Source organism: Streptomyces spiramyceticus (genome assembly GCF_028807635.1).
GTDB lineage: Bacteria > Actinomycetota > Actinomycetes > Streptomycetales > Streptomycetaceae > Streptomyces > Streptomyces spiramyceticus.
Map to the genome: position 1 here is coordinate 2,992,501 of NZ_JARBAX010000001.1, position 113,860 is coordinate 3,106,360.

The 113,860-nt window shown below is 70.2% G+C and carries 97 protein-coding genes, 14 tRNA genes, 1 other RNA gene, 1 pseudogene and 1 riboswitch (2 of these 114 running past the window's edge); of the genes and pseudogenes, 60 read left to right on the forward strand and 53 right to left on the reverse strand.

What is annotated here, in order from left to right:
- Positions 1–523, reverse strand: partial view of a MarR family winged helix-turn-helix transcriptional regulator gene (locus tag PXH83_RS13405; RefSeq protein WP_214921326.1) — the 5' portion only. It extends 35 nt beyond the left edge of the window; 523 of the gene's 558 nt are visible here — the first part of the coding sequence; its start codon is at positions 521–523; its stop codon lies off the left edge, out of view.
- A 150-nt stretch (positions 524–673) separates the two neighbouring features.
- Between PXH83_RS13405 and PXH83_RS13410 the strand changes: the two genes are divergently transcribed.
- Positions 674–1,966 (forward strand): MFS transporter, encoded by a 1,293-nt coding sequence (locus PXH83_RS13410; protein ID WP_274562812.1) that lies wholly within the window; start codon positions 674–676, stop codon positions 1,964–1,966.
- Between the two features lies 1 nt (position 1,967).
- On the opposite strand, the gene PXH83_RS13415 is transcribed toward PXH83_RS13410, so the two are convergent.
- Positions 1,968–3,710, reverse strand: a complete 1,743-nt coding sequence (locus PXH83_RS13415) for an ATP-binding SpoIIE family protein phosphatase (RefSeq protein WP_274560214.1) — start codon at positions 3,708–3,710, stop codon at positions 1,968–1,970.
- 162 nt (positions 3,711–3,872) lie between these two features.
- Complete coding sequence (locus PXH83_RS13420; protein ID WP_420803221.1) at positions 3,873–5,165, reverse strand: NAD(P)/FAD-dependent oxidoreductase; 1,293 nt, start codon at positions 5,163–5,165, stop codon at positions 3,873–3,875.
- A 379-nt stretch (positions 5,166–5,544) separates the two neighbouring features.
- Between PXH83_RS13420 and PXH83_RS13425 the strand changes: the two genes are divergently transcribed.
- A complete protein-coding gene (locus PXH83_RS13425; protein ID WP_274560218.1) occupies positions 5,545–6,357 on the forward strand; it encodes a TetR/AcrR family transcriptional regulator in 813 nt (270 codons plus the stop codon).
- Between the two features lie 250 nt (positions 6,358–6,607).
- On the forward strand, positions 6,608–8,593 hold the full coding sequence (locus PXH83_RS13430) for a sigma-70 family RNA polymerase sigma factor (protein WP_420803163.1): 1,986 nt from the start codon (positions 6,608–6,610) through the stop codon (positions 8,591–8,593).
- Positions 8,594–8,795: 202 nt separating this feature from the next.
- Here the strand turns inward: PXH83_RS13430 and PXH83_RS13435 are convergent, their stop codons facing one another.
- The gene (locus PXH83_RS13435) at positions 8,796–10,976 is read right to left on the reverse strand and encodes an asparagine synthase-related protein (protein ID WP_274560220.1); all 2,181 of its coding nucleotides are present in this window, start codon (positions 10,974–10,976) and stop codon (positions 8,796–8,798) included.
- A 609-nt stretch (positions 10,977–11,585) separates the two neighbouring features.
- Here PXH83_RS13435 and PXH83_RS13440 point away from each other — a divergent pair.
- From PXH83_RS13440 to PXH83_RS13455, 4 genes are all read left to right on the forward strand, one after another.
- Complete coding sequence (locus PXH83_RS13440; protein WP_214921332.1) at positions 11,586–13,016, forward strand: NsdA family TPR-like regulatory protein; 1,431 nt, start codon at positions 11,586–11,588, stop codon at positions 13,014–13,016.
- A gap of 162 nt (positions 13,017–13,178) precedes the next feature.
- On the forward strand, positions 13,179–14,396 hold the full coding sequence (lhgO, locus tag PXH83_RS13445) for an L-2-hydroxyglutarate oxidase (protein ID WP_274560223.1): 1,218 nt from the start codon (positions 13,179–13,181) through the stop codon (positions 14,394–14,396).
- Positions 14,397–14,728: 332 nt separating this feature from the next.
- Positions 14,729–15,529, forward strand: coding sequence for a tRNA (guanosine(46)-N7)-methyltransferase TrmB (gene trmB / locus PXH83_RS13450; protein WP_274560225.1), 801 nt, complete (start codon positions 14,729–14,731; stop codon positions 15,527–15,529).
- Positions 15,530–15,608: 79 nt separating this feature from the next.
- A complete protein-coding gene (locus PXH83_RS13455; RefSeq protein WP_274560227.1) occupies positions 15,609–16,961 on the forward strand; it encodes a PrsW family intramembrane metalloprotease in 1,353 nt (450 codons plus the stop codon).
- A gap of 135 nt (positions 16,962–17,096) precedes the next feature.
- Here PXH83_RS13455 and PXH83_RS13460 read toward each other — a convergent pair whose 3' ends face one another.
- A complete protein-coding gene (locus tag PXH83_RS13460) occupies positions 17,097–18,203 on the reverse strand; it encodes a M23 family metallopeptidase (RefSeq protein ID WP_274560229.1) in 1,107 nt (368 codons plus the stop codon).
- 11 nt (positions 18,204–18,214) lie between these two features.
- A riboswitch (cyclic di-AMP (ydaO/yuaA leader) is annotated at positions 18,215–18,371 on the reverse strand.
- A gap of 247 nt (positions 18,372–18,618) precedes the next feature.
- Between PXH83_RS13460 and PXH83_RS13465 the strand changes: the two genes are divergently transcribed.
- Entirely contained in the window at positions 18,619–18,840 is a 222-nt protein-coding gene (locus PXH83_RS13465) for a hypothetical protein (protein WP_274560231.1), read from the forward strand.
- Complete coding sequence (locus PXH83_RS13470) at positions 18,798–19,148, forward strand: DUF2332 family protein (protein WP_274562813.1); 351 nt, start codon at positions 18,798–18,800, stop codon at positions 19,146–19,148. Before PXH83_RS13465 ends, PXH83_RS13470 begins: the two co-directional genes overlap by 43 nt.
- 266 nt (positions 19,149–19,414) lie before the next feature.
- On the opposite strand, the pseudogene PXH83_RS13475 reads toward PXH83_RS13470, so the two are convergent.
- From PXH83_RS13475 to PXH83_RS13485, 3 genes and pseudogenes are all read right to left on the reverse strand, one after another.
- Positions 19,415–20,572: pseudogene (locus PXH83_RS13475) on the reverse strand (PP2C family protein-serine/threonine phosphatase); the annotation flags it as partial.
- A 172-nt stretch (positions 20,573–20,744) separates the two neighbouring features.
- Positions 20,745–21,491, reverse strand: coding sequence for a MerR family transcriptional regulator (locus PXH83_RS13480; RefSeq protein WP_274560233.1), 747 nt, complete (start codon positions 21,489–21,491; stop codon positions 20,745–20,747).
- A gap of 106 nt (positions 21,492–21,597) precedes the next feature.
- Positions 21,598–21,671 (reverse strand) — tRNA-Met (locus tag PXH83_RS13485).
- Between the two features lie 113 nt (positions 21,672–21,784).
- Between PXH83_RS13485 and PXH83_RS13490 the strand changes: the two genes are divergently transcribed.
- From PXH83_RS13490 to PXH83_RS13500, 3 genes are all read left to right on the forward strand, one after another.
- The gene (locus PXH83_RS13490; RefSeq protein WP_274560236.1) at positions 21,785–22,462 is read left to right on the forward strand and encodes a response regulator transcription factor; all 678 of its coding nucleotides are present in this window, start codon (positions 21,785–21,787) and stop codon (positions 22,460–22,462) included.
- Positions 22,463–22,542: 80 nt separating this feature from the next.
- The gene (locus tag PXH83_RS13495) at positions 22,543–23,868 is read left to right on the forward strand and encodes a HAMP domain-containing sensor histidine kinase (RefSeq protein WP_274560238.1); all 1,326 of its coding nucleotides are present in this window, start codon (positions 22,543–22,545) and stop codon (positions 23,866–23,868) included.
- 85 nt (positions 23,869–23,953) lie between these two features.
- Positions 23,954–25,312: a hypothetical protein gene (locus PXH83_RS13500; protein WP_274560240.1), complete on the forward strand. Its 1,359-nt coding sequence runs from the start codon at positions 23,954–23,956 to the stop codon at positions 25,310–25,312.
- A 1-nt stretch (position 25,313) separates the two neighbouring features.
- On the opposite strand, the gene PXH83_RS13505 is transcribed toward PXH83_RS13500, so the two are convergent.
- From PXH83_RS13505 to PXH83_RS13545, 9 genes are all read right to left on the reverse strand, one after another.
- Positions 25,314–25,520 (reverse strand): DUF5988 family protein, encoded by a 207-nt coding sequence (locus tag PXH83_RS13505; RefSeq protein ID WP_274560242.1) that lies wholly within the window; start codon positions 25,518–25,520, stop codon positions 25,314–25,316.
- 14 nt (positions 25,521–25,534) lie between these two features.
- Positions 25,535–26,215: an SRPBCC family protein gene (locus PXH83_RS13510; protein ID WP_274560244.1), complete on the reverse strand. Its 681-nt coding sequence runs from the start codon at positions 26,213–26,215 to the stop codon at positions 25,535–25,537.
- 176 nt (positions 26,216–26,391) lie between these two features.
- A tRNA-Lys gene (locus PXH83_RS13515) sits at positions 26,392–26,464 on the reverse strand.
- An 87-nt stretch (positions 26,465–26,551) separates the two neighbouring features.
- Complete coding sequence (locus PXH83_RS13520) at positions 26,552–29,554, reverse strand: FG-GAP repeat domain-containing protein (protein ID WP_274560247.1); 3,003 nt, start codon at positions 29,552–29,554, stop codon at positions 26,552–26,554.
- A 295-nt stretch (positions 29,555–29,849) separates the two neighbouring features.
- The gene (locus PXH83_RS13525) at positions 29,850–32,129 is read right to left on the reverse strand and encodes a DEAD/DEAH box helicase (protein WP_274560249.1); all 2,280 of its coding nucleotides are present in this window, start codon (positions 32,127–32,129) and stop codon (positions 29,850–29,852) included.
- A gap of 226 nt (positions 32,130–32,355) precedes the next feature.
- The gene (locus PXH83_RS13530) at positions 32,356–32,931 is read right to left on the reverse strand and encodes a hypothetical protein (protein WP_274560251.1); all 576 of its coding nucleotides are present in this window, start codon (positions 32,929–32,931) and stop codon (positions 32,356–32,358) included.
- A gap of 131 nt (positions 32,932–33,062) precedes the next feature.
- On the reverse strand, positions 33,063–33,425 hold the full coding sequence (locus PXH83_RS13535; RefSeq protein WP_274560253.1) for a fluoride efflux transporter FluC: 363 nt from the start codon (positions 33,423–33,425) through the stop codon (positions 33,063–33,065).
- Between the two features lie 34 nt (positions 33,426–33,459).
- Positions 33,460–33,933 carry a fluoride efflux transporter FluC gene (locus PXH83_RS13540; protein ID WP_274560255.1) on the reverse strand — a complete coding sequence of 158 codons (474 nt, stop codon included), beginning with the start codon at positions 33,931–33,933 and terminating at the stop codon, positions 33,460–33,462.
- Positions 33,930–34,280 (reverse strand): metallopeptidase family protein, encoded by a 351-nt coding sequence (locus PXH83_RS13545; RefSeq protein ID WP_274562814.1) that lies wholly within the window; start codon positions 34,278–34,280, stop codon positions 33,930–33,932. Before PXH83_RS13545 ends, PXH83_RS13540 begins: the two co-directional genes overlap by 4 nt.
- Before the next feature lie 91 nt (positions 34,281–34,371).
- Between PXH83_RS13545 and PXH83_RS13550 the strand changes: the two genes are divergently transcribed.
- The 5 genes from PXH83_RS13550 (at position 34,372) to PXH83_RS13570 (ending at position 36,537) form a co-directional block, all read left to right on the forward strand.
- Positions 34,372–35,904, forward strand: a complete 1,533-nt coding sequence (locus PXH83_RS13550; RefSeq protein ID WP_274560258.1) for a metallophosphoesterase family protein — start codon at positions 34,372–34,374, stop codon at positions 35,902–35,904.
- 80 nt (positions 35,905–35,984) lie between these two features.
- Positions 35,985–36,057: transfer RNA gene (locus tag PXH83_RS13555), tRNA-Glu, on the forward strand.
- Between the two features lie 39 nt (positions 36,058–36,096).
- Positions 36,097–36,171 (forward strand) — tRNA-Asp (locus PXH83_RS13560).
- Positions 36,172–36,193: 22 nt separating this feature from the next.
- A tRNA-Phe gene (locus PXH83_RS13565) sits at positions 36,194–36,270 on the forward strand.
- Between the two features lie 166 nt (positions 36,271–36,436).
- Positions 36,437–36,537, forward strand: a tRNA-OTHER gene (locus PXH83_RS13570).
- Positions 36,538–36,575: 38 nt separating this feature from the next.
- Here the strand turns inward: PXH83_RS13570 and PXH83_RS13575 are convergent.
- The 3 genes from PXH83_RS13575 to PXH83_RS13585 form a co-directional block, all read right to left on the reverse strand.
- Positions 36,576–37,424: a cytochrome c biogenesis CcdA family protein gene (locus PXH83_RS13575; protein ID WP_274560260.1), complete on the reverse strand. Its 849-nt coding sequence runs from the start codon at positions 37,422–37,424 to the stop codon at positions 36,576–36,578.
- Entirely contained in the window at positions 37,421–38,185 is a 765-nt protein-coding gene (locus PXH83_RS13580) for a DsbA family protein (RefSeq protein WP_274560263.1), read from the reverse strand. The genes PXH83_RS13575 and PXH83_RS13580 overlap by 4 nt, the downstream gene beginning before the upstream one ends.
- 347 nt (positions 38,186–38,532) lie before the next feature.
- Positions 38,533–38,970: a hypothetical protein gene (locus tag PXH83_RS13585; RefSeq protein WP_274560265.1), complete on the reverse strand. Its 438-nt coding sequence runs from the start codon at positions 38,968–38,970 to the stop codon at positions 38,533–38,535.
- 105 nt (positions 38,971–39,075) lie between these two features.
- On the opposite strand from PXH83_RS13585, the gene hrpA reads away from it, so the two are divergent.
- From hrpA to PXH83_RS13600, 3 genes are all read left to right on the forward strand, one after another.
- Positions 39,076–43,023 (forward strand): ATP-dependent RNA helicase HrpA, encoded by a 3,948-nt coding sequence (gene hrpA / locus PXH83_RS13590; RefSeq protein ID WP_274560266.1) that lies wholly within the window; start codon positions 39,076–39,078, stop codon positions 43,021–43,023.
- Between the two features lie 93 nt (positions 43,024–43,116).
- Positions 43,117–43,191, forward strand: a tRNA-Asp gene (locus tag PXH83_RS13595).
- A 253-nt stretch (positions 43,192–43,444) separates the two neighbouring features.
- Positions 43,445–43,648 carry a DUF6274 family protein gene (locus PXH83_RS13600; RefSeq protein ID WP_274560267.1) on the forward strand — a complete coding sequence of 68 codons (204 nt, stop codon included), beginning with the start codon at positions 43,445–43,447 and terminating at the stop codon, positions 43,646–43,648.
- A 393-nt stretch (positions 43,649–44,041) separates the two neighbouring features.
- On the opposite strand, the gene bldC is transcribed toward PXH83_RS13600, so the two are convergent.
- Positions 44,042–44,248 carry a developmental transcriptional regulator BldC gene (bldC, locus tag PXH83_RS13605; RefSeq protein ID WP_003949541.1) on the reverse strand — a complete coding sequence of 69 codons (207 nt, stop codon included), beginning with the start codon at positions 44,246–44,248 and terminating at the stop codon, positions 44,042–44,044.
- 478 nt (positions 44,249–44,726) lie between these two features.
- On the reverse strand, positions 44,727–45,581 hold the full coding sequence (locus PXH83_RS13610; protein ID WP_274560268.1) for a DUF8083 family protein: 855 nt from the start codon (positions 45,579–45,581) through the stop codon (positions 44,727–44,729).
- Between the two features lie 232 nt (positions 45,582–45,813).
- On the opposite strand from PXH83_RS13610, the gene PXH83_RS13615 reads away from it, so the two are divergent.
- Both PXH83_RS13615 and PXH83_RS13620 read left to right on the forward strand, forming a co-directional pair.
- Complete coding sequence (locus PXH83_RS13615; RefSeq protein ID WP_274560269.1) at positions 45,814–46,896, forward strand: Leu/Phe/Val dehydrogenase; 1,083 nt, start codon at positions 45,814–45,816, stop codon at positions 46,894–46,896.
- Between the two features lie 321 nt (positions 46,897–47,217).
- Positions 47,218–47,469, forward strand: a complete 252-nt coding sequence (locus PXH83_RS13620) for a DUF3073 domain-containing protein (RefSeq protein ID WP_214921355.1) — start codon at positions 47,218–47,220, stop codon at positions 47,467–47,469.
- An 84-nt stretch (positions 47,470–47,553) separates the two neighbouring features.
- On the opposite strand, the gene purM is transcribed toward PXH83_RS13620, so the two are convergent.
- The 4 genes from purM to PXH83_RS13640 form a co-directional block, all read right to left on the reverse strand.
- The gene (gene purM / locus PXH83_RS13625) at positions 47,554–48,654 is read right to left on the reverse strand and encodes a phosphoribosylformylglycinamidine cyclo-ligase (RefSeq protein ID WP_214921356.1); all 1,101 of its coding nucleotides are present in this window, start codon (positions 48,652–48,654) and stop codon (positions 47,554–47,556) included.
- A 34-nt stretch (positions 48,655–48,688) separates the two neighbouring features.
- Complete coding sequence (gene purF / locus PXH83_RS13630; protein ID WP_274560276.1) at positions 48,689–50,215, reverse strand: amidophosphoribosyltransferase; 1,527 nt, start codon at positions 50,213–50,215, stop codon at positions 48,689–48,691.
- 227 nt (positions 50,216–50,442) lie between these two features.
- The gene (locus PXH83_RS13635; protein WP_274560278.1) at positions 50,443–51,315 is read right to left on the reverse strand and encodes an META domain-containing protein; all 873 of its coding nucleotides are present in this window, start codon (positions 51,313–51,315) and stop codon (positions 50,443–50,445) included.
- Positions 51,316–51,377: 62 nt separating this feature from the next.
- Positions 51,378–52,169 carry a maleylpyruvate isomerase family mycothiol-dependent enzyme gene (locus PXH83_RS13640; RefSeq protein ID WP_274560280.1) on the reverse strand — a complete coding sequence of 264 codons (792 nt, stop codon included), beginning with the start codon at positions 52,167–52,169 and terminating at the stop codon, positions 51,378–51,380.
- 93 nt (positions 52,170–52,262) lie between these two features.
- Between PXH83_RS13640 and PXH83_RS13645 the strand changes: the two genes are divergently transcribed.
- Complete coding sequence (locus PXH83_RS13645; RefSeq protein ID WP_274560282.1) at positions 52,263–52,667, forward strand: nuclear transport factor 2 family protein; 405 nt, start codon at positions 52,263–52,265, stop codon at positions 52,665–52,667.
- 61 nt (positions 52,668–52,728) lie between these two features.
- Here the strand turns inward: PXH83_RS13645 and purL are convergent, their stop codons facing one another.
- The 3 genes from purL to purS are packed head-to-tail and all read right to left on the reverse strand — an operon-like array spanning position 52,729 to position 55,927.
- The gene (purL, locus tag PXH83_RS13650; protein WP_274560284.1) at positions 52,729–54,978 is read right to left on the reverse strand and encodes a phosphoribosylformylglycinamidine synthase subunit PurL; all 2,250 of its coding nucleotides are present in this window, start codon (positions 54,976–54,978) and stop codon (positions 52,729–52,731) included.
- Positions 54,975–55,679 (reverse strand): phosphoribosylformylglycinamidine synthase subunit PurQ, encoded by a 705-nt coding sequence (gene purQ / locus PXH83_RS13655; protein ID WP_274560286.1) that lies wholly within the window; start codon positions 55,677–55,679, stop codon positions 54,975–54,977. The genes purL and purQ overlap by 4 nt, the downstream gene beginning before the upstream one ends.
- Positions 55,676–55,927, reverse strand: a complete 252-nt coding sequence (gene purS / locus PXH83_RS13660) for a phosphoribosylformylglycinamidine synthase subunit PurS (protein WP_138898077.1) — start codon at positions 55,925–55,927, stop codon at positions 55,676–55,678. The genes purQ and purS overlap by 4 nt, the downstream gene beginning before the upstream one ends.
- A 313-nt stretch (positions 55,928–56,240) precedes the next feature.
- Here purS and PXH83_RS13665 point away from each other — a divergent pair, with 313 nt between their 5' ends.
- From PXH83_RS13665 to PXH83_RS13700, 8 genes are all read left to right on the forward strand, one after another.
- Positions 56,241–56,558, forward strand: coding sequence for a histone-like nucleoid-structuring protein Lsr2 (locus PXH83_RS13665; RefSeq protein WP_274560291.1), 318 nt, complete (start codon positions 56,241–56,243; stop codon positions 56,556–56,558).
- A gap of 101 nt (positions 56,559–56,659) precedes the next feature.
- A tRNA-Gly gene (locus tag PXH83_RS13670) sits at positions 56,660–56,731 on the forward strand.
- A 53-nt stretch (positions 56,732–56,784) separates the two neighbouring features.
- Positions 56,785–56,857, forward strand: a tRNA-Gly gene (locus tag PXH83_RS13675).
- 145 nt (positions 56,858–57,002) lie between these two features.
- On the forward strand, positions 57,003–58,001 hold the full coding sequence (locus tag PXH83_RS13680; RefSeq protein WP_274560294.1) for an ABC transporter ATP-binding protein: 999 nt from the start codon (positions 57,003–57,005) through the stop codon (positions 57,999–58,001).
- On the forward strand, positions 57,998–58,765 hold the full coding sequence (locus tag PXH83_RS13685; RefSeq protein WP_274560296.1) for an ABC transporter permease: 768 nt from the start codon (positions 57,998–58,000) through the stop codon (positions 58,763–58,765). Before PXH83_RS13680 ends, PXH83_RS13685 begins: the two co-directional genes overlap by 4 nt.
- A 60-nt stretch (positions 58,766–58,825) precedes the next feature.
- Positions 58,826–60,064, forward strand: a complete 1,239-nt coding sequence (locus PXH83_RS13690) for a sensor histidine kinase (RefSeq protein WP_274560298.1) — start codon at positions 58,826–58,828, stop codon at positions 60,062–60,064.
- Complete coding sequence (locus tag PXH83_RS13695; protein WP_274560301.1) at positions 60,061–60,678, forward strand: response regulator transcription factor; 618 nt, start codon at positions 60,061–60,063, stop codon at positions 60,676–60,678. Before PXH83_RS13690 ends, PXH83_RS13695 begins: the two co-directional genes overlap by 4 nt.
- A 22-nt stretch (positions 60,679–60,700) precedes the next feature.
- Positions 60,701–60,773 (forward strand) — tRNA-Gly (locus PXH83_RS13700).
- A 92-nt stretch (positions 60,774–60,865) separates the two neighbouring features.
- Here PXH83_RS13700 and PXH83_RS13705 read toward each other — a convergent pair.
- From PXH83_RS13705 to ffs, 6 genes are all read right to left on the reverse strand, one after another.
- Positions 60,866–61,765 (reverse strand): phosphoribosylaminoimidazolesuccinocarboxamide synthase, encoded by a 900-nt coding sequence (locus PXH83_RS13705; protein WP_274560303.1) that lies wholly within the window; start codon positions 61,763–61,765, stop codon positions 60,866–60,868.
- A gap of 108 nt (positions 61,766–61,873) precedes the next feature.
- Positions 61,874–63,391 carry a N,N-dimethylformamidase beta subunit family domain-containing protein gene (locus tag PXH83_RS13710; protein ID WP_274560305.1) on the reverse strand — a complete coding sequence of 506 codons (1,518 nt, stop codon included), beginning with the start codon at positions 63,389–63,391 and terminating at the stop codon, positions 61,874–61,876.
- A gap of 225 nt (positions 63,392–63,616) precedes the next feature.
- Entirely contained in the window at positions 63,617–65,839 is a 2,223-nt protein-coding gene (locus PXH83_RS13715; protein ID WP_274562815.1) for a hypothetical protein, read from the reverse strand.
- Between the two features lie 245 nt (positions 65,840–66,084).
- Positions 66,085–67,338 (reverse strand): phosphoribosylamine--glycine ligase, encoded by a 1,254-nt coding sequence (gene purD / locus PXH83_RS13720; RefSeq protein WP_274560307.1) that lies wholly within the window; start codon positions 67,336–67,338, stop codon positions 66,085–66,087.
- A 105-nt stretch (positions 67,339–67,443) separates the two neighbouring features.
- Complete coding sequence (locus tag PXH83_RS13725; protein ID WP_274560310.1) at positions 67,444–69,624, reverse strand: DNA polymerase III subunit gamma and tau; 2,181 nt, start codon at positions 69,622–69,624, stop codon at positions 67,444–67,446.
- 42 nt (positions 69,625–69,666) lie between these two features.
- Positions 69,667–69,765, reverse strand: an RNA gene (gene ffs, locus PXH83_RS13730) — signal recognition particle sRNA small type.
- Positions 69,766–69,873: 108 nt separating this feature from the next.
- Between ffs and PXH83_RS13735 the strand changes: the two genes are divergently transcribed.
- The 4 genes from PXH83_RS13735 to PXH83_RS13750 all read left to right on the forward strand — a co-directional run bounded on the left by PXH83_RS13735 (position 69,874) and on the right by PXH83_RS13750 (position 73,379).
- Positions 69,874–69,961 (forward strand) — tRNA-Ser (locus PXH83_RS13735).
- 271 nt (positions 69,962–70,232) lie between these two features.
- Positions 70,233–72,665: a helicase C-terminal domain-containing protein gene (locus PXH83_RS13740; RefSeq protein WP_274560312.1), complete on the forward strand. Its 2,433-nt coding sequence runs from the start codon at positions 70,233–70,235 to the stop codon at positions 72,663–72,665.
- 79 nt (positions 72,666–72,744) lie between these two features.
- On the forward strand, positions 72,745–72,960 hold the full coding sequence (locus PXH83_RS13745; protein ID WP_183066302.1) for a type II toxin-antitoxin system VapB family antitoxin: 216 nt from the start codon (positions 72,745–72,747) through the stop codon (positions 72,958–72,960).
- Positions 72,957–73,379 carry a PIN domain nuclease gene (locus PXH83_RS13750; RefSeq protein ID WP_274560319.1) on the forward strand — a complete coding sequence of 141 codons (423 nt, stop codon included), beginning with the start codon at positions 72,957–72,959 and terminating at the stop codon, positions 73,377–73,379. The genes PXH83_RS13745 and PXH83_RS13750 overlap by 4 nt, the downstream gene beginning before the upstream one ends.
- 42 nt (positions 73,380–73,421) lie before the next feature.
- Here the strand turns inward: PXH83_RS13750 and PXH83_RS13755 are convergent, their stop codons facing one another.
- From PXH83_RS13755 to PXH83_RS13765, 3 genes are all read right to left on the reverse strand, one after another.
- Positions 73,422–74,597: a PP2C family protein-serine/threonine phosphatase gene (locus PXH83_RS13755; protein ID WP_420803164.1), complete on the reverse strand. Its 1,176-nt coding sequence runs from the start codon at positions 74,595–74,597 to the stop codon at positions 73,422–73,424.
- Between the two features lie 99 nt (positions 74,598–74,696).
- Positions 74,697–75,455 (reverse strand): IclR family transcriptional regulator, encoded by a 759-nt coding sequence (locus PXH83_RS13760; protein ID WP_274560321.1) that lies wholly within the window; start codon positions 75,453–75,455, stop codon positions 74,697–74,699.
- 85 nt (positions 75,456–75,540) lie between these two features.
- A complete protein-coding gene (locus PXH83_RS13765; RefSeq protein WP_274560323.1) occupies positions 75,541–76,935 on the reverse strand; it encodes an FAD-binding oxidoreductase in 1,395 nt (464 codons plus the stop codon).
- Between the two features lie 174 nt (positions 76,936–77,109).
- Between PXH83_RS13765 and PXH83_RS13770 the strand changes: the two genes are divergently transcribed.
- From PXH83_RS13770 to PXH83_RS13790, 5 genes are all read left to right on the forward strand, one after another.
- Positions 77,110–78,282, forward strand: coding sequence for a sulfite oxidase (locus tag PXH83_RS13770; protein ID WP_274560325.1), 1,173 nt, complete (start codon positions 77,110–77,112; stop codon positions 78,280–78,282).
- Positions 78,283–78,538: 256 nt separating this feature from the next.
- Positions 78,539–81,208 (forward strand): class III lanthionine synthetase LanKC, encoded by a 2,670-nt coding sequence (gene lanKC, locus PXH83_RS13775; RefSeq protein ID WP_338054733.1) that lies wholly within the window; start codon positions 78,539–78,541, stop codon positions 81,206–81,208.
- Entirely contained in the window at positions 81,180–81,329 is a 150-nt protein-coding gene (locus PXH83_RS13780) for a SapB/AmfS family lanthipeptide (RefSeq protein WP_274560330.1), read from the forward strand. The genes lanKC and PXH83_RS13780 overlap by 29 nt, the downstream gene beginning before the upstream one ends.
- A 68-nt stretch (positions 81,330–81,397) precedes the next feature.
- Positions 81,398–83,146: an ABC transporter ATP-binding protein gene (locus tag PXH83_RS13785; protein WP_274560333.1), complete on the forward strand. Its 1,749-nt coding sequence runs from the start codon at positions 81,398–81,400 to the stop codon at positions 83,144–83,146.
- Positions 83,143–84,993 (forward strand): ATP-binding cassette domain-containing protein, encoded by a 1,851-nt coding sequence (locus PXH83_RS13790; RefSeq protein ID WP_274560334.1) that lies wholly within the window; start codon positions 83,143–83,145, stop codon positions 84,991–84,993. Before PXH83_RS13785 ends, PXH83_RS13790 begins: the two co-directional genes overlap by 4 nt.
- Here the strand turns inward: PXH83_RS13790 and PXH83_RS13795 are convergent.
- From PXH83_RS13795 to PXH83_RS13805, 3 genes are all read right to left on the reverse strand, one after another.
- Positions 84,916–85,521 (reverse strand): response regulator transcription factor, encoded by a 606-nt coding sequence (locus PXH83_RS13795; protein WP_274560336.1) that lies wholly within the window; start codon positions 85,519–85,521, stop codon positions 84,916–84,918. The two genes, PXH83_RS13790 and PXH83_RS13795, sit on opposite strands and share 78 nt — an antisense overlap.
- A gap of 136 nt (positions 85,522–85,657) precedes the next feature.
- Positions 85,658–86,230 carry a hypothetical protein gene (locus PXH83_RS13800; RefSeq protein WP_274560338.1) on the reverse strand — a complete coding sequence of 191 codons (573 nt, stop codon included), beginning with the start codon at positions 86,228–86,230 and terminating at the stop codon, positions 85,658–85,660.
- A gap of 421 nt (positions 86,231–86,651) precedes the next feature.
- Positions 86,652–87,059 carry a hypothetical protein gene (locus PXH83_RS13805; RefSeq protein WP_274560340.1) on the reverse strand — a complete coding sequence of 136 codons (408 nt, stop codon included), beginning with the start codon at positions 87,057–87,059 and terminating at the stop codon, positions 86,652–86,654.
- Positions 87,060–87,179: 120 nt separating this feature from the next.
- Between PXH83_RS13805 and PXH83_RS13810 the strand changes: the two genes are divergently transcribed.
- Together PXH83_RS13810 and PXH83_RS13815 are read left to right on the forward strand one after the other, a co-directional pair.
- Entirely contained in the window at positions 87,180–87,956 is a 777-nt protein-coding gene (locus PXH83_RS13810) for a helix-turn-helix domain-containing protein (RefSeq protein WP_274562817.1), read from the forward strand.
- Complete coding sequence (locus PXH83_RS13815) at positions 87,953–88,258, forward strand: DUF397 domain-containing protein (protein ID WP_274560342.1); 306 nt, start codon at positions 87,953–87,955, stop codon at positions 88,256–88,258. The genes PXH83_RS13810 and PXH83_RS13815 overlap by 4 nt, the downstream gene beginning before the upstream one ends.
- Here the strand turns inward: PXH83_RS13815 and PXH83_RS13820 are convergent.
- The gene (locus tag PXH83_RS13820) at positions 88,242–88,664 is read right to left on the reverse strand and encodes an MmpS family transport accessory protein (protein ID WP_274560344.1); all 423 of its coding nucleotides are present in this window, start codon (positions 88,662–88,664) and stop codon (positions 88,242–88,244) included. The two genes, PXH83_RS13815 and PXH83_RS13820, sit on opposite strands and share 17 nt — an antisense overlap.
- Before the next feature lie 147 nt (positions 88,665–88,811).
- On the opposite strand from PXH83_RS13820, the gene PXH83_RS13825 reads away from it, so the two are divergent.
- From PXH83_RS13825 to PXH83_RS13840, 4 genes are all read left to right on the forward strand, one after another.
- Entirely contained in the window at positions 88,812–89,411 is a 600-nt protein-coding gene (locus tag PXH83_RS13825; protein ID WP_274560346.1) for an HhH-GPD-type base excision DNA repair protein, read from the forward strand.
- A gap of 159 nt (positions 89,412–89,570) precedes the next feature.
- Positions 89,571–89,873 carry a type II toxin-antitoxin system VapB family antitoxin gene (locus PXH83_RS13830; protein ID WP_274560349.1) on the forward strand — a complete coding sequence of 101 codons (303 nt, stop codon included), beginning with the start codon at positions 89,571–89,573 and terminating at the stop codon, positions 89,871–89,873.
- A 100-nt stretch (positions 89,874–89,973) separates the two neighbouring features.
- Positions 89,974–90,612, forward strand: a complete 639-nt coding sequence (locus PXH83_RS13835) for a LytR C-terminal domain-containing protein (protein ID WP_274560351.1) — start codon at positions 89,974–89,976, stop codon at positions 90,610–90,612.
- A gap of 71 nt (positions 90,613–90,683) precedes the next feature.
- A complete protein-coding gene (locus PXH83_RS13840) occupies positions 90,684–91,805 on the forward strand; it encodes an IS630 family transposase (protein ID WP_420803165.1) in 1,122 nt (373 codons plus the stop codon).
- On the opposite strand, the gene upp is transcribed toward PXH83_RS13840, so the two are convergent.
- Positions 91,802–92,437, reverse strand: coding sequence for a uracil phosphoribosyltransferase (gene upp, locus PXH83_RS13845; RefSeq protein ID WP_214921387.1), 636 nt, complete (start codon positions 92,435–92,437; stop codon positions 91,802–91,804). The genes PXH83_RS13840 and upp overlap by 4 nt on opposite strands.
- Positions 92,438–92,561: 124 nt before the next feature.
- On the opposite strand from upp, the gene PXH83_RS13850 reads away from it, so the two are divergent.
- From PXH83_RS13850 to PXH83_RS13890, 9 genes are all read left to right on the forward strand, one after another.
- Positions 92,562–92,762 carry a hypothetical protein gene (locus PXH83_RS13850; RefSeq protein ID WP_274562821.1) on the forward strand — a complete coding sequence of 67 codons (201 nt, stop codon included), beginning with the start codon at positions 92,562–92,564 and terminating at the stop codon, positions 92,760–92,762.
- A 205-nt stretch (positions 92,763–92,967) separates the two neighbouring features.
- Entirely contained in the window at positions 92,968–93,498 is a 531-nt protein-coding gene (locus tag PXH83_RS13855; RefSeq protein WP_274560355.1) for a tRNA adenosine deaminase-associated protein, read from the forward strand.
- Positions 93,499–93,563: 65 nt separating this feature from the next.
- A complete protein-coding gene (gene tadA, locus PXH83_RS13860; protein ID WP_214921389.1) occupies positions 93,564–93,992 on the forward strand; it encodes a tRNA adenosine(34) deaminase TadA in 429 nt (142 codons plus the stop codon).
- An 82-nt stretch (positions 93,993–94,074) separates the two neighbouring features.
- Positions 94,075–94,161 (forward strand) — tRNA-Ser (locus PXH83_RS13865).
- Positions 94,162–94,323: 162 nt separating this feature from the next.
- Complete coding sequence (locus PXH83_RS13870) at positions 94,324–94,488, forward strand: hypothetical protein (RefSeq protein WP_274560362.1); 165 nt, start codon at positions 94,324–94,326, stop codon at positions 94,486–94,488.
- Between the two features lie 43 nt (positions 94,489–94,531).
- The gene (locus tag PXH83_RS13875) at positions 94,532–94,825 is read left to right on the forward strand and encodes a Dabb family protein (RefSeq protein ID WP_214921391.1); all 294 of its coding nucleotides are present in this window, start codon (positions 94,532–94,534) and stop codon (positions 94,823–94,825) included.
- Between the two features lie 180 nt (positions 94,826–95,005).
- On the forward strand, positions 95,006–95,866 hold the full coding sequence (locus tag PXH83_RS13880; protein ID WP_274560367.1) for an RNA polymerase sigma factor SigF: 861 nt from the start codon (positions 95,006–95,008) through the stop codon (positions 95,864–95,866).
- Between the two features lie 210 nt (positions 95,867–96,076).
- A complete protein-coding gene (locus PXH83_RS13885) occupies positions 96,077–96,940 on the forward strand; it encodes an RNA polymerase sigma factor SigF (RefSeq protein ID WP_274560369.1) in 864 nt (287 codons plus the stop codon).
- Between the two features lie 108 nt (positions 96,941–97,048).
- The gene (locus PXH83_RS13890) at positions 97,049–97,885 is read left to right on the forward strand and encodes a hypothetical protein (RefSeq protein ID WP_274560371.1); all 837 of its coding nucleotides are present in this window, start codon (positions 97,049–97,051) and stop codon (positions 97,883–97,885) included.
- 20 nt (positions 97,886–97,905) lie between these two features.
- On the opposite strand, the gene PXH83_RS13895 is transcribed toward PXH83_RS13890, so the two are convergent.
- Positions 97,906–98,121 carry a hypothetical protein gene (locus tag PXH83_RS13895; protein WP_274560373.1) on the reverse strand — a complete coding sequence of 72 codons (216 nt, stop codon included), beginning with the start codon at positions 98,119–98,121 and terminating at the stop codon, positions 97,906–97,908.
- 235 nt (positions 98,122–98,356) lie between these two features.
- Between PXH83_RS13895 and PXH83_RS13900 the strand changes: the two genes are divergently transcribed.
- Together PXH83_RS13900 and PXH83_RS13905 are read left to right on the forward strand one after the other, a co-directional pair.
- Positions 98,357–98,872 carry a MarR family winged helix-turn-helix transcriptional regulator gene (locus PXH83_RS13900; RefSeq protein ID WP_274560375.1) on the forward strand — a complete coding sequence of 172 codons (516 nt, stop codon included), beginning with the start codon at positions 98,357–98,359 and terminating at the stop codon, positions 98,870–98,872.
- Positions 98,873–98,967: 95 nt separating this feature from the next.
- Positions 98,968–101,319, forward strand: coding sequence for an MFS transporter (locus PXH83_RS13905; RefSeq protein WP_476691302.1), 2,352 nt, complete (start codon positions 98,968–98,970; stop codon positions 101,317–101,319).
- Between the two features lie 317 nt (positions 101,320–101,636).
- On the opposite strand, the gene PXH83_RS13910 is transcribed toward PXH83_RS13905, so the two are convergent.
- The 7 genes from PXH83_RS13910 to PXH83_RS13940 all read right to left on the reverse strand — a co-directional run bounded on the left by PXH83_RS13910 (position 101,637) and on the right by PXH83_RS13940 (position 107,596).
- Positions 101,637–102,395, reverse strand: a complete 759-nt coding sequence (locus PXH83_RS13910; protein WP_274560379.1) for a TetR/AcrR family transcriptional regulator — start codon at positions 102,393–102,395, stop codon at positions 101,637–101,639.
- 79 nt (positions 102,396–102,474) lie between these two features.
- On the reverse strand, positions 102,475–103,995 hold the full coding sequence (locus PXH83_RS13915) for an MFS transporter (RefSeq protein WP_274560381.1): 1,521 nt from the start codon (positions 103,993–103,995) through the stop codon (positions 102,475–102,477).
- A gap of 105 nt (positions 103,996–104,100) precedes the next feature.
- The gene (locus PXH83_RS13920; protein WP_274560383.1) at positions 104,101–104,823 is read right to left on the reverse strand and encodes a response regulator transcription factor; all 723 of its coding nucleotides are present in this window, start codon (positions 104,821–104,823) and stop codon (positions 104,101–104,103) included.
- Positions 104,824–104,898: 75 nt separating this feature from the next.
- Positions 104,899–105,774, reverse strand: a complete 876-nt coding sequence (locus tag PXH83_RS13925) for an amidohydrolase family protein (protein WP_338054712.1) — start codon at positions 105,772–105,774, stop codon at positions 104,899–104,901.
- A complete protein-coding gene (locus tag PXH83_RS13930; protein WP_274560388.1) occupies positions 105,761–106,096 on the reverse strand; it encodes an antibiotic biosynthesis monooxygenase family protein in 336 nt (111 codons plus the stop codon). Before PXH83_RS13930 ends, PXH83_RS13925 begins: the two co-directional genes overlap by 14 nt.
- 135 nt (positions 106,097–106,231) lie before the next feature.
- Complete coding sequence (locus tag PXH83_RS13935) at positions 106,232–107,119, reverse strand: DUF2797 domain-containing protein (RefSeq protein WP_274560390.1); 888 nt, start codon at positions 107,117–107,119, stop codon at positions 106,232–106,234.
- A gap of 66 nt (positions 107,120–107,185) precedes the next feature.
- Positions 107,186–107,596 (reverse strand): DUF3291 domain-containing protein, encoded by a 411-nt coding sequence (locus tag PXH83_RS13940; protein WP_274560393.1) that lies wholly within the window; start codon positions 107,594–107,596, stop codon positions 107,186–107,188.
- Positions 107,597–107,684: 88 nt separating this feature from the next.
- Between PXH83_RS13940 and PXH83_RS13945 the strand changes: the two genes are divergently transcribed.
- Positions 107,685–108,329, forward strand: a complete 645-nt coding sequence (locus PXH83_RS13945) for a MerR family transcriptional regulator (RefSeq protein ID WP_274560395.1) — start codon at positions 107,685–107,687, stop codon at positions 108,327–108,329.
- A gap of 149 nt (positions 108,330–108,478) precedes the next feature.
- Here PXH83_RS13945 and PXH83_RS13950 read toward each other — a convergent pair.
- Together PXH83_RS13950 and PXH83_RS13955 are read right to left on the reverse strand one after the other, a co-directional pair.
- Positions 108,479–108,551 (reverse strand) — tRNA-Arg (locus PXH83_RS13950).
- A 198-nt stretch (positions 108,552–108,749) separates the two neighbouring features.
- Positions 108,750–108,840, reverse strand: a tRNA-Ser gene (locus PXH83_RS13955).
- Positions 108,841–109,038: 198 nt separating this feature from the next.
- Between PXH83_RS13955 and PXH83_RS13960 the strand changes: the two genes are divergently transcribed.
- Positions 109,039–109,542, forward strand: coding sequence for an SSI family serine proteinase inhibitor (locus PXH83_RS13960; protein ID WP_274560397.1), 504 nt, complete (start codon positions 109,039–109,041; stop codon positions 109,540–109,542).
- Positions 109,543–109,763: 221 nt separating this feature from the next.
- Positions 109,764–113,860: the 5' portion of a PAS domain-containing protein gene (locus PXH83_RS13965; protein ID WP_274560399.1), read on the forward strand. 22 nt of this gene lie beyond the right edge of the window; 4,097 of the gene's 4,119 nt are visible here — the first part of the coding sequence; its start codon is at positions 109,764–109,766; the stop codon falls past the right edge of the window.

Below are 113,860 nucleotides of genomic sequence, written 5' to 3' on the forward strand. Positions count from 1 at the left end.
GCTGTGCGTCCTCCACCCTGCGGAGCAGGCGGATCAGCATGTCGCCGAGCGAGGCGCGCTCGTCGCCCGACAGGTCCTGGAGCAGGTCTTCCTCGAAGCTCGACGCCATCCGCATCGCTTCGAGCCACTTCGCGCGGCCTTCGTCGGTCAGCTCCACGATCACCCGTACGCGGTTCTTCTCGTCGCGGTCCCGGGTGACCAGGCCGTCGGCCGCCATCCGGTCGATGCGGTGGGTCATGGCGGCCGGGGTGAGGCCGAGGCGCTTCGCGAGTTCGCCGGGGCCCAGGCGGTAGGGGGCGCCGGAGACCACGAGGGTCTTGAGGACTTCCCACTCGGTGTTGCTGATGCCGAGCGCGGCGACCTGACGGCCGTACGCGACGTTCATCCGGCGGTTGAGGCGGCCCAGGGCCGAGACGACCTTCTCGACCTGGGGGTCAAGGTCGCCGTACTCCCGCTGATAGGCGGCGATCTGTTCGTCGAGGCTCGGCTCCTGGAGGCCGGGCGGCTCTGGGGTCTCAGGCATGCCGCGCAGTATGGCACGCCAGCCGTTCGCCATTAAGTCCTTCAGTGTGTACTGTTGAGGATCTAACTTTAGCTTTGAAGTCTTCAGGCTTCAGCTCTTCTCTTCGAAACTTCGAACTTCGAAACAAGGCAGGTGAGTGTGACCAGGGCGATGGGTGCCGCGATGCACCGGATTCAGATGGGGAACGCGCTGAGTGCGTTCGGTGTGGGGTTCACCGTTCCGTATCTGTATGTGTACGTGGCTCAGGTGCGGGATCTCGGCGCGAGTACGGCAGGTGTCGTGCTCGCCGTGTTCGCGGTGGCAGCCCTGATCGTCCTGCCGTTCACCGGGCGGGTCATCGACCGGCGCGGGCCGCTGCCCGTGCTCGTGGCGGCCGCGGTCACCGCCTCCGCGGGTGCCCTGTTCATGGGGCTTTCGGACGGCGTGCCGACGGCTCTGCTGTCCGCCGCCCTTCTCGGCGCGGGTACGGCGGTCATGCAGCCGGCGCTCGCCACGATGATCGTGTGGTGCTCCACGCCCGCCACCCGTACGCGGGCCTTCGCCATGCAGTTCTTCCTCGCGAACCTCGGCCTCGGCATCGGTGGTCTCATCGGCGGTCTGCTCGTCGACGCGAGCCGGCCGGACAGCTTCATGCTGCTCTTCAGCATTGAAGCGGTGATGTTCCTGGTGCTCGCCGCGATCGGTGCGAGCGTCAAGCTGCCGCGCGCGGCGGTCATCCCCGGCGCCATGCCGCAGGACGACGCCGGGCCCAAGGGCGGGCTCCGGGCGCTGCTGAAGCACCGGGCCATGGTGCAGCTGTGCGGGCTCGGGTTCGTACTGTTCTTCGCCTGTTACGGGCAGTTCGAGTCAGGTCTTGCCGCCTACGGCACCGAGGCCGCCGGGATCCAGCCCTCGACGCTCGGGATCGCGCTGGCGGCCAATACCGCCGTCATCGTGATTGCGCAGTTCGTGGTGCTGCGCCTGGTCGAGCGGCGGCGGCGTTCGCGCGTCATCGCACTGGTCGGGCTCATCTGGGCGTTCGCGTGGATTGTCGCGGGTTACGCGGGCCTTGGGCACGGCAGCCAGACGATGGCCACGGCCGCGTTCGTCTCGACGTACGCCCTCTTCGGGCTCGGCGAGGCGATGCTGTCGCCGACCGTCGCGCCGCTGGTCGCCGACCTGGCGCCGGATTCGATGGTCGGGCAGTACAACTCGGCCTTCGCGCTGGTCAAGCAGCTCGCGCTGGCCGTCGGCCCTGCCGTGGGCGGGCCGATGGGCGCGTCGCTGCACGCGCCGTACATCCTCACCTTCATCGCCTTCTCGCTGGGCATCAGCGTCCTGGCGCTGCGGCTCGGCAAGCAGCTCACGGCGGCTCAGGACCGGCCGCTGCCCACGAAGTCGCTGGTCGTCGCTTCGAGCGCGGGCGCGGGCGTGCCCGAGAAGGATCTCGCGCCGGCCGGCTGAATCAGGCCGTGGGCAGTGCGAATTCGCACCAGACCGCCTTGCCGCCTCCCGGCGTACGGCGGCTGCCCCAGGACGAGGCGATCGTCGCGACGATCGAGATGCCGCGGCCCGCTTCGTCCACCGGTTCGGCGCGCCGGCGGCGCGGCAGGTGGTCGTCGCCGTCCGTCACCTCGATGATCAGGCGGCGGTCGGTGCGGCGCAGACGCAGGCGCATCGGCGGGGTGCCGTGCTGGAGGGAGTTGGCGACGAGCTCGCTCGCCGCCAGTACGCCCAGGTCGCAGAGCTCCATCGGGAAACGCCAGGAGGCGAGGACTCCCGTCGCGAAGGCGCGGGCCCTGGGTGCCGCCTCGATGCCGCCGAGGAGCTCCAGCGCGGCGTTGTGGAAGAGCTCGGCGTCCTGGCCCGTGCGGGTGGGGTGCTGGAGGACCAGGACGGCTACGTCGTCGTCGTGGTCGGCGGTGACGCCCAGCGCGCGGATGAGGCGGTCGCAGACGACCTGGGGTGTGCCGGTGGCGCCGGACAGGGCCCTCTCCAGTGCGGCGACGCCCTCGTCGATGTCCTCGCGGCGGCGCTCGACGAGACCGTCCGTATAGAGGACAGCGGTGGAGCCGGGCGGAAGGGCGATCGTGCCCGAGGTGTGGAGCCAGCCGCCGGTGCCGAGCGGAGGGCCCGTGTGGTCCTCGGCGCGGCGGACCGTGCCGTCCTCTTCGCGGACGAGGATCGGGAGGTGGCCGGCCGACGCGTAGACGAGGCGGCCCTCGTTGGGGTCGTGGACGGCGTACGCGCAGGTGGCGATCTGGCTGGCGTCGATCTCGGCGGCCAGACCGTCGAGGAGCTGAAGGACCTCGTGGGGCGGGAGGTCCAGGCGGGCGTACGCCCGGACCGCTGTGCGGAGCTGGCCCATGACGGCGGCGGCGCGTACGCCGCGGCCCATGACGTCGCCGATGACCAGGGCCGTACGGCCGGCGCCGAGGGTGATGACGTCGTACCAGTCGCCGCCGACCGCAGCGTCCGTACCGCCTGGCTGGTATGTGGCTGCAATGCGGAGGTCGTCGGGCTGCTCCAGCTCCTGCGGGAGGAGCGAGCGCTGGAGGGTTACGGCGGTCTCGCGCAGGCGGCGCTCGCTGGCGCGCAGCCGCTCGGCGGCCTCGGCATGGTCGGTGACGTCGGTGGCGAAGATGAGGACGCCGCCCTCGGATCCGTGGCCCTCGGATCCGCGGCTCTCGGATCCGCTGTCTTCTGTTCCGCTGCCTTCGGTTCCGTCTGTTCCGTCGTCTTCGCCGGGTCCCTGCGTTTCGCTGCCCGGGATCTCGATGGGCGTGCACGTGATCGTGTACGAGCCGCCCTTGGGCACCTTGCGGGACTTGACGGTGCGGGGCGTACCGCTGCGCAGGACCTGGTCCAAGAGCGGGAGCAGGCCCAGTTCTTCGAGCTCGGGCAGGGCACTGGCGGCGGGGTCGCCGGGCTCTCTGTGGCCGAAGGCTGCGGCGTAGGCGTCGTTGACGTACGCGACGCGGTGCTCCGGGCCGTACACGAGAGCGACCAGGGCGGGGACGCTGCCGAGGATCTCGCGGACGGAGAGGCCCGCAAGGACGGGCAGGGAGCCTTCTCCGGGCTCGTCCGACCCGTGCGCGGGCTGCCTGCCGTACTCACCTCGGGCTGCCGGCACGGCGCCGCGGTCGGTCCGCGCTGCCGCGCGGCGCTGCGTTCCGGGGAGCCGGGCGCTCCAGCGCGTGAAGTTCACTGACTTTCAAGCCTCATGGTGTCGCGTTGCTGTCGCTGTTGGGGCTGAGCTGTCTCTGCTGTCTCGGCTGTCTCGCTGGTCGTGCTTGCGGCGGGTCACTCTGTGCAGGTGTGGGCCCACCTATGGTCACACGCCCAGTGTGACCGACCGCACTGACAGTCGTCAGTTCGTCTTGGGGGGTTCCGCACCCGCCGCCAGTTCGAATTCGGCGCGCGGATGTTCCAGCGAGCCGAGTGAAACGATCTCGCGTTTGAAGAGTCCCGCGAGTGTCCATTCGGCGAGGACCCGGGCCTTCCGGTTGAAGGTCGGCACCCGGCTGAGGTGGTACGTACGGTGCATCAGCCAGGCCGGATAGCCCTTGAGCTTACGGCCGTAGACATGCGCGACGCCTCTGTGGAGGCCGAGCGAAGCGACCGAACCGGCGTATTTGTGCTCGTAGTTCTTGAGCGGCTCGCCGCGCAGTGAGGCCAGGAGGTTGTCGGCGAGGACCTTGGCCTGGCGTACGGCGTGCTGGGCGTTGGGCGCGCACTCCTTGCCCGGCTCGTCCGCGGTGAGGTCGGGGACGGCGGCGGCGTCTCCGGCCGCCCAGGCGTGTTCCGTTCCTTCGATCGTGAGCTTGGCGGTGGCCGAGAGGCGGCCTCGGCCGTTCAGGGGGAGGTCGCTCGCGGCGAGGACGGGGTGCGGCTTGACGCCCGCGGTCCACACGACGGTGCGGGTGCGGAAGCGGGAGCCGTCGCTGAGGACGGCGATACGGTCGGCGCAGGAGTCGAGGCGGGTTTCCAGGCGTACGTCGATATTGCGGCTGCGCAGTTCACGGATCGCGTACTTGCCCATCTCCTCGCCGACCTCGGGGAGGATGCGGCCGGAGGCCTCGACGAGGATCCACTTCATGTCCTCGGCCTTGATGTTGTGGTAGTAGCGCGAGGCGTAACGGGCCATGTCCTCCAGCTCGCCGAGCGCTTCGACTCCCGCGTATCCGCCACCGACGAAGACAAAGGTGAGCGCGGCGTCACGGACGGCCGGGTCGCGGGTGGCGGAGGCGATGTCCATCTGCTCGATGACGTGGTTGCGCAGGCCGATGGCCTCTTCGACGGTCTTGAAACCGATGGCGTAGTCGGCCAGACCAGGGATGGGGAGAGTGCGGGAGATCGAGCCGGGCGCGAGGACCAGTTCGTCGTACGTGATCTCGATGGCGCCGGTGCCCTCTTCCTCGGTGGCGAGGGTGGTCACGGTCGCGGTGCGCTTGGCGTGGTCGATGGACTTGGCCTCGCCGATGACGATCTTGCACTTGTTCAGTACGCGGCGGAGCGGGACCACGACATGGCGCGGCGAGATGGAACCGGCCGCGGCTTCGGGCAGGAACGGCTGGTAGGTCATATAGGGGTCCGGCGACACCACGATGACCTCGGCCTCGCCGCTCCTCAGCTTCCGCTGGAGGTGCAGCGCGGTGTACATCCCGACGTAGCCGCCGCCGACAACGAGAATGCGCGCAGGTTCATTCACTGTCCCATGACGCAACGCCCTCAGGAGTTTGTCCACAGGCCCGGCAAATTGTGTGACCGGAGGTCATGCGTGGCGCAGGGTGTGGAAATTCCTCGCCCCATCGGAAGGTTTGCAGGTCAGAGGGTGAGGACGAGGGGTGGGAAGGGGCGGAATCAGGAAGGTTCCGGTCCATACTCCGTTCGGGCGGACGCTCCGTGCGGAACAACCCCCTTCTGAATCCACCCCCGCTCAACTATGTTCGTATCTCGTCGGGGCGGCCGGGTATGCGGTCCCGGCCGACTGTCAGGGCGGGGAGTCTCCGGGGGGAGACATCATTACCGGGGGAACGCTGATGCACATTCAGGACTCTCATTGGCAAAATGCCGTCGCTTCGGACGGCAACGTGCGCGCGGGGACGGGAGGATCCCGCTCCGCGCCGCTGCGCGTGGATGCACAGCGCAATCTTGAGCATGTACTGCGAGCCGCTCGCGAGGTGTTCGGCGAGCTGGGCTACGGGGCGCCGATGGAAGATGTGGCGCGACGGGCCAGGGTCGGGGTCGGGACGGTCTACCGCCGGTTCCCGAGCAAGGACGTACTGGTTCGCCGCATAGCTGAGGAGGAGACCTCCCGGCTGACCGACCAGGCGCGTACGGCCCTGGGGCAGGAGGACGAGCCGTGGTCGGCGCTGTCCCGTTTCCTGCGTACTTCGGTGGCGTCCGGCGCGGGCCGGCTGCTGCCGCCGCAGGTGCTGCGGGTGGGCGTCGATGTCGATGCTGACGCAGGTGTCGGTGGCGGTGCTGCTGGTGCCGGTATCGGTGCAGACAGGTCGGCTGTCGTGCTGGAAGAGGCCAGGGTGCCGCAGCAGCGGCAGCCGGGCGTTGCGGCGGGGCCGGATCTGCGGCTGGTCGAGCAGCGGCCCATGGGCCTTGTGGCGGACAGCGACGAGAGCGACGACGCGGGCGCCGCGGCGCTGCTCGAAGTCGTGGGCCGGCTGGTGGACCGGGCGCGTGCGTCCGGTGAGCTGCGTGGTGATGTGACGGTGGCCGATGTGCTGCTGGTGATAGCCACGGCGGCTCCTTCGCTGCCGGATGCGGCGCAGCAGGCGGCGGCTTCGACGCGGCTGCTGGACATCCTGCTGGAGGGGCTGCGGTCCAGGCCCGCGTAGGGAGCTCGGTTGTTGTCCGTCGGCTCGCTCGTCCGCCTGGTGGTGGGCGGGCGAGCTGTTCGGCTGCGCGGGACTTGCCGAACCGGGGTTGCTGAACTGTTGAACCTTCCCCGATCGGGTGAGCGCTAGTGCTCTCTTCCGGGAAAACTCCTCGGACGAGTGGTTGCCCAGTCCGACCGGCTGACCCTGATGGGCTCTGTGGGATTCTTGGCCGTGTTCCGGTCCAAGGGTGCTTACGGGGGCTTCCGCTATGGGTGTTGAAGGGCGGGACGAGCCGCTCGACCGTGCCGGTGCGGAGCCGGGGGCGCTGACTCCACCGCAGGTGCCGAGCCAGGGTGGGACCGGCCGGACAGATGGTGATGCCGGGGGTGGGACCGTACTGCCGGGGCCGTGGCCGCCTGCCGGTGACGGCGGTGATGCCGGTGATGGCGTGAGCGTCGTGCCCATGCAGCGGACGCCGTCCTCCGACGCCGCGCTGATCCAGCGGATGCGCGGCGGCGACGACAGCGCGTACGAGGAGCTGTACCGGAGGCACTCGGGAGCCGTACGGCGGTACGCCCGTACGTGCTGCCGGGACGCGCACACCGCCGACGACCTGACGGCCGAAGTCTTCGCGCGCACGCTGCAGGCGGTACGCAGGGGCGCGGGCCCGGAGCAGGCCGTACGGGCGTACCTGCTGACGACGGTGCGGCGTGTCGCCGCGGCCTGGACGAAGACGGCCAAGCGTGAGCACCTGGTGGAGGACTTCGCGCTGTTCGCGGCGCAGTCCGCGCGCTCGACGGAGGTCTCGGACGACGACACGCTGGAGCTGGGCGCCGACGTGCGGGCCATGCACGAGGCCGAGCAGACGCTGGCCATGCAGGCCTTCCGCAGTCTGCCGGAGCGCTGGCAGGCCGTGCTCTGGCACACCACGGTCGAGGAGGAGTCGCCGAGCGAAGTGGCTCCGCTGTTCGGGCTGACCGCCAACGCCACGGCGGTGCTGGCCAGCCGGGCGCGCGAGGGCCTCAAGCAGGCGTACCTCCAGGCGCATGTGAGCACCGCGCTCACGGCGGGCGGGGACTGCGCGCGGTACGCCGACCGGCTGGGCGCGTATGCCCGGGGCGGTTTGCGGATGCGGGCCGAGCGGGGGCTGCGCAAGCATCTGGAGGAGTGCGCGAACTGCCGGGTGGCCGCCGGTGAGCTGAGTGATGTCAACGCCGGGATTCCCGCGCTGCTTCCGGTCGCGGTCATCGGCTGGTTCGCCGGCGGGTACGCGATCAAGGCTGCCGGGCTGGTGGTGGGTGGCGCTGCGGGGGCTGCCGGGGCGGCGGGTGCGGGGGCTGCGGCGGCCGCGAGCGGGGGGAGTTCGGCGGGAGGTGCGGCAGGCGCCGCCGGCGGGGAAGCGCTCGGTGCGCCGGCGAAGGCGGCGATCGCGGCGGCCGTGGCGGTCACGGTGGCCGCCGGGGTGGTGTTCGCCCTCGCGGGCGACGATGCGAAGCCCAAGCCGAAGCCGCCGGTGGCGAAGCCGTCGGTCGCGCAGCCCGTCGTACCGCAGAAGCCGAGCCCGGAGCCGCCCGAGCCGCCTGTGCCTCCGGCGCCCGAGCCTGCGCCGCCCGCGCCGCCGAAGCCGTCGCCGTCCCCTACGCCGAAGCCGAAGCCGAAGCCGTCGCCGTCCCCTACGCCGAAGCCGAAGCCGAAGCCGTCGCCGTCCGAGGCGGAGCCCAAGCCGCCCGCGCCGAAGCCTCCGCCGCCTGGGCCGAGCCCCACGCCGACGCCGACGCCGACTCCCAAGCCGCCGCCCCCGCCGCCTCCTGCGCCGGTCGTCTACCAGGTGAACAAGCTGGAGTACGGGACGTTCGGCGACCACACCAGGCCCGAGGTGCGGCTCGGTGAGAGCAGCTGGCTGTGGCAGCGCTGGGGCATGTCGATCGGCGGTGTGCAGTACGGGCACGGGGTGACGGTGCATGCGGAGTCGTCCGTCACCATCGACCTCAACCGGAAGTGCGAAACGTATGACGCGCTGGTCGGTGTCGACGACATGACCATGGGATTTGGGGCGGTGCGTTTCTCTTTGTACGGGGACGGGGCGCTGCTTTGGCAGTCACGGGTGGTGCGGGCGGGCGATGCGGCTGTGCCGGCTCATGCGGACGTCTCGGGGCGCGAGGCGATTCGGCTTGTCGCCGAGCCGGAGCTTGCGCATGAGTCGATGGCGTTGGCCGACTGGGCGCAGTCGCGGATCAGTTGCGGTGGTGAGTAGCGGGGGCGCCGGTGCGTGTGCGGTGCAGGCGCGTGTCTAATGTGGGCGCGTGTCCTATGCGGGCGCGTGTCCTATGCGGCTTGCCTGCGGCGCTGTTCCCCTCCCCGCCCCTTCCCGAAACTGGGGGCAAGCCCCCAGACCCCCGGACGAAGTCTGGGGGAGTGTCCTCAAACGCCGGACAGGCTGAATTCGGCCCGCTTCGTCAGAGTGCGCGTCTCGGGGGGACCCCGCCCGCCACCGCTCTCTGGCGCGGGGCCGCCGTGCCCGTCCAGCATGTGCCCCGGCGCGACACCAGGCGGCGCAGCCACAGCTCCGTGGACACCAGGTCCGCCAGGCCGTCCAGGGGGACCGGCTCGCCGTCGGCTGCGGCGCGCAGTGCCTTGCGTACGACGCGGGCCTCGACCAGGCCCGCGTCGGCCAGCAGCGGCGCGTCGAACAGTGCGATCAAGTCGCCGACGGCGGCGCGCAGTCCGGCGCGGGCCGCCGCTGCCGATGAGGCGTGCGACGTGGCTCCCCACCCGGGCGGCAGGTCCTGGATGCCTGCGCCGGACAGGACCGCGCGCAGGATGGCGGCCCGGGCGCCGGGCTGGACGCGCAGGGATTCGGGGAGGGTACGGGCCGCCCGTACGACCTGGTTGTCGAGGAACGGCGCGTGCAGGCGCTGGCTGCGGACCTCCGCCGCCTGCTCGAAGACGCGGTGGTCGGCGGCGGCGCGGGCCAGGGCGGCTCGCGCGCGGGCCTCGCCGGGGCGTTGTACGGACGCGGGCCTGAGGGCCGACTCCCGGAGGCGAACCGATACTTCTGCGAGTGCCTCGCCCGTGAGCCAGCGCGCGGCCGGGCCCGGCCGGGTCCACGCGAGGGCGGCCAGCGAGGCGTCCAGTGCGCCGCCTGTGCCGTTGCCTGCGCCCCTTGCGCCGGGCTCGTCGAAGCGGCGCTCCTTCAGGCGGCCCGCCGCCTCCTCGATGCCCGCGCGGTACGGCGTACGGGCAAGACGGCGCGCGGCGCGGTAGACGGTCAGCGGGATGAACAGAGAGTGGGCCGAGGGGCCTTCGACCTTCGCCAGGGCGGCCACGGGGCGCAGGAGATCACGCCGTCTGCGGTCCATGAGGAGGTCGGCCAGCCGGGCGGGGTGGGCGTCGAGGACCTGGCGGGCGCCGTTGCCCGTGAAGTGGTCGGCGCTGCCCGCCACGAGGCGGCGGCGGTGGCGCTCGGCCGTGACCAGGGACGGCCCCGGCTCGTCGGTGAGCGGGCCGCTGTCCAGGTCGGCGTACGGGAGGGCCTCTTCGCCGGCTGCGACGACGACGTGGTGCAGGCGCGGGTTGGCGGCGATGGCCCCGGCCCGCTCCAGTTCGGCTTCGCGGCCCGGCCCTTCGGCGGCCAGGTCGTTGAAGGTGACGGCAAGCAGGCGCTCTCCGGCGCCTGTGCCGTGGCCCAGGACCGTCCCCGGCAGGCCGGGCAGGCCCGCCGCGAGGAGGGCGAGTGTGGCGGAGGCGCTGCCGCCGGAGAGGTCGGCGCCGATGCCGGGTACGGGCCCGCCCCGGGCGGCGCGGCGCTCGGCGGGCCCCATGCCGGGCACGGGCCCGGGGTCGGGCGGCACGGTCTCGGGGGCGTGGCGCGGTGCGGTGAGTCTGGCCCGTACGGCTTCGACGAGGGCCTCGCGGACGCCGTCGACGGCCCGCTGCGGGTCGAGTTGGGGCGCGGCCACGGCCAGGGACGCGACTTGCTCGTACCCGGTGATCTCGCGTGAGCCCTCGCGCAGTACGAGCGCGTGCCCGGGAGGGATGCGCCGTACACCGGCGTACGGAGTTCCGTCGCGCAGTGCCTCGGGCACGTCGGGACACGCGAGCAGCGCCGCGAGGTGGCCGATGTCGAGCTGTGCCTCGATGAGGTCGGCGAGCGGGAGCGCGGCGGTGGCGTACGCGGTGCCATTGGCCCAGGGCGTATAGAAGACGGGGCGGGCTCCTGCCAGGTCACCCACCACGGTGACGCGGCGGCCGACCTGGACGACGACCGTATAGCTGCCGGCCCAGGCGGTCAGATGCCGCAGTGCGCCGCCGCGCGCCGCGAAGAGGCCGACGCGCAGTTCTTCGTCGGAGGCTCCGCAACAGCCGAGGACGGCGAGGCGGGTGAAGGGGTCGACGCTGATGGTGCGGACCTCGTCGGGACGCCAGTCGCCGACGGCCCACAGGGGGTCGGGGTCGCCCCACAGGAGCTGGGAGCCGACCGGGTGCACGGTGCGGGACTCGTCGTCCGAACTGCCGGGCGCATGCGAACTGCCCGGCGCATGCGAGCCGTTGGCGGCGCCGGCCGAACCGGGCGTGCCGACCGCCCCCACTGTCCCAAAGCTGGCGGCGACACTGCTCCACCCCACCAACCACCGCATCGCCGCCTCCACAGCCTGTGGACAACCAAACGCACGTACCGAAGCAGCTTGAATCAGCTTCGAACCGGCTTCGGGACCATGCTGCCACGACAACGGGCTGCAGGAGGGCCTACGGAGAGCGTGCGGGCAAGTCAATGCGCCCGCTGCGCAAAGGACTTCGGCGTCTCTGGGCGACAGGCGCCATTCAGCCATTCTGAGAGCGCACCGAAGCCGCGGGTGAACGCACAGTCCGGGAGGCGCTGTTCGCCTCCCGGACCGGTCCGCCGCCAGCGGGGATGTAGGCGGCGGTGTCCCCCAGCCCACTGGATCCAGTGCAGCGGGCCGACCCACGCAACTCCATGGAAGCGCTCCCGTCCGGGCCGGGCGAGAGCGCAGGCCGGGCGCACGGCCACACAGCGGGAGCACGGGAGGCGTCCGCAGCATTTCTGTAACTACAACAATCTCGCCATACGGACCATCCCCCCTTAACGGTCGGGAGGCGGAGAACTACGCTGGGTTTCCTGATGTCCTGCGCGGGGCGCATATACCGGCTGGGCTGGCCGCGTGGTTGTGCGGGCGGGAAAGCCGGGTATGTCCCGCCGGACGGCCGTCTGTGTCGAGGGGTGGCGCATGTCCAGGGAGCAACGCGGGCCGAACGAAAAGCTCGGCACGGTTCTCGCCCTCGCGGGAATCAGCAACGCCGGCCTGGCGAGGCGGGTCAATGATCTCGGGTCGCAGCGCGGGCTGACACTTCGTTACGACAAGACGTCGGTGGCCCGGTGGGTGTCGAAGGGCATGGTGCCGCAGGGCGCCGCGCCCCACCTCATCGCCGCCGCCATCGGCGCCAAGCTCGGCAGGCCCGTGCCGCTGCACGAAATCGGCCTGGCCGACGCCGACCCGGCGCCGGAGGTGGGCCTTGCCTTCCCGCGCGACGTATCGGCGGCGGTGCGGTCGGCGACCGAGCTGTACCGGCTGGATCTGGCGGGCAGGCGGGCCGGCGGCGGGGGCATCTGGCAGTCGCTGGCCGGGTCCTTCGCGGTCAGTGCGTACGCCACGCCCGCGTCCCGCTGGCTCATAACCCCGGCCGACTCGTCCGTCGCGCGCGACTCCACGGCCGACGAGAGCGCGTCGGACGCGACGCCGCTGCGCGTGGGGCACAGTGATGTGGCGAAGCTGCGGGAGGCGGCCGAGGACGCGCGGCGCTGGGACTCCAAGTACGGGGGCGGGGACTGGCGTTCGTCGATGGTCCCGGAGTGCTTACGGGTTGACGCGGCCCCGCTGCTGCTCGGCTCGTACACCGACGACGTGGGTCGCTCCCTCTTCGGCGCCACCTCCGAGCTGACCCGGCTGGCCGGGTGGATGGCCTTCGACACCGGGCAGCAGGAGGCCGCCCAGCGGTACTACATCCAGGCGCTGCGGCTCGCGAGGGCGGCGGCCGATGTGCCGCTGGGCGGGTACATCCTGGCGTCGATGTCGCTCCAGGCGACCTACCGCGGTTTCGCCGACGAGGGCGTCGACCTGGCGCAGGCCGCCCTGGAGCGGAACCGGGGTCTGGCGACCGCCCGCACCATGAGCTTCTTCCGTCTGGTGGAGGCGCGCGCGCACGCGAAGGCGAGCGACGCGCAGGCGGCGGGGGCCGCGCTGAAGGCGGCGGAGGGGTGGCTGGAGCGGGCACGGGAGGGCGACGCGGACCCGTCCTGGCTGGGCTTCTACTCGTACGACCGGTTCGCGGCCGATGCGGCGGAGTGCTACCGCGACCTGAAGGCGCCGCGGCAGGTACGGCGCTTCACGGAGCAGGCGCTGTCGCGGCCGACGGAGGAGTTCGTACGCTCGCACGGGCTGCGCCTGGTGGTGTCGGCCGTGGCCGAACTGGAGTCCGGGAACCTGGACGCGGCGTGCGCGGCGGGTACGCGGGCGGTGGAGGTGGCGGGGCGGATCTCGTCGGCGCGTACGACGGAGTACGTACGGGACCTGCTGCACCGGCTGGAGCCGTACGGGGACGAGCCGCGGGTGGCGGAGCTGCGGGAGCGGGCGCGGCCGCTGCTGGTGGCGCCCGCGTAACCCTCCGGGCTTGGTTCGGTTCTGGGCGCTTGGTCCGGTTCCGTGCTCTTGTTCCGTTCTGCGCTTGGTTTGAAGGCGTTGTCAGTGGGTCAGTGCATCATCGGGAGTCAGGGGGCGCTCCCTGGAAGACACGGGCCGGCCGGGGTGGGAGGTGAAGCGGCGATGACGAACGCGACGGCGTACGACTGCGATGTGCTGGTGATCGGCGCCGGGATCGTCGGGCTCTCGGCTGCCTATGCGATCACGCGGGCCGCACCCGGGACGCGCGTGGTGGTGCTGGAGAAGGAGCGGGGCCCCGCCCTGCACCAGACCGGGCGCAACAGCGGCGTCATCCACAGCGGCATCTACTACCGGCCGGGCTCGCTCAAGGCGCGGTACGCGGTGCGGGGCGCGGCCGAGATGGTGAAGTTCTGCGCCGAGCACGGCATCGCGCACGAGATCACCGGCAAGCTGATCGTCGCGACAGACCGGGCGGAGCTGCCGAGGCTGCACGCGCTGGTGCAGCGGGGGCGGGAGAACGGCATTCCGGTGCGGGAGCTCGGGCCCGCGCAGATAACGGAGTACGAGCCGAATGTGCGGGGCCTGGCCGCGATCCAGGTGGCCACGACCGGCGTCTGCGATTTCGGGGCGGTCGCGGCGCAGCTCGCGGAGAACCTGGTCGCGTCGGGCGCGGAGATCCGGTACGGCGCGGAGGCCGAGGTCGTCGACCGGCGGCCCTGGGGCGTCGCGGTGCGGACGGCGGACAGGGCGGTGGTGCGGGCGCGGGTTCTGGTGAACTGCGCGGGGCTGCACTGCGACCGGGTCGCGCGGCTGGCGGGCGACGACCCCGGGATGCGGATCGTTCCGTTCCGGGGCGAGTACTACGAGCTGGGCCGCCCGGAGCTGGTGCGCGGCCTGGTCTACCCGGTGCCGGATCCGGCGTTCCCCTTCCTGGGGGTGCACCTCACCCGGGGCATCGACGGTGGCGTGCACGTCGGGCCGAACGCGGTGCCGGCGCTGGCCAGGGAGGGGTACGCCTGGTCGGCGATCCGGCCGGGGGAGCTGGCGGGGACGCTCGGCTGGCCGGGGTCCTGGCGAATCGCCCGACGGCACTGGCGGTACGGCGCCGGTGAGCTGCACCGCTCGCTGTCGAAGCGGGCCTTCGCGCGGGCGGTGGGGCGGCTGCTGCCGGAGGTGACGGAGGCAGACCTGCGGCCCACCCCGGCGGGGGTACGGGCGCAGGCGGTGCTGCGGGACGGGACGCTGGTCGACGACTTCCTGATCCGGGAGGCACCGCGCACGATCCACGTCCTGAACGCGCCTTCCCCGGCGGCGACGGCGTCACTCCCGATCGGGAGGCAGGTGGCTCGGCGGGCGCTGGGGGTGTTGGGGGCGGTGTAGTGGGGGGGCGGTGGCGCGGGGCGCGGGTGCGCGGGGCGCGGTGGCTGTTGCGGTGCGGGACGCCGGTGCGGGACGCCGGTGCGGGACGCCGGTGCGGGACGCCGGTGCGGGACGCCGGTGCGGGACGCCGGTGCGGGACGCCGGCGGCGACCCCTCCCCACCCCCTTCCCGGCTGTGACATTTGCGGCTCCGCCGCGTAAGGGGGCGAGCCCCGGACCCCCGGCCCCCCGGACCCCCACGCGGCAGCCGCAAAGTGTCACAGCGGGAAGGGGCGGAGTAGGGAATAGATCCCGCGACGCGGCGCAGCCACCTCGCCGTAGAATCGGGGCATTGTGTCTGAGTCCTCCAGCGTCCGCCCCGCCGTCGCCACCACCACCGCCGTCTCCCCCTTCCACCGCGCGAAGGGCGAGCCCCGCTTCCCCGGCGGGCCCGCGCCCGACCCCGCCGGGTCTCACCACGAGCGGCGGATCCGCAGTTTCCAGCCGCGGCGCAGCCGGGTGACCACGGGGCAGGCCGACGCCCTGGAGCGGCTGTGGCCCCAGTGGGGTCTCGACATCGACGGGCAGCGCGTCCTCGACCTCGACGAGCTCTTCGGCGGCCGCGGCCTCCCCGTCGTCCTGGAGATCGGGTTCGGGATGGGCGAGGCCACCGTGCAGATGGCCGCCGAAGACCCCCGCACCGGCATCCTCGCCGTCGACGTCCACACTCCCGGCCAGGGCAACCTCCTCGGGCTCGCGGAGCGCAACGGGCTCACCAACATCCGGGTGGCGAACGGCGACGCGATCATCCTGATCCGCGAGATGCTCCCGCCCGCCTCCCTCGCCGGGCTGCGCGTCTACTTCCCCGACCCCTGGCCGAAGAAGCGCCACCACAAGCGGCGCCTCATCCAGCCCGACTTCCTGACCCTCGCCGCGCCCCGCCTCGCGCCCGGCGCGACCGTGCACTGTGCGACCGACTGGGAGCCGTACGCCGAGCAGATGCTGGAAGTGCTCACCGCGCACCCCGACTTCGAGAACACCGTGCCGGACGGCGGCTACGCGCCCCGGCCCGAGTTCCGGCCGCTGACCCGCTTCGAGGGCCAGGGCCTCGACAAGGGCCATGTGGTGCACGACCTGTTGTTCCGCCGTAAGTAGCTGACTGAGCACTTCACTGACAAGTCACTGAGTAGGTAACCCCTTCGCCAGTGTCAGTGGCCCTCGCTAGGGTCATTGGGTGTACGAGTCGCCTCCGCACCCACGGCAGGATCCGGCGGTCCCGGACTGTGAGCAGCAGCCGCAGTTCCCCGCCGTACCTCCGCGTGCGCACTGGCGCTACAAGCCGCGCCGCGCATGGTGGCGCAGCAAGGCGGTGCGCGCGGGGGCGGTGATCACGCTGCTCGCGCTCTGCGCGCTGGTGATCCTCGCGATCGTCCGGGACGAGACCGGCACCCACGGCTTCCTTGTCGGCCTCGGTCTGGCGGTGCTGCCGGTGCCGCTGCTGACCGCGGCGTTCCGCTGGCTGGACCGGGTGGAGCCGGGCCCCTGGCGGAATCTGATATTCGCCTTCGCCTGGGGCGCGTTCGCCGCCGCCCTCGTCGCGATCATCGCGAACAGTTTCGCCACCCGCTGGATAGCCACGGCCACCGCCGACCCGACGAGCGCCGACACTCTCGGCGCGACGGTGATAGCGCCGGTCGTCGAGGAGAGCGCGAAGGCGGCGGCCGTGCTGCTGATCTTCGTCTTCCGCAGACGGGAGTTCACCGGGATCGTCGACGGCGTGGTCGTCGCCGGTTTCACCGCGACCGGCTTCGCGTTCACCGAGAACATCCTCTATCTGGGCAACGCCTTCGGTGAGGACCAGGTCGCGGGCGCCTCCGGCCTCGCGTCCGTGACCGCGGCGACCTTTTTCGTACGCATCGTGATGTCGCCGTTCGCGCACCCGCTGTTCACGGTGTGCACGGGCATCGGCTTCGGCATCGCCGCGCTCGCGCCACCGCGCTGGGGGCGGGTGCGCCGTGTCGCGCTGCCGCTGCTCGGCCTGGCGTTCGCGATGGGTGTGCACGCCCTGTGGAACGGCTCGGCGGCCTTCGGTCCGTACAGCTTCTACGCGGTGTACGCCCTCTTCATGGTCCCCGCCTTCGCGCTGCTGACCTGGCTGGTGGTGTGGACGCGCCAGCGCGAGCTGCGCACCATATCCGCCGAGCTGCCCGCGTACGCCGCCGCCGGCTGGCTGGCCGCCACCGAGCCGCTCGCCCTCTCCTCCATGCGGGCCCGCTCGCTGGCGCGCAACGCGGCCGGACGCACGCCCGGCGGCCGGGCAGCGGCTCGTGCGGTGGCCGAGTACGAGGCGTTCGCGACGTCCCTGGCCTTCTTGCGCCACCGGGCACACCGGGGCACCGTGGGTCCGGACTTCGCGGCCCGCGAGCAGGAGCTGCTGCACCATCTGTGGCAGCGCAGGGATGTGGCCGGGCCCGCCCTGGAGTACGCGGCGCGGGCGACGGGCAGAGTGCGCATGCTGCCGCCGTGGCCGCCGCACCCCGCGCCCTACCGGGACTACACGGCGTACAACCCGTACCGCCAGCAGTAGACGCACAGGACGCAAGCAGCAGACGCACAGCAGCAGATGAACAGCACAGACCGGCAGCCTTGGCGTCGGGGGGTGTGCGCCGAGGCTGCCGGGGACTGTGGAAACGGCTATGTGGAAGCGGCTATGTGGAAACGGCTAGACGCTGAGGCCCTTGCCGCGCAGCCAGGCCGCCGGGTCGATGCCGTCGCCACCGGGCGTGTGCACTTCGAGGTGCAGGTGCGCGCCGGTGACATTGCCGGTGGCGCCCACGCGGCCGATGACCTCGCCGGTGGAGACCTTCTGGCCGACGCTGACGCCGATCGAGGACTGGTGGCTGTACGAGACCTCCGTGCCGTCCTCCAGCTCGATCACCGTGTGGTAGCCGTACGAGCCGGACCAGCCGGCCGACTTGACGGTGCCGCCGTGCACGGCCTTGAGCGGCGTGCCCGTCGGGGCGGCGAAGTCGAGGCCCGTGTGGTAGCCGGAGGACCACATCGAACCGGCCTGGCCGAAGGTCGAGCTGATCGTGTACGAGGAGAGCGGCATGGCGTAGCTCGCGGCGAGCTTGGCGAGGCGCTCCTCCTCGGCCTTGGCCGCCGCGGCCTCCTCGGCCTTGCGCTTCTCCTCCGCGGCCTTCGCCTCCGCCTCGCGCTTCTCCTCGGCGGCCTTGTCCTCCGCGGCGCTCTGCTGCTTGGCGGCCTCGGCGGCGGCCTTCTCGGCGGCCTCCCTCTCGGCGGCCTCCTTCGCCTCGGCGTCGGCCGCGTCCTGCTGCTGCTCGGCCTGCTGGAGGATGCGGGCGCGCAGTGCCTCGCCCGCGTCGGTGGTGCCCTGCTGCGCGTCTGCGGTGGTGACGCCGGCGCTGGTGAGCGGGGCCGCGGCCACGACCGCTTCACCCGCGGTGGCCAGGTCGGTGGTGTCCGAGTCGTCGGACATGAGGGAGCCGACGCCGGGAAGGGACTCGGCGTCGGGCAGTGAGTCGGCTATCGCGTCGGGAAGGGAGATCGAAACCCGCGGCTTGTCCTGCGCGGTCGCGATGCCGCCCGCGCCGACAGCGGCGATGACGCCGACGCCGAGAACGGTCGAGCTACGGCCGATTCCGCCGCGCTGCTTGGCGACGCGGTGACGGCCGCGTACGGGCCGGACGGACTCGGCGGTGGGGTTCCACTCTTCCCAGGTCCCCTCCCCGGCGCCGAAAGCATCGGTGTCGTTCGGCACCCCGTAAGGGGGCAGGGTGGCTTCGGGGGCAGGCCTGTTTGACGCCACGGAGGCGTGCTCCTTTCCTTCCTTCTCGCCTACCGGGTTAGCTGACGGGTTCGGAGCAGGAAGGTCTCCTACGAGCCTCTCCGTACGTACGAGACGTACGAAGGCCGGCCCGATTCACCCCAAGGAATGGTTCCCCGGTTCCCTTGCGGAATTCGGCGCGTGCGCACGGTGTCGTCTCTTGCGACGACTGGGACGACCGCGCTGCGTTATCGAACGTTAATAGACAGGGGGGTCCGTTTCCAAGCTGTTCCCGGTGATCGTTAACGGCATTGGCCCGCACCAATCAGGACACAACTGACCACAATCGGGCGAGTTGACCGCCCCTCAGAAAACATCCGCCCCATGACGGTTCGTCAATTGTTATGCGGAGGGGTGTCTTGCGATTACCCAGCGTCGCGAAGCTAGGTTTCGGGACATGGTTGTCAGCAGCACGCAATCCGTGGCCGACCGCTACCGCGAGTTCTCCGTGGAGCAGGCACGAGGGGTATCTCCCGTATACGCCGAACTCACCGCCCGCATCAGCGAGGACCAGGACCTCTGCGCCCGCATCGCCGCCCTGCCCCCCGGCAACATGAGCCCGCGCGCTGCGCCACCCTGCTCCCCGCCCTCGCCACGCTCCCCCAGCCGCTCGCCCTGATCGAGGTCGGCGCTTCGGCCGGCCTGTGCCTGCATCCCGACCGCTACGCCTACCGCTACAACGGCGGCGAGCAACTGGGCAGTTCGCCCGTCACCCTCGACTGCCGCACAGAAGGCCCCGTGCCCCTGCCCGCCGCACTCCCCGAGGTCGCCTGGCGCGCAGGCATCGACCTCAACCCGCTGGACACCACCGACGAGGAGGACGTCCGCTGGCTCCGGTCACTGATCTGGCCGGGCCGCACGGAGCGCCCCCGCCGTCGACGAGCGCGCGGTCGCCTTTACGGCACCGCACGGGCAGAGCGTCTCTGATTGGCTTAGGGATCCCGTGGGTTGCACGGGATCAGAGCACCGGGATGAGACCCAGTGAAGCCAATCGCCTTCGTGCCCTGGTGCCGATGGACGAAGCCGTCGGCCCGCGTGGCACGTCCCTCCGGACGCTGGCCGATCAGGCACACAGGTCCTGACCGGGGAGGGTGCCTGACGTCGCCTGGGCGCCGGGCATGCATGTCACACTCTGCCACGGGATCACTACGGTTGGCTAATCCGACTGGTGGGCCTGCACTGGCTCGGTGGACCCGCTTGATGATGTCCACCGTCCTGCGGCGGTCCTGCTGCCCCTCCGCGGGCCGCCCGACCGCCAGCAGGGCCATGTCGTCCGTGGCCCCGCCCCCCGTGTGCAGCCGTACGTCGTCGATGATCGCGTCGAGCAGGTCGCCGGGGCCCGGGAAAAGGCGCCCGCGCAGCCGGGCGGCCGGATCGTAGAAGACGCCCGCCGCGTTCCTGGCCTCCGAAAGGCCGTCCGTATAGAGCAGCAGCGTGGCCCCGGCGGGGAACGCGTACTCCTGCGCCCGGTCCGGCCAGTCCCCCAGCCCCATGCCCAGCGGCAGCGCGGTCTCGGTGGGCTCGATGGGCTGGAGGCCCCCGTCGGCGTACAGCAGCAGCGGCTCCGGATGGCCTCGGTTGACCAGCCGTACGATGCCCTCGCCGTGCGGGATCTCGGCGAGGACGGCGGTGGTGAACCCCTCGAAGGCATCCAGCCCGTCCCGCCGCGCGCCCTCCCGCTCCAGCGCCCGCTCCAGCCGCCGCGCGACCTCTTCGAGCGAGCCCTCCTGCTCGGCGGCCTCCCGGAACGCCCCGACGACGATCGCCACCGCCTCCACCGCGCCGAGCCCCTTGCCGCGTACGTCGCCCACCACGAGACGCACCCCGCTGGGGGTGTCCTGTACGGCGAAGAGGTCGCCGCCGATGAAGGCGTCCGCCCGCGCGGCCTCGTACCGCGCCGCGACCATGAGCCCGGCGATGCGGTCGGCGGGGATGGGGATCACTGCGCGCTGGGCGGCCTCCGCGATCTCGCGCGCGGACGCGAGCTGCCGGCCGCTGCGGCGTACGACACGGTTGATGACGACCGCCAAGGCGGCCACGGTGATGACGGTGACGAACTCGGTGACGGCCTCGACCTGCGTCGCGGTGCCGTTGTGGAGGTGCAGGGCCGCGACGACAGCGGCCACGACGGCGCCGGTCAGCAACGTGCCGTGGAGGGTGAAGAAGGGTGCGGCGATCAGCGGGGCGGCGGCGAAGAGCGGCGACGCGGTGAAGTTGGGCGGAGTCGCGAGGTCGAAGATGCACCCGCCGACGATCAGCAGCGCGGGCAGTGCCCGGACGAACATCCGTGTCGTGCGCACGACACGGCTGCCGCCTCCGTCTTGGTTCCCCACCTGTGGTCTCCTGCCCAGTCCGCACCCGGGTGCGGACGGTACCGCGCCCCACTCAGGCTGGCCGCAGCCGCGCCGCACGGCCAACCGGTGTCGGCCGATCGGGGGACGCGGGGACAGGGGGACAGGGGGACAGGGGGACAGGGGACGGAGGACGGGGGGACGCGATGGGCCTTGGGGACGCTTCGGGGCGTCAGTCGGTGAGGTGCCGCTCGGCGTACACCTTCATCGCATCCCGGACGAAGACGGCCGTGCCCTCGCCGTGCCGGTCGTACGTCGCGGTGAAGCGGGGGTCGGCGACGTACATCTCGCCGAGCCCGAGGACGTACGACCTGGACGGCGTGACCGTCACCGACAGCCACTCGACCTGCCGCCGCACGATGTCCTGCACCTCGTCACCGGCGACGGCCTTGCCCTCCTTCAGCGCCCGGGCGAAGTCCTCGCCGATCCGGATCTGCTTGTCCTGGAACGCCTTTTTCTCCTCGGCGCTGAGCGACCGCCACCAGCGGTCACCCTTCTCGTACGCGTCACGCCCCCAGCGCTCGGTCACCTCCTGCTCGTACTGCGTGTGATCGAACCCGTCGAATACTTCCTCGGCCATGAGCTCTTCCCCTTCCTCGGTTTTCCGCAGAGTGGTCCGCACGGAGGCGATCTGTCGCCCAATGCGCTCCCGTTCCTGCTCCAGCAGCGCCAGATGCGTGCGCAGGGCGCCGGCTGTATCCCGCTGGCCGTCGAGCACCTCCGCGATGGCGGGCAGCCCGAGCCCCAGCTCACGCAGCAGCAGAATGCGCTGCAGCCGTACGAGCGCCTCCTGGTCGTAATAGCGGTATCCATTGCTCCCGACCCGGCTGGGCGCCAGCAGTCCCAGGTCGCCGTAGTGGCGCAAGGTGCGGCTGGTGGTTCCGGCTTTGCGTGCGATGTCCTGGATCGACCACTCCATGACTCACACGCTAAATCTTGACGTTGCGTAAAGGTCAAGGGAGAAAGCGCGGACACGAAAAAGGCCCGGACTCAAAGAGTCCGGGCCTTGATCACTACTTCTTCAGTAGCGGGGACAGGATTTGAACCTGCGACCTCTGGGTTATGAGCCCAGCGAGCTACCGAGCTGCTCCACCCCGCGTCGGTAAACACAACTCTACGCCATTGGTGGAGCACCGCCGACCACCTGCGGTCCGGGCCCGACACACGGGCGCGTTCAGCCCCCGTTCAGGTGGCCCGGGTCACAATCGCCGCATGCGGGTTCTGGTCGTCGAGGACGAGGAGCGCTTCGCCGAAGGGCTGCGCAACGGCCTGGAGGCGGAGGGCTTCGCCGTCGACGTCGAACTCAACGGTACGGACGGCCTGTGGCGGGCGCGCGAGACCGCGTACGACGCGATCGTCCTCGACATCATGCTGCCGGGCCTGAACGGCTACCGCGTCTGCGCCGCCCTGCGCGCCGAGGGCAACTGGACGCCGATCCTGATGCTCACCGCCAAGGAGGGCGAGTGGGACGAGGTCGAGGGCCTCGACGCCGGCGCCGACGACTACCTGACCAAGCCCTTCTCGTACGCCGTACTGCTCGCCCGGCTGCGTGCGCTCCTGCGCCGCGACCCGCACCAGCGGCCCGCCGTGCTCAGCGCCGGGGGGCTGCGACTGGATCCGGCGGCCAAGGAGGTCTCCCGCGACGGCGTACGGGTCGAGCTGACCGCACGGGAGCTGGCGTTGCTGGAGTTCCTGCTGCGCAGGCGCGGCGAGACGGTGTCCAAGCGGGAGATTCTTGCGCACGTGTGGGACGACGACTTCGAGGGCGACCCGAACATCGTCGAGGTCTACATCCGCCATCTGCGCAACAAGCTCGACCGGCCTTTCGGGCGGGCCGCCATCGAGACGATGCGCGGCAGCGGCTACCGGCTGGCCCCGGACGGCGGCTGACGATGCGGCGGACGATGCGGCGACTGACGATGCGCCGGCGGACGGGCTTTCCGAGGGGGGTCCGGTTCCGGTCGGCCGTCGTGGCCGTTCTCGTCGTCGCCGTGGGGCTGGTCGCGGGAGCCGTGACCCTGGTCGCGCTGCTACGGGCCGAACTGACCGGCGACGTACGGGAGACGGCCCGTACCCGCGCCGAGCAGGTGGCATCCGTGATCGACTCGGGGCGCGGGCTGCCTTCGCTGGCCGTGGCCGAGCCCGAGGAGCAGTTCATCCAGGTCCTGGACTCCGAGGGCACGGTGGTGGCGTCCAGCGGGAATGTGCAGGGTCTGCCCGCGCTGGTGCGCCCGGACGAGGACGGCGAAACGAGGACCACCACGCCGTTGGACGAGGACGAGTTCCTGGTGGTCGCGGCGACCGCCGAGGGGCCGGAACCGCCGGACAGCCGCAGGACGGTGCTGGTCGGGCGAGCCCTGATCGCGGTCGCCGAATCGACGCAGATCGTCACCCGGCTGCTGCTGGTGGGGCTGCCGCTGCTGCTCCTGCTGGCCGCGTGGGCCACCTGGACGGCGGTCGGACGGGCGCTGGCGCCGGTCGAAGCGATGCGCGCCGAGGTCGACGCGATCTCCTCCGCCGAACTGCACCGGCGGGTGCCGCTGCCGCGCGGCCGCGACGAGATCGCACGGCTCGCCGCCACCATGAACAGCATGCTGGCCCGCCTGGAACGCGCCCAGACGGCGCAGCGGCGCTTCATCTCGGACGCCTCGCACGAACTGCGTTCGCCCGTCGCCTCCATCCGCCAGCATGCCGAGGTCGCGCTCGCCCACCCCGGCCGGACGGCCCCCGAGGAGCTGGCGGCAACCGTACTTGCGGAGGATCTACGGATCCAGGGGCTCGTCGACGACCTGCTCCTTCTCGCACGGGCCGACGAGGACGCGCTGCGCCCGCGCCTGCAAACGGTCGACCTCGACGACCTGGTTCTGGACGAGGCGCGGCGGCTGCGCTCGACGGCCACCGGGCTGCGGATCCGGACCGCGGGGGTGTCGGCGGCGAGGCTGGAGGCGGACGCGCAGGGCCTGCGGCGGGTGCTGCGCAATCTCGGCGACAACGCGGCACGCCACGCCCGCTCGCAGGTCGCGTTCGACCTCGCGGAGCGGGAGGACGGCCGGATCGTGCTCGGGGTCGAGGACGACGGCCCCGGAGTGCCGGCCGCCGATCGGGAGCGGGTCTTCGAGCGGTTCGTACGCCTCGACGACGCGCGATCCCGCTCCGGGGGAACCGGCGGCAGCGGGCTCGGGCTGGCGATCGTCGCGGAGCTGGTGGCGGCGTACGGCGGTACGGCCACGGTGTCCGAAAGTGCCCTGGGCGGGGCCCGCTTCGAGGTGTCGCTGCCTGGGCCGGTCGGCAGCTGAAGGCCCGTTCAGCTTCGTTCAGGCTCCTTTCAGCGCCCGGCTGCCACGCTCTCCGTACCGAGTCGGATCGGACGAGGAGGCAGCCATGAGAAACCGAAAGCTGAACCTGGCGGCCGCGGTGGGCGTGGCCCTGACCGCGACGCTCGCGACCGGTGCGTGCGGCGCCGACGCCTCGGAGCCGAAGGCGCGTACGGACTGTGTGCGGGTCGTGGACGAGGACACCGGCGAGCCGACCGACGAATGCCTGCCGCTCGCACCCGAGAAGGACCGGGTGGACACGGCCGAGCCGGTCTTCACGCGTCCGACCTCCATCACCAACCCGCTCCACCCGAGCTCGGAGGTCAAGCAGGTGATCTACGGCGGCCAGGTCGACGACAAGCCGTTCCGGACCGAGTTCACCCTGCTGCCCGACACCAAAACCATCACGATGAACGGCGAAAAGGTGAAGGTGCGCACGCTCCAGTACATGGCGCTGTCCGACGGACGCATCGTGGAGCTCGCGCACGACTGGTTCGCACAGGCCGACGACGGCTCCGTCTGGTACTTCGGCGAAGACGTCTTCAACTACGAGGACGGCGTCGTGGCCGACACCGAAGGCACCTGGCTGGCCGGAAAGACCGGGCCCCCCGCCATGATCATGCCTGCCGACCCGAAGGTCGGAGACGTGTACCGGCCGGAGAACGTCCCGGAGGTCGTCTTCGAGGAGGTCACCGTCAAGGCCGTGAACCAGACGGTCAAGGGTCCGTACGGGCCGGTCAAGGGCGCGATCACAGTGGCCGAGCTGCACATGGACGGCTCCCGTGAGGAGAAGGTCTTCGCACCCGGGTACGGGGAGTTCTCCACCGGTAAGGAGGGCGAGCTGGAGGCCGTCTCACTCGCCGTCCCGACCGATGCGAAGCCCGGCCCTGTGCCGGAGAAGCTGACCGCCCTGTCGACCGCCGTCCGTGACGCGCACAGTGACGGGGCGCCGGACCCGGCAGCGGCCGAGAACGTGCGTGCCGCCTGGGACGCGTACCGGACCTCGGACCGTGTCCCGGACCTGCTCACCCAGCAGATGAACCGCGACCTCGACGCGCTCGCCGAGGCCGTCAAGGCGCGCGACGCGGAGCTCGTGCACGGAGCGGTCCTGCGGGTCGCCCAGAACGACCTCGACCTGCACCTGCACTACGAACCGCTCGCCAAGGTCGAGTCGGACCGCATGGACCTGTGGGCCCGTCAGCTGAAGCTGGACGCGGAGGCCGACGACGCGGGCGCGGTCGCAGGAACTGTCACCAGCCTCGAACTCACCTGGGACCGTGTCCGGCACAACACCGCGCCCGACAAGGCGAAGCAGATCGAGGACCGGCTGCGCGAACTGCGCGGCGCGGCCGACCGCAAGGACACTGCCGCGGCGGCGGAGTCGGCACCCCGGCTCATGGCCGCACTGGCGCAGGCAAAGACCTGAGTCACTCGGCGATCTCTGTCCGTTCCCACCACTCATAGACGGTCAGCCGGCCCTCCGCACTGTCCTGGTGGCGCGGTGGGGAGGTGATCTTGAAGTGCTCGTACCCGCCGCGGTGCGGAATCTTCAGCTCTTTTCCGGGGGGCGTGATCGGAACGATCCGCTCGTGCAGGTCGTTCGGTCCGCCCTCCAGAAGTGCCTTTTCTGTCATGCCCCCCAGTGTTCCTACCCCTCCGCATCTCCGCATGTCGTGACGACCTCCACATCCCGGGCCAGCACCCCCCACAGGACCGCCCATTCCTTGCTCAGCCCGGCGAAGGCGGCGTCGTCGACCCCGTACGCCGACACGGTGACGGCGACCGGGCCGGTGCCGACGGGCTCGGCGGTGTCGAGCGGCTGCTCGGCGCTGATGGCGACCAGGTGGCCGTCGGTGTCGACGAGGATGTGCTGGAAGCGGCTGGTGTGCCAGATCTGGGTGCCGGTGGTCTGCAGGCTGTCCCGCACCATGGCCGCATTGGCCGACCCGGTCATATAGACCGTCCGCCGGGACCGCACACCCTCCCGCTCCAGCCAGAACCGCAACTGCTCCAGGAAGGTGCGCCAGCCCTCTTCCACCCCGTCATAACGCCCGTCGGCCGCCGCACCACCACAGACAACCCGCACGACAGTACGTTCCGGACCGTCCGCCGAGAGCTGGATCTCCTGATCCTCCTCCAGCACGATCCGGTGCTCGTCGGGCAGCTGCTGGGCGTGATCGACGAAGATGTACCGGATCTCGGCCTCGATCCCGTCGTAATCCCAGCCGAACCATTCCCGGATCCGGTCCGGTTCGGTGAGCGCCTGCCAGACGGTCTCCAGCGGCGCGTGGATCAGGGTCTCGACCCGGAAGGCCTTCTGCTCGGTCATGGCTGTCGCTCCTGGTTCGTGTGCGTTCGAGCACCCGCACAGCCACCCTGCTGCCAGCGCTCGCCGCTCCGCAACCGGCATGGGCCCGGCGCCGTTCGGAGGGACGACACGCTCACGCAGGAGCCGGAAAAAAGACCAGCCCCAGGTCAGAGGATCTCTGACCTGGGGCTGAGCGGTAGGCCGTGTGGGACTCGAACCCACAACCAACGGATTAAAAGTCCGCTGCTCTGCCAATTGAGCTAACGGCCCTCGGCGAATCACCCCCGAGCATAGCCGCAGCGAGCCCGGCAACCGATCGGGTATCGGTTGCCGGGCCCGTCGAAGCGTGTACGGAGCCTAGAACAGGCCCTTGTAACCCTGCCAGCCGGTGGCGATCTCGGTACGACCGCCGAAGGAGCCACGGCCGTTGCCGTCGTTGCGGAAGAGCTTCCCGGCGGTGTCGCGCGCGACAATGTCCGGCTTGCCGTCGCCGTTCAGGTCACCGATGCCCACGAGGGCGTTGTACGAACGCCCCCAGTCCTTGAAGACCTGCACCCGCGCCTTGAACGTGCCGTTGCCCACACCGTCGTAGCGCCACAGGCCACCCGACTTGTCGTGCGCGATCAGGTCCGCCTTGCCGTCGCCGGTGATGTCACCGACGCCGGCGATGCGCCCGTACGTCTTCCAGTTCGTGCCGATCCTCACCTTGGCCGCGAGCTTCCCACCCGTCGCACCGGCGATGAAGTACACGTCGCCGGTGGACGCATGACGCGCCACCAGGTCCGTACGGCCGTCACCGTTCATGTCGCCGGGAGACGTCAGCACGTCGTACTGCCCCCAGCCGGACCCGATCGAGGTGTACGCCGTCGAGGGCGTCAGCGGCTTCCCGCATCCGGGCTTGTACGCGCGCAGCTCACCAGAGGGCTGCCGCACCAGCACGTCGTTGCACCGGTCGCCGTTCACGTCGCCGAACGGCACGGCGTACGCCGACGTCGACCAGCCACTGCCCGACGTCTTGCCGGAGAACTTCCCTCCGCCGGTCCCGTGCTGGAAGGTGAAACTGCCGGAGGAGTTCAGCGTCAGCAGATCCCCGACGGCGTCGCCCGCCACGAAGTCGTGGCGCACAGGTGCCGCGCCCCGCAGCTTGACGGTCCCGGTCCGCTGCAACGCGGCGCCGTTTCCGTCCGCGGGCAGAACGGACAGTGTCCAGGCGTACGTACCGTTCGGGAAGGCGGCATCGCCCTGCGCGCCGGGCACCATGCCGTGCCAGTGGGCGGCGAGTTCCTCGCGTACGGCGCCACCGCGCACCGTGTCGACGACCTTGCCGGTGCCCTTGTCGCGCAGCGTGAGCGTCCAGGACGCGGCCGGCTTGGACAGCGGCGTGGTCGTGACGATCTCGGGCACGGCGTCGAAGGTGCGCGCGGTGACCTGAGTGCTGTTGGCCGGGGCCCCGGCGGTGGTCATGCGCTGCCCGAGGACGCCAGACGGGACCAGGTGAACCTGTTCCTGGTCGTCCACGTAGGCGGCGTTGCCGCCGAAGCGGTCGACGGTCCACCGCACATGCCGCTGCGAGACGCCCGTAACGGGCAGGTCGCCGACGGTACGGCTGCGGGCTTCCCCGGTGTCCACCGCCGTGAGAACGAGCTTCCCGGTGGCCTTGTCGTGCGTGACCACCCATCCGTCACCGAGCAGCGCCTCGCCCGAAGGCACGGGCACCGATTTCTTCTCCGTACGGTCGTACACCCCGGCGGGACCACCCGAGGGGCAGCTCCAGTACAGCCAGCGCCCGACCGCCTGAAGCTCGTCGGGCACGCAGTCCGCGCCGGTGCCCACGGATTCGGCGGTAGTCCCGGCGGCCAGGTTTCGGGCGGTGACTACGCCCTTCGCCGTGCCCGGGGTCCACAGCCGGCCCGCCCACACGGCGGCGGCACCTGGGCTGCGCTGAACGAGGGCCTTTCCGTCGGACAGGCGGTAGACGGTCTGCTGTCCCGCCGCCCTGGATGTGTGGATCAGGTGGTCCGGGGTGACGGAGGTGATCTCCCCGTCCTCGGGCACCACCAGCGTGCTGCCGTCGTCGGCGGCCGTCCCTTCGACGCGCACAAGGTCCCGCTCTGCGGTGTCCCGGTCCAGCCGCGCGAACCGCCCGTCGCCCAGGCCGTGGAGCGCGCCGCAGGCGGGGTCGTCGTCCGCGCACGCCGGCAGGCTGTAGGCGTAGTCGGTGAGCCGGCCGCGCTCGCCGTACGTCGGCGTGCCGGTGGGGCTGAGCGTGCGGCCGTAGTCCTGCTTCGTGCCCGTGCTGTTGTCGATGAAGCCGAGGCGCCCCTGCGCGAGCGCCAGCCCCTCAATGGCGGCTGGCAGTTGCGGCAGTTTCTTGACGAGAGTCACGGCCGGCTTTCCGCCCTCGCCCTCGGTGATCCGGCGGATGCCCCAGTCGGTGGGGTAGGAGGATCCGCCGACCACCACTGCGGACCCGCCAGGGCCGGTCGCGAGTGGCCCCGAGGTCCTTTGCACCAGAGTCACCAAGGGGCCGCCCGCAATCGGCCTCGTGACGATCGCACCGAGGCTGTCTTCGTACGCCAGCCAGTCGCCGACGACCGCAAGGTTGTGGTGCGCGGTCGGCTGCGCGGGCGCCAGGTCCACCGTGGCGGGTTGCGCCGAGAGATCATTACGGGGAAGCACCAGCACGGCTGTCTTGCGCGTGCTGTAGACAGCGACACGGTCAGCCGTGGCCGTCGCGTACCCGTATCCGTCGGGGAGCGGCGCGCTGATCGCGGCGACCCGGCCGGTGACCGCGTCCACCCGCACCAGGCGGGCCAGACCGTCGACTCGGGCCAGAGCGAAGATGTCCTTGGCGTCGCCCGTGACGGGAGCGCCGATCTGGCTGCCCTCGGGCAGGCCGGTGACGACCACGTCACGTGTGTCCCCGTCGCCGTCGGGCGACAGGAAGTGCAGCCACCTGGTGGTCGTGCCGTCCGCACCGATGACGCTTCTTACGGCGACAACCGTGCTGCCGTAGATACGCAGATAGGTCAGCCCACTCGGCACCGTGAGCCTGCGGACCGTACCGTCCGACGCGTCCCGGAGCTCCACCTCCCGGCCGTCGACATGGGCCAGCGCGTCGGTTCCCGTAGAGCGGCCCAAGCCGCTGGCGGGCACCGCGAAGGTCTCGCCGTCCTCGAAGCGCGTCCACTGCCACGCGGAGAGACCTCTTTCCTGGTGGAACACTCCGCGCGCGCCGACACCGTCCGTGTCCCAGCCCGGCCCGGCAAAGAGCGTGGCCGCCTGGGCCTCGTCCCGGAGGGTCGTGGGAACGACGACTTCCTGTGAGGCCGGCGCCTCCGCAGCCACCGAAGCGCTCATGGACGCAACTAGGCCGACTCCCATGGTTGCGGCGATCGTGCCGCGTACAAGGGCATGACGTGTCACTGGGGTCCCTCCCCGGGAGCCTGCAGAAGGCATGGGGAAGCGACGGCGGCTGTGCGCGCCGTCGGCGAATCGAATCGAGCCACGCCCCCCGGCGGTGCTCCCCATGCAAGTGGCCGGAGCGTAACAGCAGTTATGCATGTGGGGAAAGGGAAAACAAAAGCGGGCCTGTTCGTTAAGAACGGGCCCGCTTTCGCAGGTCAGCGGATTACGCCGCCGAGCTGATCAGTTGTCAGCTGCGCTTCCAGCGCGGCTTGTCGTCACGGCGGCCGAACGAGCCGGTGCCTGTGCCGGTGCTGCCGCTGCTGCGGTGGTCGTCGCGACGGCCCTGCGGGCGGTCGTGGCCACCGGTGCGGAAGCCGCCGCCGGCCGGACGGTCGTCACGACGGTCGCGGTTGAACGGACGGTCGGCGTGGCCACCGGCGCGGAAGCCGCCACCGGTCGCCGGGCGGTCGTCACGGCGCTGGAAGCCGCCACGGTCGCCACCGGCGGGACGGTCGTCACGACGCTGGAAACCACCGGACGGACGGTCGTCGCGACGGAAGCCGCCACCACGGTTGTCGCCACCACGGTCGTCACGACGCTCGAAGGAACGGCCACCACCGGCCGGACGGTCGTCACGACGCTGGAAACCACCGGACGGACGGTCGTCGCGACGGAAGCCGCCACCACGGTTGTCGCCACCACGGTCGTCACGACGCTCGAAGGAACGGCCACCACGGTCGCCACCGGCCGGACGGTCGTCACGACGCTGGAAACCACCACGGTCGCCACCGCGGTCACCGCCGCGGTTGAAGCCGCCACGGTCACCACCGCGGTCACCACCGCGGAAGCCACCACGGTCACCGCCACGGTCGTCACGGCGCTGGAAGTTGCCGCGATCGTCGCGGCGCTCCACCGGCTGGGCCGCCACAGCGGCCGCAGCGGCAGCGGCGGCGAGTTCGGCCTCGGTGGCCGCGGCCACCTCGGCGACAGCCGCCTCCGGGTCCTCGCCGCGCTCACGCGCCGCGCGGGCGACCAGGCGGTCGGCCTCCTCGCGGAGCTCGGTCGCACGGCGCTGGATGCGCTCCAGCTCGATGGTGAGCTCCTTGGCCTCGCGCTCCGCCTGCTTGGCGGCGTTGTTCGCGGAGTCGGCCTGGACCTCGGTCAGCGAACGGGCGCCGGTGATCTCGGCGACCTCCGGCTCGAACGCGCCCGCTCCACCGACGATGTGGCGCGAGGCGTCGACGCCCGCGTCCTCCATCAGGCGGAAGATCTGGCGGCGCTGGTGCGGCAGCGACAGGGAGACGACGACGCCGGACTTGCCGGCACGGGCGGTACGGCCCGAACGGTGCAGGTAGTCCTTGTGGTCACCGGCCGGGTCCACGTTCAGGACCAGGTCGATGCCGTCGACGTGGATACCGCGAGCGGCGACGTCGGTGGCGACGAGGGCGTTGACGTAGCCCTTCTTGAAGTCTTCGAGGACGCGCGTACGGGCGCCCTGCGTCATGCCGCCGTGCAGTGCGTCGGCCTTGACGCCCGAGTCCTGCAGCTGCTCGGCGATACGGTCCGCGCCCAGCTGGGTGCGGACGAAGATGATCGTGCGGCCCTTGCGGGCGGCGATCGCGGCCGTGACCGGCGCCTTGTCCTTCGGCTTCACGACGAGGACGTGGTGGGTCATGGTCGAGACGTTGCCCTGCGCGCTGTCGACCTCGTGGGTGACCGGGTTCGTCAGGTAGCGCTTGACCAGCGTGCTGATCTCGTTCTCCATGGTGGCGGAGAAGAGCATCCGCTGGCCGCCGCCGGGGATCTGGTCGAGCAGCTCGGTGACCTCGGGCAGGAAGCCCAGGTCGGACATCTGGTCGGCCTCGTCGAGGACGGCGACCTGGACGTTCGCGAGCGAGCAGGCGCCGCGGTTGATGATGTCGCGCAGACGGCCCGGGGTGGCGACGAGGACGTCGACGCCGCGCTCCAGGGCGTAGATCTGGTTGCTCATGGACGTACCGCCGCAGACGACCTTCATCTTCAGGCCGAGTACGTCGCCGTACGGCTGAAGCGCGTCCGCGACCTGCATCGCGAGCTCACGGGTCGGGGTGAGGATGATCGCGCGGGGCTTCTTCTTCTCGGTGTGCCCGCCGGCCAGCGTGGCCAGGGTCGGCAGACCGAAGGAGAGGGTCTTGCCGGAGCCGGTACGGCCACGGCCGAGGATGTCCTTGCCAGCCAGGGCGTCCGGGATGGTCGCGGCCTGGATCGGGAAGGGGGCGGTGACGCCGTTCTGCGCGAGCTTGCGGACGACGCCCTCGGGCAGGCCGAGGGAGGCGAAGGTCACAGTGGGCTCGGAGTCGGAGTCGGAGTCCGCGTCGACGTCGGAGTCGGCGATCCCGGTCTCGACGATCTCGGTGATCTCGACAGCCTCTACGGCGTCGGCGATCTCGACGATCTCGGTGATCTCTACGGCCTCGACGACGTCGGCGGCCTCGATGACCGTCTCGTTCTCGGGCATGGCGGTGCGGTCAGTGCTGGAAATGGACATACGAAATGCGAAACCTCTCGGAGTCTCGGCACGCGCCCAAACTCCGTGAAATCGCAAATCAATCGCAAATCGACCGCCTCAGTGCGGTCAGTCACGGTAAGGGAGAGTACGCGCCACGGGGCGCTCCAGGTCCTCGTTTTTTACGAGAACTCAACGGCGCCGGGCAATGGGATCAAACGATCTATAACCATACGCACCCTCCCCCGCTTTAGGCAAACCGGATCCCCTACACCGGCCCCACCTGCGGTGATGCCTCCGGCTCGCGCCGCATCTCCCCCCGTTCACCCATCGCCGCGGTCTGCGTGTCCGCCGCCGGCGAGGCCGAAGGAGGCGGCGGGGTCGGCTCCTGTTCGGACGGCGTGGGCGGCGGCGGCTCGGGCGTCACCGGCGGCTCGGGCTCCTCGGGCGGGCGGGTCGCCGACGGCGTGTCCTGGGGCGCCGACGGCACACCGGGACGCGGCTTGGGCCGCGCGCCGCCCTTCCCGGGCGGTTTGCCGCTCTTCGAGGGGGCGGCCGATGCCCCGGGCGACGAGCCGGGGCTCGCCGACGCGTCCCCGGCGTCCTTGCGGTCCTTGCCGCGGTCCTTGCCGTCCTTGCCGTCACGGCCCCCCGTCGCGCGTTCGCCCGTACGGCCGTGTCCGGTCCCGTTCGCCGCCGTACCGCCTTCCGCCGCCTCCGCCACCACCCCCTGCCGGGCTGTCGAACGGGACGGCGCCGGCTTGCCCCCCTCGTCGCTCACGCTCATGCAGCCTGCCGACGCCGCCACCGCGAGTGCGGCAGCGGCCAGTCGGACAGGGGCCAATCGGACAGGCTGGGGCAACTGGCGCACGGACGGCACCTCCGGGGCACGGCGAGCGGGATTTCACTGCCCAACTCCCTTTTCGCCGCAAGGGACACGCGTTGCCCCCAAGGCGGCACGCACCGCCCGCCCGGCTACCGCAGCAGCCCCTCCGCAAGATCCATCCCCAGAAAGACCGCACCGAGCCCGACCAGCAACGACGCCAGCGCATTCGCCACCGCGAGGAACTTCCAGCCGCGCTCGGCCAGTCGCAGCGTCTCGTAGGAGAACGTCGAGTACGTCGAAAGGGCCCCGCACAGCCCGGTCCCGAGCAGCGCGTACGTCCCCGAGGACACCAGAGCCCCCGTCAGCAGCCCGAGCACCAGGCTGGCGACGGCATTGACCACAAATGTCCCCCACGGGAACACCGAATCGTGCCGCACCTGCACCGCACGGTCCGTCAGATACCGCAGCGGCGCCCCGACCGCGGCCCCCACCGCCACCAGCAACCAGGTCATCGCGCCGTCGCCCCCACCGCCACCAGCACCCACGTCATCGCGCCGCCGCCCCCGCCCGCGCCACGACCGCCCGCGTCACCACCGCCGCCGCCCACACCGCACCCAGCGCCCCCGCGAACGTCCCCGCCGCGTACGCCATCGCGGTGACCGCCTCCCGCTCCTCCAGCAGCCGCGCCACATCGGCGACGTACGTCGAGAAGGTCGTGAAGCCGCCCAGCACGCCGACCCCGAGGAACGGCCGGACCAGCGGATGCCCCCGGCCGTGCTCGCTCAGCAGCACCATGAGTACGCCGATGAGCGCGCAGCCCACGACATTGACGCCGAACGTCGTCCACACGCTCCCCGGCCAGAGCACCGAAGCCCCGTACCTGGCCAGGCCTCCCAGCGCGCCGCCCGCCGAGACCGCCCCGAGCACGTGCCACTTGGCGTGTCCGGCGGTCTCGGCGCGGTCGGCCGGTACATGCAGGTCGACGTCGGGATCGATCGGCTCGGGCGCCCTCGCGCTCATCCGTAACCCAGCGCGTGCAGCCGCTCGTCGTCGATGCCGAAGTGGTGCGCGACCTCGTGGACGACGGTGATCTCGGTCTCCACGACGACGTCCTCCCTGGACTCGCACATCCGCAGCGTCGGCCACCGGTAGATGGTGATCCGGTCCGGCAGCACGCCCGCGTACCACTCACCACGGTCGGTCAGCGGTGTCCCCTCGTAGAGCCCGAGCAGCTCGGGATCGTCCGCCGGAGGCTCGTCCTCCACAAAGACCGCGACGTTGTCCATCAGTCGCGTCAGTTCCGGCGGGATCCTGTCCAGCGCTTCCGAGACAAGTTCCTCGAACTCCTCACGCGTCATCTCCAGCACCCGGCCATTGTCACCGAATTCCGGCCGCGCGGCGGGGCGCCTGTCCCGGCGGGCAGGCATGGGCACCCGCCCTCCTGGGCATACGGGCCCAATGGCCCGCGACCGCATCCGTGCCACTGTCACCCGGCTCCAGCGTCACTACCGCTCCCAACGCACCGCCCCCACCAGCACCCTCGTCCACACCCCGCACCCGTACACCCGGGCGCTGGGCCTCACCGCCGTGGTCCTCCTCGGCGCGTGGCTCGGCCTGCTGATCGTGGGCAGCGTCCGTACGCCGGTCGGCCCGATGGACACGAGCATGACGCTGCGCCCGTCCCTGTCCGGCGGCACGAAGATCAACGTTTCCCCGCTCGGCGCGCTCGAACTCGACACCCACGTCGCCCCCATCCGCCTCGACGTGGACGTCGACCAGCTCGACCCGGCCCGCTCCCAGGCCCTCGTCGAGCACCCCGAGCGCCTCTCCGGCCTCCAGAGCGAGGTCACGAGCGACGTCACCGACGGCACCACCGGCCTGGCCCTGCGCTCCTGCGTCGCCGTCGTCTCCGGCGCGACCGCCCTCGGCCTCGCGGTCTACCGCCGCCCGCGCCGGGCCCTGGCGGCGGGCGGCCTGGCGCTGGCCCTGCTGGCGGCGTCGGGCATCAGCGCGTACGCCACCTGGAACCCCAAATCGGTCCTGGAGCCGAAGTTCTCCGGACTGCTCTCCTCGGCGCCCTCGGTGGTCGGCAACGCGCGCTCGATCGTCACCGAATTCGACGTCTACCAAAAGGAGTTGGCGCGGCTGGTCACCAATGTCACGAAGCTGTACGACGCCACGTCGACGCTCCCCACCTACCGCCCGGACCCGGCCACGATGCGCGTCCTGCACGTCTCCGACATCCACCTCAACCCGGCGTCGTGGCACATCATCGGCTCGCTCGTCGAGCAGTACGACATCGACGTGATCATCGATTCCGGCGACACGATGGACCACGGCGGCGCCGCCGAGAACAGCTTCCTCGACCCGATCCCCGACCTCGGCGCCCCGTACGTCTGGGTCCGCGGCAACCACGACTCGGCCGCCACGCAGCGCTACCTCGAAGAACTCGACGGCGTACACGTCCTCGACGACGGCAGGGCGGTGACGGTCGCGGGCCTGCGGGTGGCCGGCATGGGCGACCCGCAGTTCACCCCTGACCGCTCGGTCGCGGCCCAGGGCGACCCGGCCGAACGCATGGCGGGCATCCGCCTCGCCTCCGCCCTGCGCGACCAGAAGCGCGCCGGCACGCCGGTCGACATCGCGGTCGTGCACAACCCGGTGGCGGCCCACGAGACGGACGGCGAGGTGCCGCTCGCACTGGCGGGGCACATCCACAACCGCAGGAACGAGCTCCTCCCCCGGGGCACCCGCCTCAAGATCGAGGGTTCGACGGGCGGTGGAGGCCTGCGCGCGCTGGAGAGCGACGAGCCGGAGAAGGTACGTACGTCCGTGCTCTATCTGGACCGCAGGACCAAGCGGCTCCAGGCCTGGGACGAGATCACACTCGGCGGCCTGGGCCTGACAACGGCCGAGGTCAGCCGCCATCTGGCAGAGCCGGACACCCCCGGAACGTCCCCCTCCCCGAGCTCACCCGCGACGCCCCCGTAAACCGTTTTGGCGAACGGTCCCGGCATCCCATATGCTTCTCACGTCCCCGACGCGCTGCAAAGCGCCCAGGTCGGGCTCTAGCCCTCATCGTCTAGTGGCCCAGGACGCCGCCCTTTCAAGGCGGTAGCACGGGTTCGAATCCCGTTGGGGGCACGCACAACCGTGTGCGAGACTTGTTCTCGCACCACGCTTGGTCCTGTGGAGCAGTTTGGAGTGCTCGCCACCCTGTCAAGGTGGAGGCCGCGGGTTCAAATCCCGTCAGGACCGCTGCGCCTCGCAAGAGGCGCGTGGCTGGGTAGCTCAGTTGGTACGAGCGATCGCCTGAAAAGCGATAGGTCGCCGGTTCGACCCCGGCCCCAGCCACCACACCGAAGACCCCGTCCCACCAGACGGGGTCTTTCGCGTTACCCGCACCCCCAACCCCCCACCAACCGGCTCGCCACCCGGTCAAGGTGGAGGCCGCGCCCGCGGCGCAGCCGCAATCGGGTACAGCAAATCCCGTCAGGACCGCTGCGCCTCGCAAGAGGCGCGTGGCTGGGTAGCTCAGTTGGTACGAGCGATCGCCTGGCTGTGTCCGACAGCGGCTGCGCCGCGGGCGACAGGTCGCCGGTTCGACCCCGGCCCCAGCCACCACACCGAAGACCCCGTCCCACCGGACGGGGTCTTTCGCGTTACCCCTCCCGCCCCTCCGCCGCCTCCCGGCGTGTCCGGCGCCAGGTGCGCAGGGACAGGGCCAGGGCTACCAGGGTCACTACGCCGGTCAGCAGTACCGCGTCCGGGACCGCCTCGCCGAGGCCGCTGACCCATTCCTCCACCGCGAACGAGTCGTCCGCGTCCAGCAGTCCGGGCAGGGCCGTCGTTCCGTCGAATGCGAGGAAGAGCGTGCCCAGCGCAACGAAGAAGAGCCCGGACAGCAGCGAGGTGGTGTGCAGTTCGAAGCGGCCGAGCCGGAACGCCCGCCCTCGCAGCCACTGCCGGTTACCCAGTTCGAAGCGCTCCCACAGCAGTGCAAGCAGGAACAGTGGTACGGCCATGCCCAACGCGTAGACGGCCAGCAGCAGTCCGCCGTACACCGGGGTGCCGCTGACCGCAGCCACCGTGAGGACGCTGCCGAGGATCGGGCCCGCACAGAAGCCCGCCAGGCCGTAGACCGCGCCCAGTGCGTACACCGAAACCGCCGTCGTGGGCCGGATACGGCCGGACAGGGCGGCGATACGGCGCGACGCGAAGCCCATGCCGAGGATCTGCGCGAGGCCCAGCGCGATGATCAGCCAGCCGCCGGCGAGGACCAGCTGGTCGCGGTGCCCGTAGAAGAGCCGCCCGGCGTACGAGCCGGCCGCGCCCAGCGGCACGAGGGTGGTCGCCAGTCCGGCGTAGAAGATCCCGGTCCTGGCCATGAGGCGTGACGTCGAGTCGATCGAGTACGCGAAGAAGGCCGGGAGCAGGAGTGCGCTGCACGGGCTGAGCAGGGCGAGGAGGCCGCCGAGGAAGGCGGCGAGGTAGCCGATGTCGGAGCTCACTTCGCTGCCTTCTCCGTCTTGGCCGACCTCTCTGCCTGCTCCGCCTTCGCTGCCTTCGCCGCCGTCTCGATCGCCTCGGTGAAGGTCGCTGCGGGCTGGGCGCCGGCGATCGGCCTGCCGTTGACGAGGAAGGACGGTGTGGAGGTGGCACCCAGCTCGTACGCCTCCTCCTGGTCCTTCAGCACGGCCTGCGCGGCGGCTTCACTGCCGGCGTCGCGTGTGAAACGGGTGATGTCCTTCACACCGGCCTGCTCGGCGAGCGCCTTGAGCCGGTCGTCCCCGAAGCCCTTCTCCTTCGCGCCGTCGGCGTACGCCGCCGCGTGGAACTGCCAGAAGCGGCCCTGCTGCCCGGCCGCCCAGGAGCCTCGGGCGGCCGCCTCGGAGTCCTTGCCGAAGATGGGGAAGTTGCGCCACTCGATGCGGAGGGTCCCGGCGTCGACGTACTTCTTCACGAGGGCGGGCTCGGTGTCGCGGGCGAACTTCCCGCAATAGCCGCACCTGAAGTCGGCGTACTCGATGAGCACGACAGGCGCGTCGGCCCGGCCCAGGGCGAGGGGGTCCTTGGCCTCGCGCCGGGCGAGCTTCGCGAGCTCGGCGTAGACGCCGGTCTGCGGGTCGGCCGAGACGTCGGCGGCGGGGGTTGCCGGGGCCTGCGCCGGCTTGGTGGAGGTGTACGAGACGACACCGAGGAGGATCGCGGCGGCTGCGACGCCCGCGGCTATGGCGACGGACTTGGAGCGGGTACGGGAGGAGGAGGTCATGGGTTTTCGGTACTCCTGGAGGAAATGCGGGGCGGCGTGAAAGTGGGGGCGTGGGGCGCGGCGAATCGAGGCGCGGTCGCTTGCCGGGGCCGGGGGCGGGGCCTCATTTCCCCACCCCTTCCCCAAGCTCTCAACTTCGTTCGAGCAGGGGAGACCCCACTCTTCCCGGCTGTGACATTTGCGGCTCCGCCGCGTGAGGGGGGCAAGCCCCCGGACGCCCGGACGCCCTACGGCTGAAATGCCGAGGACCGGGGTCTGGGGCGGAGCCCCCACGCGGCGGCAGCCGCAAAATGTCACAGCGGGAAGGGGCGGGGTGGGGAAAGAAGTCCGCCGCAGGGCCGCCCGCCCTAAACGCGTAGGACCGACAGGCCTATCGGCGTCGGCGGGTCGCGCGGCGGCGGGCGGCGGTCGACCGCGGGCTGCGGGACCAGGGCGTCGGCGCCCCAGGAGCCGTTCCCGGCCCTGGCGTCGTACAGGGCGGGCAGCAGCTCGTACGCCGCCCCACTCCGCGGCGGCGCAGCCGGCACGCTCCCCACGCCGTCCCCGTGCTTCTCACGGCAGCCGGGCTCCCGATCCTCGCCGGAGACGGGGACGGAGACAGCAACGGGGACGGGGACGGGGACAGAGACGGAAGCGACCACCTCGGTCGCACCCGGCGCTTCGCCCGCAGGCGCAGGCGCAGGCGCACCCCCAGCCACCGCAAACAGCAACGGGAGCAGCAGCAGCCCGAGCAGCACACCCAGCACCCCACCACGCCACCCGAACCCGCGGCTGACCTGCTGCATAGCTCAAGGTCTCCCGTCCGGGCGCATCGCCGCATCGTGTCCCCAGAAGCGTAAAGGGAAATGGGTTCGCCACTCGCAACCGCCGGGTGAGATCCTGAACCAGGTATGTCTACTTCCTTCGCCGACCTCCAGACCGCACTCGGAGGGCTGCCGCTCCGCGACGCCCACCGGCTCGGCCGCCGTCTCGACGGCGCCCGTCGCATCCGCAAGCCCGAGGCCCGGCAGGCCGTGCTGGACGATATCGCCGCCGAGGCGGAGAAGTCCGCCGCCCGCCTGGCACAGCGGGCTGCCCGAATGCCCGGGATCACGTATCCCGAGGCGCTGCCCGTCAGCCAGCGCAAGGACGACATCGCCGAGGCGATACGCGACCACCAGGTCGTGATCGTCGCGGGCGAGACCGGCTCCGGCAAGACCACCCAGATCCCCAAGATCTGTATGGAGCTGGGCCGTGGCGTGAAGGGCATGATCGGCCACACCCAGCCCCGCCGCATCGCCGCCCGCACCGTCGCCGAACGCATCGCGGACGAGCTGAAGACCCCGCTCGGCGAGGCGGTCGGCTGGAAGGTCCGGTTCACCGACCAGGTCAACCCGGACGCGACCTTCGTGAAGCTGATGACGGACGGCATCCTGCTGGCCGAGATCCAGACGGACCGCGACCTCCGCGCGTACGACACGATCATCATCGACGAGGCCCACGAGCGGTCCCTCAACATCGACTTCCTGCTGGGCTACCTCGCCCAGCTCCTCCCGAAGCGCCCGGACCTCAAGGTCGTGATCACCTCCGCGACCATCGACCCCGAGCGCTTCTCCCGTCACTTCGGCGACGCCCCGATCGTCGAGGTCAGCGGCCGTACGTACCCGGTCGAGGTCCGCTACCGCCCGCTGCTCGAAGAGGACAGCGACGACGTCGACCGCGACCAGATCACCGCGATCGCCGACGCCGTCGACGAGCTCCAGTCCGAGGGCCCGGGCGACATCCTGGTCTTCCTCTCCGGCGAGCGCGAGATCCGCGACACCGCGGACGCGCTGAACAAGAAGAACCTCAGACACACCGAGGTCCTCCCCCTCTACGCCCGCCTCTCGCACGCCGAGCAGCACCGCGTCTTCCAGCGGCACACGGGCCGCCGCATCGTCCTCGCCACGAACGTCGCCGAGACATCCCTCACCGTCCCCGGCATCAAGTACGTGATCGACCCGGGCACCGCCCGTATCTCCCGCTACAGCCACCGCACCAAGGTCCAGCGCCTGCCGATCGAGCGGATCAGCCAGGCCAGCGCCAACCAGCGCAAGGGCCGTTGCGGCCGTACGTCCGACGGCATCTGCATCCGGCTGTACGACGAGGACGACTTCATCACGCGCCCCGAGTTCACGGACGCCGAGATCCTGCGTACGAATCTCGCGTCCGTCATCCTCCAGATGACGGCGGCCGGTCTCGGCGACATCGAGAAGTTCCCCTTCATCGACCCGCCGGACCACCGCAACATCCGCGACGGCGTCCAGCTTCTCCAGGAGCTGGGGGCGTTGGACCCCAACGAAAAGGACCCGAAGAAGCGCCTCACCGAGCAGGGCCGCAAGCTCGCCCAGCTCCCCGTCGACCCGCGCCTGGCCCGCATGGTGCTGGAGGCCGACAAGAACGGCTGCGTGCGCGAAGTCATGGTCATCGCGGCTGCGCTGTCGATCCAGGATCCGCGCGAGCGTCCGTCCGACAAACAGCAGCAGGCGGACCAGCAACACGCCCGCTTCAAGGACGAGACGTCCGACTTCCTGGCCTTCCTCAACCTCTGGCGGTACGTCCGCGAGCAGCAGAAGGAGCGCGGCTCCTCCGGCTTCCGCCGGATGTGCAAGCAGGAGTACCTCAACTTCCTGCGCATTCGCGAATGGCAGGACATCTACACCCAGCTGCGCTCCGTCGCGAAGCAGATGGGCATCCACGTCAACGAGGCTGTGTCCGATCAGGGAGCTCCGCTCCCGGGCGCGCCGGAGCAGTCCGTGCACACGTCCCTCCTCGCCGGCCTGTTGTCCCACATCGGTCTCAAGGACACGGACAAGAACGAGTACCTCGGCGCCCGCAGCGCCAAGTTCGCGATCTTCCCCGGCTCGGCGCTCTTCAAGAAGCAGCCCCGCTTCATCATGTCCGCCGAGCTCGTCGAGACGTCCCGCCTGTGGGCGAGGGTCAACGCGAAGGTCGAGCCGGAGTGGATCGAGCCGCTCGCCCAGCACCTCCTCAAGCGCACGTACAGCGAGCCGCACTGGGAGAAGGACCAGGCCGCTGTCATGGCGTACGAGAGGGTCACGCTGTACGGCGTCCCGATCGTCGCCCAGCGCAAGGTCAATTACGGCCGGATCGACCCCGAGACGAGCCGCGACCTCTTCATCCGCAACGCCCTGGTCGAGGGCGACTGGCGTACGCACCACAAGTTCTACGCGGACAACCGCAAGCTGCTCACCGAGGTCGAGGAGCTGGAGCACCGCGCCCGCCGCCGCGACATCCTTGTGGACGACGAGACGCTCTTCGACTTCTACGACCGGCGCATCCCCGAACACATCGTGTCCGGCGCGCACTTCGACTCGTGGTGGAAGCACAAGAAGCGCGAGGAGCCCGAACTCCTCGACTTCGAGCGCGAGATGCTCATCAACGAGAAGGCCGACGCGGTCACCAAGGACGACTACCCGGACTCCTGGCGCCAGGGGAAGCTCAAGTTCCGTGTGTCGTACCAGTTCGAGCCGGGCGCGGACGCGGACGGCGTGACCGTCCACATCCCGCTCCAAGTGCTCAACCAGGTCACCTCCGAGGGCTTCGACTGGCAGATCCCCGGCCTGCGCGAGGAAGTGGTCACCGAGCTGATCCGCTCCCTCCCGAAGCCGATCCGCCGTCATTACGTGCCTGCGCCGAACTACGCGGCGAAGTTCCTCGATCGCGCCGTCCCGCTGCAGGAACCGCTGCCGCTCACGCTCGCCCGTGAGCTGAAGCGGATGGTCGGCGTGCCGGTCGAGGCGGACGACTTCGACCTGTCCCGCGTCCCGGACCACCTGAAGATCACGTTCCGGATCGTCGACGAGCGCCGCAAGAAGCTCGCCGAGGACAAGGACCTGGAAGCGCTCCGGCTGAAGCTGCGCCCCAAGGCCCGTCAGGCCCTCTCCAAGGCAGCCGCGGCGACGGCGGGCCCCACGGGCGAGTCCATCGAACGTACGGGCCTCACGGACTGGACCATCGGCTCGCTCAGCCGCGTCTTCGAGACGCGCAGGGCGGGCCAGCCGGTCAAGGCGTACCCGGCCCTCGTGGACCAGGGCGCGAGTGTCGCCGTACGGCTCTTCGACACCGAGGCCGAGCAGCAGCAGGCGATGTGGCAGGGCACCCGCAGGCTGATCCTGCTCAACATCCCGGTGAACCCCGCCAAGTTCGCCTCGGACAAGCTCAGCAACCAGCACAAGCTGGCCCTGTCCCGCAATCCGCACGGTTCGATCCAGGCCCTCTTCGACGACTGCGCGACCGCGGCCGCGGACAAGCTGATCGCGGACCACGGGGGTCCGGCCTGGGACGAGGAATCGTTCCGGAAGCTGTACGACAAGGTCCGCGCCGACCTCGTGGACGCGACCGTACGGACGGTGAACCAGGTCCAGCAGATCCTCGCCGCCTGGCAGGCCTGCGAGCGCCGCCTGAAGGCCGCCTCCAGTCCGGCGCTGCTGGCCAACCTCACCGACGTACGCAACCAGCTGGCAGCCCTCGTACCGGCCGGCTTCGTCACGAGGACCGGGCTGCGCAGGCTGCCCGACCTGATGCGCTATCTCGTGGCCGTGGACCGCAGGCTCCAGCAGATGCCGACGGCCGTCCAGCGCGACACGACGCGCATGGAGAAGGTCCACGAGATGCAGGACGAGTACGCCTGGCTGCTGGAGCAGCTGCCGCAGGGCAGGCCCGTCCCGCAGGAGGTCCTGGACATCCGCTGGATGATCGAGGAGCTGCGGGTGAGCTACTTCGCGCATGCGCTGGGGACCGCCCAGCCGGTCTCCGACAAGCGGATCGTGAAGGCGATCGACGCGGCGGCGCCGTAACTCCTCCGTCGCCTTGAGTGAGTTCGACCGGACCCTCTGACCTGCTGTACAGTCTGTCTTCGCAACGCCGCGCAAAACGGCAGAGCGAATCAAGGTCCTGTGGAGCAGTTTGGAGTGCTCGCCACCCTGTCAAGGTGGAGGCCGCGGGTTCAAATCCCGTCAGGACCGCATAGAATCGATGGCCCGCATCCCCACCGGATGCGGGCCATCGCCTTTGCGTCCCGAAGCTGCCCCTGAGGCCACGCCCGCGGCCGGAGGCCGCAATCGGATGCAGCAAATCCCGTCAGGACCGCAGTGAATGAAGTACGGAAGGCCCGGATCCGCAAGGATCCGGGCCTTCTTGCGTCTTGACTGCGGCATCTGCCGCCGGTAACCAGGCATCAGGGCAACCGGGGGTGGGGCCCGCACCTGGAGGTGACGCATGGCGGCATCAACGGCCAGGCACGAGACGCGAGCACTGCTGCGCGCCCATCTGGCGGCCGCGTCCGGCTATCGCCACGTCACACGTCACTGTCCGATCTGCCACCGGCTCCTGAGGCTCGCCATGGAGCCCGAGAGGCCGAAGCCGCCGAAGACTCTCAGGGCGGCCGAGACACCCGCACCGGCCGACGGCGAAGAGAATTAGCAAGCACCGCACCGTGTGACGGGAGTCACCTCACGAGTTTTCAGAACCGGTGGACTTACACCCTCCCTACAACCGCTCAATTTAATATGTGCAATTGCACCCCCTCACAAGGGGCATTCCGAGGCCGGGAGGGGGTCGCGGGCAAGCCGCCCAAAAGGCGGCGCACAGCAGGTCAGAGCGGTCGCCGGGTCGCGTCGGGACACGCCGGGCCGCCGGGACGCAGGCACAAAAAAGATCGCGCTGGACCCGGCGGAGTCCAGCGCGATCAACGACGCATCCGTCTAGCTTGAATGTGGCGCCTGTTGGGGCAGGCGCCTGTCGTGTGGTGCTCAGGTGGGCGATCCGAGTTGGGGGACCCGGAGAATGCCCGGCAATGCAGGGTTATGCGGTTGTTCAGGCCTCGCTGCGCTGCTGCGGGATCCCCGCAAGCAGTGCGCGGACCTCTGCCTCGCGGTAACGCCGGTGTCCACCAAGAGTGCGGATGGACGTGAGCTTGCCAGCCTTGGCCCAGCGCGTAACCGTCTTCGGGTCCACGCGGAACATCGTGGCAACCTCAGCCGGGGTCAGCAGCGGCTCGGCGTCGGGGGTGCGAGCGGTCATGAGCGGCCTCCTCGGGAGAACCGAACCATCACGGTTCTTTCCTCTAAATTCTGCACCTTGACCCGCGTTGCCCGAAATGGCGGACGCGGGCCGAGTCGGTTATAGGACGAACGGCTTGTCCTCGGCACTACAACTACACCATCCGTCCAGCCACGTCGGCCAAACCGATGGAATTGCCCTCCCAGGTGTTCATCAGCGACGAAGCCGATGGACCATGCCATAGCGGACAGTCACGTCACAGTGACGATCAGTCACAGAGCGATCAGGAGCCACCAGACCCCCCATAGCGTGCAATGCTGAGCATTCCGCCCATAGTTGGACGGAAGGAGCCCTCGCCGGACTCCTTGTCCTATTTTGGCATGAGGGTAGGGGATGGGCGCAAGAGCCCGCTAAGTGCTGTCCGTCACGCTTGAGGGCAAAGGCCCGGATCAGGACCTACGTCCCGACCATTCGGCCCAGCCGGGCTCAGCCGTTCGGCTCAGTTCGCGAACTGGAGCTCGCGCACCGCACGCCACCGCTCGGTCAGCCGCCCGTACGCCTCACCGGCCGCCGCAGCGTCGTCGTCCCGCAGCGCCGCGATTCCCTCGGCCACATCCGCCGCGGAGACGTCCTGGGAAAGATGTGAATCGGAAAGTACGTGGACAAGGCCCCCGTAGTCGAGCTCGACAAGTGAACGGGGGTGGAATTCCTCCAGCCAGCGCCCCACATCCACCAGGCCCTCGCTGAGTGGCTCCCTGGCCGTCGCGTCGAGATGCTCCCGCAGCGCCTTCAGCGCCCGCGCCACGCGCCGCCGCGCCTGCACCATGGGCGTCCGGTAGCGCAGTACGGGCCCGGCATCCCCCTCGCCGGCCTTCACGTACTCCCGCTCGTCCCCTTCGAAAAGAGCGAACCAGCGCACCGGCACGTGCCACACCGAGCTCCTGATCCACGGCCGCGCGTCCGGGTTGCGCTCCAGCCACCGCTCGAAGTCCGCGGAAGCCTGCCGGCGCACCAGGGGCGGCAGCGCCGCGTCCACCATCGGCTCCGGATAGAGCTCCGGCAGCTCCTCCAGCGCCAGCCAGCCGCGCAGCCGGGTCCGCCAGGGGCAGACGCACACCACCCCGTCCACCTCCGTCACGAACGCGTCGCCGCTCTCGTGCACCGGTACGGGGACGGGCGGGACGGGCAGCAAGTCGGCCAGGGACCGTCTCAGTTCGTCCTGCGCGGTCGGCAGATCCTTGCGCCGGGCATAACTGGCCCAGTGGCTCCGCTCAGGTTCGGGGAAGGCCGCCAGCGGTTCGTACACCCGCAGATACGAGACGTACGGGACGATCACCGATGACGCCTGGGCCACGCCTGCTCCTCGACTCGGACTCGGACTCGGACTCGGACACTCGGACACTCGGACACTCGGACACGGACGCTCGGACACTCCGAACGGAGACGAATCGTCCCACGCATACTCCGCCAGGGGGTGATCCTGAACACTGCGGCCACCCGGGGCCCCGCCAGGTCTTACTCTCTTGCCCATCGGCCCTCCCCACCCGTAGGAGGGCATCGCCGCCTCGTACTTGGGAGTCACCACCGTGACCGACGCAACCGACGGCGTCCTGCACACCCTGTTCCGATCGGAACAGGGCGGCCACGAGCAAGTCGTGCTGTGCCAGGACCGTGCCAGCGGCCTCAAGGCCGTCATCGCCATCCACTCCACCGCCCTGGGCCCGGCCCTCGGCGGCACGCGCTTCTACCCGTACGCGACCGAGGAAGAGGCCGTCGCCGACGCGCTGAACCTCTCGCGCGGCATGTCGTACAAGAACGCCATGGCCGGTCTCGACCACGGCGGCGGCAAGGCCGTGATCATCGGCGACCCGGAAAAGATCAAGACTGAGGAACTGCTGCTGGCCTACGGCCGGTTCGTGGCCTCCCTGGGCGGCCGTTATGTCACGGCTTGCGACGTCGGCACGTACGTCGCGGACATGGACATCGTGGCGCGCGAGTGCCAGTGGACGACGGGCCGCTCCCCCGAGAACGGCGGCGCCGGCGACTCGTCCGTCCTGACTGCCTTCGGCGTCTTCCAGGGCATGCGGGCCTCGGCCCAGCACCTGTGGGGCGACCCGACGCTGCGTGGCCGCAAGGTCGGCGTCGCGGGTGTGGGCAAGGTCGGGCACCACCTCGTCGAGCACCTCCTGCAGGACGGCGCGGAGGTCGTGATCACGGACGTACGGGAAGAGTCGGTACGCCGCGTCACCGAGCGGCACCGGCAGGTGACCGTGGTCGCCGACACTGAGGCGCTGATCCGCGTCGAGGGCCTGGACATCTACGCCCCGTGCGCGCTCGGCGGTGCGCTGAACGACACAAGCGTCCCAGTACTCACGGCGAAGGTGGTGTGCGGCGCCGCCAACAACCAGCTCGCCCACCCGGGCGTCGAGAAGGACCTCGCGGACCGCGGCATCCTGTACGCGCCCGACTACGTGGTGAATGCGGGCGGCGTGATCCAGGTCGCCGACGAGCTGCACGGCTTCGACTTCGACCGGTGCAAGACGAAGGCCGCGAAGATCTTCGACACCACGCTGGCGATATTCGCACGTGCGAAGACGGACGGCATTCCGCCGGCCGCGGCGGCGGACAGAATCGCCGAGCAGCGGATGGCCGAGGCACGCCGCCGCTGACCCTGTCGGGGTCCTGGTGGGGTCCTACGGGGTCCTGCCGGGGCCCTTGAGGGATTCGGCCCGCCGTCGGCGAGACATGACTCACCCTCGTCGGCGGGTCGGCCCTCAGGAAGAGGTTAAAATCGCAGTTGACCAGCGAGGACGGGGCTTCTCGCGGGTTCTGTGACGAGGCGTTGCATGCGGGCGGCGTACCGTATGGCCGCGGAAGCAGGTACCGTTGATGCCCTACGGACCGGTCTCTCCAAGGGGAGCCCGTTCCGAATCATGAACGCGTGTCAAGACTCTGGGGCCGTCGAGCCCCGTCACCGAGGGGGTCGAGCCATGGGGCGCGGCCGGGCAAAGGCCAAGCAGACTAAGGTCGCCCGCCAGCTGAAGTACAGCAGCGGCGGGACTGACCTGTCGCGTCTGGCCAACGAGCTGGGCGCTTCGACTTCGCAACAGCCGCCTAATGGCGAGCCGTTCGAGGACGACGACGAGGAAGACGACCCGTACGCACAGTACGCGGCTCAGTACAACGATGACGGGGACGAGGACGAGGAGTCCGGTCCTTCGGCCCATCGTCGCGGCGCTTGACGCCCGTACGCCTCGAAAGCATGACCACACCGACCCGGTCCTGGGGCCTCGGCCCCGGACCGGGTTCTGTGCTCCCCCGGGTGACTACTTTGCGTAGTCGCCCGTAAGCGTCGCGCCCGTGGCGTTGTCGCCGCGCTCGGTGATCTCTCCCGCGACCCAGGCGTCGACGCCCCGGTCGGCGAGTGTCGCGAGCGCCACATCCACGGACTCCTCCGGGACGACGGCGATCATGCCGACGCCCATGTTGAGGGTCTTCTCCAGTTCGAGCCGCTCGACCTGACCGGCCTTGCCGACGAGGTCGAAGACAGCGCCGGGCGTCCAGGTGGAACGGTCGACCGTGGCGTGCAGGTGGTCCGGGATCACACGGGCCAGGTTGTTCGCAAGGCCGCCGCCCGTGATGTGGCTGAAAGCGTGCACCTTGGCGGTGCGGGTGAGGGCCAGGCAGTCCAGCGAGTAGATCTTGGTGGGCTCCAGCAGCTCCTCGCCGAGCGTGCGGCCGAACTCCTCGACCTCACGGTCCAGCGACCAGCCGGCGCGGTCGAAGACCACGTGCCGTACGAGTGAGTACCCGTTCGAGTGAAGACCGGAGGACGCCATGGCGATCACCGTGTCACCCGTACGGATACGGTCCGCGCCCAGCAGCTGGTCGTACTCCACGACGCCCGTGCCGGCGCCTGCGACGTCGAAGTCGTCCTCGCCGAGCAGGCCGGGGTGCTCGGCGGTCTCGCCGCCGACGAGGGCGCAGCCCGCGAGGACACAGCCCTCGGCGATGCCCTTGACGATGGCCGCGACACGCTCGGGATGCACCTTGCCGACACAGATGTAGTCGGTCATGAAGAGCGGCTCGGCGCCGCAGACGACCAGGTCGTCGACGACCATGCCGACGAGGTCGTGGCCGATCGTGTCGTACACGCCCATCTTGCGGGCGAGGTCGACCTTCGTACCGACGCCGTCGGTGGCGGAGGCGAGCAGCGGGCGCTCGTAGCGCTTGAGGGCGGAGGCGTCGAAGAGTCCGGCGAAGCCGCCGAGGCCGCCAAGGCCCGCGACCTCAGCGCGCTTCGTCTTCTTCACCCACTCCTTCATCAGCTCTACGGCACGGTCGCCGGCCTCGATGTCGACGCCCGCGGCCGCGTAGCTGGCGCCAGTGCCCGCGTGCGGAGCACGCCCAGAAGATTCAGCAGACATTGCTGGGAACTTTCGTGTCGTTCAACAGGGAGCGTTACGGGCGACGGAGCGCTTCGGCGGCGGCGGTGTTCGCCGGGCCGGCCGCGAGCTCGGACTCCAGGAGCTGCTTGCCGAGCAGCTCGGGGTCGGGCAGCTCCATCGGGTACTCACCGTCGAAGCAGGCGCGGCAGAGGTTCGCCTTGGGGATGGTGGTCGACTCGATCATCCCGTCGATGGAGATGTACGAGAGCGAGTCGGCGCCCAGCGACTTGCCGATCTCTTCGATCGTCATGCCGTTGGCGATGAGCTCGGCGCGGGTCGCGAAGTCGATGCCGAAGAAGCAGGGCCACTTCACCGGCGGGGACGAGATCCGGATGTGGATCTCGGCGGCGCCGGCCTCGCGGAGCATCTTGACCAGGGCGCGCTGGGTGTTGCCGCGGACGATCGAGTCGTCGACGACCACGAGGCGCTTGCCGCGGATGACTTCCTTGAGCGGGTTGAGCTTCAGACGGATGCCGAGCTGGCGGATCGTCTGGGACGGCTGGATGAAGGTCCGGCCGACGTAGGCGTTCTTGACGAGGCCGGAACCGTACGGAATTCCGCTGGCTTCCGCGTAGCCGATGGCTGCGGGGGTGCCTGATTCCGGCGTTGCTATGACCAGGTCGGCTTCGACCGGGGCTTCCTTCGCCAGTTTCCGGCCCATCTCCACACGCGAGAGATAGACGTTGCGGCCGGCGATGTCGGTGTCCGGGCGGGCCAGGTAGACGTACTCGAAGACACAGCCCTTGGGCTTCGCTTCCGCGAATCGGGACGTACGGAGCCCATTCTCGTCGATGGCGATCATCTCGCCCGGCTCGACCTCGCGGACGTACGCGGCGCCGCAGATGTCGAGGGCGGCGGACTCGGAGGCCACCACCCAGCCGCGCTCCAGCCGGCCGAGGACCAGCGGGCGGATGCCCTGCGGGTCGCGGGCGGCGTAGAGCGTGCCCTCGTCCATGAAGACGAGGGAGAAGGCGCCCATCACGTCCGGGAGAACCTTTGCGGCGGCTTCCTCGATGGTGAGGGGCTTGCCGTCGTCGTCCGTCTGGCCGGCCAGCAGAGCTGTGACCAGGTCGGTGTCGTTGGTCGCGGCGACCTGCGTCGCGCGGCCGTTCTCCTTGGGCAGCTCGGCGACCATCTCGGCGAGCTGCGCCGTGTTGACCAGGTTGCCGTTGTGGCCCAGGGCGATCGATCCGTGCGCGGTGGCACGGAAAGTCGGCTGTGCGTTCTCCCACACCGAGGCTCCGGTGGTGGAGTAGCGGGCATGGCCCACCGCGATATGGCCCTGGAGGGAGCCGAGAGAGGTTTCGTCGAAGACTTGCGAGACCAGTCCCATGTCCTTGAAGACGAGGATCTGGGACCCGTTGCTCACTGCGATGCCCGCGGACTCTTGTCCACGGTGCTGCAGGGCATACAGTCCGAAATAGGTGAGCTTGGCGACCTCTTCGCCGGGAGCCCAGACACCGAAGACGCCGCAAGCGTCCTGGGGGCCTTTCTCACCGGGGAGCAGGTCGTGGTTGAGTCGTCCATCACCACGAGGCACGCCACCGAGTGTAGGCGAGATCGACCACTGGTCCGAATTGGGGATGGCGGCGGGGGCCGGGCGGGGTGGGTCGGCGAGTGACGAGCGGTGTCCGCGTTGACGTCCGGACGCGATTCGGGTGTCCAGGGTGGTGTCCACGGACCGGGACGGCCGCGGCGGACGTCGTACTTTTCGGCCGTGTCCGCCGCCGCTTCCGCCTCGCTTGTGCCTCCGCTTCCGCCTTGCCGCTACTTGGCGCGGGCGTCCAGGCCGTTGCCGTCCGCCGCGACGAGAGTCAGGGTGCGGTCGCGCAGCTCGTACTTCACCTTGCCGTCGAGGATCTTGAGCAGCGCCCGCTCGGTCTCCATGATCTTGGGCGGGCACATCTTCCTGGTCGTGGCGATCTTGGAGAAGGTGAGGGTGGAGCCGGAGACCTTCGCCTCGCCCGTGACGTTGTTGCAGCCGAGGTTGCCGCCCACGGAGCCGTCCTTGCCGAAGACGAGGTTCGCCTTGCCCGCCACGTCCTTGGGCAGCGAGGTGGCGGTGTCGCCGTCGAGCAGCGACTCCACGCGCCACTGGGTGCCGACGAGCGGGGCGGCGGCGGCCGGCTTCTCGGCGGTGAGGGCGATCGTGTCGCCCTTGGTCGTGGTCAGCGTCAGCTTGTCGTCCGTGACCTTGGCCTTCAGGGCGCCGCGGAAGGTGCGCTGAAGGTTCTCCTCGAACTTCTGGATGTCCTTCGCGCAGGCCATCTCGGTGCTCTGGCCGGGGCCCACGGTGATCGTGTCGCCCTTGACGTCCACGTCGGCGCCGAATTGGTTGCAGCCGGAGTTGCCGGACGCGCGGGCCTTTCCGTTGCCGTTGTCTCCGTCGCCGTCCTTGTCCTCGTCGATACGGACCGTGGTGCCCTTCGGCGCGGGAAGCTTCTTGCCGTCCACGGTCACGCTGTCGACGGTCCAGTCGACCCCGGCGATCTGGAGGTCCGGCTTTACGGTGCCGTCGCCTCCGGCGTCCGAACCTGACTCAGTGCCGCAGGCGGCCAGGGCGAAGAGGGCCAGGGCGGTGAGGGTTGCGGTGGCGACGGGGGTGGCGCTGCGGCGGGTGGGGGTTCGCGACGTATCCATGGCGATGTGACGGGGCAAGTGGGGTTTCTGGTTCCAGGAGAGCTTTCCCCTAGGGCGTGTCCCTAGCCCAGGACCGGCAGCAGCGCCGACAGGTCCGCCCGCTCGCCGCTCGCGCTCACCTGCGCCCCGGCGACCGCCTCGCTCCACCCCACCCGACCCGTGGCAAGGCGGATCCACGTCAGCGGGTCGGTCTCGACCACGTTCGGCGGGGTGCCGCGCGTGTGGCGGGGGCCTTCCACGCACTGCACGACCGCGTACGGCGGGACACGGACCTCGACCGAGCCGCCGGGTGCCTTCACGGCGAGGGCGTCGGCGAGGAGGCGGGTACAGGCGGCGAGGGCGTGCTTGTCGTACGGGATGCCGAGACCGGTCGCATGATTCAAGTCGTCGGTGTGGACGATGAGTTCGACGGTACGGGTGACCAGGAAGTCGCCGAGCCGCATGCCGCCGAAGCGTGACGGCACCAGGCGCTCGTCCGACGTGCCGGGCAGGTCCTTCTGGATGGCTGCGGCGGTCCGCGCGAACAGTTCGCCGGGCTCGGCGCTCGCCGCGATCGCCCTGGTGTCCTCGTCGACCTGCCCGGCAGCCGTGACTGTTGCGAACGGCCACTCCAGCAGGGCGAGTTCACGCCTGGCGGGCTCGGGCATGGCCAGGTAACGGGAGACGGTTCCCATGACCATGGCGATGTGGGCGGCGAGATCCCGCACGGTCCAGTCGCCGAGACGGGTGGGCTGTTCCAGCTGCTCGGGCGTGAGGGTGAGCACGGCGGCGCGTACGTGCTCGAACTGCGCGAGTACGGCGGCCCGGGTCTTGGCGGAGTCGTAGCTACGAGTGCGCTTCTTGGCCGGTGGCATGGGCCGAGATTAATCGCATCCGCATGGCCGCCGCCCGGTACCAGGCGGAAAATGAGAGAGCGGAAAGTACGAGAGGAAGGGCGTGAACCAACCATGAGTCAGCACCCGGACACCGCCCTGGTGCGCCAGGGCTACGCAGCGTTCAGCAATGGCGACATGGAGACACTTGCCTCCATGATGACGACGGACTGCGTCCACCACGCGCCCGGACAGAGTCAGGTCTCCGGGCACTTCAAGGGCCGGGACAACGTCCTGGCCATGTACGGCAAGCTCTTCGAGCTCACCGGCGGCACCATGCGCGTAGAGCTGGAAGGCGTCTACCCGGACGGGCGCGGCCACGTCATCTCCGTCCACAAGATCTTCGCCGAGCGGGAAGACCGCGGTATCGAAATGAGAGGCGGACTCTTCTTCACCATCATCGGAAACAAGATCTCCGACATCGACGAGTGCGTCGAGGACATCGACGAGGCGGACGCCTTCTGGGGCATGGGCACCTAGTGACAGCCACGGAGCCCCCACCCGGACCAGGTCCGGACGGGGGCTGCCGCAGAGCTGTGGATCAGGCGAACAGGCCGGGGATCGTCTCCTCGTGCGCCGTACGGACCTCGCCCAGCGCGATGCTGAACTGTCCCTGCACCTCGATCTCATCGCCGTCCACGACACCGATACGGGCCACGGGCAGGCCGCGCGCCCCGCACATGTCGTTGAAGCGGAGCTCCTCGCTGCGCGGCACGGACACGACAGCCCGGCCCGCCGACTCGGAGAAGAGGAAGACGAACGGGTCCAGCCCGTCCGGCACGATCAGCCGTGCGCCCTTGCCGCCCCGCAGGCACGACTCCGCGACCGCCTGGATCAGGCCGCCGTCGCTCAGGTCGTGCGCAGCGTCGATCATGCCGTCGCGCGAGGCGGAGATCAGGATCTCGCCGAGCAGCTTCTCGCGGTCCAGGTCGACCTTGGGCGGCATGCCGCCCAGGTGGTCGTGGATGACCTGGGACCAGGCGGAGCCGCCCAGTTCCTCGTGCGTGTCACCGAGCAGGTAGAGGAGCTGGCCCTCTTCCGCGAAGGCGACGGGCGTACGCCGGGTCACGTCGTCGATCACACCGAGCACCGCGACGACGGGCGTCGGGTGGATGGCGGTCTCGCCGGTCTGGTTGTAGAGCGACACATTGCCGCCGGTCACCGGGGTGCCGAGCTGCAGGCAGCCGTCCGCGAGACCGCGCGTGGCCTCCGCGAACTGCCACATGACGTCCGGGTCCTCGGGGGAGCCGAAGTTGAGGCAGTCGGAGATGGCGAGCGGCTTGGCGCCGGAAGCGGCGACATTGCGGTACGACTCGGCGAGCGCGAGCTGGGCCCCGGTGTACGGGTCGAGCTTGGCGTACCGGCCGTTGCCGTCCGTCGCCATGGCCACGCCCAGGTTCGACTTCTCGTCGATACGGACCATGCCCGCGTCCTCGGGCATCGCGAGCACCGTGTTGCCCTGTACGAAGCGGTCGTACTGGTCGGTGATCCACGCCTTGGAGGCCTGGTTCGGGGAGGCGATCAGCTTGAGCACCTGCTCGCGGAGCTCGGCGGAAGTCGCCGGGCGCGGGAGCTTGTTGGCGTCGTCCGCCTGGAGCGCGTCCTGCCACTCGGGGCGGGCGTACGGCCGGTGGTAGACGGGACCCTCGTGGGCCACGGTCCGCGGCGGTACGTCGACGATCTGCTCGCCGTGCCAGAAGATCTCCAGCTGCGAGCCGTCGGTCACCTCACCGATGACGGTGGCGATGACGTCCCACTTCTCGCAGATCTCCATGAACCGGTCGACCTTGCCCGGCTCGACGATCGCGCACATGCGCTCCTGCGACTCGCTCATGAGGATTTCCTCGGGCGAGAGGGAGGAGTCACGCAGCGGAACGGTGTCCAGCTCCACGCGCATGCCGCCGGAACCGGCCGAGGCCAGCTCGGACGTCGCGCAGGACAGACCGGCGCCGCCCAGGTCCTGGATGCCCGCGACGAGTTCCTCGCGGAAGATCTCCAGGGTGCACTCGATGAGGAGCTTCTCCTGGAAGGGGTCGCCGACCTGGACGGCGGGACGCTTCGCGGGTCCTGTCGACTCGAAGGTCTCCGAGGCCAGCACCGATACGCCGCCGATGCCGTCGCCGCCCGTGCGGGCGCCGTACAGGATGACCTTGTTGCCGGGACCGCTCGCCTTCGCGAGGTGGATGTCCTCGTGCTTCATCACGCCGATGCACCCGGCGTTGACCAGCGGGTTGCCCTGGTAGCACTCGTCGAAGACGACCTCGCCGCCGATGTTCGGCAGGCCGAGGCAGTTGCCGTAGCCGCCGATGCCGGCGACGACGCCGGGCAGCACGCGCTTGGTGTCGGGGTGGTCGGCCGCGCCGAAGCGCAGCGGGTCGACGACCGCGACCGGGCGGGCGCCCATCGCCAGGATGTCGCGGACGATGCCGCCGACGCCGGTGGCCGCGCCCTGGTAGGGCTCGATGTAGCTCGGGTGGTTGTGCGACTCGACCTTGAAGGTCACGGCGTAACCCTGGCCGACGTCGACGACGCCCGCGTTCTCGCCGATGCCGACGAGCATCGCGTCGTTCTGCGGGACCTTCTCGCCGAACTGCTTCAGGTGGACCTTGCTGCTCTTGTACGAGCAGTGCTCGGACCACATGACGCTGTACATGGCGAGCTCGGCGCCGGTCGGGCGGCGGCCGAGGATCTCCCGGATGCGCGCGTACTCGTCCTCCTTGAGGCCGAGTTCCTTCCAGGGCTGCCCGACCTCGGGGGTCTCCGCAGCGTGCTTGACGGTGTCCAAAGTCATGCGTTGACCAGCTTCTTCAGGATCGAGGTGAAGAATCCGAGGCCGTCGGTACGTCCCGTGCCGACCAGCGGCTCCACGGCGTGCTCCGGGTGCGGCATCAGGCCGACGACATTGCCCGCGGCGTTGGTGATGCCGGCGATGTCGCGGAGCGAGCCGTTCGGGTTTCCGTATCCATCAGCGGCTGCGCCGCGGGCCAGATAGCGGAAGGCGACGCGGCCCTCCGCCTCCAGCTCGTCGAGTACGCGCTCGTCGGCGACGTAACGGCCGTCCATGTTCTTGAGCGGGATCCGGATCTCCTGCCCGGCGGTGTAGTCCGCCGTCCAGGCCGTCTCGCTCGTCTCGACGCGCAGCTTCTGCTCGCGGCAGATGAAGTGCAGATGGTTGTTCTGCAGCATCGCGCCGGGGAGCAGGTGGGCCTCGGTGAGGATCTGGAAGCCGTTGCAGATACCGAGGACGGGCAGGCCCGCCTTCGCCTGCGCGATGATGGTCTCCATCACCGGCGAGAAGCGGGAGATGGCGCCCGCCCGCAGGTAGTCGCCGTAGGAGAAGCCGCCCGCGAGGACGACCGCGTCGACCTGCTTGAGGTCCTTGTCGCGGTGCCACAGCGAGACCGGCTCGGCGCCCGCGATCCGGACGGCCCGCAGGCTGTCCTGGTCGTCGAGCGTTCCAGGAAAGGTGACGACTCCGATACGAGCGGTCACTTCGACTCCTCCACCTTCACGGTGAAGTCCTCGATGACGGTGTTGGCGAGGAACGTTTCAGCCATCTCATTGATGCGGGCGAGGGCGGCGTCATCGACCGGCCCATCGACCTCGAGCTCGAAACGCTTTCCCTGACGTACGTCCGCGATTCCCTCGAAGCCGAGACGGGGCAGTGCACGCTGCACCGCCTGTCCCTGCGGGTCGAGGATCTCGGGCTTGAGCATGACGTCGACTACGACGCGTGCCACTGGCACTCCCGGTGGTGGTGTGGTGCGAAGGCGGTTCCATCAGCGTACCCGCCCAGAAATTCTACGCGGGTAGATATACGTCGGCCCGGATCACGTTCCGGTATCGGCAGCGACAACCGCCGGGAAAATCCGGGGAAAAACGGCCGCCTCCGATTGCGGAAGGACACGCTGACAGAATTAACTGGGCTTCACAATGCAATGCCTCTCGCTGTACAAAGGAATAGCGAAGGAATCAGCATTGCTCCAAAACAGCCGGAAGGCCGGTATCACCGCACGTCAGGCGCGGTGGTGCCGCAGGAAAGGACCGATATCCGTGGCTCAGCGCGTAGTGGTCACGCTCTCCGACGACATCGACGGAGGGGACGCAGCGGAAACGGTCACGTTCGGCCTGGACGGGAAGTCGTACGAGATCGACCTGAATCCCGCCAATGCAAAGAAACTACGCACGGCTCTTGAGCCGTTCGTAGAGGCCGGCCGAAAGCAGTCGAAGTCGGGCAAGGCCTACCGGCACACCGCCGTCGCGCCCCATCCGGCGGCTGTGCGCGCGTGGGCGCGCTCGCACCAGATGGACGTGCCGGCTCGCGGGCGCATCCCCAAGAAGGTCTACGAGGCCTTCGCGGAGGCCTCCTGACGGCCCCTGGGGGCAACCGACTTGCATTGCACCCCCGCTCGTCGGCTAGAGTCTGGGACACGCCGAGGGGCGAGGCCGCAAGGCCGGACCTCACGCAGCGTGCGGGTGTAGTTCAGTAGCAGAACATCCCCCTTCCAGGGGGAAGGCGCAGTGTGCAATTCCTGTCACCCGCTCTGCATCGCTTACCAACACACTGAGGTGTGTCAGGTATAGTGGTGGCACAAATGCGGACGTGGCTCAGTTGGTAGAGCATCACCTTGCCAAGGTGAGGGTCGCGAGTTCGAATCTCGTCGTCCGCTCAGTGAGTACGAAGGCCCCGGTCATTGCGACCGGGGCCTTTGTCGTATCCGCCGTCTGCCCACCTCTTGGCGTACTGACATTTGTCATCTGCGGTGATGACAGCTCGCACTGCTCCCGGCCGTGATCCGCCGGAAGTCTTGAGGCATGACCATCAACGACCATGTGATCGACGCCGAGGGGCTCCGGCGCACCTACAGCGGCGGCTTCGAAGCCGTCCGCTCGCTCTCCTTCTCCGTGGCGCGCGGCGAGCTCTTCGCACTGCTGGGCACGAACGGCGCGGGCAAGACCTCGACCCTGGAACTGCTGGAGGGCCTGGCCCGGCCCGACGGGGGCAGCGTCCGGGTGCTCGGCCATGATCCGTACACCGAGCGCGCGAAGGTACGCCCACGGGTCGGCGTAATGCTCCAGGAGGGTGGATTTCCCTCCGAACTGACCGTGCGCGAGACGGCCCGCATGTGGGCGGGGTGCACCAGTGGGGCGCGACCGGTGCGTGAGGCGCTTGAGCTGGTGGGGCTCGGCAGGCGGGAGGGCGTACGGGTCAAGCAGCTGTCCGGCGGGGAGCGACGGCGGCTGGACCTGGCCATGGCGCTGCTCGGCCGGCCGGAGATCCTCTTCCTCGACGAGCCGACGACCGGGCTTGACGCCGAAGGGCGGCGCGAAACGTGGGAGTTGGTGCGGGATCTGCGGGACGGGGGGACGACCGTACTGCTGACCACGCACTACCTGGAGGAGGCGGAGGAGCTCGCCGACCGGCTGGCGATCATGCACGAAGGGCGGATCGCCGCCGAGGGGCGGGTGGCGGAAGTGGTGGGGGCGTATCCGTCGCAGATCTCCTTCCAGCTGCCGGACGGCTACCACCTCGGGGATCTGCCGCCGCTGGGGCAGCTGGGCGTCACCCGGCACGAACTGAGCGGCCGGACGGTGCGGTTGCACACCGACCGGCTCCAGCAGGCCGCGACCGGGGTGCTTGCGTGGGCCGAGGAGCAGGGGCTGGAACTGCGCGGGCTCGATGTGCGGTCGGCGTCGCTGGAGGAGGCGTTCCTGAACATCGCGCGGGAGGCGAAGGAAACCGGGGCACAGGAAAGCGCGGCGCAGGAAACGGTGGGCGCCGGCACGGCCGAGGGGGAGGTGGCTGCGCGATGAGCACGGCTGTTGCGGGACGTATGGCGGCGCTGATGCGGGCGGAACTGACCCTGCTCCTACGGCACAAGGCGGTGCTCTTCACGGCGCTGGTGCTGCCCGTCACGATGACGTACGCGATGCGGCCGGTCTTCGACGACATGGACCTGGACGAGGCCGGGATTTCGCTCGGTGCGGCCATGATGCCGATGTCCGTGGCGTTCGTGCTGCTCTTCGGGGTGTACTCGGCGCTCGTCACGGTCTACGTGGTGCGGCGCGAAGAGCTCGTACTCAAGCGGCTGCGGGCCGGGGAGCCGGGCGACGCCGAGATTCTCACCGGAACGGCGGCCGCCACGCTCGTGGCCGGGCTCGCGCAGTGTGTGGTGCTGATGATCGCGGGCGCGGCGGTCCTCGGCATGGAGATGCCCGCCGATCCCCTGCTGGTGGTGACCGGTCTTCTGCTGGGTCTCGTGGTCGCGGGGACGATGGCAGCCGCCACCACCGCTTTCACCAGGTCCGCCGAGGGCGCACAGATCACGATCATGCCGGTGATGCTGGTCTCGCTGGTCGGCTCCGGGGTCGTCGTGCCACTGGAGCTGCTGCCGGACAAGATCGCCTCGGTCTGCGAGCTGCTGCCGCTCTCGCCGGTCGTCCAGCTCGTGCGGGGCGGCTGGACCGGGCAGTTGGGGGCGTACGAGGCGCTGGGTGCCGTCGCCACCGCGGTGGCCTGGACCGTACTGTCGGTGTTCGCTGTGCAGCGGTGGTTCCGCTGGGAGCCGCGGCGCTAGACGCTGCGGCGCGGAACGGCGCTGGGCTGGGCACGAAGAAAATGTGGGGACGGGGACGGGATGAAGGGCTTCTGGGGGAAGCGGAGCCAGGCCGCGAAGCTTGACCTGTACATGCGGGTGACGCTGTATCTGCTGCCGTGGCTCATGTCGATCGGCGTTCTCACGCCCCTCTCCCAGGGACTGAGCCGCGATCCCGGCGCCGTCGCGCTCGGGCGCGGGCTGCTGGCCCTTTCCGTGGCGCAGTGCGTGGTGGCGATGCACTGCCTCCGCCGAGGGCTGGCGCATTACGTCGACGGGGCCCCGGCGCCGTGGCGTTCGGCGTCCGTCGCGCTGGCGCTGGGCGGGCTTTCGGCAGGCCTGATCGTCACCCTTCAGGCCACCGGCGGGATCAAGGACGGGTCTGTGACGGTGCAGATGCTGCCGTACGCCCTGCTGACCACCGCCATGTCGACGTTCATGCTGTCGACGCTCCGTTGTCTGCTGATCGGGAGCTTGGTGGCCGCGGCGCTGGTGGCCGGGGCACTGGCCGCCACGGGGGCAGGTACCGGACTGGCCGTGGGCGGGGTGGCGGTCGTGCTGTTCGTGGCGCTCTTCGCGCTGCTGACCACACGGTCGTCGGCCTGGTTCATGGCGGTGATCTGGGAGCTGGACCAGGCCCGCGACGTGGCCGCCAGGCTCGCGGTCGCCGAGGAACGGCTGCGCTTCGGGCGCGACCTGCACGACGTCATGGGCCGCAATCTGGCCGTGATCGCGCTCAAGAGCGAGCTGGCGGTGCAACTGGCGCGGCGTGGCAGGCCGGAGGCCGCGGAGCAGATGGCCGAGGTGCAGCACATCGCTCAGGAGTCGCAGCGCGAGGTGCGGGAGGTCGTACGTGGCTACCGCGACGCGGATCTGCCGGCGGAACTGGAAGGGGCGCGGGGGGTGTTGAGCGCGGCGGGCATCGACTGCCTGATCGACAGGGGCCCGGACGAGGAACTCCCGGCCGGCGTGCAGTCGGCGCTCGGCTGGGTCGTACGGGAAGCGACGACCAATGTGCTGCGGCACGGGGACGCGCGGCGGTGCACGGTGCGGCTGACGACGGGCGGTGGGCTGGCGGTACTCGTGGTGGAGAACGACGGCGCGGCCGAGGTCTCCGCCGCCTCCGCCCCCGGCTCCGGCCTCGCCGGCCTCCGGGAACGCCTCACCGCGGTCGGCGGAACGCTGCGGGCGGGCCCGGCGGCACCCGACGTCTTCCGGCTGACGGCGGAGGTGCCGGTGGCTGAGGCCCCGGTGGCGAAGGCGCTGGGGGTGGGGCTGTGAGTGAGGGACCTCTGCGGGTGTTGTTGGCCGATGACGAGCACTTGATCCGGGGTGCGCTCGCCGCGCTGCTCGCCCTTGAGGACGATCTTGTCGTCGTCGCGCAGGCCGCTTCCGGACCCGAGGCGCTGGCCATGGCCCGGGCGCACCGGCCGGACGTCGCCGTGCTCGATCTGCAGATGCCGGGCGCCGACGGTGTGAGTGTCGCCACAGCTTTGCGGGCCGAGCTGCCCGGCTGCAGGTGCATGATCGTGACCAGCCACGGGCGCCCCGGGCACCTGAAGCGGGCGCTGGCGGCGGGCGTGCGGGCGTTCGTGCCGAAGACCGTCAGCGCGCAGCGGCTGGCCGAGATCATCCGGAGCGTACGGGACGGAAACCGTTACGTGGACCCGGAGTTGGCGGCGGATGCCATCGCCGCCGGGGACTCGCCGCTGACCGCGCGCGAGGCCGAGGTGCTGGAACTGGCGGCCGACGGGGCGCCCATCGCGGAGATCGCCGAGCGGGCCGCGCTGTCGGCGGGGACGGTGCGTAATTACCTGTCGTCGGCAGCCTCGAAGCTCGGTGCGGAAAACCGGCATACCGCAGTGCGTCTCGCACGCGAGCGAGGTTGGGTATAGTTGGCCTCGCGCCACGGCGCATGCGGACGTAGCTCAGTTGGTAGAGCGCAACCTTGCCAAGGTTGAGGTCGCCAGTTCGAACCTGGTCGTCCGCTCGGTGAAGTAAGTAAGAAGGCCCCGGTCATTGCGACCGGGGCCTTCTGCGTTGCTACGACCGGTGCTGCATGACCGGTGGTGTTACGAGCTACTACGACCAGTGCGCGCCGGTGAGCAGCTCGTACGCCTCCAGGTACTTCGCCCGGGTCGCGTCGACGATCTCCTGCGGAAGCGCCGGCGGCGGCGGCTCGCTCTTCCTGTTCCAGCCGGAGGCCGGAGAGGTCAGCCAGTCGCGCACGTACTGCTTGTCGTACGACGGCTGCGCGTGGCCGGGCTCCCAGGTGGCGGCGGGCCAGAAGCGGGAGGAGTCCGGGGTCAGGACCTCGTCGGCGATGATCAGGTGCTCGCCCTCGAAGCCGAACTCGAACTTCGTGTCGGCGAGGATGATGCCGCGGTCGCGGGCGATCTCGCGGGCCCGGCTGTACACGGCGAGGGTCGTCTGGCGCAGCTGGGCGGCGGTCTCCGCGCCGATCTGGCGGGCCACTTCCTCGTACGAGACATTCTCGTCGTGGTCGCCCACGGCCGCCTTGGTGGCGGGCGTGAAGATGGGAGCCGGGAGCTCCGAGCCGTCCGTGAGGCCCTCGGGGAGAGCCAGCCCGCAGACGGTGCGGGATTCCTGGTACTCGGCGAGGCCGGAGCCGGTCAGGTAGCCGCGGGCGACGCACTCGACCGGGACCATGCGCAGGGACTTGCAGATGAGGGTGCGGCCGGCCCAGTCGGCGGGGGCGCCGGGCGGGAGCTCGGCGGAGATGACGTGGTTCGGGACGAGGTCCGCGAGCTGGTCGAACCACCAGAGCGAGAGCTGGGTGAGCACCCTGCCCTTGTCGGGGATCTCGGTGGGCAGCACCCAGTCGTACGCGGAAATGCGGTCGCTGGCGACCATCACGAGGTCGCCGGCCTCGTTCTGGTAGAGATCACGCACCTTGCCCGTGTGGAGGTGGGTGAGGCCCGGAACCTGAAGCGGCTCGGGCTTTTCTACGAATCCGGACACGGTTCCTCCGCGTAGGTTGATCCAGGAGCGCTACCGATTCTCCCGTATGCGGGCCGGAACCGTCGTGGCGGGTCGGTTTCGGACAGTTCTGCCGGTGCGGCTCGTGTGTCAGTCCCTTTTGCAGATGCGGTCGAGAAGGTTCGCCGTGGCGCGCTGGATACGGGGATCCACATGGCCCGGGCGGTCCAGGGCCGGAGACCAGGCGAACGTCCCCGAGGCGAAAACCAGGGCGCCGCTGGGCGCCCGATAGAGGGACGTTTCCTGGTGGCGGCGGGCGCCGTCGCCGTCCCGGTACGGGGAGTGGGCGAGCAGGATGCGGTCCTGGTGCTCCGGGAGGGTGGTGCGCGGGAAGTACCGGTCGGCCTCGCCCGCGACCAGGCCTTCGATCTCGTCGTTCTCGTGGGCGCCGGTGGCCTCCCAGAGCCAGTGATCGGCGTTGCGCACGACCATGGGGCTCGGCTCCGGGACCCGGCCTGCGTACTGGATGCCCATCAGCTCCTGCTCGGGGCGGTCCATCTCCCGCCAGAGGGAGGGCCTGCCCGGCCCTCGGCGCTTGCGGCACGTGAGGAGGCGGTCGGCGGTGCCGGAGGGGGACGGGGCGAGCTCGACCTGCCAGTACATGGTGTTGGCGGAGAGGAAGACGAGGGACGTGCCGGTCTCGCGGGCCAGCTCGACGGTGCGGCGCATGGGGACCGACCAGTACTCGTCGTGGCCGGGGAAGACCAGGCCCCGGTAGCGGGTGGGGTCGATGCGGCCGGCGTGCAGGTCGCGGGCGTCGGCGTAGGCGAGGTCGTAGCCGTAGCGCTCGGCCCAGCGGATGAAGTCGTAGGCGTGGCCGACGTGGAGGGGGAGGCCCGCGCCGGCGTACGGGCGGTCGAAGGAGACCGTGGTCGCCGCGTCCTCCTCGCCAAGGAGGCGGCCCATGCTGTCCCACGCGTGGTAGAGGCTGGCGCCGGTGCGGCCGTCCTCCGGGTAGAGGTTGTACGCCTGCCAGGTGATGTCGGGCAGGAGTAGCAGCAGGTCGGCGGGGTGGCTGTCGCGGACCGTGAAGGGGATGTGGGAGCGGTAGCCGTCGGCGGTGGTGAGCACGGCGACGTACGCCCCGATGTTCCAGAACTCCGGGATCTGGAGGCGCCACGACATCCACCAGTGGTGGCAGGACACGGTGCGGTCGGCGGTGAGCGGGGCGGGCTGGACGATGCCGGACAGGCGGGGGCTGGTGGTGATTTTTGCCGCGCCGTCGCCGCCGTAGTGGCCGATCCGGTAGATGTCGACGGAGAACTGCTGGGGCGGGTCCACCGTGATGTGGAAGTCGATCGCCTCGCCGGGGGCGGCCGCGCCGGGGGACGCGAAGCCCTTGATCTGCTGGCGTACGTCGTCGGCCGTGCGGGGGCCGCCGGTGGGGGCGGTGCGGAGCTGCGGGAGCCGGGCTCCGGTGACGGGGTCGCGGTGCTCCGCGCCCTTCGCGTGCTCGACGTGTTCGGCGTACCAGGGGATGACCTGCCCGCTGTCGCCGAAGTAGTGCTCGCCGCCGCGCAGCCAGGGCAGTGGGCCCTGGCCGAAGGGATCCGACACGGCGTGCGCGAGGGCGCCCGATTCCCAGCGCCGGATGTACTCAGCCCCCATGCCGCTTCCCTCCCTTTGGCCCCCGAGACAACTGTGGTGCTTCACTTGTCAGCTACCGACCCCCAGCACATCACATAACGCACTCACTCCGTCACCGTTCGTCGCGAATTGACGTGAACGGAAGGTCATCCTCCGCTCCGCGAGGTCGACAGGCGGGGCTGCGGTGGCCCTGCGCCACCTCACGGACCACAGAGGCTGGTGGGGTTCGGCCCGGACTCGGGCGGCTCAGACGAGGCGGACCGGCTTCTCCGGGCGTACGCCGACGGAAGCGAGCCAGGAGCGGAGCGGCTCCGCGTCGCCGTCCTCGACGAGGCTCAGGACGCGGCCGCCGAGGTCGGCACGGCGTTCACCGTCGATCAGGAGGGCGGGACCGTCGAGCCAGTCCAGACCGGGCGCCGCTCCGGCGGTGTCGACGGCGGCGCAGCAGACCATGGCGGTGACGTGATCGGCGAGCAGCTCGCGGCCGGTGCGGGGCGGCTGGAGCGGGAAGAGCGGGAGGGGCCCGGTGTCCCAAAGATCGTCGTCCCCGAGCCCGTGCGGTGCGGGCGGCGGGGCAGCGGCCTCTTCCCGCGCCACCTCGGCACTGATCCCGGCAGCAAGCGCGTCGCCTGCGTGGTGGGGGTCGGCGGGGTGGCGGGGGTCGCTGGTGGACCTCGGGCCCCCGGTGCGGGCCGGGGCGCCTGCGCCGCCGGTGCGCGCGGGGTCGCCGGTGTGGTCATCGCCGGTGACATCTGGGGCGCCGGTATGCGCCGGATCGCCGGTCTCGCCCGTCGCGCTCGCCTGCCCCGAGGCGCTGGTGCCAGCGGGGTCGCCGCTCCCGGCGCTCGCTCGGCCCGGGTCGCCACCCGGGGCGGCGGTCCGTCCTGCTTCGCCGGTGCGCCCGGGGTCGCCGGCGTAGTCAGGGTCGCCGCTGGCCCCGCTGTGGCCCCGGTCGCCGGTAGGGGCCGGGTGGCCGGTGTGCTCTGTGTCGCCGGGGCGCCCGGGGTTGCCGGTGTGATCATCACCGGTGGCGTTTGTGGCGCCGGTACGCGCTGGGTCGCCGGTCTCGGCCGTCGTGCTCTCCTGACCCAGGTCGGCGGTCTCGGCCGTGCCGTCCGTCGAGCCGGTGTCGCCGGTGCGGCCCGGGCCGTCCGTCGAGCGCGTGCCGTCGGCCGGGGGGCCCGTCTCGCCTGTGGCGCTGTCGTGCGTGGACAGGTGGTCCATCACGCGGTCCAGTGTCGGGCCCACGCGGCCGGTGGAGCCGGGTGAGCGGCGTACGCCCATCTTGTCCAAGACGCGGTGCAGCCGGGCTGCGTCCGCACGCCACTTCCGGTCGACGACCTCTTCCGGATACTGCTGCCAGTCCACCGGCGACCAGTCGGGCCCGGGCTCCGCGGGCCCGCCGTGGAAAAGCCGGGCGGCGAGCAGGGACACGGCCTCGTCCACCGCACCCGGCTCTTCGAGCAGATCGCACGCGGGGCGCTCACCCAGACGGGAGGTGAAGCCCTCGGCGAGGCGGTCGCGCCGCGAAAGTTCCGTGAGCGCGGAGACCACTCCCACATCCAGGCGGGACGGCCAGCGGCCCATGCGCCAGGCGGGCAGCGCGACCCGGGTCATCAGCCGGTCCCAGCCCGCGTACGCGAGGCCGACCTGCTCCTGGGCGACGATCCGCAGCCCGTAGTCCACAGCTTGTGCGCGCTCGGACGCGGCGGTCGCGACACCCCGCTCCATCTCCGCGCCGTGCACCCGGCAGCTGCGCAGCAGCAACCGCGCGACCCAGCCGAGGAAACACAGTGGGATACGGCGAACCGGACCCAGCCCGGGCCTGGAGGCAACAGCCACCGCCGCGTCCAGGCCGCGCACGAAGCGCCGGGCGGCGGCTATGTCGGGGTGCGCGGAGGGCCCCGTACCGGCGACGACCGGGGCGAGCACCGCGCGCAGCTCGGCCACCCGCATCCACCACAGGAAGGGCGAGCCGATGACCAGCACCGGTGCAGCGGCGACCCGGCGCCGCCCGGCGTCCGGTATCGGCGTGGAGGCGGAAGCGGAAGCGGAAGCGGAAGCAGAAGCCGACGCCGGGTGGGTGCGGTCCTCCAGCCAGCTGTCGCAGTCGGGGGTGAGCGCTATCGCGGACGGCGCCGGCACCTCCAGGCGGTCCGCCAGGTCCCTTACGAGCCGGTAAAGATCGGGTGCGGATTCCTCGGCGACCTGCACTGTGGGACTTACGGCGGGCCTTGCCCGTACGATCACGGCCGCTACGGCCGCCGCGACCAGCAGCACCACCACGGCGCACACAGTCACCGCCCAGCGCGCGGCTTCCCAGCCCCCTCCACCGAAATGCCCCGTGGCGCCGCCCGCGAGCAGCACGACGGCGACAGCCGCAGGCAGCAGGGCGACAGCCAGCGCTCTGCTGCGAATGCGCAGCACAGCGAGAGCCCTGGAACGCGCGGACTGCGCGCCCATCTCCATTCCAGTACCGGTACCGGACACGGCCGGACGTCACCCCCTTCGCCCTGCGACGGCTTTGCTCACTCCCCCACTGTGGCACCCCCCACTGACATCGCAATGTCGGAGGGCCAAGTGCCGGAACGCTTGCGCCGCACCCTAGTTGGGGCTGCGGCGGCCGTCAGCCGGATGGCTCAGCGGTCACTCGATGGAATGGCTTCGGCTAAAGGTGCTGACGCCGTCGGGCATCGGGCTGTCGGGCATCGGGCTCAGGACTCGGACGCGGCCTTCTGGGCGATGTCCGTACGGTGCTGCGATCCGTCGAGCCGGATCCTGGCCACCGCGGCGTACGCCCGCTCGCGTGCCTGCGCCAGGTCGGATCCCGTCGCGGTCACCGACAGCACACGGCCGCCCGCGCTCACAACGGCGTCGCCCTCCCGCTTGGTACCGGCGTGCAGGACGTACGCATGGGGCGCGTCCTGGGCCGCCACCTCGTCGAGGCCCTCGATCGGGTCGCCCGTGCGCGGCGTCTCGGGGTAGTTGTGCGAGGCGATGACAACGGTCACGGCCGCGTCGTCGCGCCAGTTCAGCGGCGGCTCGGCGTCGAGCGTGCCGTTGGCGGCGTTGAGCAGGACGCTCAGCAGCGGGCTCTTGAGGCGGGCCAGGACCACCTGGGTCTCCGGGTCGCCGAACCGGGCGTTGAACTCGATGACCCGTACGCCGCGCGAGGTGATCGCCAGGCCCGCGTACAGCAGCCCGGAGAAGGGCGTGCCGCGGCGGCGCAGCTCGTCGACGGTCGGCTGGAGGACGGTCGCCATGACCTCGTCGACCAACTTGGGGTCGGCCCACGGCAGCGGGGAGTACGCGCCCATGCCGCCGGTGTTCGGGCCTTCGTCGCCGTCGAGGGCGCGCTTGAAGTCCTGCGCGGGCTGCAGCGGCAGCACGGTCACGCCGTCGGTGATGGCGAACAGCGACACCTCGGGACCGTCGAGGAACTCCTCGATGACCACGCGCCGGCAAGCCAGTGCGTGCGCGCGGGCCACCTGGACGTCGTCGGTCACGACGACGCCCTTGCCCGCGGCGAGGCCGTCGTCCTTGACGACATACGGAGCGCCGAAGGCGTCCAGGGCCCTGTCGATCTCTTCGGGGGTGGTGCAGACGTAGCTACGGGCGGTGGGGACGTTCGCCCCGGCCATCACGTCCTTGGCGAAGGCCTTGGAGCCCTCCAGCTGGGCGGCCTCCCGGGACGGGCCGAAGCAGGGGATACCGGCCGCGCGCACGGCGTCGGCGACCCCGGCGACGAGCGGCGCCTCCGGGCCGACGACGACGAGGCCGGCGCCGAGCTCGGTGGCGAGCCGGGCAACGGCGGCACCGTCGAGGGCGTCCACCGGGTGCAGCTCGGCCACCTCTGCGATGCCGGCGTTGCCGGGGGCGCAGTACAGGGCGGTGACGTCGGGATCGAGGGACAGAGAGCGGCACAGGGCGTGTTCGCGGGCGCCGCCGCCGATGACGAGGACCTTCACGGGGTGCAGCCTAGCCCGCGCGCCGCGGTCACCCCGCCGCGCTGCCCGCTCGTACGCGTCCTGTCTCGCTCGCCGCACTCGCGTACTCGCCCGTCGTACTCGCCGCTACTGCTCGTTGACGAACTCTTCGACGACGGTCGCGCCCAGCTCCCGCACGATCAGGTCGTGGCCGGACAGCGCGGAGTCGACGAGGTCCGGATCGTCTTCCGCCGGTACGTCGTCCTCGATCGCCATCGGGGGAGGCGGGGGCGACGATTCCGCGGCGTAGGAAGGGCCGGGAGAAGGCTCGGGCGCCGTACGCGGCGGCGCCTGGGCGGGGGCCTGCGCCTGGGGCGCGGGGGCGGCCGGGCCGGTCTGGTAGGGCTGCTGGGCGGGACGCGGAGCCGGGGCAGCGGGCGGCCGCCCGCCAAAACCACCACCGCCACCGGAGCCGCCGCCGCTACCGGGCGGCTGGCCACCACCCGACGGGTCGACGACCGCCTCGACCTTCCACTGCACGTTGAAGGACTCGGCCAGCGCCTGCTTCAGCACGTCCTCGCTGCCACTGCTCGTGAAGTTGTCACGGGCTCCGGCGTTGATGAATGAGAGCTGGAGCGTGGTTCCGTCGAAGCCGGTGACCTGCGCGTTCTGACTGAGCAGGATCCAGGTGAACCGCCGCCGGTTCTTGACGGCCTCCAGGATCCCGGGCCACATGTTCTGCACCTGTACGGCCCCCTGGGCGGCCGGTGCCGGGTTCGCCGGCGCGGGCGCGGGCGCCGCAGCGACGGGCGGGGCCTGCACGGGGGCGGGCTGCGGCTCGGGCCGGCCCTGCCCGGGCGAGGAGGCCGTGGGCCAGCCACCGGGCCGGCGCCCGGCTTCCTGCCCGCCACCGCCTCCGGCACCACCCGAACCACCCGCACCCGGCCAGGCGCCGGGACGCTGCGGCTGCCCGCCACCCACGCTCTCGACGGGAGGAGCCTCCGCCACCGGAGCGGATACAGGAGCGGCGACGGGCGCAGAAGGCACAGGAGCCACAGGAGCCACAGGAGCAGCCGCACCGGATACGCCAGGCACAGCATGAGCCTCGGGCCCCGGCACGTACCCCATAGCGGGACCAGGAGCCGCACCCGCGGCCATGAAGCCGCCACCGGCGCCCCGCTCCAGGCGGTCGAGACGGGCCTGCAGCGAGCGCTCGTCGTCGAAGGCGGCGGGCAGCAGCACCCGGGCGCAGATCAGCTCCAGCTGCAGTCGCGGCGAGGTGGCGCCACGCATCTCGGTGAGCCCGGTGTTGACCAGGTCGGCGGCGCGGCTCAGCTCGGCCGCGCCGAACACCGAAGCCTGCGCCTGCATCCGCTCCACGACGTCCGCCGGGGCATCGATGAGCCCCTTCTCCCGCGCGTCCGGCACGGCGGCCAGGATCACCAGGTCACGCAGCCGTTCCAGCAGGTCCGCCACGAACCGGCGAGGATCGTTGCCACCCTCGATGACCTGGTCCACGATCTCGAAAGCGGCAGCCCCGTCACCCGCCGCGAAAGCATCCACGACGGAGTCGAGCAGCGAGCTCTCCGTGTACCCGAGGAGCGCGGTGGCCATGGCATATGTCACACCGTCCTCGGCCGCTCCGGCGAGGAGCTGGTCCATGACGGACATCGAGTCACGCACCGACCCGGCCCCGGACCGTACGACGAGCGGCAGGACTCCCTCCTCGACGGGGATGCCCTCCTTGCCGCACACCTCGCCCAGGTAGTCGCGAAGCGTCCCCGGCGGCACCAGGCGGAAGGGGTAGTGGTGCGTACGCGAACGGATCGTGCCGATGACCTTCTCGGGCTCCGTCGTCGCGAAGATGAACTTGAGGTGCTCCGGCGGCTCCTCGACCACCTTCAGCAGGGCATTGAAGCCCGCCGGGGTGACCATGTGCGCCTCGTCGATGATGTAGATCTTGTATCGACTGCTCGCGGGCCCGAAGAAGGCCTTTTCCCGCAGGTCACGGGCATCGTCCACGCCACCGTGCGAAGCGGCGTCGATCTCGATGACGTCAATGGATCCCCGGCCGTTCCTGGCCAGGTCGAGGCAGGACTGGCACTGGCCGCACGGGGTGGGCGTAGGCCCCTGCTCACAGTTCAGGCAGCGGGCGAGGATGCGCGCGCTGGTCGTCTTTCCACAGCCGCGCGGCCCACTGAACAGGTACGCGTGATTGACCCGGTTGTTGCGCAGGGCCTGCTGCAAGGGGGCAGTGACATGCTCCTGCCCGATGACCTCGGCGAACGACTCGGGACGGTAACGGCGGTACAGCGCAAGGGACGACACGTATACGAGGTTATCGGGACCCACTGACAACCGACCCCGCCCAACGCAAGCGCCCCCCACGCACCCGCCAGAGCTCACTTACCCTTGCTGCCTTCCGGCCCTGGGGGAGTTCGGTGAGATAGCGCCACGTGAGGGGCTGGCCCCCACAGTAGCGGATCGCCCACCGGGAAAACGAGCCGGGCCCCGACCACGGGCAACGCGGCGGAACGTGTTCGCGAGCACTCCTCAACGTCTTGTATTGTTTGCGGCGGAGGATTCGCCTAGTGGCCTAGGGCGCACGCTTGGAAAGCGTGTTGGGGGCAACCCCTCACGAGTTCGAATCTCGTATCCTCCGCCAGTGCCTCACCGGGCACTTGAAGGCCCCGACCGGGAAACCGGCCGGGGCCTTCTGCGTTCCGTGGTTGCAGTTTTGGCTGCCTTCATGCCGGAGAATTCAGGAAATTTCGACGGGCGGGCAGGGCGTGTCCCACAGCTCGACGACACCCGTGGGCGGGAATCTTCCGCCCTGCGACACATCCAGGCCCACCAGACAGGCAATCCTTGAGCTCGGCGCCGGACTGGCCGAGGTCCGACCATGGCGCGTTCCTTGACCTGAGGAGAGGTTCTCCATGGCATCCGGATCAACGCTGACAGCCTGGCTGCGCGGTCTCGACGGCCCGCGCCTGGCACGCGTGCTCGCGACACGGAGGGACACCGCGTCCCCTCCGGAGCCGCGCTCGGTGGGGGAGCTGGCGGACCGTCTTCAGCGGCCAGGGTCGGTGGCACTCGCGCTGCCCCTGCTCACCCTGCCCGAATTGCAGGTGGCCGAGGCCGTGGCGGCGTTGGGGGCGCCCGCGTCGCGCGAGGCCCTGGCGAAGCTGCTGGGAGCGACGGCCGGCGAGGCCGGCCGCGCCTTGGAGGCAACCCTGGAGGCACTGGCCGGACACGCGCTGGTCTGGCCGGACCACAGCGGACGGCTCCACATGGCCGCACCGTTGCGACAGGCGTGGGAGGCGCCGCTCGGGCTGGACGCACCACTGGCGGTGCTGCTGGCGGACATGACCTCCGACGAGCTGCGCGGCATGTTGGCGGCGCTGGGCGTCAAGCCGCCCGGCACCAAGCAGCAGCGCATGACAGCGCTGGTCGCACACCACAGTGATCCTGAATGGGTTGCCTCGGTGGTCGCGAAGGCACCTGCGGCGGCCCGGAAACTGCTGGAGCGTCGAGCGCAGTCCGGGTCGTCACAGGCCGGGTCCATCATGTTCGGGGCTCCCGGCGCCGACTCCGAACCGGGCGAGCGATGGGCGCTGGACCGAGGGCTTCTGATCCGGGACCGCCGCTGGTACGGCCCCGCCCGGATGCCCGTCGAGGTCGCACTCGCACTGCGCGGGCCCGCCTGGCACGCGCCGTTCGAACCCCGGCCGCCCGCCGTGCAGTTGGTGTCCGTCACCGCGGCGGAGGTGGACCGGGAGGCGACAGCCGCAGCCACGGCGTTCGCAGCGCATGCCGCCTCGGTCCTGTCGGCATGCTCGGCGGCGCCGCCGGCCAGGCTTAAGTCCGGCGGTGTCGGCGCACGTGAACTGGCCCGCATCGGCAAGGCCGCCCAAGCCGATGACGCCGTGGTACGCATCACGCTGGAGGCCGCGCACGCGGCAGGACTACTGGCCCGGGACGGCGACCGCGTCGCCCCCACCAAGGCATACGACGCCTGGGCGGCGCAGAAACCCTCGGAACAGTTCGCCGCGCTGCTCCAGGCATGGCGGAACCTGCCCCTCACCCCCTCGCAGGCACGCGACGAGGACGACAAGGCACTCCCCGCAGTCTCCGGGGCGCCGCCCTGCGGCGGCTGCTTGCAGACCCGGCTCGGGTTGCTCGCCGCCGCGGCGCACCTCCCGGCAGGGCAGGGAGCGCGAACCACCTCGGACCTGGGGATGCTCGTGGCATGGCACCGCCCGCTCGCCGACCCGACACCCCAGGGCGAAACACCGTTCGCCACCGCGATCCGCGAGGCCGAACTGCTCGGCGTACTCGCCCGCGGCGCCCTGTCGCCCCTCGGCACCGCCCTACGAGCCGACGATACGGACCAACTTGCCGCCGTGTGCCGGCGTCTGCTGCCCGCGGCCACCGGCACGGCCCGGATCGGCGTCGACCTCACCGCCGTCGTCACCGGAACACCGACCGCGCGACTGGACGCGCTCCTGGATTCCGCCGCGGACCGGGAAACCCGCGGCACGGCCTCGGTGTGGCGGTTCAGCGCTGTCAGCATCCGGCGAGCCCTGGACTCCGGCCGCACCTCGGACGAGATCACAGCCGACCTGTCCGCCATCGCCGCCGGGCCCCTGCCCCAGCCCCTTACGTATCTGATCGCCGACACCGCTCGCAGTCACGGCCGCGTACGCATCGCCCCTGCCGCCTGCGTCATCCACGGCGAGGAGCCCGCGCTCCTGGCCGAAATCGCCGTCCACAGCAAGCTCGCCAAGCTCGGCCTGCGACAGCTCGCCCCGACGGTCCTGGTCAGCCGCAGCCCACTCGACCAGACCCTCGCCGCGCTTCGAGCCGAGGGCTACGCTCCCGTGGCCGAGACGGCCGACGGAACCGTACGCATCGAGAAGACCCGGCCCCATCGGGCCGCCGCACCCGTACCGGCCCCACGGAACGCCCGAGCGCAGGCCGGCCTCCGAAGCACGACGGCTCGCCACGCGGCGAAGGCCCCCGCCGCGTCCGACCTGAACGCCCTGGCCGCCCGACTCCTGACCGCCCCGCCGACCACACCGGAACCCGACCCGTTCGGGCCCGGCGGAGTCCCCTTCGGCACGGATACCGAAGAGATCGTCGCCGGGTACGCGAAGCTGCTGTCGTACAGCGATGTCCGCCAGCTGGCCCATGCCATCGACACCGGTACGGCCGTCACGGTCGACTACGTCGCCGCGTCAGGAAGCCGCACCGTACGCACCCTCGACCGCCTCACCCTCGACCCGCCCTATCTCGAAGCCTGGTGCCACCTGCGGGACGCCGAACGCGTCTTCACCCTCTCCCGGATCCACGGCGTGATGCCCGCATAGGACCCGAGCGGTCCGGCGGCAACAAAATACAACTTGCGAGATATATTTGAAGCCACACTTGATATCCAGGAGGGTGTACATGAGTCGGACCGTCATCGATCTGGACGACGAGCTGGTCGCCGACGTGGCGAAAGCCCTGGGAACGAGCACCAAGAAGGAGACTGTCAACACCGCCCTGCGCGAAGTGCTGGAGAACCGGCGCCGCGCCCTGGCGCTCACCCGGCTCCGTGCCGCGGCCGACGAGGGCGCTTTCGACCTGGAGCTGTTCGAGAACAAGAGGAACTACCGGCGGTGAACGCGGCGCAGTTCCTGATCGACACCAGCGCGCTCGCGCGCCTCATGCGCGGGGATGCGGAACAGTACGGCTGGGACCAAGCGGCAGCCGCCGGCCTCATCGCGACCTGCCCCATCACCGAGCTGGAGTTCTTCTACAGCGCCCGGTCGGCGGCCGACCGGGCGCGCGGCATCGAGGACATGCGGCTGATCTTTGGCTGGGTTCCCGTCGACGACCGCGCCTACGACCGCGCCTGGCAGGTCCAGGACGCCCTCACCAAACAGGGAAAGCACCGAAGCACCGGTGCCGTCGACCTCGTCGTCGCCGCGACAGCCGAGCTGCAAGGGCTCACCCTCCTTCATCGCGACCACGACTTCGAGTGCATCGCGGCAGTGACTGGCCAGCTCCTCCAGTGGTACGGCCCGGAGCCCGGCAAGTAAGCCTCCGTCCGGGTCTCGGCTTCCGTTACAACTCGGCTTCCCTTACAACCGGACCTCTCCCCCAGCCGCGTCAGCGTGCTGAGACTGAGTGAGAAGCCGGTCCGCCAGGCCGCCGACAGCGGCCGGTTTCCGGAGCAGGAGCAGCGCCGCGTCGTCGTGGAGCCGGCCGCCGACGTGCGCCAGCAGCTCGTCGTGGAGCGCGGCGAGGGTGCGGGAGGGCTCGTCCGACACGTGCCGCGCCACCCGCTCGACGAGCGGGTAGAACTCACGATCGCGGTTGCGGGCCTCGGTGACACCATCGGTGTAGAGGAGCAGCTGGTCACCGTCGGCGAAGGGCAGTGTCTGAAGGCTCGGAGTCTCGCCGGTGAAGGCATGCAGCCCGAGCGGTGGGGCCGGATGGGTCGGCTCGACGGCCAGTACGTGTGAATCGCGGACCACCAGCGGCGGCGCGTGTCCGCAGTTGACCACCTCCATGACCCCGGCTCCCGGGTACCCGGCGACCACGGCGGTGACGAAGTCGTCGGAACCCAGATTGCGCGCCAGGCTTCGCTCGATCCTGCCGACGACGTCGAGGAGGTCCGGCTCGTCGTAGGCGGCCTCACGGAAGACACCGAGCACCAGGGCGGCGGTGCCCACCGCGGGCAGTCCTTTTCCGCGCACGTCGCCCACGATCAGCCTGACCCCGTACGGAGTCGGCACCAGCGCGTAGAGGTCCCCGCCGATGCGGGCCTCCGCATCGGCGGCGCTGTAGCGGACGGCCACCTGAAACGGGCCGACCGTCGCGGGCACGGGCTTGAGGAGGGCGTGCTGGGCGGCCTCGGCGACCGAGCGCACGGCCGCGAGTACCCGTTCGCGGCGCACGCGCAGCGCGCTGGCCAAGCCACTCGCCAGGGTTACGGCGACCAACGCCGAGAGCACGATCGCCAGCTCGCGACCCGGTACGCCGTCTCGAACCCCGAGCACAGCGCCCAGAACGGCGGCGAGGAAGCCGACACACAGAACTCCCCGCGGCCGGCTGGTGGTGGCGGCCAGCGCGGGTCCGGCGGCGAGCAGGGGCAGCCAGGTCATCGCGGCTCCGCTGACGAGGCCGAGGAGTACAACGACAGAGACGATCAGTACGGGCGCAACGGAGGCGAAGTGCGCGGCGGCTCCGGTCCGGGTCTTCGTGAACGGCCACGTCGGCCACCAGCCGCCTTCATGGTCTCGCGCCTGACTCATGTTGTGGTTCGCAGTCCTCTCCTGGTGGCGGGGCATACGCCCAAATGTCCCTTTCGTTCAGGGAACAGGGTCCGTGCGGGCGCCACAAGGACAGAAATTTCAGATAGTGAGCGAAAGGCCCCTGGTCACGCGACTGGCTGTGGGCACCAGACGCTCTCGCACCTCGTCGATGCGGGAGAGCCGGTCCGCCGGCATGGAGATGCCGAGCGAGCCGAGCTTGTCGCCGCTGTAGACCGGCACCGCGACGCAGACCGTACCGAGGGCGTACTCCTCCAGGTCCAGGACGGCCGGGGCGGTGGTCGGCGACTCCAGTCGCCGGATCAGTTCGGAACGCCGGGTGATGGTCCGTGGCGTGAGGTCGGCGAGGGAGTGCCGGGAGAGGTAGTCGTTGCGGGACTCGTCGTCCAGCTCGCGCAGCACGCACTTCCCGAGCGCGGTGGCGTGCCCGGCGTCCTCGAATCCCACCCAGAGGTCGACCCGCTGTGCCCGGGGGCTGTCGACGATCTCGGCGACCCGGATCTCGCCCTCCTCGTAGAAGGTCAGGTAGGCGGCGGTCGACAGTTCGTCCCGCAGAGCGGCGAGCGTGGGGCGGATACGGCTGAGCAGCGCCTGCCCGCGGCTTCCGGCATGCAGCACGTCCAGCTGGTCGCCGATGACGAACCCGCCGTCGTCCAGCTTCCGTACGTACCCGTCGTGGACCAGCGTCCGCAACAGGTGATAGGTGGTGGCCAGAGGCAGGCCCGTCTCGCGTGCCAGCTGCTTCGCCGGCGCCCCGTTCCCGTGCGCGCCCACCGCTTCCAACAGGCGGAAGGCTCGCTGTACGGAAGTGATGAGCGTAGGGCCGTCGTGCGCAGCCATGTGACCAGCGTGCGCCCGACTCACGGACCGGGCAAGGCCCCCTCGGCCTGGAGTGGGCGTAGCTGTCCTCGACGAGCAGAACCGCTCAACCGGCCGGCTCGATGTTCTGGTTCGCGTGGAAGAGGTTCTCCGGGTCGTACGTCGCCTTGATCTGGGCGAGCCTGCCGTAGTGGTCCCGATAGGTGGACCTGACGCGATCCTGGCCCTCGCCCGCGCCGATGAAGTTCACGTACGAGCCGCCCATGGAGTGCGGCTGCAGAGCCTGGTGGTAGTCGACGGCCCACTGCTTGATGATCTCGGCCTTGGCCGGGTCCGGGTCGACGCCGCCGACGATGCCGGACCAGATCGCGTCCCGGTAGCTCCACGCGGTGTCGTCCTTCTCGACGCGCCCGGCGGCGGCATCCACCGGGTAGAGGTGCACCGTCGAGAGATCGGTCGGCACGTTCTCGGCGAACCTGGCGTGTACGTCGAGGGATTCGTCCGTAATGCGGTCGAAGAAGTGCCCGCGCCAGTACCACTGCAGGCCAGCGGGAATCAGCTCGTCGAACAGGGTCTGCACCCCGGGGTAGGGCATCGGCGTCGTGAAGTGGAAGGCGGGCGGGCCCGCGTCGCCGACGCCGGCGAGTGCGTCGTCGATGCCGGCCAGGTCCCCTGTCCAGCACCACACCACGCCGCACATCTTCTGGTTGTGGATCTCCTCGGGGAACGGCGGACCGGGCGGGACGGTGAGCAGGTTGTAGAAGCCGTTCAGGTCCTCGGGGGCCTGCGGCAGGAATTCGCGGTACCAGCGCAATACGTCCGCCGTACGGTCGACCGGCCACACGGTGATACCGAGCCCCACGGTGTGCACCGGGTGCAGCTGGAAGGTGAACGACGTGACGATGCCGAAGTTCCCGCCGCCGCCGCGCAGTGCCCAGAACAGGTCCGGGTGCTCCTTCGTGCTCGCGGTGACGAAGCTGCCGTCGGCGAGCACGACGTCCGCGGCCAGCAGATTGTCCACCGTCAGGCCGTACTTGCGGGTGAGATGCCCGTGGCCGCCGCCGAGGGTCAGGCCCCCGACGCCGGTCGTCGACATGATTCCGGCGGGTGTGGCCAGGCCGAAGGCGTGGGAGGCGTGGTCGAGGTCGCCGAGCTGACTGCCGCCGCCGACGAGGGCGGTCCTGGTCTCGGGGTCCACGTGCACCCAGCGCATGGGCGACAGGTCGATGGTGACGCCGCCGTCCACTTCGCACAGGCCCGGACCGCTGTGTCCGCCGCCCCGTACGGCGAGTTCGAGGCCCTGGTCGCGTATGAAATCGACGGCTGCCATGACGTCGCCCGCGTCCGTGCACCGCATGATGGCGGCCGGGTACCTGTCGATCATCGCGTTGTAGATCTTGCGAGCCTGGTGGTAGTCCGGGTGCTGCGGGCCGATGACCGGGCCGCGGACCGCGGCCTCCATCGCTTCCAGAGTCGTCGCTTCCAGAGTCGCGCCGTCCATAGGCCTGCTCCTTAAACCGAGACGCGGATTGAACCCCGACGCAGACCGCTTTCCACCGGCCTCCCGACACCACGACGGCTGACATTTCCAGGATCCTGCCGGTGGGAGGGGCTCGCAATTCCGCCGGATTTCGCCTGAGGTGCCGGGTCCCGGGCACAGGCGCAGGATGAATTCATGGAAAGCCGCCCCTCCAGCGACCCCTTCAGCGACCCCTTCGGTGACATCAGCCCGCCCGCCCGCATCGCGGAGCCCACCGAGGGCATCACCCCCGAGGAGCTCGCCCTGGCGACCCGCAACCACGGACTGCCGCTCGAAGCCCTGCGCTACGACCTGACCCCGCCCGGACTGCATTACGTACTCGTCCACTACGACATCCCCGCCGCCCGCGCCGACGACTGGCGCCTCACCGTGGGCGGCCGCGTCCGACGTCCGCTGACGCTGGACATGGAGACGCTGCGTTCGTTCCCGGCGGTCACCCACCGCGTGACGATCGAATGCGCGGGCAACGGCCGGGCCCGGCTCACACCCCGGCCCGTGAGCCAGCCCTGGCTCGTCGAGGCGGTCGGAACGGCCGAGTGGACCGGCGTACCGCTGCGCCTCCTCCTCGCCGAGGCCGGAGTCGAGCCCGACGCCGTCGAGGCCGTCTTCACCGGCGCCGACCACGGCGTCGAGCGCGGCGTGGAGCAGGACTACCGGCGGAGCCTGCCGCTGGAGGTGGCCACCGGCGGCGATCCGCGTCCCGAGGTGCTGGTGGCGTACGGCATGAACGGCCGGCCCCTGCCGCCGCAGCACGGGCATCCGCTGCGGCTGGTGGTCCCCGGCTGGTACGGCATGGCGCACGTGAAGTGGCTTCGCGACATCACGCTCACGGACGCGCCGTTCACCGGCTTCCAGCAGACGGTGGCATACCGCTTGCGGCAGGAGGCCGACGAGCCGGGCGAGCCGGTGACGCGCATCGCTCCGCGGGCCCTGATCGCCCCGCCCGGGTTCCCGGAATTCATGTCCAGGACCCGTGTCGTACGCCCTGGTCAGGTGGTTCTTGAGGGCCGGGCCTGGTCCGGGTGCGCCCCGGTCACGCGGGTCGAGGTGAGTACGGACGACTGCCGCTCCTGGAGCGAGGCCACGCTCGCCCCGCAGGACGGCCACGCCTGGGCCTGGCGAGGGTGGCACGCATCGTGGACGGCCACCCCCGGCAGCCACGTCCTCAGCGCCCGCGCTACGGACGCGGAAGGCAACACGCAGCCGCTCGAACAGCCCTGGAACCGGGGCGGCTTCGCCAACAACCTGGTGCAGCGGATGCCGGTGCTGTGCGTCGCCGAACAGCAGGTTTCGTCGTTCTCGTCATGACGGCGATGCCCTGCAAGGCGCCCACGGGCTGTCTGCCGTAGCGGAGTTCGCCGTCGTAGTCGTCCTCGGCGACCGTTCGGTGCACGGGGGCGTATTCCCAGGCAGGCGCCGTTGCACCGCATTCTTCCCGGGTCGGAGGTGACGTTCTCACGCCGCATGCGTGACAAAGGGTGGTGTTCCGCGACGGGTCGGCTCTGGAATCCTCACTAGTGATCCCGGGTGAACATTCCCCCCACGAGCGGAGCTTCCCGTGGACATGCGCTACGAGGTCTTTTGCCTCATGGACACGCACTTCTACGACGCGCCTACCCGCGTGCAGGATCAAAGCAGCGGCAGCGACTTCGACCTGGCCCGATGTCCGGCTCCGGAGGGGTGGGAGCGTTACGAGCTCGACAACTGGGTGGTCTTCGATCCCCCCGGTCTCGACCTCCCCCCGCAGGGCTGGAAAATCCATGCCTCGGCCTGCCTCGACAATGCCAAGGAGATCCTCACGGCGGTGTGGGACTACTGCGTCCCACGGAGGATCTCCTTCAAGTTTCTCCGGAGCATGGACATTCTGCTGTTCGCCAACGCGAAATACGCCTCCCGGGGGTCCAGTGCGAAGTTCGTGACGATCTATCCGGCGGACGAGGAGCAACTCCAGCGCACAGCCACCGAGTTGGGGCAGATCCTGGAGGGCCAACCGGGGCCTTACATCCTCAGCGACCTCCGTTGGGGTCCCGGGCCGCTCTACGTCAGGTACGGCGGCTTTGCCTACCGGACCTGCGTCTCTCCCGAGGGAGAGACGGTGCCGGCGATCGAGGACGGATCCGGCAGGCTGGTGCCCGATCTGCGAGGACCGGCGTTCCGTGTGCCCGAGTGGGTGACGCTGCCCGGTTTCCTCGAACCCCACCTGGCCGCGCGCAACAGCACGACCGTCACCGACCTGCCGTACCGCATCGAGGGCGCCCTGCACTTCTCCAACGGCGGTGGGCTGTACACCGGTCAGGACGTACGGACAGGACAGCGAGTCGTGCTCAAGGAGGCCCGGCCGTACGCAGGGCTCACGCTGGACGCCGCGGACGCGGTCACCAGGCAGCGCCAGGAGCGGGAAGCCCTTGAGCGGCTGCGCGGCCTCGATTGCGTGCCCGCACTGATCGACCACTTCGTCCTGGGGGACCATCACTTCCTGGTCGAGGAGTTCGTCGAGGGACCGACGCTCAACAGCCTCTTCGTCGAGCGGTACCCTCTCGTGCTTCCGCAGGCCGACGACACGGACATCGCCGGCTACACCTCGTGGGCCCTCGACATGCTGGACCAGGTCGAGCGCGCGGTCGCCGACGTGCACAGCCGGGGCCTGGTCATCGGCGACATCCACCCCGACAACATGCTGGTTCGCCCGGACGGCCGCGTGGTGCTGATCGACTTCGAGGGCGTGCTGGACGCGGCGGAGCAAGGGGCCACCCAACGCCTTGCCGCCGCCGGGTTCGTGGCCCCGAAGGGCCGGACGGGGATCGACATCGACCACTACGCAATGGCCTGCCTGCGACTGTGGATGTTCATGCCGCTGACCAGCCTGATCGAGCTCGACGAGAGCAAGACACGGCAGCTCGCCGAAGAGGCCGCCGAGGCGTTCCCGGTGCCCCCCGGATTCTTCGACGAAGCGGTACGTGTGATCACCGGGGAAGGGGAAGAAGGGGAAGGCGGCGGTCCGCCAACAGGCTCCGGCACGCGGCAGCGGCTGGAGCCGGACCGCCGCGGGTGGGTCCGTGCCCGCGACTCCATGGTCGCCGCCATCCTGGCGGCCGCCACACCGCACCGTGACGACAGGCTCTTCCCGGGCGACCCCGTGCAGTTCGCCGCGCCGAGTGGAGGCCTGGGCTTCGCGAACGGTGCGGCAGGGGTGCTGTACGCGCTCGACGCGGTCGGCGCCGGACGCCACCCGGAGCACGAGGAGTGGCTCATACAGCGGGCTCTGCGCGAGGAACGGGGAACGCACCTCGGCTTCTTCGACGGCCTGCACGGTGTCGCGTACGTCCTCGACCACCTCGGCCACCGCGACGAGGCCATGAAGGTCCTCGACATGTGCATGGGCGAGGAGTGGCAGCAACTGGGGCTCGACCTGCAAGGAGGCCTGGCGGGAATCGGCCTGAACCTCCAGCACTTCGCCACGGCCACCGGCGACCTCGCGCTCCGTGATGCCGCCCTCAAGGTGGCGGGCATCGTCGCCGACCGGCTGGAATCACCCGACGAGGCGGTGGGGGCCGGCGCCGGGCTGCTGCGCGGCTCGGCGGGTCCCGCCCTGCTGTTCGTGCGGCTCTACGAGGACACCGGAGAACCGGAGTTCCTCGACCTGGCCGCCACGGCGCTCCGTCAGGACCTGCGCCGCTGCGTCGTCCGTCCCAGCGGGGCGATGGAAGTCGACGAGGGCTGGCGGACCCTGCCGTACCTGGGGAACGGCAGCGCGGGGATCGGCCTCGTGCTCGACGACTACCTCACCTACCGCCAGGACGACCAGTTCCGCGAGGCAGCAGCCGCGATCCGCAGGGCGACCACGGAGCAGTTCTTCATCCAGCCGGGACTCTTCGAGGGCATGGCGGGCATGATCCTGTGCCTCAGCCGACCCCATCCCCCCGGCACCGCCGCAGAGCGGGACCCGGTCGTCGCCGGACATGTGCGCCGCCTGTCATGGCACGCACTCACCCTCGATGGCCACCTGGTCTTCCCCGGCGAGCAGCTGCTGCGGCTCTCCATGGACCTGGCCACCGGCAGCGCGGGCGTACTGCTCGCCGTCGGCTCCGCCCTTCACGACCAACCGGTGCACCTTCCGTTCCTCGCCTCCCACGCGCCGACGGAACCCGGTGCACGCACCGACCACCACCGTCCCCACGAGATTTTGAGGGAGGAGGTGAAAATCCATGGCGCTGCTCGAACTGCAAGCCTTTGAGCCGGACGTAGTTGCCCACGGCAGCAACAAGAGCAAGAAGCGCGGCGGCAGCAGCTTCAGCACGCTGCTCTGCGGTCACCAGCCCAGCAACCTGAGCCTGACGCTCTGCAGCGGCCACTGACCGCCCGATGCGGGGGCGCCTCGTGCGCCCCCGCCCCACGCCTCCACCGAGCACGACCGGGAGTACACATGGGCCTCCGACCGGCGGACCGCCTTCTCCTGGCGTCAGCACGGCGGGGCGGTGTCTGGGTCGGCGTCATGGTGGTCTCGTCGCTGCTGCTCACCGGCGTCGCCATCGTGCTGCCCGCCGTCATCGGCCGCAGCGTCGACGCCGTGCTCAGCGGCAACGACGTGGCTCAGTGGCTGGCCCTGAGCGGCGGGTTGATCTTCGTCCTGGTGGTCTTCGACGCCGTGGACGACCTCGTCGGACAGCTGGCCGAGGCCCGGGCGACGGCCTGGCTGCGGCATGGGCTGCTGCGCCATGTGCTCGCCCTGGGCCCGCGCGCCACCCGCCGGTTCACGGCGGGAGACCTGGTGAGCCGGCTGGTGGGCAACGCCGCCAGGACCGGGAACTTCGCGTCGGGCCTGGTGTGGGTCGTCATGGACGTCGTCCCACCGCTCGGCGCGATCGTCGCGCTCGCGCTCATTGATCCCTGGCTGTGCCTCACCTTCCTGGTGGGGCTGCCCCTCGTGATGTTCCTGGTACGCGCCTTCCTCCGCGACATCGCGGACGCCAACGAGGGCTACTTCCGCGTACAGGGCACAATCGCCGCACGCCTCGTCGACGCCCTGGGCGGAATCCGTACGATCGTCGCGGCGGGAACGGTCGACCGCGAGGCGCGACGTGTCCTCGCCCCGCTGCCGGAGCTGCACCGCCACGGGCTGGGGATGTGGAGAGCGGTCGCCCGGATTTCGGCGCGCGGAGATCTTGTCGTCCCCATGCTTGAGGTCGCCGTACTCACGGTGGCCGGACTGGGGCTCGCACAGGGGCGGATCACACCGGGAGAGCTGCTCGCGGCGAGTGAATACGTCATCATGGCAACCGGCATCAGCAGCGTGATGGCTTCGCTGAACCAGCTCGCCCTCGCCCGCGCGACAGCCGGGCGGATCACGGAAGTGCTCGCCGAGCCTCCCGTGGAGTACGGCCACGAGCACCTTCCCGAAGGCTCCGGGCAGTTGGAGTTCCGGCGTGTGACCGTGCGGCGGGCGGGCGGCACCGTCCTCAAGGACCTCGACCTGTCCGTCCCCGGAGGCGCCCTGGTCGCGGTCGTGGGACGCTCCGGCGCCGGAAAGTCGCTGCTGGCCGCGCTGGCCGGGCGCCTTGCCGACCCGGACGAAGGCGACGTGCTGCTCGACGGCGTGCCGCTGCGCCGCCTCACGCGCGACGATCTCCGGCAAGCGGTGGCGTACGGCTTCGAACGCCCGGTACTGCTCGGTGAGACCTTCGCCGACGCGATCGGCTTCGGACCACGAAACCCCTCTGCGGACGAGCTGACGGCGCAGGCCGCGGCGGCCCGCGCCGACGCGTTCATCCGGCACATGCCGGCCGGCTACCGCAGCCGGATCGCCGACACGCCGATATCCGGCGGGGAAGCGCAACGAGTCGGACTGGCACGCGCGTTCGTGCAGGCCAGGCGGGTGCTCGTGCTCGACGACGTCGCCGCCAGCCTGGACACCGTGACCGAGCACCACATCAGCCAGGTGCTCACCGGCGCGCTCGCCGACCGTACGCGCCTCATCGTGACGCATCGGCCGTCCACAGCGGCCCGGGCGGAGCTCGTGGTCTGGCTCGCCGACGGCGGAGTCCGCGGCCGGGGCACTCATGACGAACTGTGGGCGGACCCTGAGTACCGGGCCGCGTTCCAGCCGGTTTCCCCCACGGTCACCGAGCCGTTGGCCGTCATGAGTGGAGTCGTGGGTGGAGGGGGTGCGCGGTGACTCGGCGGTCGTTCCGCATTCTGCTCTCCTCGCTGAGCCGTCGGCGCCGGGAGTACTGGCGGCTCGTGGGCTGGTCGCTGGTGCAGGCCGTACCGGCCTTCCTGTCCGGGTGGGTCGTGGCCCGCGCGGTCGACCGCGGTTTCCTCGCCGACCGGCCCGCCACCGGATTCGCCTGGCTGGGCGTGCTGGCGGGCGCCTACCTCGTCGGAGCCTGGGGAACCCGGCACGCCACGCTGGGACTCGCAGCGCTCATCGAACCGTTCCGGGACGAGCTGGTCACCCTCGTGACCACCGGCACGCTGAACCGGTCCGCACGGCTGGGCGAGCCGGCCGACACCGCCGGCGTGGCACGGCTCACCGAGCATGTGGAACGGGCCCGGGACGCCTACGGCGCGGTCGTCCTGTTCATACAGAGCTTTGTGGTCACCGTCATCGGCGTATCGCTGGGCCTGGCCGGCCTCGCCCCCGTGCTGCTCCTCCTCGTCCTGCCGCCACTTCTGATCGGGCTCGGTATGTTCGTCGCGGCGCTCCGGGCCATGGCCGCCCGGCAGCGGGCGGTCATCCTGGCCGACGAGCACATCGCCGAAACCACGAGCGCCATCACGGGCGGGCTGCGGGACGTGGTCGCGTGCGGCGCCGAGGAGCGCGTACGAGCGGAGGCAGGCGCACAGGTCGACGACGCGGCGCGGGCCGTGGTGAAACTGGCGCGGCTCACTGCGGCCAGGACCGCCGCCTTGGGAGTCAGTGGCTGGATGCCCCTCATGCTCATCCTCCTGGGAGCGCCCTGGCTGGTGCGCAACGGCGTGACGGCAGGGGCGATCCTGGGCGCGGTGATCTACGTGTCGCAGAGCCTGCAACCCGCTCTGCAGAGCACCGTCCAGGGAATCGGCGGCAGCGGGCTGTGGCTGCTGGTGACCGTCGGCCGGATGGCCGAGGCTGCCGAGGTGCCGCAGCCGGAGGACCGGACCGGCGTTCCGGCAGGGGAGCCCCGCACATCCGCAGTGGAGCTGCGCGGTGTCACCTTCGGCTACGCACGGTCCGCGGAGCCGGTGATCCGCGACCTCGACCTCGTACTGCGCCCCGGCGAGCACCTGGCCGTGGTCGGCCCGAGCGGCGCCGGAAAGTCCACCCTCGCCGCGCTGATCGCCGGAGTGCTCGAACCTCAGGCCGGGCAGGTGCGCCTCGGTGACGTACCCGTACGGGCGCTGGTCGGCGACGACCTGGCCCGGCACCGTGTGCTGATCCCGCAGGAGGCGTACGTCTTCGCGGGCACCCTGGCGGAGAACCTCACCTACCTTGCCCCCGGCGCGGCTCCGGAGGACGTGGAATCGGCGGTACGCGACGTCGGCGCGGGGCCGCTCGTCGAGCGCATCGGCGGTTACGACGCCCCGCTGGATCCCCAGGAGCTCTCGGCCGGCGAGCGCCAGCTCGTCGCGTTGGCGCGAGCCCTTCTCCCGTCACCGCGCCTGACGCTGCTGGACGAGGCCACCTGCCACCTCGATCCGGTCGCCGAGGCGGTCGCGGAGGAGGCGTTCGCCCGCCGCCCGGGCACCCTGATCGTCGTCGCCCACCGCATCAGCTCGGCGCTGCGGGCCGACCGGGTGCTGGTCATGGACGGTACGCGGGTCCGCCTCGGCACCCACGAGGAGCTGATGGCCGACTCCGCGCTCTACCGTGACCTGGTCGGGCACTGGGGTGCTGGGGCGGCAGGCCCGTCGCCCGCAGCGCCGTCCAGTGCGGACCGGTTCCCGGCGTCCTCCGTGCCACGGTCACACCCAGCCCGATTCCCGGGCTATCCGTATGGCGTCGATCCGGTTGCGTCCCCCGGCCTTGTTCGTGATCGCTGAGAGGTGGTTGCGGACCGTGCCGACGGACAGGGACAGCCGCTCGGCGATCTCCCGCGTAGGCATGCCGTCAGCGGTCATACGCAGGACATCCACCTCCCGCGGGGTCAGCGGGTTCTCTCCCGCGTCGAGCGCGACCAGCGCGAATTCCGGGTCGATGAACCGCTTCCCCCTGACCAGCTTGCGGACGCCGTAGACGAGACGGTCCGGTGGGGCGTTCGTACTGATGACACCGGCAGCGTGCAGGTCGAGCATGCGCCGGAGGCGCTCGGGTGTCGGCGAGGTCATCATCAACAGCATTCGGCACTCCGGGAGCCGCGCGGCCAGCTCACCCCCGGTGGCGAATTCCTCGCCCTCCTTGCAGTCGACGTCGACCACGGCCACGTCGGGGCGGCACAGCACCGCCCTCGCCAGGGCGTCACCATTCCCGTCTGCTTCGGCGACGACTTCGATGTCCTTTTCGCGAGACAGGAGAGCGGCGAGCGCCCCCCGCACGAGGCGGGTGTTCTCGACGAGAAGAACGCGGATCAATGTCGCTCCCACCTGGCCGTATGCGGCCTGCTGTCACAGCTCGCCCTGCTGTCACACCTCGTCTCGGCTTGTTCCACGCCGTGTGAAAGTCCTAGACCCATTATCGCCGCCATGTCAGGACCTGCTATCCGGTGAGTCACGCGGTCGTGATCGCTGCCACCCGGTCTCGCCATGGCGTCAGAGGGACCTCCGCACGTCGGCCGGGCTCGAAGCCCGCCGCCCTCGCCGCCGCGTCCATGCGGCACAGCCCGCACACCGTCTCGCCTTCGACCGGCCGGAACGCGTGGTCGTCACCCGGCCCCGCGCACAGCACCAGCTCCGCCCGGTCCCGGCCGGGCGCAGGCGCCGCCGTAGCGACCAACCGGGCTACCGACGGCACCTCGGGCATCTTCTGCACCAGCCGATACCGCAGGAACCCGACCACCGACCTCACCCCCTCCCCCGGCAGCCCCGCGCAGAGCGCCCGCCGCAGCTCCCCCGGCGAAACCCCGCGCCGCAACCACTCCGCCGCCGTCTCCGCCAGCCCCTGCGCCTCTCGTACGCCGAGATGCAGGCCCCGGTTCGTCTGCCGCAGGGAGAGCAACACCTTCGCCGCCTCGGCGAGTTCGCCGGTGAGCGGTCCCGGCTCGTCTTCGGGTGGGGGGGAGGTTCTTCTCCTGTTCTTCTTCCTCCGTAGGAGAGTGTCCGACCACCCGATCGGTCGAATCACCGGCCGTCGGCATCTGCGCACTCGGTGACGCGGCAACGTCGTTCGTAAGCGTCTGTTCAGTGACCCAACGCCCGCGCTCGTTCTGCCGCTTGTTCTCCCGCAGAAACCCGCACTCCACCAGCAGCGCCTTGGCCTTCTGGTACGCCCGCGGCTTGATCCCGAGCCGGGCGGCGTGATCGCTCAGCGGCTTGTCGCACCTGCTCTCGGGGAGCCCGAGGACGTACAGCAGGAGCATTTTCGCGTCGTTGTTGAGGCGTGAATGCCGCACGATCGCGTGCGGGGCCTTGAGGTAGTCGCGCGACGGCGCGATAGCATGCCGGAGCATTCCGTTGGACCTCTGATCCAGTCGGTGTGTAGGTCCTCGGCCGGTGTCGCAAGCACCGCCGGGGGCCGCTCCGAATAACGGAGCGTGATGACGCGGTTACCGTACAGCACGGACCGCCCGCTCGACCATTTCAAGCAACAATTCGCCGTCCACGAACGGCACTTCATCCGTAGGCAGCGACTGCCACCCCAGTGGCCAGGTGTCTCCGTCCATCGCCGGTACGCCGACGAACGCCGCGCCCCCCGCGTTCCGGCTCAGCGCCCGCACACCCGCCGGCCAGCGGTGGGCGGCAGCGGTTTGCGGTGGCAACAGGAAGTACATGTTCCGCGCGCCGGTGCCCTCGCGGACGATCGGCCCGGCCTGGAAGTCCGTGAACTGCAGGATTTCGTACGCGGCTTGCTCGCCCAGGATGCCCTCGATGCGTACGGCGTCGAAGTGGATTCCGGCATGTCGCAGCGCGTGTCCGGAAGCGGGCACCCAGGAGGGCGGAGTTTCTCTGTTCATGAAACAGACGATTGCGCGTGGGAGTTGAATGTGACCAGCACCACACGAAGGTCGTGCAGGGTCTGTGCACTTGGGGAGGATGTTGTGCACTCCAGTGAACGAAGTTCCGGCAACGCGAAGATGTTCGGCTCGTTGCTGCGCTTCTACCGCGAACGTGCAGGAATCTCGCAGGAGGCGTTGAGCCGTCGCATCGGCTTCTCCAAGTCCCAAGTAGCCATGGTGGAACGGGGGGAGCGCCCGCCAAAGGGCACCTTCGTCCCGAGCGCAGACGAGGTACTGGGTGCACAAGGTGCACTCCTAGCCGCAGCGAAAGAGCTGAGAGTCAGCCATTTGCCTTCCTGGTTCAAGGCATTCGTAGACGAGGAGGCGAACGCTGTCTCCCTGCACTCGTACGTAACTCACGTAGTCCCTGGGCTACTCCAGATTGAGGCGTACGCACGCGCAGTGTTCAGCTGCCACTATCCGCCGCTGGACGACGAGGAGATCGAAGGCCGGGTTGCGGCCCGGCTGGAGCGCCAAAAGCTCTTCCAGCGAAAGCCCGTGCCAGCCATTGGCTTCGTACTCGAACTCGCTGCGCTCTCTCGCCCGATCGGCGGTCCACAGGTCCTCCAAGAGCAACTGGACCACGTCCTCGACGTCGCCCGGCTGCGTAACGTCGAGATCCAGCTGATGCCGCCGTACCGACTGACTCATGCAGGCCTAGACGGCCCCATGACCCTGCTGGAGACTACCGAGCGACGCCAACTCGCATACGTCGAGGGCCAGAGCGGCAGTTACTTCGTAAGCGAACAGCCTTCCTTGGGAGACCTGTTCGGAAAGTATGGCATTCTGCGAGCTCAGGCTCACAGCCCCGAAGAGTCCGTGAAGCTGATCGAACAGGTGGCACACGCACTATGAGCACCGACCTCAATTGGATCAAGAGCAGCTACAGCGGCAGCCAAGGCGGCGAGTGCGTCGAAGTGGCCACCTCCTGGACCAAGTCCAGCTACAGCGGCGACCAGGGCGGGGCCTGCATCGAGGTCGCCACCTCCTGGACCAAGTCCAGCCACAGCGGTGACCATGGGGCCTGCATCGAAGTCGCAACCTGCCCCCACACCATCCACGTCCGCGACTCCAAAGACACCACCCGCCCCGCCCTCACCCTCACCCCCGCCGCCTGGTCCGCCTTCGTCGCCGACGTGCTCAGCCGTCACATGTAGCCGTCGCGAATTTCCCACGCGCCGTGGACGTTTGCGGTGGGTTGTCGTCCACCGTCACCGAGCACGTGGCCGTCCCGCCGGACTCCCCGAGAGTGACGACGAGCGAGCCGCCCTTCATAAGGCCCGTGCTCTCCACTTCCTTGCGCCACGGCAGACGGACGTCGGACACGCTGCTCGACGACGTGTTGCCGTTGTTCCAGGTGGTGTAGGTGATCGACGCGTCCTTCGCGTCGCCTGTCACCTCGTACGTCACCCGGATCTTCCGGTCCGACTCCTCGTCGGCCTCGTTGAAGACCATCGCGGCGATCGCGACGACGCCGAGGACAATGGCAACCGCGAAACCCAGGAGCACCCAGGGCCACACCCGGCGCTTCTCGGCGCGCGGGGCCCACTGAGGTTCGGACATGAGAGCCGGTGTCCTTCCAGAGGCCGGAGGGGAGCGGTTCCTTGCCTCTCGATCATTCGCCGGGCCAGGCCGACGCGCCCTGGGGCGTAGGCCGACAGGGTGGTGGTGTGGTGTGCGCGAGCCGCGCCGGTGCCTGATCATCGAGAGATGAGCACCGTGATTCGACTCGCCCAGCAACCGGACGCCGACGAACTGCTCGGCCGCAGCCCGCTCGCCGCCCTGGTCGGCATGCTGCTCGACCAGCAGGTACCGATGGAGTGGGCGTTCACGGGCCCGTACACGATCGCCCGGCGCATGGGCGGCGACGACCTGGACGCGCACGAGATCGCCGCGTACGACCCGGAAGCCTTCGTAGACCTGCTGTCGGCGAAACCGGCCGTGCACCGCTACCCGGGCTCGATGGCGAAGCGCGTGCAGCAGCTGTGCCAGTACCTGGTGGAGCACTACGACGGGGACGCGGCGGGGGTGTGGCGCGACGTCGCCACCGGCAAGGAGCTGCTGGCCCGCCTGAACGACCTGCCCGGCTTCGGCAAGCAGAAGTCGCAGATCTTCCTCGCACTGCTGGGCAAGCAGCTCGGCGTACGGCCGGAGGGCTGGCGGGAGGCGGCCGGGGCGTACGGCGACGAAGGGTCGTACCGGTCGGCCGCGGACATCACGGGGCCGGAGTCGCTGGCGAAGGTGCGGGCGTTCAAGCAGGAGGCGAAGCGGGCGGCGAAGGCGGCGGCCCCGGCCAAGAAGAAGGCGTAGACGGGCGGGCACGCGGGTGCCGAGTGCCCGGATAGAGGGCGGGACACACCGGACGCCGTACTTCCGCTCACGGTTTACTCCCGTTCTGGCACTGAATACGACCTTTGAGCCCCCGCCTCATGGCTGCGCCCGGAGCCGCTTGCCCGGTAGGCTTTCCGTGTGATCTTCAAGCGCATCGGAAACGGCCGGCCGTACCCCGACCATGGCCGGGAAAGCACCCGTCAGTGGGCGGATGTCGCGCCGCGCCCGGTCCGCCTCGATCAGCTCGTGACCACCAAGGGTCAGCTGGATCTTGAGACGCTCCTCGCCGAGGACTCGACGTTCTACGGCGACCTCTTCGCGCACGTCGTGAAGTGGCAGGGCGACCTGTATCTGGAGGACGGGCTGCACCGCGCCGTCCGCGCCGCGCTCCAGCAGCGCCAGGTGCTGCACGCGCGCGTCCTGGAACTCGACGGACTCTGAGGGTCCGGCGACCCGGACGGTTGAGCCTTATGGGTTGGCCTGGCCCCAACTGGTTGATCATTTAGTAGGCATCATCACCGAGTCGCATTACGCTGCGCTCATGAGCATGCTGACTCCCCCCGGCATGGGCGGAAAGTACCGCATTACGGGCGACAAGTACCCGCGCATGCGACGCCCCCGGAACCGACGAAGGATCATCCTCGCGGTGATGGCCTCGGCCGTGGCCCTCGGCCTGATCGGCTGGGGGACGCTGCAGCTCATCGATGTCTTCACAGGGGGCGGGAAGCACTCGACGGCCGCCCGCAAGAAGCAGGGCTGCGCCAAACAGGGCGAGCCGTCCGGATCGGCGTCCGGAGCCCCGAGCACGCTGCCCAAGCCGGGCACGATCAAGGTCAACGTCTACAACGCGACGAAGCGCGGCGGCCTCGCCAAGGGCACCGCCGACGAGCTCAAGAAACGCGGCTTCAAGATCGGCAAGGTCGGCAACGCGCCGCCGGAGTACGAGAAGAAGGTCAAGGGCGCCGGGATACTGCTGGGCGCCTCCAAGTCGGCTTCCGGCATGCTGCCGGTACTCGGTGCGCATCTCAGGGGCGCCGTACAGAAGATGGACGCGCGTGAGGGCAGCGACGTAGACCTGATCCTCGGCACGGCCTTCAAGAAGCTGGACACCAAGAAGGACGCGAACAAGGCCATGGCCACGCTGGCCAATCCCTCGCCCGCGCCCTCCGGGAAGTGCTGAGAACCGTACGCCTCAGAAACGTACGAACTGCTACTAGTGTCCTGCGCCAATAGTTGATCGTTAGTTGTTGTGTGACTTCTGCTGCTGGTGCGTCAGTTCCTCGTCGGGGCCCGAAGCTGGAACCGCTGCTGCTCTGTGATGAGGAGCGGGCGGTGTTGGAGCGGTGGACGCGTCGGGCGACGTCGGCCCAGGCGCTGGCCCTGCGCGCACGGATTGTGCTGGCGTGCGCGGGGCCGGAGGTGCCGCCGATCGTGGCGGTCGCCCGGGATCTGCGGGTGACCGCGGACACGGTCCGCAAGTGGCGGCGGCGGTTCCTCGCCGAGCGGCTGGACGGGCTGGTGGACGAGCCCCGCCCCGGCCGGCCGCCCAGCATCAGCATCGACCAGGTGGAGTCGGTCGTGGTCACGACGCTGGAGGACCTCCCGAAGAACGCCACCCACTGGTCGCGTAAGTCGATGGCGGACCGCAGCGGTCTGTCGAAGTCCACCGTCGGCCGGATCTGGCGGAAGTTCCAGCTCAAGCCGCACCTGGCGGACACGTTCAAGCTGTCGACGGACCCGTTGTTCGTGGAGAAGGTCTACGACGTCGTCGGCCTGTACTTCAACCCGCCCGAGGGCGCGGTGGTGCTCTCGGTGGACGAGAAGTCCCAAATTCAGGCGCTGGACCGGTCCCAGCCGGTCCTGCCGATAATGCCCGGGATGCCCGAACGGCGCACCCACGACTACGTCCGCAACGGCCTGACCACCTTGTTCGCCGCTTTCGATGTCGCCACCGGTGAGGTCATCAGCGCCCTGCACCGCCGGCACCGGGCGGCCGAGTTCAAGAAGTTCCTGGTCAGGATCGACAAGGAGGTCCCCGCACATCTCCAGGTCCACCTGATCTGTGACAACTACGGCACCCACAAGACCCCGGCGATCAGAACGTGGCTGGCCAAACACCCCCGTTTCCAGCTGCATTTCACCCCGACCGGCTCCTCGTGGATCAACCAGGTCGAGCGGTGGTTCGGCTTCCTGGCCGACCAGATGATCCGTCGCGGCGCACACAAGAACGTCCAAGCCCTCGAAGCCGACATCCGCAAGTGGGTCAAGAACTGGAACGAAGACCCCAAGCCGTTCATCTGGACCAAGACAGCCGAGGAGATCCTCGCCTCGCTCGCCCGTTTCTGCCGACGAATCTCCGGCGCAGGACACTAGTCCGCCGTGCCGTACATCCGGTCACCCGCGTCGCCCAGCCCCGGCACGATGTAGCCGTGCTCGTTCAGGCGCTCGTCGATCGACGCCGTGACCACGGTGACCGGCGTGCCGGCCAGCTCGCGCTCCATGACCTCGACACCCTCCGGCGCCGCCAGCAGCACAACCGCCGTCACATCGTCCGCACCGCGCTTGATCAGCTCACGGATCGCCGCGACCAGGGTGCCGCCGGTGGCCAGCATCGGGTCCAGTACGTACACCTGGCGGCCCGAGAGGTCCTCCGGCATCCGCGTCGCGTAGGTCGACGCCTCCAGCGTCTCCTCGTTGCGGATCATGCCGAGGAAGCCCACTTCGGCGGTCGGCAGCAGCCGCACCATGCCGTCGAGCATGCCGAGACCGGCCCGCAGGATCGGCACGACCAGGGGGCGCGGGTACGACAGCTTCACGCCCGCCGTCGGCGACACCGGGGTCTGGATCTCGACCTGCTCGGTGCGCACGTCCCGGGTGGCCTCGTACGCGAGCAGGGTGACCAGCTCGTCGGCGAGGCGCCGGAAGGTCGGGGAGTCGGTGCGCTTGTCGCGCAGCGTGGTGAGTTTGTGCGCCACAAGAGGGTGGTCGACGACATGGATCCGCATGGCGTCAACAGTAGCGGGGGCAGCGGCCCGCTCCCATCAGTGCCGACCAGGGCTGGCATCAACACGCCGACCGGAGGGAAGGTGGGTGGAGGACAAACCCAGCATTGGGGTGGTGTGGTGGCCGATGCGCGAAGCTGAGCAAGAGGAGCAGGGCGAGCAGGAACAGGACCTCAGCGATGGGAGCGGCGCCGACCGCAGGCGGCGACGCGCCCAGTTCCTGCGCGAACTGCACGAGGCCAAGGCACTGCGCGACCGCGTGCAGCCGCGCCGCGCCCGCGCGGCCCGGATGCGGCAGCAGATGCGGATGCGCACCTTCCGCTGGTAGCCCGTCAGTGGCCCGTCGTGGCTTTCTCGTACGACTGGTACACGACGCAAGAGCGGAAGACCTCTCGCGAAGGCTTTGTTTCTGCCACGATTCCGAGTGGGCGGGGCTCAGGGCTGCGAAACGGTTCTCCCCCACCCCCAGCTACACCCTCCGGCGCCGGGAGGACTTCCAACCGGCACTCATCAAGACCAGTGGGAGAGTCACGGTGTACATCGCCGCACTGCTCGCGCGCACCGAAGACGGGTGGAGAGCGAGCGACACGGAGCTCGACGACGTGGAAACCCTGTCGGACCTGACCGATCTGGCCCGCGAGGCCACGGTCGACGACGACACGGTGATCGTCTTCATTGAGCAGGAAGACGCATGGTTCGGCCTCGTCCGGGTGGACGGCGAGGAGGACCCGCGCATCTATGTCTCGGACGCGGCCTCGGCCGCCCGTTCCTCGTACGGAGAGATCCTGCTCACCGACGAACTGCTCGGCCGGGACCCCGAGGATCCCGACGCCCTGGAAGAGCTCGTCGACCTCGACGGCACCGAGGACGGCGAACCGGAGGAGGACGACGAGGACATCACGCTGGACGACACCAGCGCCGTACCGACGGGACCGCTCGGAGACACCAGGATCCTGGTGGACGTCGGCCTGTCCGAGGACGAACTGCTCGCACTTCGCACCGACGCCCTCACCGAGATCGCCGACGTCCTGGGCGCCGCCGATGTCCTGGAGACCGTCCAGTAGTGAGTCCGGCAGTGACAACAGAAACACCTGACCCAGATCCGGTACGGGACCGGTGGCAGACGCCCATGCGCCTGGCACTGGACGAGGCGGCACGGGCGGCGGAGGCCGGCGATGTGCCGGTCGGCGCCGTCGTGCTGGCCCCGGACGGCTCGCTGCTCGCGGCGGGGCACAACGAGCGTGAGGCCACGGGCGATCCGACGGCGCACGCCGAGGTGCTGGCCATCCGCAGGGCGGCCGAGCGGCTCGGCGAGTGGCGGCTGACCGGCTGCACGCTCGTCGTCACCCTGGAGCCGTGCACGATGTGCGCGGGCGCGCTCGTACAGTCGCGGGTGGACAGGGTGGTCTACGGCGCGCTCGACGAGAAGGCGGGCGCGGCGGGGTCGCTGTGGGACGTCGTACGGGACCGGAGGCTGAACCACCGGCCCGAGGTCGTCCACGGGGTGCTCGAAGCGGAGTGCTCGGCACAGCTGACGGCCTTCTTCAGGGACCGCTGAAGGCAGAGCTGAAGGCAGGGCTGAAGGGACCGCTGGACAACCGATTTCAGAGCACGGCCCGGCGTGGGCTAAGCTCTCTCTCGGTAGCGTGTCCGAGCGGCCTAAGGAGCACGCCTCGAAAGCGTGTGAGGGGGCAACTCCTCCGTGGGTTCAAATCCCACCGCTACCGCTCAGAACGAAAGCCCCGACTCGATGAGTCGGGGCTTTCGTGTTGGCCGCTCGTTCCCGCTGAGTAAGTGATCACATCCGGCCATCCCTGAACCGGCCGTTTGTACGGATAGACTGCCGCGTCACGCGAGCGCGCAGGGTACCGGCGGGGAGGCCGCACAGCATGGTGCAAACGAAGAAGATAGCTCTCTATATGGTCGTCGTCTTCGTGCTGTACACGATCATCACTGACCCCGACAGGTCGGCCGATCTCGTCCAGATAGGGTTCGAAGGCGTGGCGAGTGCCGCCCAGGGCGTCGGTGAGTTCATGTCCGCGCTGATCAAGTGAACGGGCGCCCGCCGCATCGAAGTCAGCGTCGAAGGAGTGCCCCTTGATCCGCCATCTGGTCCTCTTCAAGCTCAACGAGGGTGTCGAGCGCGACGAGCCGCGCGTCGTCGCAGGCGTGAAGGCCTTCCAGGAGCTTGACGGGGTCGTCCCCGAGCTGGAGTTCTGGGAGTGCGCCTGGAACATCACCGACCGGCCCATCGCGTACGACTTCGCCATCAACTCGGCGGTCCAGGACCGCGATGCCCTGAAGCGATACATCGAACACCCGGCCCACCAGGCGGCCGCCGGACAGTGGCGCGAATTCGCCACGTGGGTGATCGCCGACTACGAATTCTGAGTCCCCGGAACACGAGGCCCCGCACCGTACAGGTGCGGGGCTTTTGCATGCGTATGCCCCAACTTGCCGTCAACACGGAGCTATCCGGTGCTTGCACACAGTGCACATGTCTTGTGATGCTATGACCGCTTTTGACGGATGGGTTGATCGCGATTGACCGAGAAAAGGGGTGGCGTGACCGTGCCGGCCAGGACAGCGCCTCAGGCTCCGCCCCAGCAGGTCCAGCAGCAGTCCCAGCAGCTGCCCCCGCTCCCGCCTGAGACCGCCCCCGCCAAGAGCCGTGGCGCGGACACCAGGGCGCTGACTCAGGTGCTGTTCGGCGAACTCAAGGGCCTGACCCCGGGTACTCCGGAGCACGCCCGCGTGCGCGGAGCGCTCATCGAGGCGAATCTGCCGCTGGTGCGCTACGCCGCTGCCCGGTTCCGCAGCCGCAACGAGCCGATGGAGGACGTCGTACAGGTCGGCACGATCGGGCTCATCAACGCGATCGACCGCTTCGACCCGGACCGCGGCGTGCAGTTCCCGACGTTCGCGATGCCGACCGTCGTGGGCGAGATCAAGCGGTACTTCCGCGACAACGTCAGGACCGTGCACGTGCCTCGCCGGCTGCACGAGCTGTGGGTCCAGGTCAGCGGGGCCACCGAGGACCTCACGACGGCCCACGGCCGGTCTCCCACGACCGCCGAGATCGCCGAGCGGCTGCGCATCTCCGAGGGCGAGGTGCTGGCCTGTATCGAGGCGGGGCGGTCGTACCACGCGACCTCGCTGGAGGCGGCCCAGGAAGGCGACGGGCTGCCGGGGCTGCTGGACCGTCTCGGGTACGAGGACCCGGCACTGGCCGGCGTCGAGCACCGCGACCTCGTCAGGCATCTGCTCGTACAACTGCCCGAGCGCGAACAGCGGATCCTGCTGCTGCGCTACTACAGCAACCTGACTCAATCTCAGATCAGCGCCGAGCTGGGAGTTTCGCAAATGCATGTGTCAAGGCTGCTGGCCAGAAGCTTCGCGCGGCTCAGATCCGCAAATCGAATCGATGCGTAACCCGTTCGGGTAATACCCCGACTTGGCTGAAAAGCCGCACACCCCCTCTTTCCTGCGCAGATTTGTCGACTTGGCGCTACAGCGTGTTGCCGACATGTGACATTCTGCTGGAACCGCGTTTGCCGCAGCCACTCCGCCGGTATTCAGGTGGAGGCTGCTTCCTCCGACGGGAGCGCCCGCAGCTACCGTCAGCGACCTCAAGGGGGTGGCATGTCCGCAGAACAGGGCAGCTCGAAGGTGCTCACGAAGGAAGAAGTGCCCGCCGTGCGCGACACCGTGGTGGCTCCGCCGCCGCTCGTGTCGCAGCCGGAAGCCATCGACACCCGCACTCTGTCCCGCTCGCTCTTCCTGCGGCTTGCCGCCTTGGACAAGGACAGCCCGGACCGTACATACGTACGGGACACGCTCATCGAACTCAACCTCCCTCTGGTCCGTTACGCCGCGGCCCGGTTCCGCAGCCGCAACGAACCGATGGAGGACATCGTCCAGGTCGGCACGATCGGCCTGATCAAGGCGATCGACCGCTTCGACTGCGAACGCGGCGTGGAATTCCCGACGTTCGCGATGCCGACGGTGGTCGGGGAGATCAAGCGCTTCTTCCGCGACACCAGTTGGTCGGTGCGAGTGCCGCGCCGGCTCCAGGAGCTGCGGCTCGCGCTGACGAAGGCCAGCGACGAGCTCGCGCAGAAGCTCGACAGGTCGCCGACCGTTCCCGAACTCGCCGTCGTGCTGGGCGTGTCGGAGGAGGACGTCGTCGACGGCCTCGCGGTGGGCAATGCCTACACCGCGAGCTCGCTGGACTCGCCCTCCCCGGAGGACGACGGCGGCGAGGGCTCGCTGGCGGACCGGCTCGGGTACGAGGACACGGCGCTTGAGGGCGTCGAGTACCGCGAATCCCTCAAGCCGCTGCTGGCCAAACTCCCGCCGCGCGAACGCCAGATCATCATGCTGCGGTTCTTCGCGAACATGACGCAGTCCCAGATCGGCGAAGAGGTCGGCATCTCGCAGATGCATGTCTCGCGGCTGCTGACACGGACGCTCGCGCAGCTCAGGGAAGGCCTGATCGCGGACTGACGGACCGACCCCGTTTACAGGGTTTCCAATTGACGGAGCGTCAGACAAACTGGCGCGATGCGACGTCATGGTCTGGGTCATGGTCCGAGGCATGGTCTGACACGCGGTTTGACACGCGGCCGCCGAGGCGCTGTTACGGGCGCCACGGCGGCGGTTGTGCTGTGTCTGGGCGGAGTGCTGGCCGCGTGCGGCGGCGGGAGCGACGACGGCTATGTGGCGGTCGGAGCCGCCGGGTCGGCGCCGGAGCGTGCGCCGGGGCGGCCCGTACCGCCGGAGGGCAAGGTCGAGCTGGTGCCGCTCGACGAGGGCAGCGGGGGCGGTTCCGGGGACGCGGGGCGTGGGCAGTCGCGGGCCGGGAGCACGGGCGACGGCTCGGGCACAGGCGCCGGCGAGCGCGGCGACGGTGGGTCGGGGGCGGAGGCTCCCGGCAAGGACGGCGGCGCGGGGCTGCCCGACGTACCGGGCGGTGGCGGAGGCGACGGCGGTAGTGGCAACAGCGGCGACAGCAGCGGTACGCCCGGGAAGCCGACCGCTCCGACCACGCCCGCCACGCCGTCGGAGCCCGATACGCCCGGATCGCCGGGGACAGGCACGGGCACAGGTCCGACCTCGCCCGCCACGCCGGCCCCTCCCCCCGCGCCCGCCGCACTCAAGCTCGGCACGCCCGTGCTGGCGGACGGCGACAAGCGCTGGTGCGAGAGGGTGACCGTGCCGTTCCGCAACACCGGTGGATCACCGGTCCGTTCGGGCACCGTCACCTTCGCGACGCACATCATCGGCGCGCTCGGCGTCGACTGGGACACCCGGGAGTCGACTCAGCCGCTGCCCGGGCCGATCGCCGCGGGCGCGGCTGTGAAGAAGACGTACACCGTGTGCGTGGACGCCTGGCGGGTGCCGCTGGGCATGCATGTCGAGACCCAGGACGTCACCGCCGACTGGAAGTGAGCGGTCAGCGCAGTGAGCGGTCAGCCGAGCGCGAGCCAGGCGACCGCGGCGAGGATCGCGATGACGGCTACGACGCCGACGATCACGCCGGTCTTCGGGCCGCCCGACGACGCTGCCGCGGCCGGCTGCTGCCGCTGCGGTTCGCCGTCGTCTACGAAGGCGCGGAACATCTGGGTGCTGCCCGCCGGGTCGTGGTGACCCTCGGGACCTTGAGGGGCGTGGGGGTTGTGTGCCATGGAGAAGGACCCTAGCGAAGAGGGCCCACCCGGCGACACCCCTGGCCCCCTGATGGCTCGCTAAAGGCTCCCGGATGCGCGTGATCTGCGGCTTTACCGGCTGCGCGGGCGCCCTTGACCCGCCGTGCACGGAGCCTTTTGGGTTCCTTTACCCCTCTCAGGCCCGAATTCGTTTGCCTGTGGCAACCAACGGCTTATATGGTTGCCCTAAGCAACAAGATGTTCGGAGGTGCCGATGGCCGCACAGAGCCAGTACGCGGAACTGGCCCGGCAGCTCAGTGCCATCGGCGCCGTGAAGCGGGAACTCGCACGGGTCCTTCCCGCCCACTGCCCGGCAGGATCGGCCGCCGTACTCGTCCTCCTCGACCGCAACGGCGAGATGCGGATGAGCCGGCTGGCCGAGCTCCTCGCGGTCGACATGTCGGTGACCAGCCGGCACGTGGCCCATGTGGCAGACCACGGCTGGATCGACCGGGCCCCCGACCCGGCCGACAGGCGTTCGCGCATCCTGCAGCTGAACCCGGCGGGCCGGGCGCTCCTGGAGGAACTCTCCGAGCGCTACACCCAGACGCTCGCCGCCGCACTCGGGGACTGGTCCGACGACGAAGTCGGACAGCTTGTCACCATGCTGGCCCGCCTGCGCAGCAGCTTCGGAGACTGCCGGGCCAAGGCGCCGTACCACTTCGAGCACGAGCGCGAGCACGAGCACGAGCACGACACAGCTTCCGCAACACCCGCAACACCCGCGTAAAGCAAAGGAATTCAATGGCTACGACCACACCAGCCGGTGTGCGGGGCGGCCACGCCAAGCAGGGGTCCCACCACCACGCCTCCGACGGCACGCCAATGACGCACCGGCAGATCATGGAGGCCCTCACCGGCCTTCTGCTCGGCATGTTCGTCGCGATGCTGTCGTCGACCATCGTGTCGAACGCCCTCCCCGAGATCATCAGAGACCTCGACGGCACCCAGAGCGCGTACACCTGGGTCGTCACCGCCGCGCTCCTCTCCATGACCGTGACCACCCCGCTCTGGGGCAAGCTCGCGGACCTGTTCAGCAAGAAGCTGCTGGTCCAGATAGCGCTGGTCATCTTCGTCATCGGTTCGGCGCTCGCCGGTATCTCGCAGAACACCGGCACGCTGATCGCCTTCCGCGTGCTCCAGGGCATCGGCACCGGCGGTCTGGTCGCGCTCTCGCAGATCGTGATCGCCGCGATGATCCCGCCGCGTGAGCGCGGCCGTTACGCCGGCTACATCGGCGCGACCTTCGCGGTCGCGACGGTCGGCGGCCCGCTGCTCGGTGGTGTCATCACCGACACCGACTGGCTGGGCTGGCGCTGGTGCTTCTACGTCGGTGTGCCGTTCGCGGCCATCGCGCTGGTCCTCCTCCAGAAGACCCTCAAGCTCCCGGTCGTCCGCCGCAAGGTCAAGATCGACTGGCTCGGCGCCTTCTTCCTGGCCGCGTCCGTCTCGCTGCTGATGATCTGGGTGACCCTGGCGGGCGACAACTACGACTGGATCTCGTGGCAGACGTACGCGATGGTCGGCGGCTCGATCGTGCTCGGCCTGATCTTCCTGCTTGTCGAGAACAAGGCCGCAGAGCCGCTGATCCCGCTGCGCTTCTTCCGTAACCGGACGATCGCTCTGACCTCCTTCGCGAGCCTCTTCGTCGGTGTCGCGATGTTCGGTTCGACCGTCTTCCTGAGCCAGTACTTCCAGCTCGCGCGGGACGAGTCGCCGACGATGTCCGGCGTCCTGACGATCCCGATGATCGCCGGTCTATTCGTCTCGTCGACGGTCTCCGGCGCGATCATCACCAAGACGGGCCGCTGGAAGGGCTTCCTGGTCGGCGGCGGCATCGGTCTCGTCGCGGGCCTCGGACTGCTCAGCACGATCACGTACGACACCGACTACTGGCAGGTCGCCGTCTACATGGCGGTTCTCGGCCTCGGCCTCGGCATGATGATGCAGAACCTGGTGCTGGCCTCCCAGAACCAGGTCGAGCCCGCCGAACTCGGCGCGGCCAGTTCCCTGGTCACCTTCACCCGCTCCCTCGGCGGCGCGGTCGGCGTCTCCGCGCTCGGCGCGGTGCTGTCCAGCCGCATCACGCACTACGTGGAGGACGGCCTCGCCGCGCTCCACATCAAGCCGGGTGCGGGCGCCGGTGCGGCGGGCGGGAACACCATCCCGGACATGGACGCGCTGCCTGCGCCGATCAGGACCGTGATGGAGAGCGCGTACGGGGACGGAGTCGCGGACCTCTTCCTGTACGCCGCGCCGATCGCGCTGGTCGGGCTGATTCTCGTGCTGTTCGTGAAGGAGGTCGCGTTGAAGTCGTCGAACGACGGCGAGACGTCGGAGTCACTGGTACCGGTACCCGGGCCGGTGCCTGTACCGGCTGCCGAAACCGCCCTGGAGCCCACCGTTACGGCCACCGGCAAGACCCTGCACGGCACGGTCCGTACCGCCGAGGGAACCGCCGTACCGTACGCCGCTGTCACGCTGATCTCTGTCGCGGGACGGCAGTTGAGGCGCGCGGTCGCCCAGGAGGGCCGGTACGCGCTGGATGCCCCGGCAGCTGGTTCGTACGTCCTGATCGCCTCCGCCGACGGCTTCCAGCCACAGGCGTCCACGGTGGTCGTGGGGGACGAGCCCGTCGCGTACGACATCCTGCTCACCGGTACGAGCGGCCTCACCGGGACCGTGCGCGCCGCGGACGGCGGACTGCCGGTCGAGGACGCGATGGTCGTCGTCACCGACGTACGCGGCGATGTGCTGGCCACCGGAAAGTCCGCCGCACAGGGCGAGTTCGTCTTCGGCGAGCTGGTGCCCGGCACGGTGACCGTAGCGGTGAACGCGACCGGCTTCCGGCCGAGGGCACTGCCGGTGGAAATCGGCGGCCAGGGCGTCGCTCGTATCGAGGTCGCGCTGCAGTCCGGTGCACTGGTACGGGGCACGGTACGGGGCGGTGCCGACCGGCGTCCGCTGGCCGACGCCAGGGTGACGCTGATGGACGCGGCCGGGAACGTGGTCGCCACCTCCACGACCGGGGACGACGGGGCGTACGCCTTCGCCGACCTGGACTCGGGCGAGTACACGGTCGTCGCGACCGGCTATCCGCCGGTGGCGGGGGCGCTGACGGTCACGGGCCACGGTGTGGACGGCCACGACATCGAACTCGCCCACCCAGGGGGGTAATTCAGGACCCCCGGCCGGGGGGGGGCGCGCTTCGAGCGGAGAGTCGCCCCCCTTCCTTACGGCCGGTGTGGAGGCGGGCCTCGGTACCGGGGCCGACAGGCAGGGGACGGCCTGTCGGCCCCGGCCGGGGCCCCACTCGTCGGTGGCGGCGGTCGCCCAGCACCTGGGGATCTCCAGCGTCCACGGCCGCTTCCTGGACTTCGGCGGGCGCATCGAGAAATGCCGGACGGGCTTAACTTCAGCCCGTCCGGCATTTGAGGGCACTCCCCCAGACTTCGTCCCGGGGGGACCCCCAAGGGCGTCCGGGGGCCTGGGGCCTACCCTCGTGAAGCCATCGCCTCGATGCCCGCGATCAGCGTCTCCAGTGCGAAATCGAAGTCACGCTCCCGCATCTCCTCCACCGTGTCCCCGCCCCGCGCCTCCATCAAGTCCTGCGCACTCTCGAACGCCTCGCGCAGCTCCGGCGCGGTGCGGATCGTGCCCATCGCCTGGGCGAAGAACTCGTCCTGGCTCATCCCGGCCGACGCGCACCGCTGCACGAAGTGCCCCTCGATCGTTCCGAAGCCGTACACGAACTGGAAGACCGCGGAGAGGCCGCCCATCTGCCCGTGCGGCGGCAGCCCGGTCGCCCGCATCACGTCCTGTACGGCACGCGAGAACGCCAGTGAGTGCGGGCCGATGTTGAGGAACGTGCCGATCAGCGGCGACACCCACACATGGCGGACCAGCAACTCCCGGTAGCTGACGGCCAGTCCCCGCAGCCGGTCGCGCCAGTCGACGCTCTCGTCCGGCGGCGTGATCTCGCTGAAGACCGAGTCGAGGGCCAGTTCCAGCAGGTCGTCCTTGGTGTCGACGTACCAGTAGACCGACATCGCGGTCACGTTCAGCTCGGTCGCGAGCCGCCGCATGGAGAACTTGGCGAGCCCCTCCGCGTCGAGCAGCCGCACCGTCACCGCGGTGATCCTGTCGCGGTCGAGACCGGCCGGCTGCTCGGCCTTGCGGGTGCGTCCCGTCCGGCGCTCCAGCCAGACGCTGTTCCGGGCTGGGTTCTTGACGCGGTCGGCCGCGGACACCATGGGCGCACACTCCTCGTTCTCCCGGCGGGGCGGGCGGCGACAGACCGGAATCCTCCGGTCCGCTCCCCCTGCTCCGATGCTATGCCGCTGTTACCGCTGAGTCTGCCTGCTCGGCACGGCGCAGCAGCACCGCGGCGAGCAGGCCTCCGGCCAGTACCGCGACCGCTCCGACCAGCTGGCTGGTCTCCACGCCGGAGGCGAACGCGTCCGCGATACGGGCCCGCTCGCCCGCGTCGCCCGCGCCGGCCAGCGCCGCGGGCAGCGAGGCCGCGCCGACGGCAGTGGGTACGAGTGCGGCGAAGCGGGAGTTCAGCACCGCGCCCAGGACGGCGACGCCGAGGCCGTTGCCGAACTCGGCGAGCGTGCCGTTGATGCCCGCGCCGACACCGGCCTTCTCGGGCGGTATGGCGCTCATGATCGCGTTTGCCATGGCGGGCATGGCGAGCGAAATGCCCGCACCCATCACGACCAGGCCGAACAGCATCCCGCCGTATCCGGAGCCGGACCCGCCACCCAGCACCGCGATCGCGGCCAGGCCCGCAGCCAGCAGGCTCATGCCGGACCCGATGGTTGCGGGCGTACCCAGCTTCGGCAGCAGCCGCGCCCCGATCCCGGTGAGGTTGAGCGCGACGACCGTGAGCGCGAGGGGCGCCGTACGCAGCCCGGCTTCCAAGGGCCCGTAACCCAGCACGAATTGGAGATGCTGGGTGAGGAGGAAGAGCGAGCCGCCCATGCCGAACGCCACGAGAATCGCGCCCGCCACCGCGCCGATGAAGCGCTGGTTCCGGAAGAAGTGCATGTCCAGCATCGGGTAGGGGATGCGGAGCTCCCAGAAGACGAATACGCCGAGGACGAGGACGCCGACGGCGGCGGAGAGCAGGACCTGGGTGGAGGCCCAGCCGTGTTCCGGGCCCGAGATGATCGCGTACACGACGGCGGTCATGCCGATGGTGGAGAGCAGCGCGCCGAGCACGTCGGGGCGGTCGCCCTGCTTGGTCCTGGACTCCGGTACGAGGGAGACGACGGCGACGAGGCCGATCATCGCGACCGGGATGTTGATCAGGAAGATCGCGCCCCACCAGAAGTGGTCGAGCATGACGCCGCCGATCAGCGGACCGACCGCGAAGCCGAGCGAGTTCACCGTCGACCAGAGGCCGATGGCCTTCACCCGCTCCGTGTCGTCGAAGATCTGGACGACGACGGCGAGGGTGGTGGTGATCAGCAGCGCGCCGCCGATGCCCATGCCCGCGCGGGCGGCGATCAACTGGGCGCTGGACTGCGCGAGTCCGGCCACGAGCGAGCCGGCGCCGAAGAGCGCGAGGCCGGCGACCAGCATCCGCTTGCGGCCGTAGCGGTCGGCGGCGCTGCCCGCGGTGAGCAGGAGGCCGGACTGGACCAGGGAGTACGCGTTGATCATCCACTGGATGTCTGCGGTGGACGCGTCCAGCTCCTTGGTGAGGGAGGGGATCGCGACGTTGAGCACGGTGTTGTCGAGCAGCACCGTGAGCTGGGCGAGGCAGATGACGCCGAGGATCAGCCAGCGCTGGGGGTGGCCCTGGGGGGTGGGGGCCGGGTGGTGCTCGGCGGTCGTCGCCGTCATGCAGGCTCCTACATCTTGTACGGTGTACGGGAGTTTCCCGTACACCGTACAAGAGAGCCTCGTACGCTGTATATCGAGATATTGAGTCGTTCTTCGCGCCGGACCTCACCCACCCGGTCTGATCAGGTAACCCGCCCCGCGCCGGGTGTGGATCATCGGCGGCCGGCCGGCGTCGATCTTCCTTCTCAGATACGAGATGTAGAGCTCGACGACGTTGGCCTGGCCCCCGAAGTCGTAATTCCAGACCCGGTCGAGAATCTGCGCCTTGCTGAGCACCCGCCGCGGATTGCGCATGAGGAAGCGCAGCAGCTCGAACTCGGTCGCGGTGAGGTGGATCTCCTCCCCACCGCGCGCGACCTCGTGACTGTCCTCGTCCAGCGTCAAGTCCCCGACCGCCAGCATCGATTCACTCCGTACGGCCGCGGCCGCCGTCCCCGACCGGCGGATCAGCCCGCGCAGCCGCGCGACGACCTCCTCCAGGCTGAACGGCTTGGTCACGTAGTCGTCGCCACCCGCCGTGAGCCCGGCGATCCGGTCCTCGACCGAGTCCTTGGCCGTCAGGAACAGCACAGGTACCTCGGGCAGCTCGCAGCGCAGCCGACCCAGGACGGCGAGCCCGTCCATGTCCGGCAGCATCACGTCCAGTACGACGGCATCGGGGCGGAAGTCGCGCGCCGAGCGCACGGCCCCCGCCCCGTCACCGGCGCTGCGGACTTCCCAGCCCTCGTATCGCAGCGCCATCGACAGCAGCTCGGCGAGTGGCGCCTCGTCGTCCACCACGAGCACCCGCACAGGGGTGCCGCCGGGTCTGAGCATTTCGGTACGCATAGGCGCAGCCTGGGCCGGGCCCCTGAGAGCGACCTTTCCGGTTCCTGTGAATCTCCTGAGAAACCCGGCCCTCTTCTAGCTCAGCCCGAAGAGCCGCGCCGCGTTCCCGTGACAGACCGCCCGCAGCCAGTCGTCGCCCAGCCCGAGCCGTTCCAGTGCGTCCAGCTGGTGCCCGTATCCGTACGGAATATTGGGGAAGTCCGTGCCGAGCAGGATCCGGTCCCCCAGATCCGCCAGCCTCCCGAGCTCACCCCTGGGGAAGGGCGTGAAGCGCTCGGAGAAGTCGGTGAACGCCATGGTCGTGTCGAGCCGGACCTCCCCGTACCGCTCGGCCAGCTCAAGGAAATCGGCGTACTCCGGCATGCCCATATGGGCCACGACGAGCCTCAGCCGCGGGTGCCGGGCCAGGAGCCGGCCGACCGGTTCGGGACCGGTGTGCTTGCCGGGCGCGGGCCCGGAGCCGCAGTGCATCACCACCGGAATCCCGGCCTCCGCCAGGAGCCCCCACACGGGGTCGAGCAGCGCGTCGTTCGCGTCGTACGCCCCGACCTGCAGGTGCGACTTGAAGACGCGCGCCCCGCTCTCCACGGCCTCCCGCACATACGCCTCCACCCCCTCCTCCGGAAAGAGCGTCGCCGTATGCAGGCAGTCGGGGGTCCGGGCCGCGAAGTCCGCCGCCCAGCCGTTGAGCCAGGCGGCCATCCCCGCCTTGTGCGGATAGAGCATCGAGGTGAAGGCCGTGACCCCGAACTCCCGCAACAGCGCGACCCGTTGTTCCTCCTCATGCCGATACGTGATCGGCCACTCCATGCCGGTCAGCGGCCCCACCGCGTCGAAGTACTCCCAGACCTTCTGGAGCACCCGCTCCGGCATGAAGTGCGTGTGTACGTCGACGAGTCCCGGCAGGCCGAGCCGCTCCCAGAACCGCCGTACGTCCTCAGCCTCGCTCAAAGCCGTAGCTCCGCTCCACCTTGGCGACATGGACGGAATACCTCTGGTACCACTCGGCACGCCCCTGCTTCTGCGCCGCCTGGTGCTCCAGGTTCCGCTGCCATGCCGCGATCGCTTCCTCGTCCCGGAAGTACCCGACGGTGATCCCGAGCCCGCCCGGCGCGCGGGCCGACTCGTACCCCAGGAAGCCGGGCACATCCTTCACGAGTTCATGCATCCGCTCGGCCGTCTCGCCGTACCCCTCGGGGTTTTCCGTCAGGACCGAGGTGAACACCACGGTGTAGTAGGGCGGTTCATGTGCTGCGACAGGTCGTATGTCCATGCGCCCCACCCTCCGGCCTGCGGCTTTGCCCTGTCCACACTCATTGCCATACGGGATCCGGAAGGGATCCAAGTCTTGACCCTCGGCTTCGGCCTCAGACTTCGGCATCAGACTTCGGCCTCAGACTGCGCGGCATCAGAAGAGTCCGCCCTGCACCGCCTCCGGCCCCACCTCCCGCACAGGAACGCTCACGCCCACCGCGTCGTCGGCCCGTCTCAGCTCCCACCCACTCATCAGCCGCGTATCCAGCACCACCACCCCACCGCGCCCCCCTTCCTCCGTCTCCAGATGCAGATCGGGCCCGGCGGCAGCCACCAGCCGCCCCGCGACACAGCCACCGGAGACGAGCTCCGAAACCACCCCGCTCATCGGCCGCAGGCCCGCCAGCCCGAACACCCCGGCATGGTCGACGACCTCGCACGCCGCCCGCTCCAGCGCCTCCGCCCACCCCTCCAGCGCCACGGCCCGCCGGTGCAGCCCCTCAAGCTCCCCCGCCCGCTTCTCCACCCCCGGCAACGCGTGCCGAACCGCCCGCTTCTCCTTGTACGGGATCCGGTCGGGCACCCCCAGCGCGGTACGCACAAGCTCCTCCGTCCGCCGCGCCGCCATCAGCGGCCCCCGCCCCAGCCAGGTGAACGCCACGGCCCCCTGCTCCAGCAGCCGCGCCGCCCCGCGCTCCTCCCGGGTGATCCCGACCTTGACCATCCGGGGGCCGAACCACGCCAGATAGACGGCGTACGACCGGGGATCGTCGGCCATCGTGTCCGCCGCCACCGACCGCGCCCGGTCGAGCCGCGCGCACTCCGGGCACTGCCCTCCGCTGCTCCGCCCCGGCACGGTGGCCCGCAGCGGACACCCGCCCCGCCGCGCGCCGACGCACAACCGCTGCCCGTCCCCCACCCGGAACGCGACCCCGGCTCCGTAGACCAGCGAACTGACCCGCTCGGCCCGCCCGCCCGCTTCGTACCAGACCAGCCCGGGCCGGCCCGTCCCCCACTGCAGCCCACCACACAGCCAGTTCATATTCGGAGGCTAACTCCCGCCTCTGACAACGCGAGCCCGGAATGTGACCCGGACTCCGCGACGACGTCAGGCCGCAGCAGCGTCGATCCGCGCCTGCTCCTCAAGACGACGCTTGGCGTCGTCCCAGCCGATCGGCAGCTGTTCGACCGGTACTTCCCAGAACGTGAACGTCGAGCTGCGCATCGTCGCGCGCAGCCCGGTCATGATGCTGCGATGCGGCTCGGCCCTCGCGTACGCGTACAGAGCCTCCCGGCTCTCCCACGCGGACAGCGTGTAGAAGACGCGCTTCGCCGGCTGCGCGATGAGGGAAGCTCCGAACGCCCCCGGCGCCGACCGCACCTGCCCCCACGCGGACAGCGACTTCCAGAAGAACCGGGGTACGTCCTTGAGGGACCGCACTTCGAAGCGGGAGGCCATGACGACGGCCTGCGTGTGCGGTGGAGCGGGGTTCGGAGTGACCCAGGGCAGTGTCGGCATCGCACTTCTCGCCTTCTTTAATAGAGAGTGGCACTGTCTAAGATTAGAGAGTGCCACTCTCTAATCGCCATACCGGGAGCGAGAACAGATGCGGATTTCCGAGCTGAGCCGCCGCAGCGGGGTACCGGTCACGACGATCAAGCACTACCTCCGCGAGGGCCTCCTGCCCCCTGGTCGGCCGACATCGGCCACCCAGGCGGAGTACGGAGAGCCGCACGTACGCCGCCTCAGGCTGATCCGCGCCCTCATCGGCATCCGAGGGCTGTCGGTCAGCACGACCAGAGAGGTGTTGAGCGCCGTGTCCGAGCACGAGGCCGACACCCACCAGGTGCTCGGTCTGGTTCTGGGCGCCAGACCGGCCACCGGCCCCGACACCGACAGCGGCAGCGGCAGCGGCAGCGGCAGCGGCAGCGGGAACACCACCGACGCGGACGCGCTGCTCGCGGAAATGGGCTGGGAGGTCTCCGAGGGCGCCCCGGCCAAGGCCGTCGTCGCCGAGACCCTGGAGACCCTGCGTTCGCTCGGCATGGATTACGACTGGCGTTCCCTCATCCCTTACGCCGCGCTCGCGCAACGTACGGCCGCGCTGGACCTGGACCAACTGGACGCCGGCGCGGACCCGCTGGAACAGGCCGAGCGGGCCGTACTGCTGACCGTGCTCCTGGAGCCCGCGCTGCTGGCACTGCGACGCCTCGCACAGGAAGACGAGTCGGCCAAGCGGTACGGCGGATAGGAACACCTGCGCATCACGTACCGCGTCCGAGCGGTTGCGGTACGTGATGCAGCCCGCGTGCGGATCGACCGGAACAAGAAGGGGAAAGCACCCGCAACGTCAAACGCCGGAGGCCCCGTCGATTTCTCGACAGGGCCTCCGGCTTGTTGTGCACTCGGCAGGATTCGAACCTGCAACCTTCTGATCCGTAGTCAGATGCTCTATCCGTTAAGCTACGAGTGCTTGGCGTCCGGGGCTTTTTCTGCCCCGTCGGCGTTGCGAGAACAACATTACATGACCTGCGCCGTCACGCGAAATCCATTACCCAGACCGCTGCTGAGCTGCGAAAACGACCATCTGGGCGCCCTCTGAGCAAGGTCACGGAACAACCCTGAACGACCGAAGCCCCGGTCCTGAGACCGGGGCTTCGGTGATCACGCGCGGAGGCGGAGGGATTTGAACCCTCGATGGGCTTTAAAACCCAAACCGCATTAGCAGTGCGGCGCCATAGACCGGACTAGGCGACGCCTCCAGCACACTCTCGCCTGCGCGAGTGGGTGCGTGCAGATGATGACACAGCCTTGCGGGGTGCCACCAATCGCTGACCACGGTACTAGGCAGGCGGGTGGGAGGGCAAAGTCTTAGCCCGTTGCGCAACGCCGGGCGGCTCGGCGCGTTAAGGAGGCAGGGCATCGCGCCCCTTTTCACCCAGGACGTCCCAGGAGCCCCCATGCTGCGTCGCTTCACTTTCACCGCCGCCGCGTCCGTCGCCGTGTTGTCCGGCGCTGCCCCCGCCGCTACCGCCGCGACCCCCTCCCCCATCCCGCTGCCGGCGCTTCAGGACCTTGCGGTGCTTCAGGACCTGCCGCTGCTCAAGGGCAAGGACGACGCGGCGGACAACAAGCAGTCACAGCTCACCCTGACGACGTCCAAGACGGGCAATCCGGCCGCGAACGGGACGTACGAACTGAAGTGCGGGCCCACGGGCGGCACGCACCCCGATGCACAGGGAGCGTGCGATCGCCTCGACGAGCTGACCGGCCAGGGCAAGGACCCCTTCGCGCCCGTGCCGGGAGGCCAGATGTGCACGCAGCAGCACGGCGGGGACGCCACCGCACGCATCACCGGGACGTGGCGGGGGCGGAACGTCGACGCGACTTTCAACCGCGGCGACGGCTGCGAAACCTCCCGCTGGATGGGGATGGAGCCGGTACTTCCGACCGTCCGTTCCTAGCTGCCGCGGCCGCCGGGCGGGGAGCTCCTGCCTGGTCAGCGCGTATGCCGCCCGGCGCGTTGTGCGTCCGAGCGCACAGAACCTTGGTGAGAGCTCCCCCTCACCACCGCCCCGCTCCCGCCGCCTGCCTTTAGACTCCCTCCAGTGACAGCGCGCGGCCCGAGGGGCAAAATGGGACAGCCTGTCGGCAAGGTGCAGTAGTTCAGGGAGGAACCGTCGTCGTGAGCAGCAGGCCATCCCGAGGCGCTGCTCGCCTCGCAGCGATACTCGACGCACTCCCTGACGGGCTGTTGCTCGTCAATTGCAACGGCACCGTCGTCAATGCCAACACCATCGCGCTTGAGATGTTGGAGTCGCCGGGCACGGGCCTGGTCGGGCGCGGACTGCTCGACCTGTTGCCGACGTTCGACTCCAAGCTGATCCCGGGGTCCATGCGGCGCGCGGACGGCGAGGACGATCAAGGGCGTACGAAGCCGACCCGGATGGTCGCGCGGCGCACCGACGGGTCGGAGTTCCCCGTCGAGGTGACCAGCGCGAACCTGGAGGACGGCCGCGACGCGTACGCGTCCCACAGCGACCGTCCCGGCTTCACCGGCGACGAGCTGCTCATGCTTGTCGTACGAGACCTCTCGGGGACCGTCGACACCGAGGCCGAGCTGGCCCGTTCGCAGCGGCAGACCGAGATGATCCTGCGGGCCGCGTCCGAAGGTGTCGTCGGGACCGATACGGACGGTCGCGTCGTTCTGGTCAATCCGGCCGCCGCGCAGATACTCGGTTACCGGGCGAGCGATCTCGGCGGCAAGGAGCTGCACCCCCTCGCGATCCACACGCGCCCCGACGGGACGCCGTTCGCGTACGACGACTCGCCGCTGGCGGACACGCTCAAGTCCGGGCGCAAGCACCGGGTGCGCGGGCAGGTGCTGTGGGCGAAGAACGGCAAGCCGGTCGCGGTCGACCTGACGACCGCTCCGGTGCGGGACGGCGACCAGCTCGTCGGCGCGGTGATGACCTTCACCGACCGCCGCCCGTACGACGAACTCGTCGAAAAACAGGCCGAACTGGTCGAAAAGCAGACCGAAGTCCTCGACCGCGAGAACCAGCGCTACGAGGAGATCGCCGGGCGCCATGCCCAGCTGACCGCCGTCCTCGGCGACTCGCTGCGCGGGCCGCTCGAAGAGCTCCGGGGCGAACTGGGGACGCTGGCCGCCGACCCGGCCGGACAGTTGTGGCCCGAGGCGAACCAGGTCCTGCACCACCTGGCTGCCGGGTACGCCCGTATGACCACCCTTGTCGACAATGTCCTGAGCTTCCAGCGGCTCGCGGCGGGCACGGAGGAGCTGGACAAGAAGAAGGTCCTGCTGGACGGCGTCGTGGCGGCGGGCGTGGACGGTGCGATCGAGCTGATCGGGCCCGGGCGCGCGCAGTTCGCGGTGCACGCGCCGCCGATAGAGGCCGAGGTGGACGCGGCTCGGCTGGCTACGGCACTCGCGCACCTGGTCGCGGATGTGGCCGGGGTCGACTCGACGGGCAAGGCCCCGGTGGCGGCGGCCGGCGGCGGGTACATGGACTCGACGATCGTGGTCGCGGCAGCGCAGCGCGGTGAGGTCGTACGTATCGAGGTACGCGGGCCGTACGCCGGGGGAGACCCGGTGCACGAGCCGATCGTGCGCGGCATTGTGTCGGCGCACGGCGGGGTGCTGCAGACGCACGAGGTGCCGGGCATGGGCGGGAGTGCGTACGTCCTCGAAGTGCCGCTCGGCGAGGGCGCGGGGGCGGTGGCTCCGCCCGCGGAGGACAAGACTGCCCATCCGGATCCGGCGCCGGTGCCTGGTGCTGGTGCTGGTGCTGCTGTTTCTACTGCTGCTGCGTCTGCTGTGCCTGTGCCTTCGCAGGCGGGGTCGCCGACGGATGGTGGGGGGCGGCGCGGGCGGCGGGCTTCGACGGATGCGTTCCTGGACAGCGAGCGGGCCGGTGGTGACGACGCGGGGGCGCCTGCGGCTCCTACCGGGCGGCGCAGGGCGCGTCGGGGCGGGGAGGGCGAGGGCGGTGCCGGTCAGCAGGAACGGATCGCGCTCCCGGCTCAGGCGGCGGGGGACTGGGCCGGCGCTGTTTCCGCCTCCGGTCCTGGTTCTGGTTCTGGGTCTGGCTCCGGCTCCGGTGGTACGGGGCGCAGGCGGGGGCGGCCCAGTCCCGTTGAGGGGGCGCCGGACGGTGGTGGCGGCGTAGAGGTACGGGCTGCTCTGCCTGCTGCCGGTCCTTCGGGCGGTCCCGCTGCCGTCTCGGAGGGGTCCGTCGTGACGGCCTCCGAGGGGGCGCACGGCACCGGGCGCGCGGCGCTCGGCGAGACGGTGCCGCCCCAGGGTGTGCCCGCCGACAACTCCGCGGCGACAGGGCGCCGCGCGCGGCGTGGTGCGGAGGCGCTTCCCGCGCTGCCTGCCGCGCCCTCTGCCGGGAGCGAATCCCAGCAGCAGCAACAGACTTCGGCCGGGCGGCGTGCGCGCAGGGCGCTCGCTCCGGCGCAGGAGCGGCCGGAGGCGCCGGTGCCTGCGAATGCACAGGCGCAGGCTCCGGCGCAGGCGCAGGGCGCGCGTACCGCCTTCGCGCTGCCGCCCGCCGACGCCGACCGCGTGCCGCCGACGGCCGGTGCGGCGGATGCCTCGCTGCCGGGGCGCCATGACGCCGTACGGTCCGATCCGGACGCCGACCACACCCCGCCCCAGCCGCACCCCGTTGCCGCGCCGACGGGGCGCCGCCGTGCGCGCAGGGACCTGCACGCACAACAGCCGGAGCAGCTTGAGCAGTCCGGCCAGTCCGGCCAGTCCGGCCAGTCCGGCCAGCCCGGCCGGCCCGGCCGGCCCGACTGGGCCGCGAACGGGACTTCGGCCCACGGACCGGGCCGGGCTGAGGCGGCCCCGCCGGCCGCCGACGCCGTCGCCCCGGACGGCCACGACAGCGGCTCCGTCGTGGCCTCGCCCCACAGTTGGTCCGCCGTAGGCAGCCCGGCGCCCGGCGGGGCCACCGCCGCCGCGACCGGTACCACGCAGACCTGGCCCGCCCAGGGCTTCGCCGCAGGCGTGAACGAGAGCGACGAAAGTGACGGCGACGGCGCCCCCGTCGGCGCCACTCCCGCCCCCGGGCGCCAACAGCCTTATGCAGCACAGCCGTTGCCCCCGGCCCAGCCGCTGCCCGCAGAGGCCCCCGTAACCGCGACCGCCGCCGGCCCAACCCCACCCCCGCCGCCCGCCGACTCGACGCAGAGCCGCGCCTTCAGCGTGCGCACCCTTGGGCAGGGCATGCCCTTCGCGCAGCAGATCGCCCAGCAGCAGAACCAGACCCTGGGCTCCGGCAGGCGCCGTAAGCTCGCCACCGCGCGGCCGGAAGCGGAGCAGCCCACACCGTCCGACGCCAGAACGGCCGAGGGCGCCGAGTCCGCCGACGCCGCAGCGCGCCACCCCCAAGGCCCGCCGCAGCAGCTGCTGGCCGACTCGACGCAGGGGCGTGCGTACGCCATAGGCGCCCCCGACGAGGGCTCCGAGGGCCCCGAGCCGCTGGACGGCCCCAACGGCGCCGTGGAGGTGGCCAACCGGCCCCACCCCCAGCCGGTCGACGACGAGCTGCCCCCCGAGCCGCTGGACAACCCGCGCCGCCTGCTGGTCTGGCCGGCCCCCGACGTCTCCACGCAGCAGGCGCTGAGCGACCGCGGCTACCGCCCGGTGATCGTGCACTCCCGCGAGGAGGTCGACGCGCAGATCGCGGCGTTCCCCGCCGCCCTGTTCGTAGACCCGCTGACCGGGCCGATCACCCGTAAGGCGCTCCAGTCCTTGCGCCAGGCCGCTGTCGCCGCCGAGGTACCCGTCCTGGTGACAGCCGGGCTCGGGCAGGCGACGCGTGAGGCGGCGTACGGCGCGGATCCTGCCGTACTGCTGAAGGCTCTCGCGCCGCGCGACAGCGAGCAGCACCCCTCGCGCGTACTGCTCATCGAGGAGCACGAGGAGATCGCGCTCGCGCTGACGGCGACGCTGGAGCGGCGCGGCATGCAGGTAGCGCGCGCCGCGACCGACACCGAGGCGGTCACGCTGGCTACGCAGATGCGGCCGAATCTGGTGGTGATGGACCTGATGCAGGTACGTCGCCGACGCGCCGGAATCGTGGACTGGCTGCGCGCGAACGGTCAGTTGAACCGCACGCCGCTGGTCGTCTACACCTCGGCCGGGCTCGACGAGACGGAGCTTCCCCGGCTCGCGTCGGGCGAAACCGTGCTCTTCCTCGCCGAGCGCTCGACGAGCAACGAGGTCCAGGGCCGCATCGTCGACCTGCT

Coding starts and splice junctions, on each gene's coding strand:
- PXH83_RS13410 (WP_274562812.1), top strand. CDS start 674: ATGGGTGCCGCGATGCACCGGATTCAGATGGGGAACGCGCTGAGTGCG.
- PXH83_RS13420 (WP_420803221.1), bottom strand. CDS start 5,165: ATGTACACCGCGCTGCACCTCCAGCGGAAGCTGAGGAGCGGCGAGGCC.
- PXH83_RS13425 (WP_274560218.1), top strand. CDS start 5,545: ATGCACATTCAGGACTCTCATTGGCAAAATGCCGTCGCTTCGGACGGC.
- PXH83_RS13430 (WP_420803163.1), top strand. CDS start 6,608: ATGGGTGTTGAAGGGCGGGACGAGCCGCTCGACCGTGCCGGTGCGGAG.
- PXH83_RS13435 (WP_274560220.1), bottom strand. CDS start 10,976: ATGCGGTGGTTGGTGGGGTGGAGCAGTGTCGCCGCCAGCTTTGGGACA.
- PXH83_RS13440 (WP_214921332.1), top strand. CDS start 11,586: ATGTCCAGGGAGCAACGCGGGCCGAACGAAAAGCTCGGCACGGTTCTC.
- lhgO (WP_274560223.1), top strand. CDS start 13,179: ATGACGAACGCGACGGCGTACGACTGCGATGTGCTGGTGATCGGCGCC.
- PXH83_RS13465 (WP_274560231.1), top strand. CDS start 18,619: ATGGTTGTCAGCAGCACGCAATCCGTGGCCGACCGCTACCGCGAGTTC.
- PXH83_RS13480 (WP_274560233.1), bottom strand. CDS start 21,491: ATGGAGTGGTCGATCCAGGACATCGCACGCAAAGCCGGAACCACCAGC.
- PXH83_RS13490 (WP_274560236.1), top strand. CDS start 21,785: ATGCGGGTTCTGGTCGTCGAGGACGAGGAGCGCTTCGCCGAAGGGCTG.
- PXH83_RS13500 (WP_274560240.1), top strand. CDS start 23,954: ATGAGAAACCGAAAGCTGAACCTGGCGGCCGCGGTGGGCGTGGCCCTG.
- PXH83_RS13505 (WP_274560242.1), bottom strand. CDS start 25,520: ATGACAGAAAAGGCACTTCTGGAGGGCGGACCGAACGACCTGCACGAG.
- PXH83_RS13510 (WP_274560244.1), bottom strand. CDS start 26,215: ATGACCGAGCAGAAGGCCTTCCGGGTCGAGACCCTGATCCACGCGCCG.
- PXH83_RS13520 (WP_274560247.1), bottom strand. CDS start 29,554: ATGAGCGCTTCGGTGGCTGCGGAGGCGCCGGCCTCACAGGAAGTCGTC.
- PXH83_RS13525 (WP_274560249.1), bottom strand. CDS start 32,129: ATGTCCATTTCCAGCACTGACCGCACCGCCATGCCCGAGAACGAGACG.
- PXH83_RS13535 (WP_274560253.1), bottom strand. CDS start 33,425: ATGACCTGGTTGCTGGTGGCGGTGGGGGCCGCGGTCGGGGCGCCGCTG.
- PXH83_RS13540 (WP_274560255.1), bottom strand. CDS start 33,933: ATGAGCGCGAGGGCGCCCGAGCCGATCGATCCCGACGTCGACCTGCAT.
- PXH83_RS13550 (WP_274560258.1), top strand. CDS start 34,372: ATGGCCCGCGACCGCATCCGTGCCACTGTCACCCGGCTCCAGCGTCAC.
- PXH83_RS13580 (WP_274560263.1), bottom strand. CDS start 38,185: ATGACCTCCTCCTCCCGTACCCGCTCCAAGTCCGTCGCCATAGCCGCG.
- PXH83_RS13585 (WP_274560265.1), bottom strand. CDS start 38,970: ATGCAGCAGGTCAGCCGCGGGTTCGGGTGGCGTGGTGGGGTGCTGGGT.
- hrpA (WP_274560266.1), top strand. CDS start 39,076: ATGTCTACTTCCTTCGCCGACCTCCAGACCGCACTCGGAGGGCTGCCG.
- PXH83_RS13600 (WP_274560267.1), top strand. CDS start 43,445: ATGGCGGCATCAACGGCCAGGCACGAGACGCGAGCACTGCTGCGCGCC.
- bldC (WP_003949541.1), bottom strand. CDS start 44,248: ATGACCGCTCGCACCCCCGACGCCGAGCCGCTGCTGACCCCGGCTGAG.
- PXH83_RS13620 (WP_214921355.1), top strand. CDS start 47,218: ATGGGGCGCGGCCGGGCAAAGGCCAAGCAGACTAAGGTCGCCCGCCAG.
- purM (WP_214921356.1), bottom strand. CDS start 48,654: ATGTCTGCTGAATCTTCTGGGCGTGCTCCGCACGCGGGCACTGGCGCC.
- PXH83_RS13635 (WP_274560278.1), bottom strand. CDS start 51,315: ATGGATACGTCGCGAACCCCCACCCGCCGCAGCGCCACCCCCGTCGCC.
- PXH83_RS13640 (WP_274560280.1), bottom strand. CDS start 52,169: ATGCCACCGGCCAAGAAGCGCACTCGTAGCTACGACTCCGCCAAGACC.
- PXH83_RS13645 (WP_274560282.1), top strand. CDS start 52,263: ATGAGTCAGCACCCGGACACCGCCCTGGTGCGCCAGGGCTACGCAGCG.
- purL (WP_274560284.1), bottom strand. CDS start 54,978: ATGACTTTGGACACCGTCAAGCACGCTGCGGAGACCCCCGAGGTCGGG.
- PXH83_RS13680 (WP_274560294.1), top strand. CDS start 57,003: ATGACCATCAACGACCATGTGATCGACGCCGAGGGGCTCCGGCGCACC.
- PXH83_RS13685 (WP_274560296.1), top strand. CDS start 57,998: ATGAGCACGGCTGTTGCGGGACGTATGGCGGCGCTGATGCGGGCGGAA.
- PXH83_RS13690 (WP_274560298.1), top strand. CDS start 58,826: ATGAAGGGCTTCTGGGGGAAGCGGAGCCAGGCCGCGAAGCTTGACCTG.
- PXH83_RS13710 (WP_274560305.1), bottom strand. CDS start 63,391: ATGGGGGCTGAGTACATCCGGCGCTGGGAATCGGGCGCCCTCGCGCAC.
- PXH83_RS13715 (WP_274562815.1), bottom strand. CDS start 65,839: ATGGAGATGGGCGCGCAGTCCGCGCGTTCCAGGGCTCTCGCTGTGCTG.
- PXH83_RS13740 (WP_274560312.1), top strand. CDS start 70,233: ATGGCATCCGGATCAACGCTGACAGCCTGGCTGCGCGGTCTCGACGGC.
- PXH83_RS13745 (WP_183066302.1), top strand. CDS start 72,745: ATGAGTCGGACCGTCATCGATCTGGACGACGAGCTGGTCGCCGACGTG.
- PXH83_RS13755 (WP_420803164.1), bottom strand. CDS start 74,597: ATGAGTCAGGCGCGAGACCATGAAGGCGGCTGGTGGCCGACGTGGCCG.
- PXH83_RS13760 (WP_274560321.1), bottom strand. CDS start 75,455: ATGGCTGCGCACGACGGCCCTACGCTCATCACTTCCGTACAGCGAGCC.
- PXH83_RS13765 (WP_274560323.1), bottom strand. CDS start 76,935: ATGGACGGCGCGACTCTGGAAGCGACGACTCTGGAAGCGATGGAGGCC.
- PXH83_RS13770 (WP_274560325.1), top strand. CDS start 77,110: ATGGAAAGCCGCCCCTCCAGCGACCCCTTCAGCGACCCCTTCGGTGAC.
- lanKC (WP_338054733.1), top strand. CDS start 78,539: ATGCGCTACGAGGTCTTTTGCCTCATGGACACGCACTTCTACGACGCG.
- PXH83_RS13780 (WP_274560330.1), top strand. CDS start 81,180: ATGGCGCTGCTCGAACTGCAAGCCTTTGAGCCGGACGTAGTTGCCCAC.
- PXH83_RS13785 (WP_274560333.1), top strand. CDS start 81,398: ATGGGCCTCCGACCGGCGGACCGCCTTCTCCTGGCGTCAGCACGGCGG.
- PXH83_RS13805 (WP_274560340.1), bottom strand. CDS start 87,059: ATGAACAGAGAAACTCCGCCCTCCTGGGTGCCCGCTTCCGGACACGCG.
- PXH83_RS13810 (WP_274562817.1), top strand. CDS start 87,180: ATGTTCGGCTCGTTGCTGCGCTTCTACCGCGAACGTGCAGGAATCTCG.
- PXH83_RS13815 (WP_274560342.1), top strand. CDS start 87,953: ATGAGCACCGACCTCAATTGGATCAAGAGCAGCTACAGCGGCAGCCAA.
- PXH83_RS13820 (WP_274560344.1), bottom strand. CDS start 88,664: ATGTCCGAACCTCAGTGGGCCCCGCGCGCCGAGAAGCGCCGGGTGTGG.
- PXH83_RS13825 (WP_274560346.1), top strand. CDS start 88,812: ATGAGCACCGTGATTCGACTCGCCCAGCAACCGGACGCCGACGAACTG.
- PXH83_RS13835 (WP_274560351.1), top strand. CDS start 89,974: ATGAGCATGCTGACTCCCCCCGGCATGGGCGGAAAGTACCGCATTACG.
- upp (WP_214921387.1), bottom strand. CDS start 92,437: ATGCGGATCCATGTCGTCGACCACCCTCTTGTGGCGCACAAACTCACC.
- PXH83_RS13850 (WP_274562821.1), top strand. CDS start 92,562: ATGCGCGAAGCTGAGCAAGAGGAGCAGGGCGAGCAGGAACAGGACCTC.
- tadA (WP_214921389.1), top strand. CDS start 93,564: ATGCGCCTGGCACTGGACGAGGCGGCACGGGCGGCGGAGGCCGGCGAT.
- PXH83_RS13870 (WP_274560362.1), top strand. CDS start 94,324: ATGGTGCAAACGAAGAAGATAGCTCTCTATATGGTCGTCGTCTTCGTG.
- PXH83_RS13885 (WP_274560369.1), top strand. CDS start 96,077: ATGTCCGCAGAACAGGGCAGCTCGAAGGTGCTCACGAAGGAAGAAGTG.
- PXH83_RS13895 (WP_274560373.1), bottom strand. CDS start 98,121: ATGGCACACAACCCCCACGCCCCTCAAGGTCCCGAGGGTCACCACGAC.
- PXH83_RS13900 (WP_274560375.1), top strand. CDS start 98,357: ATGGCCGCACAGAGCCAGTACGCGGAACTGGCCCGGCAGCTCAGTGCC.
- PXH83_RS13905 (WP_476691302.1), top strand. CDS start 98,968: ATGACGCACCGGCAGATCATGGAGGCCCTCACCGGCCTTCTGCTCGGC.
- PXH83_RS13910 (WP_274560379.1), bottom strand. CDS start 102,395: ATGGTGTCCGCGGCCGACCGCGTCAAGAACCCAGCCCGGAACAGCGTC.
- PXH83_RS13915 (WP_274560381.1), bottom strand. CDS start 103,995: ATGACGGCGACGACCGCCGAGCACCACCCGGCCCCCACCCCCCAGGGC.
- PXH83_RS13920 (WP_274560383.1), bottom strand. CDS start 104,823: ATGCGTACCGAAATGCTCAGACCCGGCGGCACCCCTGTGCGGGTGCTC.
- PXH83_RS13930 (WP_274560388.1), bottom strand. CDS start 106,096: ATGGACATACGACCTGTCGCAGCACATGAACCGCCCTACTACACCGTG.
- PXH83_RS13935 (WP_274560390.1), bottom strand. CDS start 107,119: ATGAACTGGCTGTGTGGTGGGCTGCAGTGGGGGACGGGCCGGCCCGGG.
- PXH83_RS13940 (WP_274560393.1), bottom strand. CDS start 107,596: ATGCCGACACTGCCCTGGGTCACTCCGAACCCCGCTCCACCGCACACG.
- PXH83_RS13945 (WP_274560395.1), top strand. CDS start 107,685: ATGCGGATTTCCGAGCTGAGCCGCCGCAGCGGGGTACCGGTCACGACG.
- PXH83_RS13960 (WP_274560397.1), top strand. CDS start 109,039: ATGCTGCGTCGCTTCACTTTCACCGCCGCCGCGTCCGTCGCCGTGTTG.